Origin of the sequence: Paracoccus sp. SY (assembly GCF_002901215.1) — a bacterium.
GTDB classification, from domain to species: domain Bacteria; phylum Pseudomonadota; class Alphaproteobacteria; order Rhodobacterales; family Rhodobacteraceae; genus Paracoccus; species Paracoccus acridae.
Map to the genome: position 1 here is coordinate 1 of NZ_NWMQ01000006.1, position 112625 is coordinate 112625.

General features: G+C 66.3%; 111 protein-coding genes and 3 tRNA genes (1 of these 114 running past the window's edge). 58 read left to right on the forward strand and 56 right to left on the reverse strand.

The window, feature by feature from the left end; genetic code table 11:
* The 9 genes from CK944_RS06870 to CK944_RS06910 form a co-directional block, all read right to left on the reverse strand.
* A partial coding sequence (locus tag CK944_RS06870) for a sugar nucleotide-binding protein (RefSeq protein ID WP_158247968.1) occupies positions 1–233 on the reverse strand: 233 nt, incomplete at its 3' end.
* Entirely contained in the window at positions 230–1270 is a 1041-nt protein-coding gene (gene rfbB / locus CK944_RS06875; RefSeq protein ID WP_103172323.1) for a dTDP-glucose 4,6-dehydratase, read from the reverse strand. The genes rfbB and CK944_RS06870, both read right to left, overlap by 4 nt.
* Positions 1267–1827 carry a dTDP-4-dehydrorhamnose 3,5-epimerase gene (gene rfbC, locus CK944_RS06880; protein ID WP_103172324.1) on the reverse strand — a complete coding sequence of 187 codons (561 nt, stop codon included), beginning with the start codon at positions 1825–1827 and terminating at the stop codon, positions 1267–1269. Before rfbC ends, rfbB begins: the two co-directional genes overlap by 4 nt.
* Positions 1828–1916: 89 nt before the next feature.
* Entirely contained in the window at positions 1917–2999 is a 1083-nt protein-coding gene (locus CK944_RS06885; protein WP_371411656.1) for a flagellar basal body P-ring protein FlgI, read from the reverse strand.
* 17 nt (positions 3000–3016) lie between these two features.
* A complete protein-coding gene (locus CK944_RS06890) occupies positions 3017–4027 on the reverse strand; it encodes a flagellin (protein WP_103172326.1) in 1011 nt (336 codons plus the stop codon).
* Positions 4028–4030: 3 nt separating this feature from the next.
* Positions 4031–5482 (reverse strand): flagellar hook-associated protein FlgK, encoded by a 1452-nt coding sequence (gene flgK / locus CK944_RS06895; RefSeq protein ID WP_103172327.1) that lies wholly within the window; start codon positions 5480–5482, stop codon positions 4031–4033.
* A 12-nt stretch (positions 5483–5494) separates the two neighbouring features.
* The gene (locus CK944_RS06900) at positions 5495–6811 is read right to left on the reverse strand and encodes a flagellar hook protein FlgE (RefSeq protein ID WP_103172328.1); all 1317 of its coding nucleotides are present in this window, start codon (positions 6809–6811) and stop codon (positions 5495–5497) included.
* Between the two features lie 69 nt (positions 6812–6880).
* On the reverse strand, positions 6881–7618 hold the full coding sequence (locus tag CK944_RS06905; RefSeq protein WP_103172329.1) for a flagellar motor protein MotB: 738 nt from the start codon (positions 7616–7618) through the stop codon (positions 6881–6883).
* A gap of 93 nt (positions 7619–7711) precedes the next feature.
* On the reverse strand, positions 7712–9160 hold the full coding sequence (locus CK944_RS06910) for an aldehyde dehydrogenase family protein (RefSeq protein WP_103172475.1): 1449 nt from the start codon (positions 9158–9160) through the stop codon (positions 7712–7714).
* A 153-nt stretch (positions 9161–9313) separates the two neighbouring features.
* Between CK944_RS06910 and CK944_RS06915 the strand changes: the two genes are divergently transcribed.
* Positions 9314–9970, forward strand: coding sequence for a peroxiredoxin (locus tag CK944_RS06915; protein WP_103172330.1), 657 nt, complete (start codon positions 9314–9316; stop codon positions 9968–9970).
* Between the two features lie 9 nt (positions 9971–9979).
* On the opposite strand, the gene CK944_RS06920 is transcribed toward CK944_RS06915, so the two are convergent.
* From CK944_RS06920 to CK944_RS06960, 9 genes are all read right to left on the reverse strand, one after another.
* On the reverse strand, positions 9980–10810 hold the full coding sequence (locus tag CK944_RS06920; protein ID WP_239985987.1) for a glycosyltransferase family 2 protein: 831 nt from the start codon (positions 10808–10810) through the stop codon (positions 9980–9982).
* A complete protein-coding gene (locus tag CK944_RS06925) occupies positions 10795–11580 on the reverse strand; it encodes a hypothetical protein (protein ID WP_103172331.1) in 786 nt (261 codons plus the stop codon). The genes CK944_RS06920 and CK944_RS06925 overlap by 16 nt, the downstream gene beginning before the upstream one ends.
* On the reverse strand, positions 11577–12665 hold the full coding sequence (locus tag CK944_RS06930; RefSeq protein WP_103172332.1) for a glycosyltransferase: 1089 nt from the start codon (positions 12663–12665) through the stop codon (positions 11577–11579). Before CK944_RS06930 ends, CK944_RS06925 begins: the two co-directional genes overlap by 4 nt.
* 100 nt (positions 12666–12765) lie before the next feature.
* A complete protein-coding gene (pnp, locus tag CK944_RS06935) occupies positions 12766–14910 on the reverse strand; it encodes a polyribonucleotide nucleotidyltransferase (protein WP_103172333.1) in 2145 nt (714 codons plus the stop codon).
* A 302-nt stretch (positions 14911–15212) separates the two neighbouring features.
* The gene (locus CK944_RS06940) at positions 15213–15794 is read right to left on the reverse strand and encodes a hypothetical protein (protein ID WP_146038617.1); all 582 of its coding nucleotides are present in this window, start codon (positions 15792–15794) and stop codon (positions 15213–15215) included.
* A gap of 165 nt (positions 15795–15959) precedes the next feature.
* Entirely contained in the window at positions 15960–16229 is a 270-nt protein-coding gene (gene rpsO / locus CK944_RS06945) for a 30S ribosomal protein S15 (RefSeq protein WP_103172335.1), read from the reverse strand.
* Between the two features lie 141 nt (positions 16230–16370).
* Positions 16371–17291, reverse strand: coding sequence for a calcium-binding protein (locus CK944_RS06950; RefSeq protein ID WP_239985988.1), 921 nt, complete (start codon positions 17289–17291; stop codon positions 16371–16373).
* Positions 17292–17454: 163 nt separating this feature from the next.
* A complete protein-coding gene (gene ykgO / locus CK944_RS06955) occupies positions 17455–17580 on the reverse strand; it encodes a type B 50S ribosomal protein L36 (protein ID WP_028725484.1) in 126 nt (41 codons plus the stop codon).
* Between the two features lie 77 nt (positions 17581–17657).
* Positions 17658–17732, reverse strand: a tRNA-Val gene (locus CK944_RS06960).
* Between the two features lie 154 nt (positions 17733–17886).
* Here CK944_RS06960 and CK944_RS06965 point away from each other — a divergent pair.
* From CK944_RS06965 to CK944_RS06975, 3 genes are read left to right on the forward strand one after another with little or no spacing between them, the layout of a single operon-like run.
* Positions 17887–18753 (forward strand): N-formylglutamate amidohydrolase, encoded by an 867-nt coding sequence (locus tag CK944_RS06965; protein ID WP_103172336.1) that lies wholly within the window; start codon positions 17887–17889, stop codon positions 18751–18753.
* A gap of 12 nt (positions 18754–18765) precedes the next feature.
* Entirely contained in the window at positions 18766–19656 is an 891-nt protein-coding gene (locus CK944_RS06970; protein ID WP_103172337.1) for an SPFH domain-containing protein, read from the forward strand.
* Positions 19653–19913: an NfeD family protein gene (locus tag CK944_RS06975; RefSeq protein ID WP_103172338.1), complete on the forward strand. Its 261-nt coding sequence runs from the start codon at positions 19653–19655 to the stop codon at positions 19911–19913. Before CK944_RS06970 ends, CK944_RS06975 begins: the two co-directional genes overlap by 4 nt.
* Before the next feature lie 46 nt (positions 19914–19959).
* Here CK944_RS06975 and CK944_RS23170 read toward each other — a convergent pair whose 3' ends face one another.
* Together CK944_RS23170 and pyrF are read right to left on the reverse strand one after the other, a co-directional pair.
* Positions 19960–20694 (reverse strand): DUF998 domain-containing protein, encoded by a 735-nt coding sequence (locus CK944_RS23170; protein ID WP_103172339.1) that lies wholly within the window; start codon positions 20692–20694, stop codon positions 19960–19962.
* Positions 20695–20741: 47 nt separating this feature from the next.
* Complete coding sequence (pyrF, locus tag CK944_RS06985) at positions 20742–21425, reverse strand: orotidine-5'-phosphate decarboxylase (RefSeq protein WP_103172340.1); 684 nt, start codon at positions 21423–21425, stop codon at positions 20742–20744.
* Between the two features lie 155 nt (positions 21426–21580).
* On the opposite strand from pyrF, the gene clpB reads away from it, so the two are divergent.
* A complete protein-coding gene (clpB, locus tag CK944_RS06990) occupies positions 21581–24220 on the forward strand; it encodes an ATP-dependent chaperone ClpB (protein WP_103172341.1) in 2640 nt (879 codons plus the stop codon).
* A gap of 263 nt (positions 24221–24483) precedes the next feature.
* Here clpB and dxs read toward each other — a convergent pair whose 3' ends face one another.
* Genes dxs through CK944_RS07015 form a run of 5 tightly spaced genes read right to left on the reverse strand, consistent with a single transcriptional unit; the run spans position 24484 to position 30114 of the window.
* Entirely contained in the window at positions 24484–26400 is a 1917-nt protein-coding gene (gene dxs, locus CK944_RS06995; RefSeq protein ID WP_103172342.1) for a 1-deoxy-D-xylulose-5-phosphate synthase, read from the reverse strand.
* Positions 26401–26442: 42 nt separating this feature from the next.
* On the reverse strand, positions 26443–27303 hold the full coding sequence (locus tag CK944_RS07000; RefSeq protein ID WP_103172343.1) for a polyprenyl synthetase family protein: 861 nt from the start codon (positions 27301–27303) through the stop codon (positions 26443–26445).
* Positions 27303–27539 (reverse strand): exodeoxyribonuclease VII small subunit, encoded by a 237-nt coding sequence (locus CK944_RS07005; RefSeq protein ID WP_103172344.1) that lies wholly within the window; start codon positions 27537–27539, stop codon positions 27303–27305. Before CK944_RS07005 ends, CK944_RS07000 begins: the two co-directional genes overlap by 1 nt.
* Complete coding sequence (locus CK944_RS07010) at positions 27536–28456, reverse strand: histone deacetylase family protein (RefSeq protein ID WP_103172345.1); 921 nt, start codon at positions 28454–28456, stop codon at positions 27536–27538. The genes CK944_RS07005 and CK944_RS07010 overlap by 4 nt, the downstream gene beginning before the upstream one ends.
* 11 nt (positions 28457–28467) lie before the next feature.
* The gene (locus CK944_RS07015; RefSeq protein ID WP_103172346.1) at positions 28468–30114 is read right to left on the reverse strand and encodes an MFS transporter; all 1647 of its coding nucleotides are present in this window, start codon (positions 30112–30114) and stop codon (positions 28468–28470) included.
* 70 nt (positions 30115–30184) lie between these two features.
* Here CK944_RS07015 and CK944_RS23175 point away from each other — a divergent pair, with 70 nt between their 5' ends.
* The 4 genes from CK944_RS23175 to CK944_RS07030 all read left to right on the forward strand — a co-directional run bounded on the left by CK944_RS23175 (position 30185) and on the right by CK944_RS07030 (position 33175).
* A complete protein-coding gene (locus tag CK944_RS23175; RefSeq protein ID WP_158247969.1) occupies positions 30185–30340 on the forward strand; it encodes a hypothetical protein in 156 nt (51 codons plus the stop codon).
* Between the two features lie 104 nt (positions 30341–30444).
* Entirely contained in the window at positions 30445–31320 is an 876-nt protein-coding gene (locus tag CK944_RS07020) for a L,D-transpeptidase (RefSeq protein WP_371411654.1), read from the forward strand.
* 113 nt (positions 31321–31433) lie between these two features.
* Complete coding sequence (locus tag CK944_RS07025) at positions 31434–32219, forward strand: hypothetical protein (RefSeq protein WP_103172347.1); 786 nt, start codon at positions 31434–31436, stop codon at positions 32217–32219.
* A gap of 11 nt (positions 32220–32230) precedes the next feature.
* A complete protein-coding gene (locus tag CK944_RS07030; protein WP_103172348.1) occupies positions 32231–33175 on the forward strand; it encodes a lytic transglycosylase domain-containing protein in 945 nt (314 codons plus the stop codon).
* Positions 33176–33178: 3 nt separating this feature from the next.
* Here the strand turns inward: CK944_RS07030 and CK944_RS07035 are convergent, their stop codons facing one another.
* Positions 33179–33922, reverse strand: a complete 744-nt coding sequence (locus tag CK944_RS07035) for an SDR family oxidoreductase (protein ID WP_103172349.1) — start codon at positions 33920–33922, stop codon at positions 33179–33181.
* A gap of 87 nt (positions 33923–34009) precedes the next feature.
* Here CK944_RS07035 and CK944_RS07040 point away from each other — a divergent pair, with 87 nt between their 5' ends.
* Positions 34010–34399, forward strand: a complete 390-nt coding sequence (locus CK944_RS07040; RefSeq protein WP_103172350.1) for a helix-turn-helix domain-containing protein — start codon at positions 34010–34012, stop codon at positions 34397–34399.
* Positions 34400–34423: 24 nt separating this feature from the next.
* Here CK944_RS07040 and CK944_RS07045 read toward each other — a convergent pair whose 3' ends face one another.
* Entirely contained in the window at positions 34424–36625 is a 2202-nt protein-coding gene (locus CK944_RS07045) for a primosomal protein N' (RefSeq protein WP_103172351.1), read from the reverse strand.
* A 110-nt stretch (positions 36626–36735) separates the two neighbouring features.
* On the opposite strand from CK944_RS07045, the gene fsa reads away from it, so the two are divergent.
* From fsa to CK944_RS07080, 7 genes are all read left to right on the forward strand, one after another.
* On the forward strand, positions 36736–37389 hold the full coding sequence (gene fsa, locus CK944_RS07050; RefSeq protein WP_103172352.1) for a fructose-6-phosphate aldolase: 654 nt from the start codon (positions 36736–36738) through the stop codon (positions 37387–37389).
* Positions 37390–37404: 15 nt separating this feature from the next.
* The gene (locus CK944_RS07055) at positions 37405–38100 is read left to right on the forward strand and encodes a DUF484 family protein (RefSeq protein WP_103172353.1); all 696 of its coding nucleotides are present in this window, start codon (positions 37405–37407) and stop codon (positions 38098–38100) included.
* A complete protein-coding gene (locus CK944_RS07060) occupies positions 38097–39041 on the forward strand; it encodes a tyrosine recombinase XerC (protein WP_103172354.1) in 945 nt (314 codons plus the stop codon). The genes CK944_RS07055 and CK944_RS07060 overlap by 4 nt, the downstream gene beginning before the upstream one ends.
* Positions 39042–39112: 71 nt before the next feature.
* Complete coding sequence (msrA, locus tag CK944_RS07065) at positions 39113–39691, forward strand: peptide-methionine (S)-S-oxide reductase MsrA (protein ID WP_239985989.1); 579 nt, start codon at positions 39113–39115, stop codon at positions 39689–39691.
* Positions 39688–40560 carry a 50S ribosomal protein L11 methyltransferase gene (locus tag CK944_RS07070; RefSeq protein ID WP_103172356.1) on the forward strand — a complete coding sequence of 291 codons (873 nt, stop codon included), beginning with the start codon at positions 39688–39690 and terminating at the stop codon, positions 40558–40560. Before msrA ends, CK944_RS07070 begins: the two co-directional genes overlap by 4 nt.
* Before the next feature lie 163 nt (positions 40561–40723).
* Complete coding sequence (locus CK944_RS07075; protein WP_103172357.1) at positions 40724–40930, forward strand: cold-shock protein; 207 nt, start codon at positions 40724–40726, stop codon at positions 40928–40930.
* 102 nt (positions 40931–41032) lie between these two features.
* Positions 41033–41284: a DUF982 domain-containing protein gene (locus CK944_RS07080; protein ID WP_239985990.1), complete on the forward strand. Its 252-nt coding sequence runs from the start codon at positions 41033–41035 to the stop codon at positions 41282–41284.
* Between the two features lie 68 nt (positions 41285–41352).
* Here the strand turns inward: CK944_RS07080 and CK944_RS07085 are convergent, their stop codons facing one another.
* Positions 41353–41547 (reverse strand): DUF1127 domain-containing protein, encoded by a 195-nt coding sequence (locus CK944_RS07085; protein ID WP_103172479.1) that lies wholly within the window; start codon positions 41545–41547, stop codon positions 41353–41355.
* Between the two features lie 189 nt (positions 41548–41736).
* Entirely contained in the window at positions 41737–42456 is a 720-nt protein-coding gene (locus tag CK944_RS07090) for a 16S rRNA (uracil(1498)-N(3))-methyltransferase (protein ID WP_103172359.1), read from the reverse strand.
* A 13-nt stretch (positions 42457–42469) separates the two neighbouring features.
* Between CK944_RS07090 and ubiA the strand changes: the two genes are divergently transcribed.
* The 4 genes from ubiA to CK944_RS07110 all read left to right on the forward strand — a co-directional run bounded on the left by ubiA (position 42470) and on the right by CK944_RS07110 (position 46292).
* Positions 42470–43408 carry a 4-hydroxybenzoate octaprenyltransferase gene (gene ubiA, locus CK944_RS07095; RefSeq protein ID WP_103172480.1) on the forward strand — a complete coding sequence of 313 codons (939 nt, stop codon included), beginning with the start codon at positions 42470–42472 and terminating at the stop codon, positions 43406–43408.
* 62 nt (positions 43409–43470) lie between these two features.
* Positions 43471–45597: an OmpA family protein gene (locus CK944_RS07100; RefSeq protein WP_103172360.1), complete on the forward strand. Its 2127-nt coding sequence runs from the start codon at positions 43471–43473 to the stop codon at positions 45595–45597.
* Positions 45598–45631: 34 nt separating this feature from the next.
* Entirely contained in the window at positions 45632–45940 is a 309-nt protein-coding gene (locus tag CK944_RS07105; protein WP_103172361.1) for a hypothetical protein, read from the forward strand.
* Between the two features lie 16 nt (positions 45941–45956).
* A complete protein-coding gene (locus CK944_RS07110; protein ID WP_103172362.1) occupies positions 45957–46292 on the forward strand; it encodes a multidrug efflux SMR transporter in 336 nt (111 codons plus the stop codon).
* A gap of 29 nt (positions 46293–46321) precedes the next feature.
* Here CK944_RS07110 and CK944_RS07115 read toward each other — a convergent pair whose 3' ends face one another.
* Entirely contained in the window at positions 46322–47686 is a 1365-nt protein-coding gene (locus CK944_RS07115) for an aminotransferase (protein WP_103172481.1), read from the reverse strand.
* 81 nt (positions 47687–47767) lie between these two features.
* On the reverse strand, positions 47768–48073 hold the full coding sequence (locus tag CK944_RS07120) for a TfoX/Sxy family DNA transformation protein (protein WP_371411655.1): 306 nt from the start codon (positions 48071–48073) through the stop codon (positions 47768–47770).
* Between the two features lie 63 nt (positions 48074–48136).
* Between CK944_RS07120 and miaB the strand changes: the two genes are divergently transcribed.
* Both miaB and CK944_RS07130 read left to right on the forward strand, forming a co-directional pair.
* Complete coding sequence (miaB, locus tag CK944_RS07125) at positions 48137–49468, forward strand: tRNA (N6-isopentenyl adenosine(37)-C2)-methylthiotransferase MiaB (RefSeq protein WP_103172363.1); 1332 nt, start codon at positions 48137–48139, stop codon at positions 49466–49468.
* A gap of 304 nt (positions 49469–49772) precedes the next feature.
* Positions 49773–50141, forward strand: coding sequence for a DUF4440 domain-containing protein (locus CK944_RS07130; RefSeq protein WP_103172364.1), 369 nt, complete (start codon positions 49773–49775; stop codon positions 50139–50141).
* A 221-nt stretch (positions 50142–50362) separates the two neighbouring features.
* On the opposite strand, the gene ccoP is transcribed toward CK944_RS07130, so the two are convergent.
* The 4 genes from ccoP to ccoN form a co-directional block, all read right to left on the reverse strand.
* Entirely contained in the window at positions 50363–51235 is an 873-nt protein-coding gene (ccoP, locus tag CK944_RS07135; RefSeq protein WP_239985998.1) for a cytochrome-c oxidase, cbb3-type subunit III, read from the reverse strand.
* A gap of 164 nt (positions 51236–51399) precedes the next feature.
* A complete protein-coding gene (locus CK944_RS07140; RefSeq protein WP_103172366.1) occupies positions 51400–51588 on the reverse strand; it encodes a cbb3-type cytochrome c oxidase subunit 3 in 189 nt (62 codons plus the stop codon).
* Positions 51589–51598: 10 nt separating this feature from the next.
* Positions 51599–52324, reverse strand: coding sequence for a cytochrome-c oxidase, cbb3-type subunit II (gene ccoO / locus CK944_RS07145; protein WP_103172367.1), 726 nt, complete (start codon positions 52322–52324; stop codon positions 51599–51601).
* 13 nt (positions 52325–52337) lie between these two features.
* Positions 52338–53942 carry a cytochrome-c oxidase, cbb3-type subunit I gene (gene ccoN / locus CK944_RS07150; protein WP_103172368.1) on the reverse strand — a complete coding sequence of 535 codons (1605 nt, stop codon included), beginning with the start codon at positions 53940–53942 and terminating at the stop codon, positions 52338–52340.
* A 198-nt stretch (positions 53943–54140) separates the two neighbouring features.
* Between ccoN and CK944_RS07155 the strand changes: the two genes are divergently transcribed.
* On the forward strand, positions 54141–54977 hold the full coding sequence (locus CK944_RS07155; protein ID WP_103172369.1) for a universal stress protein: 837 nt from the start codon (positions 54141–54143) through the stop codon (positions 54975–54977).
* Between the two features lie 11 nt (positions 54978–54988).
* Here CK944_RS07155 and mtaB read toward each other — a convergent pair whose 3' ends face one another.
* A complete protein-coding gene (gene mtaB, locus CK944_RS07160; RefSeq protein WP_103172370.1) occupies positions 54989–56242 on the reverse strand; it encodes a tRNA (N(6)-L-threonylcarbamoyladenosine(37)-C(2))-methylthiotransferase MtaB in 1254 nt (417 codons plus the stop codon).
* The gene (dapF, locus tag CK944_RS07165; protein ID WP_158247970.1) at positions 56239–57069 is read right to left on the reverse strand and encodes a diaminopimelate epimerase; all 831 of its coding nucleotides are present in this window, start codon (positions 57067–57069) and stop codon (positions 56239–56241) included. The genes mtaB and dapF overlap by 4 nt, the downstream gene beginning before the upstream one ends.
* Before the next feature lie 96 nt (positions 57070–57165).
* Between dapF and CK944_RS07170 the strand changes: the two genes are divergently transcribed.
* Positions 57166–57241 (forward strand) — tRNA-Lys (locus tag CK944_RS07170).
* Between the two features lie 134 nt (positions 57242–57375).
* On the opposite strand, the gene gltB is transcribed toward CK944_RS07170, so the two are convergent.
* From gltB to CK944_RS07195, 5 genes are all read right to left on the reverse strand, one after another.
* On the reverse strand, positions 57376–61914 hold the full coding sequence (gene gltB / locus CK944_RS07175) for a glutamate synthase large subunit (protein WP_103172372.1): 4539 nt from the start codon (positions 61912–61914) through the stop codon (positions 57376–57378).
* Positions 61915–61916: 2 nt separating this feature from the next.
* Positions 61917–62609 (reverse strand): hypothetical protein, encoded by a 693-nt coding sequence (locus CK944_RS07180; RefSeq protein ID WP_103172373.1) that lies wholly within the window; start codon positions 62607–62609, stop codon positions 61917–61919.
* Positions 62610–62617: 8 nt separating this feature from the next.
* Positions 62618–64114 (reverse strand): NAD(P)-dependent oxidoreductase, encoded by a 1497-nt coding sequence (locus tag CK944_RS07185; protein ID WP_103172374.1) that lies wholly within the window; start codon positions 64112–64114, stop codon positions 62618–62620.
* A gap of 152 nt (positions 64115–64266) precedes the next feature.
* Positions 64267–65070 carry an undecaprenyl-diphosphate phosphatase gene (locus CK944_RS07190; RefSeq protein ID WP_103172375.1) on the reverse strand — a complete coding sequence of 268 codons (804 nt, stop codon included), beginning with the start codon at positions 65068–65070 and terminating at the stop codon, positions 64267–64269.
* The gene (locus CK944_RS07195) at positions 65070–66056 is read right to left on the reverse strand and encodes a complex I NDUFA9 subunit family protein (protein WP_103172376.1); all 987 of its coding nucleotides are present in this window, start codon (positions 66054–66056) and stop codon (positions 65070–65072) included. Before CK944_RS07195 ends, CK944_RS07190 begins: the two co-directional genes overlap by 1 nt.
* A 174-nt stretch (positions 66057–66230) precedes the next feature.
* On the opposite strand from CK944_RS07195, the gene CK944_RS07200 reads away from it, so the two are divergent.
* Positions 66231–66315: transfer RNA gene (locus CK944_RS07200), tRNA-Leu, on the forward strand.
* A gap of 91 nt (positions 66316–66406) precedes the next feature.
* Here CK944_RS07200 and CK944_RS07205 read toward each other — a convergent pair.
* Together CK944_RS07205 and CK944_RS07210 are read right to left on the reverse strand one after the other, a co-directional pair.
* Complete coding sequence (locus CK944_RS07205; RefSeq protein ID WP_103172377.1) at positions 66407–66856, reverse strand: DoxX family protein; 450 nt, start codon at positions 66854–66856, stop codon at positions 66407–66409.
* Positions 66857–66942: 86 nt separating this feature from the next.
* Entirely contained in the window at positions 66943–67251 is a 309-nt protein-coding gene (locus CK944_RS07210; protein ID WP_103172378.1) for a hypothetical protein, read from the reverse strand.
* Between the two features lie 146 nt (positions 67252–67397).
* Between CK944_RS07210 and CK944_RS07215 the strand changes: the two genes are divergently transcribed.
* From CK944_RS07215 to queG, 4 genes are all read left to right on the forward strand, one after another.
* Entirely contained in the window at positions 67398–67931 is a 534-nt protein-coding gene (locus CK944_RS07215) for a DUF1269 domain-containing protein (protein ID WP_103172379.1), read from the forward strand.
* Between the two features lie 32 nt (positions 67932–67963).
* The gene (mtgA, locus tag CK944_RS07220; protein ID WP_103172482.1) at positions 67964–68671 is read left to right on the forward strand and encodes a monofunctional biosynthetic peptidoglycan transglycosylase; all 708 of its coding nucleotides are present in this window, start codon (positions 67964–67966) and stop codon (positions 68669–68671) included.
* 81 nt (positions 68672–68752) lie between these two features.
* Entirely contained in the window at positions 68753–69439 is a 687-nt protein-coding gene (locus CK944_RS07225; RefSeq protein WP_103172380.1) for a glutathione S-transferase family protein, read from the forward strand.
* A gap of 46 nt (positions 69440–69485) precedes the next feature.
* Positions 69486–70508 (forward strand): tRNA epoxyqueuosine(34) reductase QueG, encoded by a 1023-nt coding sequence (gene queG / locus CK944_RS07230; RefSeq protein ID WP_103172381.1) that lies wholly within the window; start codon positions 69486–69488, stop codon positions 70506–70508.
* A gap of 2 nt (positions 70509–70510) precedes the next feature.
* Here queG and CK944_RS07235 read toward each other — a convergent pair whose 3' ends face one another.
* The gene (locus CK944_RS07235; protein WP_239985991.1) at positions 70511–74014 is read right to left on the reverse strand and encodes a M10 family metallopeptidase C-terminal domain-containing protein; all 3504 of its coding nucleotides are present in this window, start codon (positions 74012–74014) and stop codon (positions 70511–70513) included.
* A 111-nt stretch (positions 74015–74125) separates the two neighbouring features.
* Positions 74126–74854, reverse strand: coding sequence for a uroporphyrinogen-III C-methyltransferase (cobA, locus tag CK944_RS07240; RefSeq protein WP_103172382.1), 729 nt, complete (start codon positions 74852–74854; stop codon positions 74126–74128).
* Between cobA and CK944_RS07245 the strand changes: the two genes are divergently transcribed.
* The gene (locus CK944_RS07245) at positions 74848–76359 is read left to right on the forward strand and encodes a deoxyribodipyrimidine photo-lyase (RefSeq protein WP_239985992.1); all 1512 of its coding nucleotides are present in this window, start codon (positions 74848–74850) and stop codon (positions 76357–76359) included. The genes cobA and CK944_RS07245 overlap by 7 nt on opposite strands.
* Here the strand turns inward: CK944_RS07245 and CK944_RS07250 are convergent.
* Entirely contained in the window at positions 76338–77048 is a 711-nt protein-coding gene (locus CK944_RS07250; protein ID WP_103172384.1) for a hypothetical protein, read from the reverse strand. The genes CK944_RS07245 and CK944_RS07250 overlap by 22 nt on opposite strands.
* Positions 77049–77062: 14 nt before the next feature.
* Entirely contained in the window at positions 77063–77665 is a 603-nt protein-coding gene (gene mobA, locus CK944_RS07255) for a molybdenum cofactor guanylyltransferase MobA (protein WP_103172385.1), read from the reverse strand.
* A 150-nt stretch (positions 77666–77815) separates the two neighbouring features.
* Here mobA and CK944_RS07260 point away from each other — a divergent pair, with 150 nt between their 5' ends.
* The 4 genes from CK944_RS07260 to CK944_RS07275 all read left to right on the forward strand — a co-directional run bounded on the left by CK944_RS07260 (position 77816) and on the right by CK944_RS07275 (position 81389).
* Positions 77816–78844, forward strand: coding sequence for a siderophore-interacting protein (locus tag CK944_RS07260; protein WP_103172484.1), 1029 nt, complete (start codon positions 77816–77818; stop codon positions 78842–78844).
* 155 nt (positions 78845–78999) lie between these two features.
* Positions 79000–80037 carry a tonB-system energizer ExbB gene (gene exbB, locus CK944_RS07265; protein ID WP_103172386.1) on the forward strand — a complete coding sequence of 346 codons (1038 nt, stop codon included), beginning with the start codon at positions 79000–79002 and terminating at the stop codon, positions 80035–80037.
* A gap of 3 nt (positions 80038–80040) precedes the next feature.
* Positions 80041–80517, forward strand: a complete 477-nt coding sequence (gene exbD / locus CK944_RS07270) for a TonB system transport protein ExbD (RefSeq protein WP_103172387.1) — start codon at positions 80041–80043, stop codon at positions 80515–80517.
* Complete coding sequence (locus tag CK944_RS07275; RefSeq protein ID WP_103172388.1) at positions 80514–81389, forward strand: TonB family protein; 876 nt, start codon at positions 80514–80516, stop codon at positions 81387–81389. Before exbD ends, CK944_RS07275 begins: the two co-directional genes overlap by 4 nt.
* A gap of 123 nt (positions 81390–81512) precedes the next feature.
* Here CK944_RS07275 and CK944_RS07280 read toward each other — a convergent pair whose 3' ends face one another.
* Positions 81513–82193, reverse strand: coding sequence for a GntR family transcriptional regulator (locus CK944_RS07280; RefSeq protein ID WP_229665118.1), 681 nt, complete (start codon positions 82191–82193; stop codon positions 81513–81515).
* A gap of 105 nt (positions 82194–82298) precedes the next feature.
* On the opposite strand from CK944_RS07280, the gene uxaC reads away from it, so the two are divergent.
* The 8 genes from uxaC to CK944_RS07320 all read left to right on the forward strand — a co-directional run bounded on the left by uxaC (position 82299) and on the right by CK944_RS07320 (position 89839).
* Positions 82299–83699, forward strand: a complete 1401-nt coding sequence (gene uxaC, locus CK944_RS07285; RefSeq protein WP_103172390.1) for a glucuronate isomerase — start codon at positions 82299–82301, stop codon at positions 83697–83699.
* A 22-nt stretch (positions 83700–83721) separates the two neighbouring features.
* The gene (locus CK944_RS07290; RefSeq protein WP_103172391.1) at positions 83722–84705 is read left to right on the forward strand and encodes a TRAP transporter substrate-binding protein; all 984 of its coding nucleotides are present in this window, start codon (positions 83722–83724) and stop codon (positions 84703–84705) included.
* Between the two features lie 65 nt (positions 84706–84770).
* A complete protein-coding gene (locus tag CK944_RS07295; protein WP_103172392.1) occupies positions 84771–85304 on the forward strand; it encodes a TRAP transporter small permease in 534 nt (177 codons plus the stop codon).
* Between the two features lies 1 nt (position 85305).
* Complete coding sequence (locus CK944_RS07300) at positions 85306–86586, forward strand: TRAP transporter large permease (RefSeq protein WP_103172393.1); 1281 nt, start codon at positions 85306–85308, stop codon at positions 86584–86586.
* Positions 86583–86864 carry a cupin domain-containing protein gene (locus CK944_RS07305; protein WP_103172394.1) on the forward strand — a complete coding sequence of 94 codons (282 nt, stop codon included), beginning with the start codon at positions 86583–86585 and terminating at the stop codon, positions 86862–86864. Before CK944_RS07300 ends, CK944_RS07305 begins: the two co-directional genes overlap by 4 nt.
* An 11-nt stretch (positions 86865–86875) precedes the next feature.
* Complete coding sequence (kduI, locus tag CK944_RS07310; RefSeq protein ID WP_103172395.1) at positions 86876–87703, forward strand: 5-dehydro-4-deoxy-D-glucuronate isomerase; 828 nt, start codon at positions 86876–86878, stop codon at positions 87701–87703.
* Positions 87700–88440: a 2-dehydro-3-deoxy-D-gluconate 5-dehydrogenase KduD gene (gene kduD, locus CK944_RS07315; RefSeq protein WP_103172396.1), complete on the forward strand. Its 741-nt coding sequence runs from the start codon at positions 87700–87702 to the stop codon at positions 88438–88440. The genes kduI and kduD overlap by 4 nt, the downstream gene beginning before the upstream one ends.
* Complete coding sequence (locus CK944_RS07320; RefSeq protein WP_103172397.1) at positions 88418–89839, forward strand: mannitol dehydrogenase family protein; 1422 nt, start codon at positions 88418–88420, stop codon at positions 89837–89839. The genes kduD and CK944_RS07320 overlap by 23 nt, the downstream gene beginning before the upstream one ends.
* A 9-nt stretch (positions 89840–89848) precedes the next feature.
* On the opposite strand, the gene CK944_RS07325 is transcribed toward CK944_RS07320, so the two are convergent.
* From CK944_RS07325 to CK944_RS07340, 4 genes are all read right to left on the reverse strand, one after another.
* Positions 89849–90748: a sugar kinase gene (locus CK944_RS07325; protein WP_103172398.1), complete on the reverse strand. Its 900-nt coding sequence runs from the start codon at positions 90746–90748 to the stop codon at positions 89849–89851.
* Positions 90748–91959, reverse strand: a complete 1212-nt coding sequence (gene uxuA / locus CK944_RS07330; RefSeq protein ID WP_103172399.1) for a mannonate dehydratase — start codon at positions 91957–91959, stop codon at positions 90748–90750. The genes CK944_RS07325 and uxuA overlap by 1 nt, the downstream gene beginning before the upstream one ends.
* A gap of 11 nt (positions 91960–91970) precedes the next feature.
* Positions 91971–92648 carry a GntR family transcriptional regulator gene (locus tag CK944_RS07335; protein ID WP_103172400.1) on the reverse strand — a complete coding sequence of 226 codons (678 nt, stop codon included), beginning with the start codon at positions 92646–92648 and terminating at the stop codon, positions 91971–91973.
* A gap of 67 nt (positions 92649–92715) precedes the next feature.
* Positions 92716–94164, reverse strand: a complete 1449-nt coding sequence (locus CK944_RS07340) for an MORN repeat-containing protein (RefSeq protein ID WP_103172401.1) — start codon at positions 94162–94164, stop codon at positions 92716–92718.
* A gap of 122 nt (positions 94165–94286) precedes the next feature.
* Between CK944_RS07340 and CK944_RS07345 the strand changes: the two genes are divergently transcribed.
* Positions 94287–95945, forward strand: coding sequence for an NAD+ synthase (locus CK944_RS07345; RefSeq protein WP_103172485.1), 1659 nt, complete (start codon positions 94287–94289; stop codon positions 95943–95945).
* Between the two features lie 29 nt (positions 95946–95974).
* Here the strand turns inward: CK944_RS07345 and CK944_RS07350 are convergent, their stop codons facing one another.
* Positions 95975–96934: a TIGR03885 family FMN-dependent LLM class oxidoreductase gene (locus CK944_RS07350; RefSeq protein ID WP_103172402.1), complete on the reverse strand. Its 960-nt coding sequence runs from the start codon at positions 96932–96934 to the stop codon at positions 95975–95977.
* A 94-nt stretch (positions 96935–97028) separates the two neighbouring features.
* On the opposite strand from CK944_RS07350, the gene CK944_RS07355 reads away from it, so the two are divergent.
* Together CK944_RS07355 and CK944_RS07360 are read left to right on the forward strand one after the other, a co-directional pair.
* Positions 97029–97250 (forward strand): hypothetical protein, encoded by a 222-nt coding sequence (locus CK944_RS07355; protein ID WP_103172403.1) that lies wholly within the window; start codon positions 97029–97031, stop codon positions 97248–97250.
* Positions 97247–98293 carry an NAD(P)-dependent alcohol dehydrogenase gene (locus tag CK944_RS07360; protein ID WP_103172404.1) on the forward strand — a complete coding sequence of 349 codons (1047 nt, stop codon included), beginning with the start codon at positions 97247–97249 and terminating at the stop codon, positions 98291–98293. Before CK944_RS07355 ends, CK944_RS07360 begins: the two co-directional genes overlap by 4 nt.
* A 35-nt stretch (positions 98294–98328) precedes the next feature.
* Here CK944_RS07360 and CK944_RS07365 read toward each other — a convergent pair whose 3' ends face one another.
* Both CK944_RS07365 and CK944_RS07370 read right to left on the reverse strand, forming a co-directional pair.
* A complete protein-coding gene (locus tag CK944_RS07365) occupies positions 98329–99501 on the reverse strand; it encodes a Gfo/Idh/MocA family protein (protein ID WP_103172405.1) in 1173 nt (390 codons plus the stop codon).
* A complete protein-coding gene (locus CK944_RS07370) occupies positions 99498–100445 on the reverse strand; it encodes a TIM barrel protein (protein WP_103172406.1) in 948 nt (315 codons plus the stop codon). Before CK944_RS07370 ends, CK944_RS07365 begins: the two co-directional genes overlap by 4 nt.
* A gap of 107 nt (positions 100446–100552) precedes the next feature.
* Here CK944_RS07370 and CK944_RS07375 point away from each other — a divergent pair, with 107 nt between their 5' ends.
* The 12 genes from CK944_RS07375 to iolC form a co-directional block, all read left to right on the forward strand.
* Positions 100553–101563, forward strand: a complete 1011-nt coding sequence (locus CK944_RS07375; RefSeq protein WP_103172407.1) for a LacI family DNA-binding transcriptional regulator — start codon at positions 100553–100555, stop codon at positions 101561–101563.
* A gap of 71 nt (positions 101564–101634) precedes the next feature.
* Complete coding sequence (locus tag CK944_RS07380) at positions 101635–102777, forward strand: Gfo/Idh/MocA family protein (protein ID WP_103172408.1); 1143 nt, start codon at positions 101635–101637, stop codon at positions 102775–102777.
* A complete protein-coding gene (locus CK944_RS07385) occupies positions 102774–103772 on the forward strand; it encodes a Gfo/Idh/MocA family oxidoreductase (RefSeq protein ID WP_103172409.1) in 999 nt (332 codons plus the stop codon). The genes CK944_RS07380 and CK944_RS07385 overlap by 4 nt, the downstream gene beginning before the upstream one ends.
* 68 nt (positions 103773–103840) lie before the next feature.
* On the forward strand, positions 103841–104869 hold the full coding sequence (locus CK944_RS07390) for a LacI family DNA-binding transcriptional regulator (protein WP_103172410.1): 1029 nt from the start codon (positions 103841–103843) through the stop codon (positions 104867–104869).
* A gap of 255 nt (positions 104870–105124) precedes the next feature.
* On the forward strand, positions 105125–106066 hold the full coding sequence (locus CK944_RS07395) for a sugar ABC transporter substrate-binding protein (protein WP_103172486.1): 942 nt from the start codon (positions 105125–105127) through the stop codon (positions 106064–106066).
* A 55-nt stretch (positions 106067–106121) separates the two neighbouring features.
* The gene (locus CK944_RS07400) at positions 106122–107660 is read left to right on the forward strand and encodes a sugar ABC transporter ATP-binding protein (protein ID WP_103172411.1); all 1539 of its coding nucleotides are present in this window, start codon (positions 106122–106124) and stop codon (positions 107658–107660) included.
* 13 nt (positions 107661–107673) lie between these two features.
* Complete coding sequence (locus CK944_RS07405; RefSeq protein ID WP_103172412.1) at positions 107674–108693, forward strand: ABC transporter permease; 1020 nt, start codon at positions 107674–107676, stop codon at positions 108691–108693.
* Positions 108694–108737: 44 nt separating this feature from the next.
* Positions 108738–109667 (forward strand): substrate-binding domain-containing protein, encoded by a 930-nt coding sequence (locus tag CK944_RS07410; protein WP_103172413.1) that lies wholly within the window; start codon positions 108738–108740, stop codon positions 109665–109667.
* A gap of 72 nt (positions 109668–109739) precedes the next feature.
* Positions 109740–110636 (forward strand): sugar phosphate isomerase/epimerase family protein, encoded by an 897-nt coding sequence (locus CK944_RS07415; protein WP_103172414.1) that lies wholly within the window; start codon positions 109740–109742, stop codon positions 110634–110636.
* Between the two features lie 8 nt (positions 110637–110644).
* Positions 110645–111661, forward strand: a complete 1017-nt coding sequence (locus tag CK944_RS07420; RefSeq protein ID WP_103172415.1) for a Gfo/Idh/MocA family protein — start codon at positions 110645–110647, stop codon at positions 111659–111661.
* Between the two features lie 4 nt (positions 111662–111665).
* On the forward strand, positions 111666–112451 hold the full coding sequence (locus CK944_RS07425) for a TIM barrel protein (protein ID WP_103172416.1): 786 nt from the start codon (positions 111666–111668) through the stop codon (positions 112449–112451).
* Between the two features lie 18 nt (positions 112452–112469).
* On the forward strand, positions 112470–112625 hold the beginning of the coding sequence (gene iolC / locus CK944_RS07430) for a 5-dehydro-2-deoxygluconokinase (RefSeq protein WP_103172417.1). 1767 nt of this gene lie beyond the right edge of the window; the window shows 156 of its 1923 coding nt (coding positions 1–156); the start codon lies at positions 112470–112472; the stop codon falls past the right edge of the window.

Sequence of the window (112625 nt, forward strand, 5' to 3'; positions counted from 1 at the left end):
GCCGTGGCGTTCAGGGCCAACGCGGCGTCTCGGTCGCTTTCAGCGCGATCGACGGCAGTATAGGCAGACGCGTTGATGATCCCCCAGGGTCTCAGCGCATGGATGCGCGGAATGACCGCGTCGGGGACCGACAGATCCGCGTCCCCTCGGCCCCAGGCGATCGCCTCGGGGGCAAGGCGCATCAGGGCCTGCGCAAGCTGCCCGGATTTTCCAAGGATCAGCAGGCCGGTCATTTCGCCTGACCAAGCCGCTGGCCGACCCCGTCGCGCGACAACAACGGCTGCCACCAGTCCCTGTGGTTCAGATACCATTCGACCGTGCGCCGCAGCCCTTCCTCGACCGTGACCGAGGGACGCCAACCCAGTTCCGTGCGGATCCGGGCCGGGTCGATTGCGTACCGCCGGTCATGGCCCGGGCGGTCGGTCACAAAAGTGATCAGATCGGCATGAGGCGCGCCTTCGGGATGCAGATCGTCCATATGCGCACAGATCGTGCGGACCAGGTCGATGTTTCTGGCCTCGTTCTCGCCGCCGATGTTGTAGCTGCGGCCGACCTGCCCTTGTTCGACCACCAGAAGCAGCGCGTCGGCGTGATCCTCGACGTAAAGCCAGTCACGCACATTGCCGCCGTCGCCATAGACCGGGATCGGTTCCCCTGCCAAGGCCTTCAGGATGACGACGGGCACCAGCTTTTCAGGAAAATGATATGGCCCGTAGTTGTTCGAACAATTGGTCAGCACCACCGGAAGGCCATAGGTCTCGTGCCAGGCCCGCACCAGATGGTCCGATCCTGCCTTGCTGGCAGAATAGGGACTGCGCGGATCATAGGGGGTGGTTTCGGTGAACTGTCCCGTATCGCCCAGTGAGCCGAAGACCTCGTCCGTCGAGATATGGTGGAAGCGGAAGGCATCCGGCCTGCCATTGGCCGTCCAGTACCGGCGGGCGGCCTCCAGCATGTTGAACGTGCCGATGACATTGGTCTCGATAAAGGCCGCAGGCCCGTCGATGGACCGATCGACATGGCTTTCGGCCGCCAGATGCATCACCGCATCGGGCCGGTGGGCATCGAAGACACGGTCCAGTTCCGCACGATCGCGGATGTCGACCTGTTCAAAGGAATAAAGCGGGCTTTCGGCGGCATCGGCCACGTTCGCGGGATTGGCGGCATAGGTCAGCGCATCGACATTGACCACCTCATGCCCGCGCGAAACGGCAAGGCGAACCACGGCCGAACCGATGAACCCCGCCCCTCCGGTTACGAGAATCTTCATGCTGCGCCCCTGTATTCAAAAGGTGACGTCCAGTCCGCGAAGGCAGGGGCATCCCGGTCCTTGGGGGAAAGCAGGGGATCATCGACCCCCCAGTCTATTCCAAGGCTGTTCCACAGGACCGCCCCGTCGCTGGTGCGGTCGTAATGGGCCGTGCATTTGTAGACGATCTCGGTGTCGGGTTCCTGGGTGACGAAGCCATGAAGAAAACCTTCGGGGATCCAAAGCTGCCGACCGTTTTCAGGGGTCAGCTGAACCGCAACCCATTGGCCGTATGTTGGGCTGCCCCGCCGCGCATCCACGGCCACGTCCAGAAGCGCCCCCCGCCCGCAGCGCACCAGCTTTCCCTGGGCAAAGGGCGGCGCCTGATAGTGCAGGCCGCGGACCGTTCCGACCCGAAAGGACAGCGAGTGGTTGTCCTGGACGAATTCGGGCATCGCCAACCCGGCCTCGGCCAATGTCTTTCGGTTCCAGCTTTCCGAAAAAAAGCCACGTTCATCGCCAAAGCGCGCCGGGGTCAGGACAAGGACATCGGGCAAGGCAGTGGCTTCTATCTTCATCGGATCGACCCAAAATTGGAAACGTCGCCCCCCTCTATGCGATGGGAAAGGTCGTGTCACTCACCCGCGGGCGAAAATCCCCGGTTGTGTCACTCGATCACCAGATCCGCGTGAAGCGCCCCGGCCGCATGGATGGACTTGAGGATGTCGATCATCTCTCGCGGGCGGACGCCCAGGGCGTTCAATCCCTCTACCAGATCGCTGAGAGAGGTTTCCCCCGCCACCTCGGCAAAGCCGATGCCCGGTTCATTGCGCAATTCGGCCACCGTCCGGGGAACGGTCACGGTTTCGCCCCTTGCAAAGGGATTGGGCTGCGAGACCATCGGCGCCTCGCTGACACTCAGCGTCAAGGCCCCCTGGGACACGGCGACCCGAGAGATGCGCACACGCTCTCCGATCACGATGGTGCCGGACTTGTGGTCGATGACCACCTTGGCGCGATCTTCCGGTTCGACGGTCAGGTTTTCAATGCGCCCGAGAACACGAGCCGGGTTCACGTCGCCCAGTTGCCTGAACTCGACCAGCACGGTACCGCTGTCCTGGGTGATTGCGACCCTGCGGTCGAAATCGCGATTGATGGCATCTTCGATCCGTGTCGCGGTCGTGAAATCCGCGTTCCGCAGGGCGACACGGATGTTCTGGATACTGGCGAAATCGAATTCGACCTCACGCTCTACCCGAGCGCCGACGGGGATCTTGCCCGAAGTCGGCACCCCTTCGACCACCCGTGCGGCCTCGCCCTCGACTGCGGCGCCGCTGGCGATTATGGAACCCTGCGCCACGGCATAGATATTGCCGTCCGCCGCCTTGAGCGGAGTCATGACCAGCGTCCCGCCCAGCAGGCTCTTGGCGTCACCGATCGTGGACACGCTGACGTCGATGCGGCTGCCCGACCGCGCGAAAGGAGGCAGGGTCGCGGTCACGACAACGGCCGCGACATTGCGGGATCGCAGCGCCTCGTCGGTGACATTGACCCCCAGCCGTTCCAGCAAGCCGGCCAGCAATTCCTCGGTGAAAGGGGCATTGCGAAAGCCGTCCCCGGTGCCGTCCAGACCGACGACCAGGCCATAGCCGACCAGATCGTTGCCCCTTACCCCGTCGAAATCGGCCAGATCCTTGATCCGGACCGGAGCCGCCGCCGCAATCGCGGGCAGCAGGACCATGACGACCATAACCAGGAAACGACGCATCACAGATAATTCACCAGCTTGAGTTGCGACAGCCGCCCGATCACGGAATACAGCGTTTGCAGCTTGGTTTCCGCATCCGATATGGCGGCCGCGGTGGCCATCGGATCGGCCTCGCGCAGGGTATTTCTTGCCGTTTGCAGAGTGGCGGAGGCTGCATTGCCTTCGGTCTGCGCGGTGGCGATGACCTGCTGGGCATAGCCCAGGCGCGACATTTCGGCGACCAATCGAGGAGAGTTCTGCAGCAAGGCCTGGCCGGCCCCTTGCAGAAGCGTCCTGGCCTCGGTCCCGTTCCCGGCCAAAGCACCCCGATCCAGCATTGCTGCGGTGGCCAGGCCCTTCAGGCTGTCGCGGATGGCGGGGGACAAGGCGGTCGTGGTCAGAGTGATCGCCGTCTCTTCGCCGATGGGCGTCGACTGGCCTCCCGGTCCGCCATGATAGGCCGTGTCGGCAAAGCCGCCGGTGCCTGGGGCTGCGTCGAACCAATCCGACACCGCCTGCGCCACATCCCCGGCGGTGGTCAGCCCGGCCACCTGTGCAGTCAGCGCGGTCAGGATCGTATCTGCCGAGGCGAGGGGGCGTGTGTCGCTGTGCGCACCCGAAAACAGGAAGCGTTGCCCGACCGTGCCGTTCAGATGACCGATCACCGCCTGGAATGCGGATGCGGCCTCGGCCGACCGGGCCGCCATAAGTCCTTCCGTCGTGGCCTCGGGTTCAAGATAAAGGCCTTGGCCGATATCCTCATTGATCGACTGAACTGATGTCAGCGCGTTCTGCATGCCTTGGGTATGGGCCGCAGCCTCGGCCGCGTTGGACTTGAACTGCGTCAGCATTGCAAGCCGGGCTTCGATGCCGGCCAGATCCTGCGTGTTGCCTTGCAGCCTGGCGCCCAGATCCGCAACCTCTCCGCTGGACAGCTCGGCCGTCAGTGTGGCCAGGGTGGTCTTGATCCTGTTCGAGGCGGCCTGCATGGCAAAGGCACGGGCCTGATCACCGATGGATTGCACCGTCATTCGTCATATCCCCAGTATCTGATCCATCATGGTCTGAATGGCCTGAATGACGCGCGCATTGGCGGCATAAGCCTGTTCGTATCGCAGCAGACGCTGCATCTCGGCATCGCTGTCCACTCCATCCGCGGCCAGCCTAGACGAGATCGTGTCGGCTTGACTGTTCCGGATCGCGGCATCGGATTGTGCGTTCACGCGCGTGGTGGAGACCAGCGATTCCACCGTTCCGAAGCGGTCGGTCATGGAAGCCTTGCCGCTGAAGCCGGTGCCGGGGATCAAGGTGGAACGATCCAGGGCCGCCGAGATCGCAACCAGCAACGTCGAGTCGCCGACCGCGCCTTCCGTGGCGGCATTCAGGCCCGAGCGCAGCCGCCAGGCCGCCCCTCCGGCGTTCTCGACCACCGCGTCATTGATGCCGATCCGCCCCGCCAGTCCTGTCTTGCCTGACAGGCTGGCACGGGCGCCATCGTCTGTGAACAGGCCGGCCGAGGTCGCGGCCAAGGTGCCGTCCACTGCCGGATCCGCAAGGCGTTCGTGCAATTCGAAGGCCAGATCGTCCAGCGAGGCTTGGACAGCGGGGGCCAATTCGTCGCGAACCGCAAAATTCGCGGCCAATGAGCCTCCCGCATAAAGCTGCATCTGCGACTGCGTCAGGTCGGCCCCGTTCTGCGTCAACAGCGCCAACCCGGATCCTGCGGTCTGGCCCGCAGTCACCTGCCCCGCGGCCGTGAAGGACAGTTCAGTCGGGGTGGTGCCGTCCAGAAGCACCGCCCCTCCGGCCGTGAACAGCGCCACGGCTCCGGCGGGACGCGTTACCTCCTGTACGGGAACGATCTTCGAAATCTCGCCGATGATCCCCTGTCTTTGATCCAGAAGCGACGAGGGGTCAGAGCCATCGGCCTCCAGCACGGCGATCCGACGATTGAGCTGCGCGATCTCGGCCAGCGATTTGTTCAGCCGGGCGACATCGGCGGCGATGGCCTGATCTGCCGCGCTGCGGGCAGCCTGAACCTGGTCCGAGGCCGCATTCAGCCGGTTGGCCAGTATCTGCGCCTTGTCCACAGCCTGCGTCAGCCGGATTTCGTCATCGGGGCGACTGGCTGCGGAGGACAAGGCCGTTCGAAAATCGCCAAGCGCAGCCCCCAGACCGCCAGTGCTGCCGGCAATGCCGATCCGATCCTCGATCTGCTTGGCAAAGGCCAGCCGGGTCGAGGCTTCGGCCCGCGCGGCCTCGGCCAGGCGGGATTCCGACAGGACGCTTGCGTTGACCGCGCGCGTGACGCCGTCGATGCGCACGCCCCCGGCATTGCCGCCTGCGGTCTGGGCACTGACCGCCATCTCTCGCCGGGCATAGCCTGGGGTGGCGGCGTTGGCCAGGTTTGCCGCAACGGTTTCGGTCCCCCGCGCCGTGGCCGTCAGGCCCGACATGGCATTTCCAAGGGCGCGCGCAATGCTCATTCAGACCACCCCTCAGCGTTTGATGTTCGTCGTTTCCTGCAACATCTCGTCGACGGTCTGGATGATCTTCGCGTTCGACGAATAGGCACGCTGCGTCAGGATCAGGTGGGTCAGTTCCTCGGCCACGTCAGTGGTCGATTCCTCCAAGGCATATCCCTGGAGAGAACCCGTCGGGCCGTCGCCCGCATTCCACAGGAAGAAGCTGCCCGAGGTGGGCGATATGGTAAAGGCTTGTGAATCGACGGACATCAGGCCGTTCGGATTGGGAACATCCACCAGCGGGATCTGATACAGGGTCTTGACGAAGCCCGTGTCATAGCTGGCCTTCAGAAAGCCGTCAGCGTCCACCTCGACCGTGGTCAGGTTGCCGACCGGGGAGCCATTCTTGGTGATGTTCGTGGGCGAGAAATTGGCTGCAAGCTGCCGCAGGCCCGTTGTTCCGCCAGGGGTGCCGACGACCAGATCCATCGCACCACCGCCAACGGTCAGGCCGATCGCCCCCGACACCGGATCATAGGCCCCGCCCGACAGCGTGGTCACGCTTGCGATGCTGCCGCCATGTGCCTGGCTGTCGTCAAAGACGATGCGGTAGGACCCAACCAGGTTGGCCGCCGGATCCGAGGCGGAATCGCGGACCTCCATCACCCAGGTGTTCGACATGCCGGTCGGATCCGAGGTGTCCGGGATGAAGGTGATGTTCAGGGCTTCTGACGTGCCCAGATTTCCGAAATATTCGACCTTCAAGGCCAGGGGATCGCCTGAGGCGGTGGCCAGGGTCTTGCTTGCAGGCAGGTTCACGCCCAGCGACACCTCGGTCGTGGGGTCGCCTGCGGTCTGGTTGGCGCTGATCCGGACAGGGGTCAACCCGGTCATGGTATCGCGGGACATCAGCGGGATGGTCCCGTCGGCCTGGGCGGGCCAGCCCATCAGGACCAGGCCTGAACCCGTCTTCAAGACACCTTCGGCATCGGGACGGAAAGACCCCGTGCGGGTCATCATGAACGGCAGGTCCGTGAACCCGTTGTCCAGGTCCACCGCCGAGGTCACCGGCAGCATTCCCCGGCCCGATATGGCGATGTCCAGAGGATGCGTGGTCGTGGACAGCGCCCCGTCATCCTCGATCACCCTTTGCGTGGTGGCCGTGACACCGCCTGCCGAATACATGCCCGCAACGCGGTGCTGGTTCAGCACGAAGGAATTGAAGTCGGTTTCCATGCGCTTGTAGCCATAGGTGCCCGAATTCGCGATATTGTCCGAAATCGTTGCAAGACGGGTGGAATTGGCCGCCAGCCCCGAAACACCGGCGCTCATCGCGGAAGACATTGACATGGCATCACCTTTTTCAGTTCACCCCCGATCATCCACCGCAGGACTTAAGATTCGCCTAATTGCCCCTGACTATCTGAGTAAAATCACCTCGATCCGGTTATTGGTCGCATCCATTGGGTTTCCGGTCTTGTTCTTGCGGTCGGCATAGCCGGTAACGCGCTGGATTCGCTGAGCATCAAGGTCGGACCCTTCAAGCAGGCTCCGGACCGCATGGGCGCGGGCATCGGACAAGGGCCAGACGGGGGAATTCACCAGCGTTTCAGGATATGCCCGGACATGACCGGAAATGGCGACCTGGTTGCGCGTCCTGGTCAGCACCCTGCCGATGATTCGGGCCAGTTCGGTCAGAACCGGCTGCGGTTCGGCGGTGTCTTCGACAAACAGCGGTTGATCGGTCAGATCGCCCAGTTCGATGACCAGCCCTTCATCCGTCATGCGGGTGACGACATGGCGCAACAGGTTGGTCAGCTGCTGCGATTCGCCGCCGCTGGCGCGAAGCTGACGCTCGATCTCCTCGGCCACCTGTTCCAGGGTGACGTCCGAGGGTTCCTTGCCCTGCTGTTCCACCCCCTCGCCCGAGGCCCCGGGTGTTCGCACGATAGTGGGGTTGAAGTAGTCGGCAAGACCCGAACGCTGCTGTTCCGTTGTGGCATTCAGCAGCCACATCAGCAGGAAGAAAGCCATCATGGCGGTCACGAAATCCGCATAGGCGACCTTCCAGGCGCCGCCGTGGTGACCCCCCTCGCCCGAGGCGGTCACCCGCTTGATCATGATCGTGGGGCCTGCCGCCCCCTTCTGCCTTGCCATCGCACACCGCCATCGATTTCCTGACGGAATGTCGCGGCAAGTCGGCCCTGGAACAAGCCGACCCCTCAAATGCTAGGCATTATCCCGGCAGGTTCAGTCCCTGTGCCAGCCGCTGATGGCCTTGGAATCCATGAACTCCTCAAGGCCCATGATGCCGCCCTCGCGGGCGCGGCCCGACATCTTGACCCCGCCGAAGGCCGATCCCGCGCCGCGCGACTGGCCGTTCATTTCCACCATGCCGGACCGCAGCCTGCGCGCCACGCGGTTGCGCCGCGCCCCGTCCCCGGACTGGACATAGTTGGTCAGGCCATAGGGCGTGTCGTTGGCGATCTCGATGGCCTGTTCCTCGGTGTCGAAGGGGATGATCGACAGGACGGGGCCGAAGATCTCCTGCTGGGCGATGGTCATGTCGTTGCTGACATCGGCGAAAACGGTCGGACGCACGAAATAGCCCCGGTTCACCCCTTCGGGCAGGCCGGTGCCGCCCGCCACAAGGCGCGCACCTTCGTCGATGCCCTTCTGGATCAGATCCTGGATCTTGTCCCACTGCTGCTTGCTGACCACGGGACCGATATGCTTGCCCGGCTGATGGGCGCTTGCGACCTGGGTTTCCTGGGCGACCCTGGCCGCCGTCTCGACCGCCTGGTCATAGACCGACCGTTCGACCAGCATCCGGGTCGGCGCGTTGCAGGACTGGCCGCTGTTGTAAAAGCAATGCCGCGCGCCGCGCACCACGGCCTTGTCGTCGGCATCGGCGAAGACGATGTTGGCGCCCTTGCCGCCCAGTTCCAGCACGACCTTTTTCAGCGTGTCGGCCGCGGCCTTGGTGATCGCGATGCCCGCGCGTGTCGATCCGGTGAAGCTGATCATGTCCACGTCCTTGTGCGTGGAAAGCTGCGTGCCCACCCCCGGCCCGTCGCCGTTCACCAGGTTGAAGACACCCTTGGGCAGCCCCGCCTCGTCCACGATCTCGGCAAAGAGCATCGAGGACAGGGGCGCGATCTCGGACGGTTTCAGCACGCAGGTATCACCCGCCAGGATCGCCGGGATGACCTTCAGCGTGACCTGGTTCATCGGCCAGTTCCAGGGCGTGATCAGGCCGACCACGCCCACGGGTTCCCATGCGACCATCGAGGTCGGGGCATGGTCTCCCAGCGGGCGGATGAAGTCGAAGTCCTTGAAGGCCGTGATGAAGTTTTCGATGTGATAGGTTCCGGCGGCCACCTGGTCGCCCAGGGACATGTCTTGCGGCGCGCCCATTTCGTGGCTGATGGCCCATGCCATGTCCTGCGCGCGGCGGTTGTAGATCTCGAGGATCTTCTCGACATGAGCCAGCCGTTCGGCCGGTTCGGTCCGCGACCATCCCGCGAAGGCCGCCTTTGCCGCCGCCACGGCACGATCCGTATCGGCCTGGTCGCCCAGGCTGATGACCGCCACCGCTTCCTCGGTCGAGGGGTCGATCACCTCGAGATCATTGGCCCGCGCGGGATCCACCCAGGCCCCGCCGATATAGAACTTGCGCTTGTCCAGAAGCTCGGTCATCGCGATTTCTCCAATCCAGTTGGCGACAAGGTGAAGCGGCGGCAAGGCCTGCGCAACCCTTGTTAAATCTCGATTCAATATGTCGATAAAACGCTGGCATTCCTGCCGCTTTGTCTTATCCTGCGCGAAACTCTCAACATGAAGGACACCCTGATGTCCCTGCGCATCAACGACATCGCCCCCGATTTCACCGCCCCCTCGACCGAGGGCGAGATCCGGTTCCACGACTGGCTGGGCGACAGCTATGGCATCATCTTCAGCCATCCGCGCGACTTCACCCCCGTCTGCACGACCGAATTCGGCGTCGTTGCCCAGCTGATCCCCGAATTCGAGAAGCGCAACACCAAGGTTCTTGGCGTTTCCGTCGATTCGGTCGAGGACCATGGGAAATGGAAGCGCGACATCGAGGCCGTGGCGGGCGCGCCGGCCGATTTCGCGATGATCGACGACCGCGACCTGACGGTGGCAAAGGCCTATGACATGCTGCCGGCGGACCATTACCTGCCCGCCGAGGGCCGCACGCCGGCCCATTCCGCGACCGTGCGCAGCGTCTTCATCATCGGTCCCGACAAGAAGGTCCGGCTGACCATGACCTATCCCATGTCCATTGGCCGGAACTTCGCCGAAATCCTGCGCGCCCTGGATGCCGTGCAAAAGACCGATGGCGTGCCCATCGCCACGCCTGCGAACTGGGTGCCGGGACAGGACGTGATCGTGGCCCTGGCGCTTGACGACAAGGCGGCCGAGGAACGCTATGGTCCCTTGGACATCAAGCTGCCCTATCTGCGCTTTGCCAGGGATCCGGCCTGATCCGATCCTTCAGCCTGGCCAGCCATAGCGGTCCAGCAGGGCGGCGATCGCCTGGTCGTTGCCCGTGCCGTGAAGGTTCTGGCTGCGCAGGCTTTGCACCTGACTGCCTTCCCATTCAAGGATCCGGGCGCGGGCGCCGATCTTCTGCGCCTCCACTCCCGCCATGCGGTGCATCCAGTAAAGCCAAACATCGTCTGAACGCGGTGCCAGCAGGGTAAACAGGTCATCCCGCGTCACATCGGGGTGAAAGACACCCGGCGCATAGATCACGCCGCTGACCCCGGTCAGGAAGACCAGCGGGGATCGTTCCGGCGCATCGATATTGTGGCGCCACTCGGCATAGGGGGCGGGCTTGCCTTGGCGCAGCGTCACCCGATGGGCGCGATGACAGGCGATCTTCGCGCCTTGGTGGACCGCCGAAACCAGCCTTTCCAGCCAGTCGGCCGGATAATGGACATCGTCATCCGCGGTCACGACAAAGGCATCCGGTGTATCCAGCAGCGTGGGCACGATCTTCTTGTAGGACCGCCACGGTGAACAGGTCCGGACCTCAAGCCCTGGCAGCAGGGCAATGGCGGGCGGCAGGTGGGCCTTGTCCCCTTCATCCAGCCAGAGGATCACCCGGTCAGGCTGCATGGTCTGGCGAAGGATGGCGCGCAGCGTCAGTTCCAGCGTGCCGAACCGCGCCGGATAGCTGGTCAGTGACAGGACCAACGGTCCGGGCAGGCCGTGCGGGCGGCCGGGCGCATCGGTACGGGCCATGACCTCGGCCCGGGCACGGGCCAGGCGGCGGCGATGCTTGAAGGCGCGGAAGGCGTCCGAAATCACGGCCGGTCCCAAGCCTGGCGCAGCCAGTCGATGTTGCCGATGCGGCGATACCATTTGTGGCCCCGCCCGGCAAAGACATCCTCCATCTTCGGCGCGCCGGCGAACAGGACGATCTTCGCCCTTTCGGGCAGGACGGGGTCGCGCAGATAGCTGGACAGGTGCCGCGGGACGCAATCGTTCTTGAAGCTGACGCACCAGCCCTTGGGCCAATAGTTCAGGTTTCCATGCGCCGCCAGTTGCGCCGACTGGAACTGCTGGCTGATCTCATAACGGGCCGTGGCGCCTGCCGGATCGGCCAGATAAGCATCGAGGATATAGGCGTGCTGCCCGATCTCGAACCGGAAGACGCTGGAATTGCCCACACTGTGCAGAAAGCGGTCGCGCGAGGGGTTCACGCGACGCAGGGGCTTGGGGCGGAACAGGTCGTCGTCGCGGATGATGTGAAAGGCACCCGGCAGGTCGAAGAAGGGCTGCAGGTCATCGACCACCACCAGGTCGATGTCCAGAAACAGCGCCGTCCCCGACAAACCCGCCAGATCGCGCCGGAAGATCGCCAGCTTGCGCCACCGGGTATCGCCATGCCCGGGGGGCAAACCCAGTTCGGGCAGGGGCATCGCTTCGATGCCCCGATCAAGGCCACGGGCATCGTCGGTGAAGCAGATGAAGCGGTGAGGCCGGGTCAGATGGCGGCGGATCTGGCGGAACAGGCGGTTCACGTCGTCGGCGCTGTAGAGCGTGCCCCATTTCATGGTGAGGATCAGGACAGGGGCCAAACGAGTCATCGCAAGGTCCTGTTTTCCTCGGCCACGACAAAGCGCCCGTCAAAAACAGGATTGCTTCGGGGCAAATTCAATCTTTTCCGTGATTCATCCGCAAAGCGGCCTGCCGACAAGCCTGCGGACATGAACTGCAGGAACTCATCCGACCGGCGTTGCCAATCCGCCAGATCGCGCTTTTCACGGCTCGAGACATGGCCAAACCGCTTTCTTGTCCAAGCACGCAGCCAATATCTTGCCCGCCGCAACGGATTGACCGGATTGAGCCGCAGGTAAGAGGTGTAATCCTCCCCTTCGTCCTGCATCAGTTTGTGGTACAGCGCCGTGTAACGGGGGTCGGTAGGCGCACGCCATCCTCTTGTATCCCCATGCCAGGGTTTCTGGGTGCGACAGAAGTGGATGAAAACCGGCGCTATCGTCTCGGTCAGCCCCAGTTCCAAGACATAGGCCTGATAGTTCATCCGGGGGCTGAGTTCCGTCCAGACGCCATCGAAATGATGCGCCAGGAAATCCTGATCGAAGCGGGCGGCTGCGGGATAGGAGACAAAGTATTGGCTGAGTTCCTGCGCAAAATCGATCTGCAGCCATTTCCCCACATCAATCAGAAGCACTCCCGAATTGAGATATCTACCGGATCTGACGCCAATCGATTCCAGCCACTGATCACGGCTCATGTCCTTGATGTCGTAAGGCGCCTTGCTCAGAGTTGCGATGTCGCTGACGGCCCCGATCCCTGCGGGAAGATCAATATCCCAGATGCAGCGTTCGGCGCGCATGGCCCAGATATCCGCATCCATGTATAGAAGCTTGCGATACCTGTGCAGCACCTGCGGCACGAACAGGCGAAGATAAACGATTCTGGGCCATTTCCGGTCCTCGGGCAGGCCTTCGGGCAGAAAGCCCATCAACTCGTCATAGTGATAGATCACGCCTTCGCCGCAGCCGAATTCGCGGATTTGCGCGTTGCGATCTTTTCGCTCGACAAAGACATGCACGTCACAGGCCCACAAGGTGGCAATCCGCTTTGCCTGCATTCCGGCAATGGACGCAAGTTTCTCGTCCGTCACAAGATAGATGGCGGATGCAGTCATCGAGGCAACCTTTGGCCAGACGAACCAAATATATGAAAAAAGGTCGTCGCAGAAGACGACCCCGCCAAAGACGGGGTCGCCCGATATCTCAAGAGGATGATCAGCCCTCGGCCGCCTCTTCCTTGGCTTCGGTGATTTCCTGGCCGGTTTCCTGGTCCACCATCTTCATGCCCAGGCGGACCTTGCCGCGGTCGTCGAAGCCCAGCAGCTTGACCTTGACCTCCTGGCCTTCCTTCAGCACCTCGTTGGGGTGGGTCAGGCGCTTGTTGGCGATCTGGGACACGTGGACCAGGCCGTCGCGCTTGCCGAAGAAGTTCACGAAGGCGCCGAAATCGACCAGCTTGACGACCTTGCCGGTATAGATCTTGCCTTCTTCCGGCTCGGCCACGATCGAATAGATCATGTCATAGGCCTTCTTGATCGAATCGGCGTTGGCCGAGGCGATCTTGATGGTGCCGTCGTCGTTGATGTCCACCTTGGCGCCCGAGGTTTCCACGATCTCGCGGATGACCTTGCCGCCCGAGCCGATCACTTCGCGGATCTTGTCGGTCGGGATCTGCATGGTCTCGATACGCGGGGCATGGGCGCTGAACTCGCGGCGGCCTTCGGTCAGGGCCTTGGCCATCTCGCCCAGGATGTGCAGGCGGCCTTCCTTGGCTTGCGCCAGGGCTTGCTCCATGATCTCGGGGGTGATGCCCTGGACCTTGATGTCCATCTGCAGCGAGGTGATGCCCTCGGAGGTGCCGGCGACCTTGAAGTCCATGTCGCCCAGGTGGTCTTCGTCACCCAGGATGTCGGTCAGGACCGCATACTTGCCGTCTTCCTCCAGGATCAGGCCCATGGCCACGCCCGCGACCGGCGCCTTGAGCGGAACGCCCGCGTCCATCATCGCCAGCGAACCGCCGCAAACCGACGCCATCGAGGACGAGCCGTTGGATTCGGTGATCTCGGACACGACGCGGATGGTATAGGGGAAGTCGGTCGGGGCGGGCAGAACGGCCTGCAGCGCACGCCAGGCCAGCTTGCCGTGGCCGATCTCGCGGCGGCCGGGCGAACCCACGCGGCCAACCTCGCCCACCGAATAGGGCGGGAAGTTGTAGTGCAGCAGGAAGTTCGAGCGGAAGTTGCCGTGCAGCGCGTCGATGATCTGTTCGTCATCGCCGGTGCCCAGCGTGGTCACGACCAGGGCCTGCGTCTCGCCGCGGGTGAACAGGGCGGAACCATGCGTGCGCGGCAGGATGCCCACTTCGCTGTCGATGGCGCGGACGGTGCGGGTGTCGCGGCCGTCGATACGGGCGCCGCCGTTGATGACGTCACCGCGCAGGATGCCCGATTCCAGCTTCTTCAGCGCCGAGCCCAGGTTCGGATCGGCCAGTTCTTCCTCGGACAGGCTGGCCACGACCTTTTCGCGGACGGCCTGGATGGCGTCGCGGCGGTCGGCCTTGTCGATGATGGCATAGGCCGCGCGCATTCCTTCTTCGCCCAGCGACTTCACGCGGGCATAAAGCGCGCTGTAGTCCGGCGACTGGAAGTCGAACGGCTCTTTCGCGGCGGCTTCGGCCAGGTCGATGATCAGGTCGATCACGGGCTGCATCTGCTCGTGGCCGAACTTGACGGCGCCCAGCATCTCCTCCTCGGTCAGCTCATAGGCTTCCGATTCGACCATCATCACGGCGTCCTTGGTGCCGGCGACGACCAGGTCCAAGCGCTGCTCGGGGTTGCCGCGCAGGTTGTCCATGTCGGACACTTCGGGGTTCAGGACGTACTGGCCGTTCGAGAAGCCGACGCGGGCCGCGCCGATCGGGCCCATGAAGGGAACGCCCGAAATGGTCAGCGCGGCGGATGCCGCGATCATCGCCACGATGTCGGGATCGTTGACCAGATCGTGGGACAGCACGGTGCACATCACCAGGGTCTCGTTCTTGAAACCGGGGGCGAACAGCGGGCGGCAGGGACGGTCGATCAGGCGCGCGGTCAGCGTCTCCTTCTCGGTCGGGCGCGCCTCGCGCTTGAAGAAACCGCCGGGGATCTTGCCGGCGGCATAGTATTTTTCCTGATAATGCACCGTCAGCGGGAAGAAATCCTGCCCGGGCTTCGGTTCTTTCGCGAAGGTCACGTTGGCCATGACGCTGGTCTCGCCCAGGGTGGCGATGACCGTGCCGTCGGCCTGACGGGCAACCTTGCCCGTTTCCAGCGTGAGCGTTTCCTGGCCCCACTGGATGGATTTCTTCACTTCTTCAAACATCTGGTTTCCTCTGGGCCGCGCCAGCCCTCTGGCCGCGCCCGTGTCATATGGCGACCCCATTGCCGCCGCCCCTATCCTTCGCATGTGCCCCGGGGCTTGGGCGTCACGTCACAGATGGCGGGGCCTTACAGGAAAACAAGGGGTTTGGGAAGTGGGACGGCAGGTGCGCCGAGGCCGGGGACCGCAAACGCGACGCGAACCGGCAGGCCCAAGGGATGCCGCATGACCCTGGGCTTCACAGGAAACGCCCGCAGCCATGGGCAACGGGCGTCTTTCTGGTGCTTCGGGGCGAGGGCCTGGCGTCAGGCAGCGCCCTTGCGGTCGGGTGCGGCCTGAACGAAAGGCTGCGCGGCAGTGTGTTGGGCCACCTCTTTCTCGGCCGGGTCGGCCTGGGGCGTGACCTTGAGCTTTTCGACCAGATCCAGCAGCTTCCCGCGCTCCATCCCCCGGATGGCCCAGGCGCGGGCGCGTTCCTCTTCGGACGGGTCGCTGGGGGCAAGTTCCCGGCTGACCACCGGGGCGACCTTTTCCTCGGCAGGCTTGACGTCCCGGAATGCCCCGGAGGCACTGCGGGCCGCACCCGACGACCCGACGGCGGCGGCGGTTTGCACCGCCGTGACCGGCGCTTGCGTGGTGGCAGAGGGTTGCGCAGCCGAAGCCGTGGACCGGGCCGCTTCCGCTTGGTCAACCTGTTGCAGTGCCTTGTCGGACAAATCGAACACGACGCCTTCGGACTGTTGGGGGCCGGGTTGCGGCGCCGCCGCCTGCTGCGCGGCCGCCAAGGCCTCGGCCGCCCTTCTTGCAACGGCGCTGTTAGGGGCGGCGTTGGAGGCTGACGGGCTCAACAGCGGGTTCAGGACGGGTTTCAAGATACCAAGTGCCATTCGCGACTCCTTTATTACTGACAGCCTATTTTTTAGGCCGCAGATCAATGGGGTCCACCGAAAAGCCTGTCGTATTTTAACGAGTCGTTAACCAATCCGAGGCGTTGATGTGAAAGCGCCCGCAGCCAGGGACTGCGGGCGCTTGCTTGTCCAGACAGGCTGCGATCAGCGGCGCAGGCCCAGCTTGCCGATCAGGTCGGTATAGCGGGCTTCGTCCTTCTTTTTCAGATAGTCCAGCAGCTTGCGGCGCTGCGCGACCATCATCAGCAGACCACGACGCGAATGGTTGTCTTTCTTGTGGGTCTTGAAGTGCTCGGTCAGGGTGGCGATGCGCGACGACAGGATCGCGACCTGCACCTCGGGCGAACCGGTGTCGCCTGCGGCCGTGCCGAATTCCTTGATGACGCGGGCTTTTTCTTCGACGGTGATCGACATCGGGGTCTCCTTTCAGGAAAGGGGTTATGGCGCAGGCCGGGATGTCGTCCAGCACGGGCCCGTGGAGTGTCCGTCCGGCAGACCGGGACGGATGCGCGCCGATACAGGAAAAACGCGCCGGGGGAAAGGGGGGTTGCGACCTTAACCCGGCGTGCGGACGATCACGATATCCGCGACCGCCAGGCCGCCGCCCTGCAGCATCCTGACCACGGGATCGCCGTTCACCGTCACCAGCATCGTGCCATCCTTATCCTGGACAAGCCCGACCTGCGCGTCCTGCGCCACGCTTTTGGGCAGGTGCAGGATCATCTGATCCTCTGTCGCGTCGAAATCGGCAATCACCGGCAGGATCTCTGCGCCCTGCTTCACGATGAAATCGTCGGCCCCCGCCTGTCCTTCGGCGAAATCGGCGCTGCCCGGCATCAGCGTGTCGTCACCCTCGCCGCCGTGCATCCAGACGGTCTGGGGATCATCGTCACCCACCAGAAGGTCGTTGCCGCGCCCCCCGTCAAGATCGTCGCCGCCCCCGCCCGCGACAAGGACATCGTCCCCGTCATGGCCGGAAAGCCAATCGTTCCCGGCCCCGCCGAACAAGGTGTCCTGGCCTTCGCCACCATAGATCGTGTCGTCGCCATCCTCGCCCCAGATGATGTCGTCACCACCCTGCCCGGCCAGCGAATCGGCACCCGCCCCGCCCCAGATCTCGTCCGCGCCGGCCGCATCGTATTCACCATCGCCCTGGATCCAGTCGTCGCCCGCCCCGCCGAGGATGGTGTCGTTGCCCCGACCGCCCTGCAGGTCGTCCGCAGAATCTCCGCCTTCGATCAGGTCGTCTTCGGCTTCCGCGTCGGGCACCGGCTCAGGCAGCGGAAGAACCGGCTCCTCGGGGATTTCGCCCAGTTCGGGGGCCCCGGAACTGACATCGCCCACCTCGCCCGGATCGGCGGTGCCCAGGGTCGGGGGAAGGCCATCGGTGTCGTCGTCATCATCGGCTCGGCTAGGGGCCAGATCAAGCGCGGCACCGGCCGCAGCAAGCGCCATCAGACTGGCAAGCACGAACATGGCGGAACCCCGAACAGCGACACAACTTGGTAATACAACCGCAAGGCGACATTAACCAAGAGATTTATAAAGGAAGGGTTAATCCGTGTCGGAAATCATGCACTGGACATGAAAAACCCGCCCAGGGGGCGGGTCGTTTCGTTTTCGATGCGATCGCGCCGGATCAGCCCTGGCGGGCCTTGAAGCGGCGGTTGGTCTTGTTGATCACATAGATGCGGCCCTTGCGGCGCACGATCTGGCAGTCGCGATGCCGGCTTTTCAGCGAGCGGAGCGAATTGCGAACCTTCATCGGTTTTTCTCCATCACGCGGCTCGCAGCCGCAGGAAAACGAAATGCCCCCGACAACGGCCGGGGGCGGCGAAAACATGGTGGGCGGTACTGGGATCGAACCAGTGGCCACTACGATGTCAACGTAGTGCTCTACCGCTGAGCTAACCGCCCGTCCTTGGGTGATCCCGGAAACATCTGCGACATGTCCGGCACCGCCTTTCGGTCCGCGTGTCTATATAGGGGCGCTTTGGGGGTTTCAAGCCCTATCGCAGCAGGAAAATTATCGCTTATATGAACATGAGGAAACCGCCTGCCGGGGACTGACTTGACCGATTCCGACCTGCCTGTCCTGATCGACCGGCCCGGCACCTGGGCCAGCGGCGTGATTTTCGGATCGCCTCATTCGGGCCGGACCTATCCCGACTGGTTCCTGGAAGGCACGAAGCTGCCCCCCGAAACGCTGCGGTCGTCCGAGGATGCCTTCGTGGACCGCCTGATCGCCTGCGCACCGTCCTTTGGCGCGGTGACGATTCGCGCCCAGGTGCCGCGCGCCATCGTCGATCTGAACCGCGCCCCGGACGATATCGACCCCCTGGTGGTCCGTGGCGTGCCCCGCCATCCGCTGAACCAGCGGACGCTGGCGGGCCTTGGGGTGATTCCCCGCGTCGTGTCCCAGGGTCGCGCCATCCTTGAACGCCCCATCGACAGGGCCGAGGCCGAACGGCGCATCGACGCCTATTGGCGGCCCTATCACCAGGCCCTGACCGGCCTGATCGCCGAGGCGCGGTCGCGGTTCGGCCAGGCGATCCTGATCGACATGCATTCCATGCCCCATGACGCGCTGAACCACCTGCAGGGCGCGCGCCCCGACATGGTGCTGGGCAACCGCCACGGGTTGTCCGCCTCGGCCCGCGTGTCGGATGCCATCGTCGCCGCGGTCGAGGCCGAGGGCTGGCGGATCCGGCGCAATTCGCCCTTTGCCGGGGCCTATATCTGTTCGGCCTATGGCCGGCCCTGCCATAATGTCCATGTCGTGCAGCTGGAAATCGACCGGGCGCTGTACATGGATGAAAAGACCATCACCCCGCATGGCGGCTTCGACGATGTCGCCGCCCGGATGGCCCGGGTGATTCGGACGCTGTCGGTCCTGGATGCCGACGGCCGGTCGGACGCGGCGATCGCCGCCGAATGACAGGAGCGCGCGATGAACGACCTGCCTGACCTGATCGGCCAGAACCTTGCCTTGATCGTCCTGGCGGTCCTGATCCTGATGGCGGCCCTGTCTGCCGTGAAGATCGTCCCGCAATCCGAGAAATATGTGGTTGAACGATTCGGGCGGCTTCATGCCGTGCTGGGTCCGGGGATCAACCTGACGGTGCCCTTCCTGGACCGCGTCGCGCATCGCATTTCCATCCTGGAACGGCAGTTGCCCTCGAACAGCCAGGATGCCATCACGGCGGACAACGTGCTGGTGCAGGTGGAAACCAGCGTCTTCTATCGCATCATCGAACCGGAAAAGACGGTTTACCGCATCCGCGACATCGACGCCGCCATCGCCACCACGGTCACGGGGATCGTCCGGTCGGAGATCGGCACGATGGAACTGGATCAGGTGCAGTCGAACCGGGCGCAACTGATCACCCGGATCCGCGAATCGCTTGCCAATGTCGTGGACGACTGGGGGATCGAGGTCACGCGGGCCGAGATCCTGGACGTGAACCTGGACCAGGCCACCCGCGCCGCCATGCTGCAACAGTTGAACGCCGAACGCGCCCGCCGCGCCCAGGTGACCGAGGCCGAGGGCAAGCGCCGCGCGGTCGAACTGGCCGCTGATGGCGAACTTTATGCCGCCGAACAGCTTGCCAAGGCCAAGCGCGTCTTGGCCGATGCCGAGGCCTATGCCACCGCCGCCATTGCCGAGGCGATCCAGAAGAACGGGTTGGAGGCCGCGCAATACCAGGTCGCGCTGAAGCAGGTCGAGGCCCTGGCCGATATCGGCAAGGGCCAGGGCAAGCAGGTCGTGCTGGTTCCGGCGGCGGCGCTTGACGCCTTTACCGACGCCTTCGGGCTGTTGCGCGGGCGGTCGCCCTCGTGAACGGCTGGTGGTGGCTGATCGCGGCCTTCGTGCTGGCGGGGGTGGAATTGATGGTGCCGGGCTGGGCCTTCCTGGGGCTTGCCGCATCCGTCGGGCTGATGGGCGTTCTGCTGCTGACCGGGCTGTGGACGGCGGGGTTGCCGCTGACGCTGGTGGTCACCGCGATCCTGTCCGCCATTGCCTGGCTGGTGTTTCGGCGGCTGTGGCCCACCAGCCAGGGGGAACGGCGCGTCTGGGACCGCGACATCAACGACTGACGGCGCAAGCGGATGTCGGATGGGTATTTGGGCAACGAAGAAGCCCCTAGCGTAGGGCCGCGATCCCGCGCACCAAGGGACGCATTGCATCGCCCTTGACCATCCAGCTTGTCGCAAAGGCGAAGGTGGCGGCGGTCTCCAGCCAGAAGACGGGCCGCAGATAGGACAGGCTGTCGTCCAGTCCGGTCGCGAACAACACCCCCACAAGCCCGATACTGACGATGATGGTCCAGCCGCAGAGGCGGTAGATCCGGTTGGAGGCCTGCTTTTCCGCATCATCCACCGCGCCCTTGGTGAACAGGATCAGGCAATAGATCGCCAAGGCACCGAAGAAGACCCCCGCCGCGACCAGATGCACCAGCGACGACCAATCCGCGCCGCCGCGATCCAGCAGGCATTGCAACAGCGTGCAGATCGGTTCGGGGGCACCCTCGGGCGCCTTTTCATCGGGGCTGGTGGGTACCAGGGCCACCAGGGCAATGGCCACGGCCGCCACGCGCGCCGTGCCCTTGTCCGTGATCCAATCGCCCGCATCGGGGCGAAACCCCTCATAGCTCCACAGGAACACCGCCTGCGCGATCAGGGTGCCGACGAAGACCTCTCGCATCGGGCTGTAATAGGCCGACGAAATGCTGGGCAGGAGGTCGCCCCGCAGCAGGCCATAGGCCAAGAGCGCCAGCGGCAGGAAGAACCCAAGCGCCCCGATCGCCCGCCGGACCGCCAGGAAGGACAGGACCAGATCGTTATGGGCCTTTTGGGAAAAGCCGCTTTTGTCCGCCATCCTGGCCCCCTTTTCGCCAGACTGGCGCGGATGGGACCGGCGGTCAATCAGCCGCGCATCTCGGCCAGGATGGCCTGGGCTGCGGCGCGGGGATCGGCGGCCTGCCAGATGGGGCGGCCGACCACGATATGATCCACCCCCGCGGCAATCGCGCTGGCGGGGGTTTCCACGCGCTTCTGATCGCCCAGATCCGCGCCAGCGGGCCGCACGCCCGGCGTCACGATCAGCCGCGATCCCGGCAGGGCGCGGATGGCCGCCGCCTCTCGCGGGGAACAGATAATGCCGTCGGCCCCGGCTTCGAAGGCGCGGGCGGCGCGTTCCACGGTGATCTCGTGCAGATCGCCCGGCTGGATCATGCCCGCGTCAAGGTCCGCGCGTTCCAGTGAGGTCAGGATGGTCACGCCCAGGATTTTCAGGTTCGATCCCCCTGCCCCTTCCTTGGCGGCGCGGATCACATGCGGGTCGCCGTGGACGGTCAGGAAATCCAGGTCGAACCGCGCCAGGCCGCGCACGGCGGCTTCCACCGTGGCGCCGATGTCGAACAGCTTCATGTCCAGGAAGATGCGCTTGCCATGATCGGCCTTCAACTCGTTCGCAAGCGCCAGCCCGCCGCCCGTCAGCATCCCCAGGCCGATCTTGTAGAAGCCCACGGCATCGCCCAGCCGTTCCGCCAGGTCCAGCCCCGCCAGGGCATTCGGCACATCCAGCGCCACGATCAGCCGGTCATCCATCCATCCGCCCTTTCCCGCAAAATCGCGGCGTTATGGCACAACGCGAAACGGCTTGAAAGTATTGGCAAGCAACCCAAATCATAACCGAAGACCCGGACCGGGGCGCGCCGACAGGGTGCCTGCGACACGGGGGCTAGAGGAAGGAGATATTGTCGATGAACATGGAAAAGTTCACCGAACGGTCGCGCGGCTTCATGCAGGCCGCCCAGACCATCGCGATCCGCGAGGAAAACCAGAGGGTCGTTCCCGAACATCTGCTCAAGGCGCTGATGGACGACGACCAGGGGCTGGCGTCGAACCTGATCACGCGCGCTGGCGGCGATGCCCGCCGCGTGAAGGAAGCCGTGGACCAAGCGGTCGCCAAGCTGCCCAAGGTCAAGGGCGGCAATGGCCAGGTCTATGTGGACCCCTCGCTGGTGCGCGTGCTGGACGAGGCCGAGCAAGTCGCGAAAAAGGCGGGCGACAGCTTCGTTCCCGCCGAGCGCATCCTGATGGCGCTGACGATGGTCAACACCCGTGCCCGCGACGCGCTGTCGGCGGGCGGCGTCACCGCGCAAAAGCTGAACGCGGCCATCAACGACATCCGCAAGGGTCGCACGGCGGACAGCGCGTCGGCCGAGGACAGCTATGAGGCGTTGGAGAAATATGCCCGCGACCTGACGCAGGCGGCGCGTGACGGCAAGATCGACCCGATCATCGGCCGGGACGAGGAAATCCGCCGCGCCATGCAGGTGCTGTCGCGCCGCACCAAGAACAACCCGGTGCTGATCGGCGAACCGGGCGTGGGCAAGACGGCGATCGCCGAGGGTCTGGCGCTGCGCATCGTCGATGGCGACGTGCCCGAATCCCTGCGCGACAAGCGGCTGATGGCGCTGGACATGGGTGCGCTGATCGCCGGCGCCAAATACCGGGGCGAGTTCGAGGAACGGCTGAAGTCGATCCTGAAGGAGATCGAGAATGCCGCGGGCGAGATCATCCTGTTCATCGACGAACTGCACGTCCTTGTCGGCGCGGGCAAGACGGACGGGGCCATGGATGCCGCGAACCTGATCAAGCCCGCGCTGGCGCGGGGTGAGCTGCATTGCGTCGGCGCCACGACCTTGGACGAATACCGCAAGTATATCGAAAAGGACGCGGCCCTGGCCCGGCGCTTCCAGCCGGTCCTGATTGAGGAACCGACGGTCGAGGACACGATTTCCATCCTGCGCGGCATCAAGGAGAAGTATGAGCTTCACCACGGCGTCCGCATCTCCGACGCGGCCTTGGTCGCGGCGGCGACGCTGAGCCACCGCTATATCACCGACCGCTTCCTGCCCGACAAGGCCATCGACCTTGTCGATGAGGCGGCGTCGCGCCTGCGCATGGAGGTGGACAGCAAGCCCGAGGAACTGGACCAGCTTGACCGCCAGATCCTGCAGATGCAGATCGAGGCCGAGGCGCTGAAAAAGGAAGACGACGCGGCATCCAGGGACCGGTTGGAGCGGCTGGAACGCGACCTGTCCGACCTGCAGCAGCGCAGCGCCGAGATGACCGCCCGCTGGCAGGCCGAACGCGACAAGCTGGAAGGATCGCGCCATCTCAAGGAACAGCTTGACCGGGCGCGGGCCGAACTGGACCAGGCGAAGCGCGAGGGCAACCTGGCCCGCGCGGGGGAACTGTCCTATGGCATCATCCCGGGCCTGGAACGCCAGCTTGCCGAGGCCGAGAACGGCGGCGCGGACGGGCTGATGGTCGAGGAAGCCGTCCGCCCCGAGCAGATCGCCGAGGTCGTGGAACGCTGGACCGGCATCCCCACCAGCAAGATGCTGGAAGGCGAGCGCGAGAAGCTGCTGAAGATGGAGGAGCAGATCGGCGCCCGCGTTATCGGCCAGCAGGAAGCCGTGGTGGCGGTCAGCAACGCCGTCCGCCGCGCCCGCGCGGGCCTGAACGACGAGAACCGCCCGCTTGGGTCGTTCCTGTTCCTGGGTCCGACCGGCGTCGGCAAGACCGAACTGACCAAGGCCTTGGCCGAATACATGTTCGACGATGATTCCGCGATGGTCCGCATCGACATGTCCGAGTTCATGGAAAAACATTCCGTGGCGCGGCTGATCGGCGCCCCTCCGGGCTATGTCGGCTATGACGAAGGCGGTGTGCTGACCGAGGCCGTGCGGCGGCGTCCCTATCAGGTGATCCTGTTCGACGAGGTCGAGAAGGCCCACCCGGACGTCTTCAACGTGCTGTTGCAGGTTCTGGACGACGGACAGTTGACCGACGGCCAGGGCCGGACGGTGGACTTCAAGCAGACGCTGATCATCCTGACCTCGAACCTGGGGTCGCAGGCGCTGTCGCATCTGCCGGAAGGATCGGATTCGACCGATGCGCGCCAGCAGGTGATGGAAGCGGTCCGGGCGCATTTCCGGCCCGAATTCCTGAACCGCCTGGACGAGATCATCATCTTCCGCCGCCTGTCGCGGCAGAACATGGACGGGATCGTCAAGATCCAGTTGCGGCGGCTGGAACAGCGCCTGGCCGGGCGCAAGATCACGCTGGACCTGGACGATGCCGCGCGCAAGTGGCTGGCCGACCAGGGCTATGATCCGGTCTTCGGGGCGCGTCCCCTGAAGCGAGTGATCCAGCGGGCCTTGCAGGATCCCCTGGCCGAACTGCTGCTGTCGGGCGAGGTGATGGACGGTCAGACGGTGCATGTGACCGCCGGGCCGGACGGGCTGATCGTGGAAAACCGCGTGGGCCGGGCAGGCCACAAGCTTGGGGCCGTCGGCGAAGGCCCCAAGCCCGAGGCAACCGTTCACTGAACATGAAAAGCGCGGGACGATGGAAAGTCCCGCGCTTTTCCCTTGCGAGAGAAGCCGCCAGAGGCTTCGCAGGGAGGAGGGCGCGTCTCTGGCGGCCGTGACGGCGGGGACCGTCCTGGTCGGAGGGATGCGGGCTATCCTGCCCGCATGTCCATCATACACCCGATGCTTTCCGGTATTCAGTCAGATCATGCTGCGATGCAGCAAGAATCCTGCCTGCTGCCTCGGGATTTGGCAGGCTGCCCGCCTTGCAGGCAGGATGATCAGGCGGACTTGCCCGCCAGTTGCGCCACGCCCATGACCTCCAGCACCTTTGCCTCGATATGGGCGGCGTTCAGCGCCGAGGTGTCGTACATCGCATAAGGCGCGTCGTGATCGACGAAGCGGTCGGGCAGGACCATCGACCGGAAGCGCTGGCCCCGGTCGAAGATGCCTTCATCGGCCAGCAGTTGCGCGACATGGCTGCCGAAGCCGCCGACCGCGCCCTCCTCCAGCGTGATCAGCGCGTCATGGCTGGCCGCCAGCCGCAGGATCAGGTCGCGGTCCAGGGGCTTGGCGAACCGGGCATCGGCAATCGTGGGCGTGATGCCGCGCGCGCCCAGCGATTCGCAGGCCTTCTGCGCCTCGGACAGGCGGGTGCCAAAGGACAGGATCGCGACGCCCTTGCCCTGCTGGACGATGCGGCCCTTGCCGATCTCCAGCACCTGGCCGCGCTCGGGCATCTCGACCCCCGTCCCCTCGCCGCGCGGAAAGCGGAAGGCGATGGGGCCGCTGTCATGGGCGGCGGCTGTGGCGACCATGTGCATCAGTTCGGCCTCGTCCGCGGCGGCCATCACCACCATGCCGGGCAGGTTCGCCAGGAAGGCGATGTCATAGGCGCCCGCATGGGTCGGCCCGTCCTGGCCCACCAGTCCGGCGCGGTCGATGGCAAAGCGGACGGGCAGGTTCTGGACCGCCACGTCATGGACCACCTGGTCATAGCCGCGCTGCAAAAAGGTCGAATAGATCGCGCAGAAGGGTTTCAGGCCGCCCGCAGCCAGACCCGCCGCGAAGGTGACCGCGTGCTGTTCGGCGATGCCCACGTCGAAGGTCCGGCGCGGAAAGCGTTCGGCGAACTGTTTCAAGCCCGTGCCGTCCGGCATGGCGGCGGTGATGCCGACGATCCTGTCGTCGCGCCCGGCCTCGTCGATCAGGGCCTTGGCGAAGACCGCCGTGTAGCTGGGCGCGTTCGACTTGGCCTTGGCCTGAACGCCCGTCACCATGTCGAACTTGCCCGTCGCATGGCCCCGGTCGGCGGCGTTTTCCGCCGGGGCATAGCCCTTGCCCTTTTTCGTAACGGCATGGATCAGCACCGGCCCGGTGGCCCGCGACTTCACCGTGCGCAGCAAGGGCAGAAGCTGGTCCAGGTCATGCCCATCGACCGGGCCGACATAGGAAAAGCCCAATTCCTCGAACAAGGTGCCGCCGATGGTCATGCCCTTCAGCATTTCCTTGGCCCGGCGCGCGCCCTCCTGGAAAGGCGGCGGCAGCAGGCCCACGGCGCCCTTGGCGGCGGCCTTCAGGTCCTGGAACGGGCCGCGCGTGTAAAGGCTGGTCAGATAGGACGACAGCGCCCCCACCGGCGGGGCGATGGACATCTCGTTGTCGTTCAGGATGACGATCAGCCGCTTGCCCAGGTGGCCTGCGTTGTTCAACGCCTCGAAGGCCATGCCCGCGCTCATGGCGCCGTCGCCGATCACCGCGATGGCATCGCCCGGATCGCCACCCAGGTCGCGCGCCACCGCAAAGCCAAGCGCGGCGCTGATCGAGGTGCTGGAATGGCCCGCGCCGAAGGGGTCATAGGGGCTTTCGGCGCGTTTCGTGAACCCCGCCAGCCCGCCGCCCATCCGCAGGGTGCGGATGCGGTCGCGCCGGCCGGTCAGGATCTTGTGGGGATAGCACTGGTGGCCCACGTCCCAGATGATCTTGTCGCGCGGCGTGTCGAAGACCGCGTGCAGCGCCACGGTCAGTTCCACCACCCCCAGGCCCGCGCCCAGGTGGCCGCCGGTGACGCTGACCGCGCTGATGGTTTCGGACCGCAATTCGTCCGCCAACTGGTGCAGTTCGCGGTCGCTGAGCGACTTCATGTCCGAGGGCAGCGTGACCCGGTCGAGGATCGGCGTCTTGGTCAGGTCGGTCATCGGCTGGCCCTTCGGGCGAAAGATTGCAGGGGCGGGCGTCGTTCAGGTGTCGCGTTCGATAACGAAACGCGCCAATTGGCGCAAGTTTGCAGCGTTCTCGCCATAAGGCGCAAGGGCTGCATCGGCATCCGCGACCAGCCGCGCAGCCTCGGCCCGCGCGCCGTCAAGGCCCAGCAGGGACACGAAAGTGGCCTTGCCCGCCGACGCGTCCTTGCCGACGCGCTTGCCGGTCACATCTTCGTTTCCGGTCACGTCCAAGATGTCGTCGGCGATCTGGAAGGCCAGCCCAAGCGCCTCGGCGTAGGCTGCCAAGGGCGCCGGGTCGGCATCCGCGATCAGCGGTCCGGCGATGGCGGCAAAGCGGATCAGCGCGCCGGTCTTGCCGCCCTGCAGCCGGGTGATCTGGTCCAGCGTCAGCGGCGTGGCGGCCGTTTCCGCCTTGATGTCCAGGGCCTGTCCCCAGACCATCCCCGCCCCGCCCACGGCCTGCGCAAAGGCCGCGACCAGCCGGCGCGTTGCGGCATCGCCAATAGCAGGATCGGCCAGCAGCCCGAAGGCCAGCGATTGCAGCGCGTCGCCGGCAAGGATCGCGGTGGCCTCGGACCATTTCACATGGACGGTCGGCTGCCCGCGCCGCAGGTCGTCGTCGTCCATCGCGGGCAGGTCGTCATGGACCAGGGAATAGGCGTGCAGCGCCTCGACCGCCGCCGCCACCGGCAGCGCGGCATCGTCGGGCACGCCATGCAGGCGCGCCGATTCCAGCACCAGGAAGGCCCGGATCCGCTTGCCACCCGCACAGGCATAAGCCATCGCGTCGCGCAGTTCCCCACCGGGCAGATCGCCGATCGCCCGGTCAAGCGCGTCCTGGACCTGCGCCTTCACCGCCGAAAGCCGTGACTGCATCACAGCCCCTCGGCCGGTTCCGTTCCCGTGGGCTGGCCATTGGCCGCAAGGGTGATCTTTTCCACCCGGTCCTCGGCCTCGCGCAGGCGTTTCTCGCAATGCTGGCGCAGGGCGGCGCCGCGTTCGTAAAGCTTGATGGACTCATCTAGCGTGGCATCGCCGGTCTCCAGCTTGCCGACTGTGGCCTCAAGTTCCTTCATGGCTTCCTCGAAGCTCATGTTTTCAACGTCAGTCATTCTTGGGCCTCCAGCAGGACTTGGACATGGGCGCGGGCGGACCGGCCCAGGGCGTCCAGATCATAGCCACCTTCCAGGCAGGATACCACCGGGGCCGACAGATCCGCCGCCATGTCGCAGATCATGCGGGTGATGGCCGCGAAGTCGTCGTCGTCCCAGTTCAGTTGCGCCAACGGATCGGCCGCATGGGCGTCGAACCCGGCCGAGACGATCACAAGCTGCGGCGCGAAATCGCGGCAGCGCGCCAGGATATCGCGCCAGGCCGCCTGACCCGCCGCCCCGTCCGAGCCGGGGCGCAGCGGCACGTTCACCATCTGCCCATGCGCGCCCCGTTCGCCCGCCGCCCCCGTGCCCGGATACAGCGGCATCTGGTGGCTGGAGGCGAAGAAGGCGCGGCGTTCATCCCACAGCAGGGCCTGCGTGCCGTTGCCGTGGTGGACGTCGAAATCCAGCACCGCCACGCGGTCCAGGCCGTGATGATCCAGCGCCCGCAAAGCGGCGATGGCCGCGTTGCCGAAGATGCAAAAGCCCATCGGCGTCTCGCGTTCGGCATGATGGCCGGGCGGGCGCATGGCGACAAAGGCGTTGGCGACCTCGCCCGCCAGCACCGCGTCCACCGCCGCCACCGCCCCGCCCGCACCGCGCAGCGCCGCATCCAGGCTGCCGGGCGACAGGTGGGTGTCGGCGTCCAGCATCTGCCAGCCTTCATCCGGGATCGCGCCCCGGATCCGGTCCAGATAGGATTGCGGATGGCAGCGCAGGATCTCGGCCTCGTCGGCGCGGGGCGCCTCGCGCCGGTCCAGGGGCAGGTCGGCAAGCGCGTCCAGGACGGCCGCCTGGCGGGCGACCTGCTCGGCATGGCCGGGGGGCGTGATGTGGCGTTCGGCGTCGGGGTGGGTGAACAGGGCTGTGGTCATGGCGGCCTTTCCTATACGTCCATCTTGCCGATCAGGGGCAGGTCATCCTCGGGGCCGACGCTGTCACGCTCGATCATGCGGTGGACCAGCGGATCGCCCTCGCCCTGGTGCAGGGCGCGGAGCGCCACCGTGATCTCCGCGTCCGATTTCGTGCGGCGCAGGTTGTGGCGGACATATTCGTCCCAGGTCGCGATGTGATAGCTTTCGGACCATTGGTCGGGATGTTCCAGGTCGCGCAGAAGCGCCCAGTTCCGCGCGCCGTCGCGGCGGCGGATGTTGCGGCGCAACTGCATCAGGCGCAGGAATTCCGGCACGTCCTTCTGGGCGATCTGGTAATCCACCATCACCATGATCGGACCCGACCGCCCGCGCAGGTCGATGCGCAGGGCCGGCTCGCGGAAGCGGTTGACCGGGTCCAGATCGGCAGTGCCGAAATCGGGCGCCCGGAACCAATGCCCGATGACCGCGCCCACCAGCAGCACGATCCCCGCCGCCGTCAAGGCATCGCCCAGGCCATAGGCACCGGCGATGCTGCCCCAGATCCAGGATCCCGCCGCCATGCCGCCAAAGGTCGCCGTCTGGTACAAGGCCAGCGCGCGGGCCACGACCCAGCGCGGCGTGGACAGTTGCACCGTCACGTTGAACAGCGACAAGGCCAGCACCCAGGACGCGCCCGCAGGCAGCAGCGCCACGGCGTGCAGCCAGACATTCTGCGTCTGGCCCAGCACGATGGCCGACAGGGCGAAGCCCGCAAAGGCCACCCGCACGATGTTTTCATTGTCGAAACGCGCCCGGATGCGCGGGTTCAGCGCCGCGCCCGCGATGGCCCCCACGCCGAAGCAGCCCAGCAATCCCCCGAACAGCATCGACCCGCCTTCGGGATGGGACTTGGCCACCAGCGGCAGCAGCGCCATTACGGACACGGCGGCAAAGCCGAACAGGGCGGCGCGTCCGATCACCTTGGTCAGGTTCGGCGACAGGAAGACATAGCGCAGTCCGGCGGCCACGGCGGGCAGGAACTCCTCGCGCGGGGCAGTGCGGGGGGCGACGTTCGGACGCCAGCGGAACAGCGCGCCCAGCAGCGGAACATAGCTGACGGCGTTCACCGCGAATGCCGCAGCCGCCCCGAAGGCCGCGACGATGAAACCGCCCGCCGCAGGGCCGACCGAGCGCATGAGGTTGAAGCCGACCGAGTTCAGCGTGACCGCCGCAGGCAGGTCCGCCCGCGGCACAAGATCGCCCATGCTGGCCTGCCAGGGCGGGTTGTACAGTGCCTGCCCCGCCCCGATCAGGAAGGTGAAGGCCAGCAGCAGCCAGGGCGTCAGCCAGCCCTGCCAGGCGACGATCGCCAGGGCCAGCGACACCGCCGCCATGAAGCATTGCGCGAACATCAGGATCGCCTTGCGGTCGAAGATGTCGGCAAGCGCCCCCGACGCCAGCGCCAGAAGCATGATCGGCAGCGTGTTCGACGCCTGCACCAGGGCGATCAGCGTGGCGCTGTCGGTCAGCTGCGTCATCAGCCAGGCCGCGCCCACGGCCTGGACCAGGCCGCCGAAGTTCGACACCAGCGTCGCGCTCCACAGCAGGCGGAAATCGCGGTGTCGGAACGGGGCAAGGGCGGATGCGGTTGGGGGCCGGGATGCTGTCTGATCGGTCACTGGAACGGTCGCTCTGGGCTTTAGGGCAGCCTAGCCAGCCGGGCGGCGGGGGGCAATCTGCGGTCTTGGGATGGCCCTTCTGGGCCAGGATGAAACCAAACCAAACGACAAGTTGTTCCAGCGTCAGTCATTCTTGAACAGACTGCTTCTCTTTCGCCACAAGGCCGGGATTGCCGTCGGCCCGACCAAGCTGCAAGGCTTGACGCCGATGCCTGTGACAGGCTGATGAACCGATATGCGAATCGCCGCCGATCCTGCGATGGGCGGTGCTTCAGGAAATTTATGCTGCCGGCGCGGACTCCGCGACGCCGTATGCCATGAAGGAAGTTGATGATGATGCGTCTTGTCACCCTGTTCACGGCGCTTGCCCTGGGGCTTGCCGCATGTGGGAACAACAGCCAGCCGATGACCCTGGCCACTCCCTCCGTGCCCGAAGCCTATCAAGCGCGCGTGGACACCGGCCCGAACGGAGAGCCGGTCCAGATCCCTGCGATCCGCGCCGCCTATCTGACTGAACGGAACCAGCGCCAGCAGGTGCCCTATAACGGACCCGAAGCCCCTGGAACGATCGTGGTCGATCCCTATGCCCGCGTGCTGTATCACGTCCAGCCGGGCGGACAGGCGATGCGCTATGGCGTGGCGGTGGGCCGGGCGGGCACGGGCTATGCGGGAACGGCGACCATCGCGCGCAAGGCCGCATGGCCAAGCTGGCGGCCGACCGACAACATGATCCGCACCCAGCCCGACCTTTACGCGCAATTCGCGGGCGGGCTGTCGGGCGGGCTACACAACCCGCTGGGGCCGCGCGCCTTGTATCTGTATGAAGGCGGACGCGACACCTATTACCGGATCCACGGGACGATGGACCCGTCCTCGGTCGGCAAGGCCACCTCGGCGGGCTGCATCCGGCTGTTCAACCAGGACATCATGGACCTGTTCGGCCAGGTCAGCAACGGCACGACGGTTCATGTCCGCAGCCAGGCCGAAAGCCTGCGCTATGAAGGGCCGATGACCGAGACCCCCGAAGGCTATGTCGAACCCGCCGGACAGCCCTCTGTTCCGGCCGGCGCCGCGGCGCTGGCCCCGACGGCGGCCGCCTATCCGGCGACCTCGATGGTGACCGATCCCTATGCGGTCACGACCATCAGCACGCCCTACAGCGCGCCGGTCACGACCATCTCCCCGGTGGAAAGCGCCGTTCAGTAAATCGGGCGGATCGCCCTTGAAGGCCCCGGCTCCGACCGGGGCCTTTCCAATTGCAAAACCGGAAAATCTTTCGCAACATTCGCGCGAAATCACGCCGCCCCAGGGAAGAAGCGATGCCCAACTACAGCAAGCTGGAACAGGAACTTCTGACCGTGGAACAGCAGGCCCTGACCGGCAGAAGCCGTGGCCCGGCCCTTGGCCATCTGGACGACGGGGCACTGGGCGCGCTGATCGCCGAGTTGAAGGCCGCGGTCGAGCAGGCGGGACCGCGGGGCGAAAACGGCCAGGTGGCGGCAGCCGACCTCCTGGCGGCGGCCATCCGGCGGGCCAGGCGCGAACGGCGCAAGCGCAAGTCCGCCCCCGCATCCGGCAGCGCCAGCCCTACGGTCGCACCGGTCGCACCGGTCGCGCCGAAGCCTGAAAAGCCTGCCAAGCGCAAGCCCGCCTCGCCCGCCAGAAAGCCTGCCGGCCGCGAAAAGGCCGAGGTCCGCAAGCCTGACCTGCGCACCGGGTCGCGCCGCGTCGCCAAGGCGGGCGCCAAGCCCGCCGCCGCTGTTCCTGCCGAAACCGTGCTGGCTGCCAACGCACCCATGGCCCCCGTCAAGCCCACGACCCCGGTCCCATCCCTGCCGGAAAGTCCCGCCCCGGCAGTCAAGACCCAGGACAAGGCGGCCCGCAAGGCCGCGAAAGAGGCCGAGAAGGAAGCCCGCAAAGCCGCCCGCAAGGCTGAAAAGGACGTCGCCAAGGCAGAGAGGAAGGCCGAAAAGAAGGCGGCCCGCAAGGCAGAGAAGGACGCCCTCAAGGCCGGTGCGAAAGCCGACAAGCCGAAGGGCAAGGACAAGAAGAAGAACAAGGGCAAGGCCGGCAAGACCAAGCCCGATCCCTTGGACGTCGCCTGATCCTGCTTGCCATGACGATCCCCCGCCCCCCCGCAGGATGGTTCCGGCGAATGGCTGCGGTGCTGGCAATGCTGGCCGCGCCCGCCGCGCAGGCCTTTCCCGCCGTCGATGCGGTGGCTGGGCGCCCGCCCGCCCGCCAGTCGGAAACGCTGCGCTGCACGGATGACGGGCGCGATTGCGTCCGCCTGGATCACTATGCCGCCGATGTCTGCAAGCTGATCGAACGCAATGCCGCCGAACGCGGGCTGGACCCCAACTTCCTGGCCCGTCTGTTGTGGAAGGAAAGCCGGTTCGAACCGGGCGCGATCAGTCCCGTTGGCGCGCTTGGCATCGCGCAGTTCATGCCGGGCACGGCCGATCTTTACGACCTGCACGATCCGATGAACCCGGCGCAGGCGATCCACAAGTCGGCCTGGTATCTGCGCCACCTGACCAACATGTTTGGCAATATCGGCCTTGCCGCCGTGGCCTATAACGGAGGGGAAAACCGCGCGGCGCGCTTCATCGGCCAGAACGGCGGCCTGCCTTACGAGACACGGGACTATGTGGCCGCCATCACCGGGTTTGACGCGCTTCGCTGGCGCGACAATCCGCCCCCGGCCGGGGAACTGAAGCTGGCCCTGGACCCCGACCTGGCGTTTCGCCCGGCCTGCGAGAAGCTGGCGGGCGAACGCAGGCTGCGCGAATTCGTCACGCAGCCCAAGGTCTTTCCCTGGGGCGTGATCGTGGCCAGCCATCCCAGCCAGTCGGGCGTCATCAGCCAGGTCGCCCGCCTGAACCGCAGCCTGCGCCCGATCCTGGGCGACAAGCAGGTGGGTTATGTACGCAAGCGCCTCGGCGGGGGGCGCCCGGCTGTCTATACCGCGCAGATCGGATGGGACAGCAGGCGCGAGGCCGCCGCCTTCTGCAACCGCCTCAAGCAGTTGGGCGGGCGCTGCATCGTGCTGAGGAACTGAGGCCTACAGTCCGTTCAGCTGCGCAAAGACCTGGTCATAGCGCCCTTCGGCTTCGGCATTCTTCAGGAAGTCCAGCCTCTTGACCCCGACCAGGGGCGGCGTCGGATCCTGGTTCAGGATGCCCATCACCTCGTCGATGAAATCGGCCAGCGGCATGGCGTTCGGATCGGTGGCATGGCCGGGCATCAGGTCGGTCTGGACGGCGGGCGGCGCCAGCTCAAGCACCTCGATCCCGGTATCGCGCAATTGGGCGCGCAGGGATTGCGACCAGGAATGGATCGCGGCTTTCGTGGCCGAATAGGTGGGCGTCCGCACCAGCGGCACGAAGGCCAGGCCCGACGACACCGTCATGATCGTCGCTTGCGGCTGTTCCAGCAGATGCGGCATCAGCGCCGCCGTCAGCCGGATCGGGCCCAGCAGGTTGGTGGCGACCGTCGCCTCGGCCGTGTCCAGGAAATCGCCGGTCACCTCCTCGGCCACCATGATCCCGGCGTTGTGGATCACGACGTTCAGCGCCGGGTGATCCGCCGTAATCCGCGCGGCGAAGGCCCGGACGGCCTCGGCGTCGGTCACGTCAAGCGGGTGGCCGATCATGCCCGGATGTTCGGAGGCGATCTGGTCCAGAAGCGCCGCGCGGCGCCCGGTGATGATGACAGTGTTGCCCGCCGCATGGAGCCTCTGCGCCAGGGCAAGCCCGATCCCCGAGGTGCCGCCGGTCAGAAGGATGGTGTTTCCGCTGTTCTGCATCGCTTGTCCTTTCCGTTGGATGGGCTAGATATGGCACCAACTGCTTTCTTTTCGGAAGAAGGCACCGGAAAGATTTATACTTACCTGATGGAGAGTATCTTGCCGCCATCCCCGCCCCTGGCCGAAATCGATCCGCGCGTGACGCAACTGGTCAACGACCTGATCGGCCGCGTGGCTGACAAGTGGACCATGCTGATCCTGGAAGCCCTGACCGAGGGCGGAGAGATGCGCTTTTCCGCCATCGGCCGCGCGGTGCCGGGCATCAGCCAGAAGATGCTGACCCAGACCCTGCGGCAGATGGAGCGTGACGGATTGCTGACCCGCACCGTCCATCCGGTGATCCCGCCGCGCGTGGACTATCGCCTGACCGACCTGGGCCTTGGTCTGGCCGAGGCCTTCTGCGGCGTCTGGCAATGGGCCGAAACGCATCTGGACCGGATCGAGGCCGCGCGCCGCGACTTCGACAGCCGGTCGTAAGACAGGCGGTCGTAAGAACTGGGCCTAAAGAAAGCTCTGCGGGTCGATGTCCACCGACAGCCGCAGGTTCGTGGGCGGCTTATGCGGGGCCAGCCAGTCGGCGATGGCGGCCTGGACCGGAGCCTGGCGGGGGGCGTGGACCAGCATCCGCATCCTGTGGCGGCCCCGGATGCGTGCGATCGGCGCGGGGGCCGGACCCCAAAGCTGCGCGCCCGCCTGTTCCAGCGGCGCGGCATGGGCGGCCAGGTGGCGGGCGAAATCGCTGACCACGCTCAGGTCCGGGTGGGACAGGATGATGCCTGCCAGGCGGCCGAAGGGCGGCATTCCGGTGGCCTGGCGGCCTGCGGCCTCGGCGTTCCAGAAGGCCTCGTCCTCGCCCGAGAGAATCGCGCGGATCACGGAATGGTCGGGCTGATGGGTTTGCAGCAGGGCCAGGCCCGGCGTGGTCCCGGACATCCGGCCCGCGCGCCCCGCCACCTGGCGCATCAATTGGAAGGACCGTTCCGCCGCGCGCAGGTCGGCGCCCTGCAGGCCCAGGTCGGCGTCGATCACGCCCACCAGCGACAGGCGCGGGAAGTTGTGGCCCTTGGCGACGATCTGGGTGCCGATGATGATCTGGGTGTCGCCGTTCGCGATCTCGGCGATGGTGTCCTTCAGCGCGCGGGCGGAATGGAACAGGTCGGATGACAGGACCGTGGCCTTGGCGTCGGGAAAGCGGGCCGCGACCTCCTCGGCAATGCGCTCGACGCCGGGGCCGATGGGGGCCAGCTTGCCTTCCACCTTGCAGGACGGGCAGGCGGTCGGGATCGGCCGCGTTTCGCCGCATTGGTGGCAGATCAGGCGGTTCTGGAAGCGGTGTTCCACCATCCGCGCGTCGCATTGGTGGCAGGCGATCTGTTCGCCGCAGGCCCGGCAGACCGTGACGGGCGCAAAGCCGCGCCGGTTCAGGAACAGAAGCGACTGTTCCCCCTTGGCGATCCGCGCATCCACCGCCCCCGCCAGCGAGGGCGAGATCCAGCGGCCCGAGGGCATCTCCTCGGCCCGCAGGTCGATGGCGGCCATGTCGGGCAGTTCCGCCGTCCCATAGCGCGAGCGCAGATCCAGCCGCCGATACTTGCCCATGCCCGCGTTCACCCAGCTTTCCAGGGACGGCGTGGCCGATGCCAGCACCACCTGCGCCCCGTTGATGGATGCGCGCAGCACCGCCATGTCACGGGCGCTGTAATAGACCACGTCTTCCTGCTTGTAGCTGCTGTCGTGTTCCTCATCGACGACGATCAGTCCCAGGTCGCGGAAAGGCAGGAACAACGCCGAGCGCGCGCCCACCACAAGGCCCACCTGCCCCCTGCCCGCCATGTGCCACAGCCGGCGGCGTTCCGTGCGGGTGATGCCGCTGTGCCATTCGCCGGGCCGCGCGCCGAAGCGGGCCTCGACCCGGTCCAGGAATTCGGCCGAAAGCGCGATTTCCGGCAGCAGCACAAGCGCCTGCCGGCCCTGCGCCAGGCATTCGGCAACGGCTTCCAGGTAAACCTCGGTCTTGCCGGACCCGGTCACCCCGCGCAGCAGGGTGGTGCCATAGCCGCCCGCCCGCACCGCCCCGCGCAGGCTGTCGGCGGCGGCCTGCTGGTCGGCGTCCAGCGGCTTGCCGGCGCGCGCGGGATCCAGCGGGGGATAAGGCAGGTCGCGCGGGGCCTCAACCTCGGCCAGGGTGCCTGCGGCGACAAGGCCCTTGACCACCGCCGTGCCGACCCCCGCCAGTTGCGCCAATTCGGACGGCGCGAAGCTGGCCCCGCCGTGATCGGCCAGGACCTGCATCACGCGTTCCCGCGCCTCGGTCATGCGCGTCGGCGGCGTCCCTCCCGGCACGATCACGCGGCGCGCGGCGGGCGGCTGGTCCAGGTCGGGCGCGCGGGTCGCCATGCGCAGCATCAGCGGCAGCGGCGTCAGGGTGTAATCGGCCGCGCGGGTCAGGAAGTCCAGGAAACGCGCGTCAAAGGGTTCGGCGTCCAGCACGCGCGCCACGGGGCGCAGCTTGGCCAGGTCGAAATCGCCCAGGCCCGGCCCCCAGACCAGGCCCAGAACCCGGCGCGGCCCCAGCGGCACCTGCACAAGTTGGCCCTGCGCCACGCCCCCTTCGGGCGCCAGGTAATCCAGCACGCCCACCGGCTCGACCGTCAGGACGCCGATCCGGGCGCGGGCTTCGAAAAAGGCGGGCTGGGTTTTCATCGCCCTTGATAAAACCTCGCCCTGCGTCGGTTGCAAGGCCCGCCCTGCCCCTTTCGGCCAAGGCGGTTTTGCGCTATCACCCCAGCGAACCGCCTTACCGGAGCAGGACCATGAAATTCTTTCTTGATACCGCCGATGTGGATGCCATCCGCGAACTGAACGAACTGGGCATGGTCGATGGCGTGACCACCAACCCCTCGCTGATCCTGAAGGCCGGCCGCAACATCGAGGAAGTCACGCGCGAGATCTGCGAGATGGTCAGCGGCCCCGTTTCCGCCGAGGTCGTGGCCGAAAGCGCCGAGGACATGATCCGCGAAGGCCGCCATCTGGCCCAGATCGCGCCCAACATCGCCATCAAGGTGCCGCTGACCTGGGACGGGCTGAAGGCCTGCCGGACCTTTGCCGACGAAGGCCACATGGTCAACGTGACGCTGTGCTTCACCGCGGCCCAGGCGATCCTGGCCGCCAAGGCGGGCGCCACCTTCATCAGCCCCTTCGTGGGCCGGCTGGACGACATCGGCCTGGACGGCGTGGACCTGATCGCCGACATCCGCGAAATTTACGACAACTATGGGTATGAAACCCAGATCCTCGCCGCCTCGATCCGGTCGGTGAACCACATCGTCGAGGTGGGCAAGATCGGCGCCGACGTGATCACCGCACCCCCTGCCGTCATCAAGTCGATGGCAAAGCATGTCTTGACGGACAAGGGGCTTGAGCAGTTCACTGCCGACTGGGCCAAGACCGGTCAGAAGATCGGCTGAACAAAGGGGACAGGCATGGGGACGGAACAGCAGGCGGGGCTGGACCCGGAAACGCGCGACAAGCTGCTGGCCGATCCCGGCGTCATCCTGGCCGACCGCGACCTGATGCGCGCCCTTGTCGCCGCGCGCGAGGCCGAGGTCGGCGACAACGTGATCGACATCCGCGGCCGCGCGATGGAGGCGCTGGAAACGCGCCTCGACCGGCTGGAATCGCAGCATGAAAGCGTGATCGCGGCGGCCTTCGACAACCAGTCGGGCACGGCGGTGATCCATCGCGCGGTGATCGGGCTGCTGGAATCGGCCGATCTGGCGGAACTGGTGGACAGCCTGCAATCCGACATCGCCCCCCTGCTGCGGATCGAGACCCTGCGGCTGGTGGTCGAACCCGACCCCATCATCCCCGGCCTGCCCGAGGATGCGGTCCTGGTGCCCGAAGGCGCCATCGGCCGGATCGTCGCGGCCGGGCGGCGCACGCCGCGCGGCGACGACATCGTCTTGCGCCCGGCCTCGCCCGTCACGCAACTGATGCACGGCCGGTCCGTCGCCTCCGAGGCGCTGTTGCCCATCGACCTGGGCGCGCGACGCCCCCGCGCCATGCTGCTGATGGGCAGCGCCGACAAGACCCGCTTCATGCCCGCGCATGGCACCGACCTGCTACGGTTCTTTGCCCAGGTCTTCCGGCTGGTCCTGCTGTCGCGGCTGCGCGGATGACGCGGCCGCTGGCCGTCGGTCCCTTGGCCCTGGCCCCCGCTATGGCCGATGCCCTGGCCCGCTGGCTGGAGGTCGAGGCCGCGACCCGCGACCGATCGGACCACACGATCACCGCCTATCGCGGCGATCTTCTGGCCTTCCTGGCCTTCCTGGGCGGCCATCACGGGCAACCCGCCACGCCGAAATCCCTGGCTGACCTGCGCCAGACCGACATGCGCGCCTTCGCCGCCGCCGAACGGGCGCGGGGCCTGGGTGCGCGGTCGCTGGCCCGGCGGCAATCGGCGGTGCGCAGCTTCCTGCGCTGGATCGGGGACCGCGAGGGCCATGACCTGTCGGCGGCGCTTTCCACCCGCAGCCCGAAATACACCCGGTCCCTGCCCCGCCCCCTGACGCCCGACCAGGCGCGGGATACGCTGGACATGGTGGCCCTGGGCCATGACACGCCCTGGGTCGCCGCCCGCGACACGGCTGTGATGACGCTGCTGTGGGGCTGCGGGCTGCGTATCTCCGAGGCGCTGTCCCTGAATGGCGACGACTGGCCCTTCCGCGACAGCCTGACCATCACCGGCAAGGGCGGTCGCCAGCGTCACGTTCCCGTCCTGCCGGTGGCGCGTCAGGCCGTGGCCGATTACCTGCGCCTTTGCCCCTGGGAACCGACCCCCGGCCAGCCGCTGTTCCGCGGCGTGCGGGGCGGGCGGCTGGCGCCCGGCATTATCGAGGGGGCGATGCAGAAGGCCCGCGCGGCCCTGGGCCTGCCCCCCACGGCCACGCCCCACGCGCTGCGCCATTCCTTTGCCACGCATCTGCTGGCGGCGGGGGGCGACCTGCGCACGATCCAGGAACTGCTGGGACATGCCAGCCTGTCCACCACCCAGGTCTATACCGGCGTCGATGACGCGCATCTGATGGCCGTCTATCGGGCCGCGCATCCGCGTGGCTAGCCCGGCGGGGTTGGGGTCGAACCGGGCCGCGCGTTGCCGCGTTCAGCACGCAGGATCAGAAGGATATCACCATGACCACACATGCGATCTTCAACCGGCCGATGGATGCCCCCGTTCCCCAGGGCCTTGACCAGGCGATCTTCGGCATGGGCTGCTATTGGGGGGTGGAACGGCTGTTCTGGCAGCAGAACGGGGTCTGGCTGACCCAGGTGGGTTTCGCGGGCGGCACGGTCGAGAACCCGACCTATGACCAGGTCAAGACCGGCACCACCGGCCATGCCGAGGTCGTGCGCATCCTTTATGACAGTTCCAAGATCAGCTATGACCACCTGCTGCAACTGTTCTGGGAAAACCACGACCCGACCCAGGGCGACCGGCAGGGGAACGACGTGGGAAGCCAGTATCGCAGCCTGATCATGGCCTTCAACGACAGCCAGCTTTCCGCGGCCGAGGCGTCGAAGATCGACTATGACAACCGCCTCGCCGTGGCGGGCTTTGGCAAGATCACCACGCAGATCGTCGGTCCCGCGCCCTTCTGGCCCGCGCACGAGGCGCATCAGCAGTATCTGCACAAGAATCCCGATGGTTATTGCGGCCTGAAGGGCACGGGGGTAGAGGCGTCCATGCCCAACCCGGATCCGATCCCATGACCACCTATTCCGCGCTGACCCATGTCCAAGGCCGCGAGGCCGCCGAAGCCCTGGCCGAGGCCTGCGAGGATCTGGAGCCCGAGCCCGTCGGCACCGGCGTCTTCGAGATCGAGGACGGATCGGACCGCTGGGAGGTGGGCGTCTATTTCACCGAAGCGCCGGACGAGATCGCGCTTGCGCTGTTGGCTGCGGCCTTCGGGGCCAACCCGTTTGCGGTGTCCGAACTGCCCGACGTGGACTGGGTCGCCCATGTGAAGCGCGAACTGACCCCGGTGCGCGCCGGGCGCTTCTTCGTCCATGGCAGCCATGACGCCGACAAGGTGCCCGAGGGTGTCGAGGCGCTGTGGATCGAGGCCGCGATGGCCTTCGGCACCGGCCATCACAACACCACCAAGGGTTGCCTCGAGGCGCTTGACCGGCTTGAAGCGCAGGGCTTCCAGCCCCGCCGCATCGTCGATATCGGCTGCGGCACGGCGGTCCTGGCAATGGCGGCGGCGCGGCTGTGGCCGGTGACGGTGCTGGCCAGCGACATCGACGCGGTGGCGGTGGATACGGCTTCGGCCAACGTGATCGCCAACGGACTGGACGGCCGGGTCATCTGCATCGAGGCGGCGGGCTTCGGCCACCAGATGCTGGAAGACAACGCCCCCTATGACCTGGTGCTGGCCAATATCCTCAAGCAGCCTCTGATCGACCTGGCCCCGCAGATGGGTGCGATGGTCGCCCCCGAAGGCCGGATCATCCTGTCGGGCATCCTGGTCACCCAGGCCGACGAGGTCGTGGAAACCTATCGCAGGCAGGGGTTCGACCTGGACCGGCGTGACGATCTGGCGGATTGGTCGGCGCTGACGCTGGTGCGGAAATCCTGATCGGCCAGGGCAGACTTGAAAAACCGGGGAATGCATGCTATCTGACGGTGGCTGATGTTCTTCCTTCGACCTTCTGTCTGCTTCACGGCTTCAGATGTTCTTGCGACGACTGGGCCGCGCCACCGCAATCTCGCGGGTGGCATACATGACAGGAGATATCACGATGGCCAATGGCACCGTGAAATGGTTCAACGCAACCAAAGGCTTCGGCTTCATCCAGCCCGAGCATGGCACGAAGGACGTGTTCCTTCACATTTCGGCCGTGGAACGCGCCGGTCTCCGCGAGATCAAGGACGGCCAGGCCGTGACCTTTGACGTGGAACGTGGCCGCGACGGCCGCGAATCGGCGACCAACCTCGCCCTGGCCTAAGACGCCTTCCGAATGATCCGGGGTGGCGGCACTGGTCGCCTCCCCCTTCCCGGTCCTGGACGCCTTGCGCGGGATCGGATGACTTTCCCCGAAAGAGAAAATTTGATCGAGATTCACTGGGGCCAACCCCTGTCCTTTGTCGTTTCGCCTGACGGCGAGACGAAGACCTTCACCACCCTTGAAACCGCGGCCCATTGGCTGGAACGCAGATGGCCAATCGACGATGTGCATCGCCGCCATGCAGCCCGGATGCTGGACGCCGCCGCCCATTGCATGACCCCTGTCGGTTCTGCACGAAAGGCCTTTTCGGCCGCTGCACGAAGCGCGGGCTTCCGGCCCGTCAACCAGCACTGAGCGAACAAGAAAAAACCCCCTCTGCGACCGCATCGGGGGTTCGTTCGTCAAACCGGGACGGCTATGGCTTAGAAGCCGCGTGCAATCCGCGCAATGTCGCCGCGGCACAGACCGATATCGTCCAGCTCGCGATCCGACAGGCGGCTCAGTTCACGACGGGTCACGCGGGCATCGTTCCACGCGGACAGCATCGAGAAGAAGTTTGCAACGACATTGCCAACGCCCCCAACAGCCAGGCTGCGGTTCAGTTCCATCGTCGACATTTTCATCACCTGTTTCAGAAGTGCCCGACCATCGGGCATTGCTTCATGCAACAGCATATAGGCCGGGCAAACCGCCAAGAGTAGCCGCAGGAGGGGCAATGCCGCTATGCAGAAAACGCAGATTTGAAAAGGGTTAGAAGGACGAACTGGTCGTTTTTAGCCCCGGAATGCCGCATTGCGGCATGAATTTCACTGCCAATCGCCCAGCGTCGCCTGCCACAAGGCAAGTGCCGCAACGGCAGCCGTGTCGGCCCGCAGGATTCGCGGGCCCAGACTGATGCGGCTGACATAAGGCAGGGCCGTCAGGCGCGCCCGTTCGGCATCCGAAAAGCCACCTTCGGGACCGATCAGGATGGCCCAGGAACCATGCGGCAGACCCGCCAGGGTTTGCGCGGGCCCCGCCATCGCCTCATCCGCCCACAGGATGCGGCGGGATTCGTCCCAGCCGTCCAGCAGGCGCGCCAGCGGGACCAGATCGGCAACCGGGGGCACGAAGGTGCTGCCGCATTGTTCCGCCGCCTCGACCGCATGGGCTTGCAGGCGGTCCTGACGGATGCGCTCGGCATTGGTGAAATCGGTCTGCACGGGCAGGATGCGCGCCGCGCCCATTTCGGCCGCCTTTTCGACGATGAAGTCGGTGCGCGCCTTCTTGATCGGCGCAAAGCACAGCCACAGGTCGGGCGGATCGCGCTGCGGGGCAGTCTGTTCCAGAACGTCCAGCGATCCGCCGCGCTTGGAGATCTGGACAATGCGCGCGGACCAGGCCCCGTCGCGGCCATTGAAGACCTCGACCATCGCGCCGGGGGACAGGCGCATCACGCCGCCCAGGTAGTGCGCCTGCGCGGCGTCCAGGGGCACGGGTTGTCCTGCGCCCAGCGGGTGATCTATGAACAGCCTGATCCTTGCCATGGGGCCAGACGCTATGCAAAGCCGGACGGAAAGACCAGACACCGTCATCGACGCGCCCAAGGGAAATTGGGTGGACACGATCGCCCCGCCGGCCTGGCGGCCCTGGCTGCGGCTGTCCCGCGCCGACCGTCCCATCGGCACCTGGCTGCTGCTGCTGCCCTGCTGGTGGGGGATCGGGCTGGCGATGATGGCCGACGGCCCCCGCTGGGTGGACCTGTGGATCGCCATCGCCTGCACTGTCGGCGCCCTGGTGATGCGGGGGGCGGGCTGCACCTGGAACGACATCACCGACCGCGACATCGACGACAAGGTGGCGCGCACCCGGTCCCGCCCCCTGCCATCGGGCCAGGTGACGCTGCGCGGGGCCTATGGCTGGCTGGTGGCGCAATGCCTGGTGGGGCTGGCGATCCTGCTGACGCTGGACGGGGCGGCGATCTGGATGGGCGTCGCCTCGCTGGCTTTGGTGGCGATCTATCCCTTTGCCAAGCGCTTCACCTGGTGGCCGCAGGTCTTCCTGGGACTGGCCTTCAACTGGGGCGTCATGCTGGCCTATGCGGCGCATATGGGGCGGCTGGACGCGGCGCCGGTGGTGGCCTGGGTCGCGGGGATCGCCTGGACGATCTTCTATGACACGATCTATGCCCACCAGGATGTCGAGGACGACGCCCTGATCGGCGTGAAATCCACGGCGCGGCTGTTCGGCGACAACAGCGCACGCATCCTTGCGGGCTTTGCGGTGCTGACGGTGCTGCTGCTGGCGGTTGCGATCTCACTGACGGGTCGCAATCTGTTGATGGGCTTTGCAGGCTTGGCCGGATTTGCCGCGCACCTTGCCTGGCAGTTGCGGAATTTCCAACCGGAACAAGGGGCTGTGTGCCTGCGGCTGTTCCGGTCGAACCGCGACGCCGGGCTGATCCTTGCGCTGTTTCTTGCCTTGGCGGGGCTGGTCTGATTGCGTGGCGGCCATCGCGCCGCTAGACGACGCGTTCAGGAAACAGCCCGAGGTCATGCTCCATGGCGTCATCCCGCAGGCGGCTTCTGTCGCCGGTCGCCTCCATTCTGGTCCTGTCCGCCGCGGGTGGGCTGTGCTGGCTGGGCGCCGAAGCCGCCGCCCGCTATGTCGAGGATCGGTCCCGGCAGGATGTGGAACTGGCGCTGCACGCATCGGGGCAGAACTGGGTGACGGTCACGACCGACGGGTTGCAGGTCCGCCTGACCGGAACCGCCCCGTCCGAGATCGACCGCTTCCGCGCCATGACCCAGGCGGCAAGCGCGGCCGATCCATCGCGCGTGGTGGACCGGATGTCGGTCGCTTCAGCCGATGCCATCACCCCGCCTGATTTCAAGATCGAACTTCTGCGCAACGACCAGGGGATTTCGCTGATCGGTCTGGTCCCGGCCTCGACCGACCGGGCGGGATTGCTGCGGATGCTGCGCGATGAAACGGCCGCGCCCCAGGTCACCGATCTGCTGGAAACCGCCGACTATGCGGTGCCCGAAGGCTGGGACGCGGCGCTGCAATACGGGTTGCGCGCGACACAAAGCATGACGCAGGCCAAGATCTCGATCCAGCCGGGCAGCGTGACGATTTCGGCACTGGCCGACAGCGCGGATGAAAAGGGCCGCCTTGAATCCGCGCTGCGCCGGGGGGCACCGAAGGGGATCACGCTTGTCACCGACATTTCCGCGCCCCGCCCCGTGATCGCGCCCTTTACCCTGCGCTTCGTCAAGGATGGGGACGGCGCCCGGTTCGAGGCCTGTGCCGCCGACACCGAGGAAGGCCGCGACCGGATCGTCGCGGCGGCGCAGGCCGCAGGCGTTCCCGACGTGCCCGCCTGCACGCTGGGCCTGGGTTCGCCGTCCGCCGACTGGGCCGATGCGGCGGTTGCGGCCATCGGCGCGGTGGCCGGCCTGGGCCAGGGCAGGGTCACGCTGTCGGATGCCGATATCGCCCTGACGGCGCCGCCCTCGGTCCCGCGCCCGGCCTTCGACGCGGCCGTGACCGGGCTGCAGCAGGCCCTGCCTTCGGTCTTTTCGCTGCAATCGACCCTGGAACAGGCCCCCGACGACGCGACCCCAGGGCCGATGGAATTCACCGCCACCCTGTCGGACGCGCAGGTCCTGGACATGCGCGGGCCGATCAGCGACGACCGCATGGCGGAAACGGTGGACAGCCTGGCACGCGCCCGCTTTCCGACCGTCCAGGCGGACCTGACCGGCGACCCGCGGGTGCCGCAAGGCTGGACGGTGCGCGTCATCGGCGCGATCGAGGCCTTGGATACCCTTCAGACCGGCAGCGTCCGCGTGACGCCCGACCTGATCCGCGTGACTGGCACCTCGGGCGATCCCGGCGCGCCCGAGGCGGCGGCGGCCCGGCTGGGCGAACGGCTGGGACCGGGCGTGCAATACGAACTGGCGATCCGTTATGACCGGCGGCTGGATCTGTCGCTGAACCTGCCTGACGGACCGGAATGCGTCCGGCAGTTGAACATCATCATGTCCGAATCCGAGATCGGCTTCGAACCGTCCAAGGCCGCCATCGCCGGCGATCCCGCCCCCACGCTGGACCGGCTGGCCGCCGTCATGGCCGAATGCGCCGATTACCAGATCGAGGCCGGGGGCCATACCGACTCTCAGGGGTCCGAGGGCTTCAACGCCGACCTGTCGCGGGGCCGGGCACAGGCCCTGGTCGCCGCCATGGCGGATGCGGGCATCGACACATCCCACATGACCGCGCGCGGCTATGGCGAAAGCCAGCCCATTGCCTCGAACGAGACCGAGGAAGGCCGCGAGGAAAACCGCCGCATCGAATTCCGCCTGCTGTCGGATCACCCGGTCCGCAGCGCCCCCCTGCCCGCGCCGGTGACGCTGTCGGGCCTGACCACGGAACCCCTGCCGCCAGACCAGCCCGGTTCGGACCTGATCGGCCCCGTCCAGCCGCCCGCGCAGCCGCAGATGTTCGGACCCGAGATGCCGCGCGTCACCGTCGGACCGACCGCCCCCGCGACCGTCGGCGCCAGCGAGGTGTTCCAGACACTGGACGAACGCGAGGAAAACATTAGGCTGCCGGTCCTGACGCCGACGCCCGACACGCCCCGCCCCTCGCCCCGGCCGGACGAAGAAGGCTCCGATGCCGATTGATCGCGCCGAATGACCGCAAGGTGAACCAAATCCCATGAACCGTACGGAATTCGTCACTGTCACCACGATCATCCTGTTCGGCGTCTTTGTGCTGGGCTGGTTCGCAAGCTGGCTGATCGGGCGCCTGACGCGGCCCAGCCCGGCCGACCTGGCCGATCTGGCGCGGCAGTTGCACGACACCGAACGCGAACGCGACAAGGCCATTGTCCTGTTGAAGGAACGCGAGGCCCGTCTTGCCGCTGCGCAAGAGGAACTGGACGCCGCCATGGAGGGCTTGCGCGAAAGCCGCACCGAGATCGAGGAACTGCGCGACTACATCGAACGCAAGCTGGCCCGCCGGTAAGGCAGCAAGGACGCCCATGACCCGGACCTATATCCTGCTTGCGCTTGCGATCCTGGCCGAGGTGATCGCCACGACCGCCCTGGCCCGATCCGACAGCTTCACCCGGCTGGGCCCCAGCGTGGTGGCGGCCCTGGGCTATGGCGTGGCCTTCTGGCTGCTGTCCTTTCCCTTGCGGGTCATGCCGACCGGCATCGTTTATGCGATCTGGTCAGGGATGGGCATCCTGCTGGTATCCGCCATCGCCTGGATCTGGTACCGGCAAATGCTGGATTTCGCGGCGATCCTTGGCTTGGCGCTGATCCTGGCGGGGGTCGTGGTCATCAACGTCTTTTCGAAATCCATCATGCATTGAGGGGGCGGCGGGAACCGCCCCCGCCTGGGTCACGCCACCTCGGCGAAGACGGTCTTCAGCGCCCGTTCCAGCTTGTCGAAGATTTCGTCCATCTGCGGCTCGGTCAGGATGAAGGGCGGGCACAGCACAATGGACTGGCCCAGCGGACGGCAGATCAGGCCCAGGTCGGTGCAGGCATTGGCGATGCGTTCGCTGACCGACAGATGCGCGTCGAAGGGCGTCTTGGTGGCCTTGTCGCGCACGGCTTCCAGCGCCCACATGAAGCCCACGCCGCGCAACTCGCCGATATGGTCGCTGCGTTCCATGATGGCGCGCAGGCCGGATTCCAGCCGGGGGGCAAGGCGCTTGACGTTGTCCGCCAGGCCTTCGTTCATCACCACGTCGATGGCCTTCAGCGCGATGGCGCAGCCGACCGGGTGGCCCGATGCGGTGAAGCCGTGCGGGAATTCCTCGATCCGGTCGATGGCCCTTTGCAGCCGGTCGGTCAGGTCCGGCCCCAGGATCACCGCCCCCATCGGGAACAGCCCGGCGGTCAGGTTCTTGGAACTGATGATCGCGTCCGGCATGAAGTCATAGGTCTGGCAGCCCCAGGTGTTGCCGGTCCGGCCGAAGCCGGTGATGACCTCGTCCGAAATCATCGGGATGTCGTATTTCCGCAAGATCGGCAGCACCGCCTGGAAATAGCCCTTGGACGGCGGGATCACGCCCCCCGCGCCCTGCACGGGTTCGGCGAAAAAGCCCGCGATGGTGTCGGCGCCTTCGCGCTGGATCGTGTCTTCCAGTTCCCGCGCAAGCCGCTGGGTGAACTGTTCCTCGGTCTCACCCGCCTCGCCGTATCGCCAGTAATGCGGGCAGGTCAGGTGGATGAAGCCGGGCAGCGGCAGGCCGAAGACCTCGTTATAGGGCTTGCCGGTCATGCTGGCCGAAACCGCCGTCACGCCGTGATAGGCGTTCCAGCGGGTCAGGATCTTGCGGCGCTGCGGGTTGCCTTCGGATGCGTGCAGGAACCACAGCATCTTGACCATGGTGTCGTTCGCCTCGGATCCCGAGTTCGTGTAGAACACCTTGCCGCGTTCGAAGGGCGACACCTCGACCAGCTTTTCGGACAGCATCACCGTCTGGTCGGACAGGCGCCCGAAAAAGGCGTGGTATCCGGGGAAGCGGTCGTATTGGGCCTTCGCGGCCTCGGCCAGACCCTTGTAGTCGAAGCCCGCGACCATGTTCCACAGGCCAGAATTGGCATCCAGATAGCGGCGGCCGTTCACATCGACGACATAAGGCCCCTCGCCATGGGTCAGCACCACCGCGCCGCGGCTGGCGACGCTGGGCAGGTCCGTGAAGCCGTAAAGCGAGTATTCGTCGGCGCGGGCTTCCCAGCTTTGCGGTTTGTTCATCATCGCCTCCATCGGTTTGACCGCAGGCTAGCCGGGCCGCTGCGGGCGTTCAATGGGGGCGTCAGGGACGGCGCAGGCCGATCATGTCCAGTTCCGCCTCGATCCCCGACAGAGGCTGGCCGCGCACCTCGGCCACCAGCGAATCGAACCGTTCGCGTAGCACGGCCTTTTCCGCGCCCCGGCAATCGTTCCAGGGCCGCCCTGCAGGGCCATCACCAGAACGTAATACCAGATGAAATGCGGCTTGCTGCCCGCCACCAGCATGGCGCGATAGGCGTCATGCGCGCCCACCCGGCGCAGCGTCGCGGCATCGGGAATGCCTGCGGCGATCAGCGCCTTGGCGGTCGCCGGGCCGATCGTGTTGATCGTCGTCAGATCGCTGTCCATCGCGTGCCTTTCCAAGCCCCCGTGATTCCTGTATCAGCACGCTACCTCCCAAGGACAGCGGCAATGAACGACCAGGCCAATCCCCCGGCAGTGAAAAAGCTTTTCATCAAGACCTATGGCTGCCAGATGAACGTCTATGACAGCCAGCGCATGGCCGAGGCCATGGGCGCCGAAGGCTATGTCCTGACCGAGGATCAGGCGGATGCGGACATGGTCCTGCTGAACACCTGCCATATCCGCGAAAAGGCGGCCGAGAAGCTCTATTCCGACCTGGGCCGCCTGAAGCCGCTGAAGGCGGAAAAGCCCGACCTCAAGATCGGCGTTGCCGGCTGCGTAGCCCAGGCCGAGGGCGAGGAGATCGTGCGCCGGATGCCGCTGGTCGATCTGGTCGTGGGGCCGCAGACCTATCACCGCCTGCCCGCCATGCTGCGCGGCGAGGCGCCCGCGATCCTGACCGAGTTCCCCCCCGAGGACAAGTTCGACCACCTGCCCCAGCGCCGCGCGACCCGCCGCGCGCCCGCAGCCTTTCTGACGGTGCAGGAGGGCTGCGACAAGTTCTGCGCCTTCTGCGTCGTCCCCTATACGCGCGGGGCCGAGGTCAGCCGTCCCGTGGACCGCATCCTGCGCGAGGCGCGCGATCTGGTGGACCGGGGCGTGCGGGAAATCACGCTGCTGGGCCAGAACGTGAACGGCTGGCATGGCGCGGGGTCGGATGGCGAATGGGGCTTTGGCCGGCTGATCCGGGCGCTTGCGGATATCGAGGGGTTGGACCGCATCCGCTATACGACCAGCCATCCCAACGACATGGGGGACGACCTGATCGCGGCGCATCGCGACATCCCGCAGCTTATGCCCTATCTGCACCTGCCCGTGCAGTCGGGCAGCGACCGCATCCTGAAGGCCATGAACCGCAAGCATACGGCGACCCAATACCTGCGCCTGATCGACCGCATCCGCGAGGCGCGGCCCGACATCATGCTGACCAGCGATTTCATCGTGGGCTTTCCGGGCGAAACGGATGGGGACCACCAGGACACCCTGCGCCTTGTCGCGGAAGTCAACTTCGGCACCGCCTTCAGCTTCAAGTATTCGCCCCGCCCCGGCACCCCCGCCTATGACCGCCCCGAGGTGGAAGGCGCGGTGGCCGACCAGCGGCTGCAGGAATTGCAGGCCCTGCTGACGAAACAGCAGAAGGCCGCGCAGGAGGGCATGGTCGGTCGCACCCTGGGCGTGCTGTTCGAAAAGCCGGGCCGGCAGGCAGGCCAGATGATCGGCAAGTCGGATTACCTGCATTCGGTCTTCGTGGACGCGCCCCAGGCGCAGGTGGGCGACCTCGTGTCCGTGCGGATCGTGGAAAGCGCGGCCAATTCGCTGCGGGGCGAACTGGCAGGCTGACATATGCCGCAATCGCAAGCCCTTTACCGCCATGACGATTATCTGATCACCTTGCATCAGCCGGACCGCGTCAGCGCGCCCTGACCCAGTACCAGGGACTGGATCAGGCGTCGTTCCAGGCAGCGGTCGCGCCGGCTGTCGAGGGGCGCGAGGTGGTGTGCCATGGTTCCAGCCTCGGCGGCTATGCACCTGCAGGGATGCGGCGCACCGGCATAGGTTGATCCGGGACCGGCAAAATCCCTGCCCTTCGGAACCGTCCCCCACAGGCGCGGTTAAGCCTGACGCAGCAGGCAAGGAGGCCGGCATGGACGACGACCGGGTATGGAAGTTCGAGGAACGCCTGTGGCGCGCCTCGGAAGAACGCTATCACGAAAGGGTCGATCCCGAATGCGTCATGGCGCTTAGCCATGCGCCGCATCTGTTCGCGGGCCAGGCCGCCGTCGATGCGGTCAGCGGCACCCCCGAATGGGACGAGGTGGCGTTCGACGACAAGACCATATCCCGCCCCGAGGAAGGCATGATCGTCGTCGGCTACAATGTCACGGCATCCAAGGGCGACACGCGGTTCAAGGCCGCCTGCACCTCGGTCTATCGCCGGCGCGGGCACGAGGATTGGACCGTGGTGCAGCACGCGCAGGTGGTGCCGTCGGGCGGCACGAAGGGCCAGCACTGAAAACGATGCGGCCGGTCCCCAGGAACGCGCGAACATACGGGGGACCGGCCTCTTTCGCATCAGTAGCCTGACACGAAAGTCCGATGCGCCGGGTCATCGCCAAGGGCGATGTCGGACGCTATGATGAAAGACCGGCCCCCAGGAACGCGCGAACAGGACAGGGGCCGGTCTCTTTCGCCTGCGGTGGTGCGCACAGGCGAAAGCCGGGGATCCGGGCGGGGTTATTCCCCGCCGCCCAGACCGTGGACATAGGTGGCGACGGCGCGGATCTCGGCCTCGGACAGGCGCGTGTTCCAGGCGGGCATCACCCCGTAAGGTCCTTCGCTGACGATGCGGGTCAGCGTTTCGTGATCGTTGCCGTAGAGCCAGACGGCATCGGCCAGGTTGGGCGCGCCTTGGCTGCGGTCGCCCGTGCCGTCCTCCATATGGCAGGCCGAGCAGTTGTCGGCATAGACCTGCATCCCGTCGGCCGCCTTGGCGTCGTCATGCGGCTGATCGGAGAGCGACAGGACGTAATGCACGACTTGGTCGATCTGCGCCCGTTCCAGGATACCGTCGCTGCCAAAGGCAGGCATCTGCGAATAGCGCGTGTCCCCGTCCTGCGGATCGCGGATGCCGTGCTGCAGCGTCAGGTGGATGTCCTCAAGCGTGCCGCCCCACAGCCAGTCGTTGTCCAGCAGGTTCGGATAGCCCCGCGCGCCGCCCGCGCCCGATCCATGGCATTGCGCGCACCAGGTGCGGAACACCGCGCCCCCGGCATTGGTCGCATAGCTCAGCAGTTCCGGGTCGCCGGGGATCGCGTCCAGGTCCACCTCGGCCAGGCGGGTCTGGATGGCGGCGTTGGCCTGGTCGAAACGCTCGATCTCGGCCGCGACTTCCTGGCGGTAATCGGTGCCCAGCACGCCCTTGGTCGCCTGGTTGACCAGCGGGATGGCCGGATAGGCGATCACATAGCCCACTGCCCAGACGATCGTGGCATAGAAGGTCCACAGCCACCAGCGGGGCATCGGGTTGTCGTATTCGGTGATTCCGTCCCACTGGTGCCCGGTGGACCCCACCTCTTGCACGAGGCCCTTGCGGGTCGGCTTGCGCATCTTGGGGGCCACCGGCTTGTCGGCGCGGGGGCGTTCGGGGATCTCTCCGACGATCTTGGCCGCGTGCTCGCTGTCGGCCGCGTGGCGCTGGACCGAAATCCGGTTGTCGGGATTGGCGGGATCCAGGTGCGGATCGACTGGCTTGTCCTTGTCGTTGTCGGCCATCACCGGCCCTCCTTGTCGTCCGCGTCGGCGGGACGGTTCTCGTTCCTGAAGATGCTTTCGGCGGCGTCGCGGTGGGTCTTGCGCGATCCGGGGCGGAACACGAACAGGATCACGCCCACGAAGAACAGCACCAGAAGCAGCAGCGCCCAACTGTCGGCCAGGCCGCGCAGGAAGCTGTAGGTTTCCATGCCCGCCCCCTTACCGCGTCGGATCCGGCTCGAAGGTCGAGAAATCGACCATCGTGCCCAGCACTTGCAGATAGGCGATCAGCGCGTCCATTTCCGTCAGCTGCGGCTGGCGGTCGAAGTTGCGTTGCTGCGCGCCCGGATAGCGTTCCTGAAGGCCTTCGGCATCGGCATTGGGATCGGCCTGTGCCCGGAAGTCGGCGACGGATGCCGCGATCATCTCCTCGGAATAAGGGACGCCGACCAGGGCATCGGTTTCCACGCGGTCGCGGACATATTGCGGGCTGATGATGCGATCCATCAGGAAGCCGTATTTCGGCATGATGGATTCCGGGACCAGGGCCTGCGGGTCGCGCAGGTGGTCCAGGTGCCATTCGTCCGAATAGCGCCCGCCCACGCGCGCCAGATCCGGCCCGGTGCGCTTGGATCCCCACTGGAAGGGATGGTCATACATCGATTCGGCTGCCAGCGAATAATGGCCGTAACGCTCGACCTCGTCGCGCATCGGGCGGATCATCTGGCTGTGGCAGACATAGCAGCCCTCGCGGACATAGATGTCGCGGCCGGTCAGTTCCAGCGGGGTGTAGGGGCGGACCCCTTCCACCTTCTCGATGGTGTTTTCCAGATAGAACAGGGGCGTGATCTGGACCAGGCCGCCGATGGTCACGACCAGAAAAGAAAAGATCAGCAGAAGCGTCGCGTTCTTTTCGAGGATCTTGTGTTTTTCAAGAATTTGCATGGCTCGCGCTCCCTTATTCGGCCGGCACGCCGATGGCGGTCGAATGGGCTTTGGGCTGGCGGGCCACGGTGGCCCAGAGGTTGTAGGCCATGATGATCCCACCAGCGAGGTAGAGGACCCCGCCCAAGGCACGCACCACGTTCATCGCGAACTTGGCCTGCACGGTGTCGGCAAAGGCGTTGACCAGGAAGCCATGGCTGTCCACCTCGCGCCACATCAGGCCTTCCATGATGCCCGACACCCACATGGAGGCGGCGTAGAGGACCAGGCCGATGGTCGCCAGCCAGAAGTGCCAGGAAACCAGCGACAGGCTGTAGAGGCGTTCCCGGCCCCACAGGCGCGGCGTCAGGTAGTACAGCGCGCCGAAGGTGATCATGCCGTTCCAGCCAAGGGCGCCGGAATGGACGTGGCCGATGGTCCAGTCGGTGTAATGCGACAGGCTGTTCACGGCCTTGATCGACATCATCGGGCCTTCGAAGGTCGCCATGCCATAGAAGCCGACGGCCACCACCATCATCCGCAGGATCGGGTCGGTGCGCAGCTTGTCCCAGGCCCCCGACAGGGTCATCAGCCCGTTGATCATGCCGCCCCACGAGGGCATCCACAGCATGATCGAGAACACCATCCCCAGCGTCGAGGCCCAGTCGGGCAGCGCGGTGTAATGCAGGTGGTGCGGACCGGCCCAGATATAGAGGAAGATCAGCGCCCAGAAGTGGATGATCGACAGCTTGTAGCTATAAACCGGGCGTTCGGCCTGCTTCGGGATGAAATAGTACATCATCCCCAGGAAGCCCGCGGTCAGGAAGAAGCCCACGGCGTTGTGGCCATACCACCACTGCACCATCGCGTCCTGCACGCCCGCGAAGACCTGGACCGACTTCGATCCAAAGATGCTGACCGGGATCGCCAGGTTGTTGACGATGTGCAGCATCGCGATGGTGACGATGAAGGCCAGATAGAACCAGTTGGCGACGTAGATGTGAGGTTCCTTGCGCTTGATCACGGTGCCCAGGAACACGGCCAGATAGGCCACCCAGACCAGCGTCAGCCACCAGTCCACATACCATTCCGGTTCGGCATATTCCTTGGACTGCGTGGCCCCCGCGATATAGCCGGTCGCGGCCAGCACGATGAACAGGTTGTAGCCCCAGAACACGAACCACGCGAGGTTGCCGCCCCAGAGCCGCGCCGCGCTTGTGCGCTGCACCACATAGAACGAGGTCGCGATCAGCGCGTTGCCGCCAAAGGCGAAGATCACCGCGCTGGTGTGCAGCGGGCGCAGCTTGCCGAAGTTGGTATAGCCCTGCGTCAGGTCCGACAGGTTCAGCGCCGGAAAGGCCAATTGGAAGGCAATGACCACGCCGACCAGGAAGCCCACGACGCCCCAGAAGGCGGTGGCAATGACCCCGAAGCGGATCACGTCGTCCATATATTGCGAGGTATCGACCGCGCGCGCCGGCTCATCGACCTGGCGCAGCGACCAGACGAACATTCCCGCCGCCACCAGCATGACAACGATCGCATTGACCATATAGGCCGGATCGCGTGCCATGTTGGCGCCGATCGCGGCCAACAGCGCGATCGAGCCCAGCAACATCAGTTTTACATAATTCCACATGGCTTCCACCTGCGTCCCTTGGCGGGAATGACCACGCGGCACGAATCGCCGCCGGACAGATCCCTTCGTCGCAGCCGGAATAAGGTGTCAGGGACGCACCAAACCTTGATCTGCATCAAGTTCGGCGGTTTGATTCCGGTCAAGGCTGGGCCGTGGCGAAACCGCCATCCTGGGCCTGCCCGACCAGAGGAGACCGCCATGGGTTACAAAAGCATCCTGACCGTCCTGTCCGATCCCCGCCAACTGCCCCAGCTTGACGCGGCGGCGGCCCTTGCCGCGCGCGAGGACGGGCATCTGTCGGTTCTCGGCCTGGGCCTGGATCACACGCAGGTCGGCTATTATTTCCCCAACGGCATGCCCTATGCCTTTCAGGACGCCATCGACATGGCGATGGATCAGGCAAGCGATCTGGACAGGATGGTGCGGCAGCATCTGGCCCGCTACAGCGACCTTCGCTGGTCGTCCGAGGCCGCCGTGGCCCAGATCGGCGGCATCGCCAATCTTGTCGGGATGCGCGCGCGCTTTTCCGACCTGACCGTCCTGGCCCGCCCTTACGGCGAGGATGCCCCCGGCGAGGCCGAGGCCGTGGTCGAGGCCGCCCTGTTCGAGGGATGCTGCCCCGTCCTGGTCCTGCCGGGCACCGCCCTGCCCGCCGATCCGCCGGGCAAGGTGCTGATCGCCTGGAACCAGTCGATCGAGGCCCTGGCCGCCGTCCGCCGCGCCCTGCCGCTCTTGCAATCCGCCGGCTCGGTGGAAATCACCGTGATCGACCCGCGCGGCGGGGCCGATGGCTCGGAACCCGGCGCCCCGCTGGCGCAGATGCTGACCCGCCACGGCGTTCATGCCGACATCACCGTCCTGGCCCGCACCTCGGCCACGATCAGCGAGGAACTGAACCGTCGCGCGACCGAGATCGGCGCCGACCTGGTGGTGATGGGCGCCTATGGCCATTCGCGTTTCCGTCAGGCGATCCTGGGCGGGGCCACGCGCAACATGCTGGAAAAGGCCCGCGTGCCGGTCTTCATGGCGCGGTGAACGCCGCCCGATCAGGCAACCAGCCGGGTCCCGTCATGACCCGCGATCCGCAGGTCCATCAACGCGCCTTCCGGCTGGTCGCTGGCGAAGGCCACCTCGGTGAACTGCTCGGTCCGGCCCAGGCGAGAGCCTTCGGTCAGGACGCGATGCGTCCGTCCGACCTGCGCGTCCAGGTGGCGGCGCAGCGCGGCCTCGCCCGCCTCGCGCAGGCGAGCGGCGCGGTCGCGGATCACCGGGCCTTTCACGGCGGGCATCCGTGCGGCGGGCGTGCCCTTGCGGGGGGAAAACGGGAAGACATGCAGGAAGGTCAGCCCGCAATCGTCCACCAGCCTGACGCTGTTTTCGAACATCGCCTCGGTTTCGGTCGGAAAACCCGCGATGATATCGGCGCCGAAGACGATCTCGGGGCGCAACCGGCGCGCTTCCTCGCAAAAGCGGATGGCGTCGTCGCGCAGATGGCGGCGCTTCATCCGCTTCAGGATCATGTCGTCGCCCGCCTGCAGCGACAGGTGCAGATGCGGCATCAGGCGCGGTTCGGTGGCGATGGCCAGCATCAGGTTCTCGTCCGCCTCGATCGAATCGATGCTGCTGATGCGCAGGCGCGGCAGATCCGGGACCAGCCGCAGGATCCGCATCACCAGATCGCCCAGGCGCGGCGTCCCAGGCAGGTCGGCGCCCCAGCTTGTCAGGTCCACGCCGGTCAGCACGACCTCGTTGAAGCCGCGTCCCACCAGGCGCTTGATCTGTTCCACCACCACGCCCGCAGGCACCGACCGCGAATTGCCGCGCCCGAAGGGGATGATGCAGAAGGTGCAGCGGTGATCGCAGCCGTTCTGGACCTGGACATAGGCGCGGTGGCGGCCAAAGCCGTCGATCAGATGGCCCGCCGTTTCACGCACCGACATGATGTCATCGACGCGGATCTTTTCCGTCTCGCCGATCAGGTCCGGGGCGCGCAGGCTTTGCCACGTCTCGGGCTGCATCTTTTCATGGTTGCCGATGACGCGCGTGACCTCGGGCATGGCCGCGAAGGTCTCAGGTTCGGTCTGGGCGGCGCAGCCGGTCACGATCACCGGGGCGCCGGGGTTTTCGCGCGACAGGCGGCGGATTTCCTGGCGGGCCTTGCGGACGGCCTCGGCGGTGACAGCGCAGGTGTTGACGACCACGGCGCCGGACAGGCCCGCGGCCTCGGCCATTTCCTTCATCGCCTCGGTCTCATAGGCGTTGAGGCGGCAGCCCAGGGTGGAAAAGACCGGCGCGCTCATGATGCAAGCCATTCGGGGGTCAGTGTGCCGGTGAAGACATGGGCCGTCGGCCCCTCCATCCAGACGCCGTCGTCGCGCCAGTCGATCATCAGCACGCCGCCCGGCACGTTCACCTTGACCCGCCGCCCGGTCAGGCCACGCCGCGCTGCAGCCACGGCGGCCGCGCAGGAGCATGACCCCGATGCCAGCGTCGGCCCCGCGCCGCGTTCCCAGATGCGCAGCAGGACTTCGTCGCGGGACAGGATCTGCACGACCTCGACATTGGTGCGCTGCGGGTAAAGCGGGTGATGTTCCATGGCTGGGCCGAAGCTCGCCAGATCGACGGATGCCGCGTCATCCACGAAGAACGTCACATGCGGGTTGCCCATGCCGGTCGCTGCCGGATCGCCCTCGATGGGCAGGTGGTCGATGTCCACGTCCTGCGCCAGGGGGATCGCCCGCCAGTCCAGCACCGGCGGCCCCATGTTCACCCGCGTCAGGCCGCCGCCCGCATCCTCGGCCAGCAGGATCGCGTGATCGGTGCGCAGGCTCAGCCGGTCGCGACCCGTCTGGTCCATCACGAAGCGCGCGATGCAGCGCGTGGCATTGCCGCAGGCCGCGCTGACGGACCCGTCCGCGTTCCAGAAGCGCAGCCGGACATCCGCGTCCCCGTCCGTCTGGATCGTGGCAAGCTGGTCGAATCCCACGCCCCGGTTGCGATCCCCGATGCGCGCGATCACCTCGGCCGCAGGCGGCGTGCCGCCCCCCCGCAGGTCCAGGACGACGAAATCGTTGCCAAGCCCATGCATCTTCATGAAGGGCAGGCCAGGGGCGGGTTTGATGCTCATGAGGGGGCATATAATCCCTGCCGGAAATTTCCGCCAGTGGCCGTGACTTTTCCGCTTGACGCCCCCGGCAGCCCCCCATAGTAAGCCCCCCATGTTGGGCCCGTAGCTCAGTTGGTAGAGCAACTGACTTTTAATCAGTGGGTCACAGGTTCGAATCCTGTCGGGCTCACCATCATCAAATCAAGGGCCTGGGCTGAAAAGCCCGGGCCCTGATCGTTTCGCGCCCCCATCTTGTCCTCTCTGCCTGCCTCCGAACGAAAAAGGGCGCGCATCGCTGCGCGCCCGATCTCGGTGTCAGGTCCCGCCTTATTCGGCGGGAACGGCCGTCGGTTCCTCGACATCCATGATCGGATGCGGCAGGTGGATCAGCATTTCCTTGGGGCAGACCTGCAGGAAGTTCGCCTTCTCGGCGTCCCAATCCGCCAGGATGTCGCCTGCGCGGCGCGATCCGGTTTCCTTGAAATGCCGTTCGACCAGGCCCTTCAACTGGCCTTCCCAATGTGCCTTGGTCACCGGGCAGGTCACCAGGGTTTCCGGGTTGATGTAGTCGCGCGCCACGCCCTGCGGATCATAGAGATAGGCCATGCCGCCGGTCATGCCTGCGCCGAAATTCGCGCCGATCCGGCCCAGGATCACGGCCACGCCGCCGGTCATGTATTCGCAACCGTTGCTGCCGCAGCCCTCGATCACCACCTTCGCGCCACTGTTGCGGACCCCGAAGCGTTCGCCCGCGCGGCCCGCCGCGAACAGGAAGCCGTCGGTCGCGCCATACAGGACCGTGTTGCCGATGATCGTGTTCTCGGCCGCGACCAGCGGGCTGGCCATCGGCGGGCGCACCACGATGGTGCCGCCCGACAGGCCCTTGCCCACATAGTCGTTGGCATCGCCCGACACCTCGATCTTCAATCCCGGCGCGGCGAAGGCGCCCAGCGACTGCCCGGCGGAACCCGTCAGGCGGATCGTCAGGTGGTCGGGCTGCAGGCTGTTGCGCATCCCGAACTTCTGCACGATCAGCGACGAGGTGCGGGTGCCGATGGTCCGATGCGTGTTGCGCACGGCATAGGACAGCTGCATCTTCTCGCCTTCCTCGAAGAAGCGGGCGGCGTCCTTGACGATCTCGGCGTCCAGCGTGTCCATCACGGCGTTGCGGGGCTTCGACCGATCATAGACGATCTTGTCCGCGCCATCGACGGTGATCAGCAGCGGGTTCAGGTCCAGGTCGTCCAGGTTCGCGGCACCCCGGCTGACCTGGGTCAGCAGGTCGGCGCGGCCGATGATCTCGTCGATGGAACGCGCGCCGATGCTTGCCAGGATCTCGCGCACCTCTTGCGCATAGAAGGTGATGAGGTTGACCACCTTGTCCGCGCTGCCGGTGAACATGGCGCGCAGCCGTTCGTCCTGGGTGCAGACGCCCACCGGGCAGGTGTTCGACTGGCACTGGCGGACCATGATGCAGCCCATGGCGATCAGGGCGGCGGTGCCGATGCCGTATTCCTCGGCCCCCATCATCGCGGCCATCACGATGTCGCGGCCCGTCCGCAGGCCCCCGTCGGTGCGCAGCGTCACGCGTTCGCGCAGGCGGTTCATCGCCAGGACCTGATGCGCCTCGGTCAGGCCCATTTCCCAGGGCAGGCCCGCGAACTTGATCGAGGTCGCGGGGCTGGCCCCGGTGCCGCCGTTATGCCCCGAGATCAGGATGATGTCGGCCTTGGCCTTGGCCACGCCCGCCGCGATGGTGCCGACGCCGGACGATGCCACCAGCTTCACGGTGATCTTGGCGCGCGGGTTGATCTGCTTCAGGTCATAGATGAGCTGCGCCAGATCCTCGATCGAATAGATGTCGTGATGCGGCGGCGGGCTGATCAGCGTCACGCCCTTGGTCGAATGGCGCAGGCGCGCGATCAGGTCGGTGACCTTCATGCCGGGCAACTGCCCGCCTTCGCCCGGCTTGGCGCCCTGGGCCACCTTGATCTCAAGCTCCTCGCAGGCGTTCAGGTATTCGGCGGTGACGCCGAAGCGGCCCGAGGCCACCTGCTTGATCTTGGCGCAGGGGTTGTCGCCATTGGGCAGCGGATGCGAATGCGCCGGATCCTCGCCGCCCTCGCCCGAATCGGACTTGGCGCCGATCCGGTTCATGGCGATGTTCAGCGTCATGTGCGCCTCGGGCGACAGGGCCCCCAGCGACATGCCCGGCGTCACGAAACGCTTGCGGATCGAGGTGATCGATTCGACTTCCTCGATGGGCACGGGCTTGCCCAGCGGCTTGATGTCCAGAAGATCGCGGATGTGGATCGGCGGATTGGCCCGCATCGCCGCGCTGTACTGCTTCCAGACGTCATAGGACGCCTTGTCGCAGGCCACCTGCAGCAGCTTCATGGTGCTGGCTTCCCAGGCGTGCTTTTCGCCCGAGCGGCGCATCTTGTAGAAGCCGCCGACCGGCAGCAGTTCCACATTGTCGCCGTGGAAGGCGCGGCGGTGCAGATCCTCCAGCTTGGCCTGCAGCCCGTGCAAACCGATGCCGCTGATGCGGGAATGCATGCCGGGGAAATATTCCGCGACCATCGCGCGGGACAGGCCGACGGCCTCGAAGTTCAGGCCGCCGCGATAGGACGAGATGACGGAAATCCCCATCTTCGCCATGATCTTCAACAGGCCCGCATTGACCGCCTTGCGATAGGCTTCCATCGCGTCGAACAGGTCGCCGGGGATCAGCCCGCGCTCGATCCGGTCGCTGATCGAATCCTGCGCCAGGTAAGGGTTCACGGTGGTCGCGCCGCAGCCGATCAGGACGGCGAAGTAATGCGGATCCAGACATTCGGCGGAGCGCACGTTCAGCGAACAGAAGGTCCGCAGCCCCTTGCGCGTCAGCCAGGAATGGACCGCGCTTGTCGCCAGGATCATCGGCATCGCCACGCGATCGTCGCCCTGGTTCTCATCGGAGAGGACCAGGTGACCGGCGCCGGACCGCACGGCATCCTCGGCTTCGGCGCGGATGCGGGCCAGGCCTTCGCCCAGGGCATCGGGACCGGCACCGGCGGGGAAGGTGCAGTCGATCTTGGTCACGGTCTCGCCGAACATCCGGGACATGTCGTCCAGTTCGGAATTGGTGACGAAGGGGCTTTCCAGCACCAGGATCTCGGTCTGGCTGCTGGATTCATCCAGCACGTTCTTGAGGTTGCCGAACCGCGTCTTCAGCGACATCACCCGCGTTTCGCGCAAGCTGTCGATGGGCGGGTTGGTCACCTGGCTGAAGTTCTGGCGGAAGAAATGGCTCATCGGCCGGTACTGGTTCGACAGCACCGCGGGCGGCGTGTCGTCGCCCATGGATGCGATGGCTTCCTTGCCGTCCTCGGCCATGGGCGACAGGACATGCTCCATGTCCTCCAGCGTGAAGCCCGCGGCCAGCTGGCGGCGGCGCAGCGCCTCGCCGGTATAGGCGGCGTTCTCGGGCAGATCCTTCATCTTGTGGCTGAGGTCCACGACCTTCTCCAGCCACTCGCCAAAGGGCTGGCTGCCTGCCAGGCGGTCCTTGATGGCGCCGTCGTGGTAAAGCTTGCCGTCCCACATATCGACGGCGATCATCTGGCCCGGCCCAAGCGCGCCCTTCTCGCGCACGCTCATCTCGTCCACGGGGACCATGCCGACCTCGGATCCCGCGATCAGCATGTTTTCCGTGGTCACGACATAGCGCATGGGCCGCAAGCCGTTGCGGTCCAGCCCGCCGCAGACCCAGCGTCCGTCGGTCATCGCCAAGGCGGCCGGGCCGTCCCAGGGTTCCATCACTGCGTTGCAATAGGCATACATGTCCGCCCAGGCCTTGGGCATGTCTGTGGTGGCCTTGGACCAGCTTTCGGGGACCAGCATGGTCTTGGTCATGGGCGCGGACCGGCCCGACCGGACCATCACCTCGAAGACCGCATCCAGCGCGGCCGAATCCGACGACCCGGCGGGCACGATGGGCTTGATGTCCTCGGCCATGTCGCCGAAGGCACTGGATGCCATGCGGATCTCGTGGCTTTTGAGCCAGTTGAGGTTGCCTTTCAGCGTGTTGATCTCGCCGTTATGGGCCAGCATGCGGAAGGGCTGGGCCAGCCACCATTGCGGAAAGGTGTTGGTCGAATACCGCTGGTGATAGATGGCGAAGGCCGATTCGAACCGTTCGTCCTTAAGGTCAGGGTAAAACTCCGCAACCTGTTCGGCCAGCATCATACCCTTGTAGATGATCGACCGGCAGGACAGCGAACAGAAATACAGCCCCGCGATCTGCGCCGCGACGGCCGCCCGTTCGATGCGGCGGCGGATGATGTACAACTCTCGCTCGAACCGGACCTGGTCGATGTCCTTTTCGCAGCGGATCAGGATCTGCTCGATCTCGGGGCGGGTGGCATTGGCCTTTTCCCCCAGGACTGCGGTGTTCACCGGGACATGGCGCCAGCCATAGATGTAATGGCCCATGCGCAGGACTTCGGATTCCACGATGGTCCGGCAGGCTTCCTGGGCGGCGAAATTGGTGCGCGGCAGGAAGACCTGGCCCACGGCGATCATCTTGGCCGGGTCGGGTTCGTGCCCGGTGCGGCGGATCTGGTCATGGAAGAAGGGCACCGGGATCTGCACATGGATGCCCGCGCCGTCGCCGGTCTTGCCGTCGGCATCGACCGCGCCGCGGTGCCAGATCGCCTTCAACGCGTCGATGCCCGACTGCACCACCTTGCGCGACGGCTTGCCGTCGATGTTGACCACCAGGCCCACGCCGCAGGACGAATGCTCGTCTTCTTCGCGATACAGGCTGTTCCTGGCCATCCAGTCGCGAAGGGCCTCTTGTTCCTCTTGCCAATCCTTGCTCATCGCTAGGCCCTTTCGTGGAGAAGCTGCGTCAGCAACTGATCGCAGTCGTATTGCGGTTCGGTGTCCCCGAAGCCCGGCTCGGCCGGAAAGGCGAAGGTGACGGGGCTGTCATTGGTTTCCTGGCGCTGCCCGGTCCAGTCGGACTGGGTCTCGATCCCGCCATAGAAGCGGCCCATCTTGCGGCTGATGAACTGCTGGCCGCTGCGTTCGATCAGCAATTCGCCATTGGCGTCATAGGTTTTCAGCTGGAAGCGCGTGACCTCCAGCGGCTGGCCGTCGATCTCGACCTTTTCGCCGGTCAGGACGTCCCGGCCCACATGGCGCAGGCGTTCGCCCGTATTCGATTCGGTCCAGAAATCGAAGCTGTCCTCGCCCGTTTCCAGCAGGGTGCGGAAGCTTGCGTGGTCCTTGGACCGTTCGACCAGGAAATCCGCCAGCCCGGTGTTCGGATCGCTGCTTTCGACCCAGCGGGTTTCGGCGTCGATGCGCGACAGATGGCGCAAGCCGTCCTTGCCGAAGATCGCGCTGCGCTGATCGCCGGCGGGATCGGCCTTGCAGATGTAATACTGGGTGACCGAGCAGCCCCGGTTCTGGACCGTGGCCTGCAACTGGCAGCCGCTGGGCGGGACGAAATTGGCAGCGTGGCCGGCAGTCGCCGCCAGGGCCAGTGCAAGGGACAGGGTGATCCGCAGCATCGCCGGCCCTACTCTGCGGCGATGCGGGCCGCGCCGGTCAGATAACCGGCGATGGATTCGGCGGCCTCGCGCCCGTCGCGGATCGCCCAGACGACCAGCGAGGCGCCGCGCACGATGTCGCCCACGGCGAAGACGCCGGGCAGGCTGGTCTGATGCGTCTGGAAATTGGCCTTGATGGTGCCCCAGCGGGTGACCTCCAGCCCATCGACGCCCCACAGCTTCGGCAGATCCTCGGGTTCGAAGCCCAGGGCCTTGATGACCAGGTCGGCGGGTTCGTCGTAATCGGCGCCTTCGATCAGTTCGGGCGACTGGCGGCCCGACACGTCAGGCGCGCCCAGGCGCATCTTCTGGATCCCGACCGAGGCGATCTGCATCACGGTGCGCACCGGCCCATCGACATCGGCTTCCTGGTTCGCGGCGAAATCGCCCGCGACATGGCCGATGAACTTGCCGGGCGCCGACATCCAGACGAACTCGACGCCCTCTTCCTCGGCGTTCTGGACCTCGCGCTGGCTGCCCGGCATGTTGGCGCGGTCGCGGCGATACAGGCACTTGACCGACAAGGCGCCCTGGCGGATCGCGGTGCGCACGCAGTCCATGGCCGTGTCGCCGCCGCCGATGACGATCACGCGCTTGCCGCGCGCGTTCAACTCGCCGTCGTCATAGTCCGGCACCTCGTCGCCGAAATCGACCTTGTTGGAGGCGGTCAGATAGTCGATGGCCCGCACGACGCCGCCCGCATCGGCGTTGTCGATGTCCAGGTCGCGCGTCTTGTAAACGCCCGTGGCGATCAGCACCGCATCATGCTTGCCGCGGATCGCGTCGAAGCTGATATCCTCGCCCACGTTGCAGTTCAGCACGAACTCGACGCCGCCGTCCGCCAGCCACTGGTTGCGGCGCATGACCACGTCCTTTTCCAGCTTGAAGCCGGGGATACCATAGGTCATCAGCCCGCCCGCGCGGTCGTAACGGTCATAGACGGTCACCTGGAACCCTTGGCGGCGCAGCATGTCGGCCGCAGCCAACCCGCCCGGACCCGCGCCGATGATGCCCACGCTTTCGGCGCGTTCCATCACGGGGGCGGCAGGCTTGACCCAGCCCATCTCCCAGGCGGTGTCGGTGATATATTTCTCGATCGAGCCGATGGTGACGGTGCCATGGCCCGACTGCTCGATCACGCAATTGCCTTCGCAAAGCCGGTCCTGCGGGCAGATGCGGCCGCAGATTTCCGGGAAGGTGTTGGTCGATTGGCTGACGCGATAGGCTTCTTCCAGACGCCCTTCGGCGGTCAGGCGCAGCCAGTCGGGAATGTTGTTGTGCAGCGGGCAATGGCTTTGGCAATAGGGCACGCCGCACTGGCTGCACCGGCTGGCCTGTTCCGCCGCCTTGGCATCAGCGAATTCGCGATAGATCTCGTGGAAGTCTTCGCTGCGTTCGGTTGCCGGGCGTTTCTCGGGCATCTCGCGCGGGGTCGAGACGAACTTGAGCATTTTCTGCGTGGCCATGGCTGCGCGACCTTCCAATGACAGGAGCTTCCGCAGCCGCAGTAAACCAAGCCCCTAGCCATTAAAAGTCAGTCATGCTGACATAATAAGCATATTTCTCGTCTGGACACCAAAAAACTTTGCTCAGGGTCTATAAATTATGTCAGCATCACTTACCAATTTGCTGAAATTGCCAGCAGTGCCAAGCAGCCCGCGATGATCCGCCACCAGCCGAACAGCGCATAGCCATGCTGCGAGACATAGCCCAGCAGCCAACGGACCACGACCAAGGCGGTCAGGAAGGCTGCCACGAAGCCGATGGCGATGTTGCCCAGTGCGCTTGCGTCCAGAAGATCGCGGTTCTTGAACAGGTCCAGCATGAAGGCGCCCAGCATGGTGGGCATGGCCAGGAAGAACGAGAACTCGGCCGCCGCGCGCTTGTTCGCGCCCAGCAGCAGCGCCCCCACGATGGTCGCGCCCGATCGCGACACGCCGGGGATCATGGCGATGCACTGAAACAGGCCGATCTTGAAGGCCACGGACAGGGGCAAATCCTCGGCCCGGTCATAGACGGGATGATCGGCACGGCGATCCACCCACAACAGCACGATCCCGCCCAGGATCAGCATGACGGCGATCAGGATCGGCGTCTCGAACAGCACCGACTTGATGAAGCCATGGGCCAGAAGCCCGATGACCACGGCGGGCAGGAAGGCCAGCAGCACCGCAATGACGAAGTGGCGGGCGGCCGGATCACGGGGGGCCGAGGTCAGGATCTGGACGATCCGTGCCGAATAGACGCCCAGGATCGCCAGCAGCGCACCCAGCTGGATCAGCACCTCGAAACTGCGGGCGGGCGAATCGAAGCCCAGGAAATGGCCTGCCAGAAGGATGTGCCCGGTGGAGGACACCGGAATGAATTCGGTCAGGCCCTCGAGGATCCCGAGGACCGCGGCGACGATCGTGTTCGATTCCATCAGTCGGCGCGCAGGTTCTTGGCCGACTGCTTGATCGCGTCATATTGCCCGGACGGGCGGAAGCGCCACAGATAATCCTCGATCACCGCCTCGGCGGCGACCGGCTGGATGCCCAGCTCGTCGAACCCCATGGCGTCGGGGGCGACCACGTTGTCCTTGCGCAGCAAGGCGATCTGATCGCGGGTCAGCAGGGAATTGGTGAACAGCCCCCCGGTCACGAATTGCAGAACGCCCAGGATCCGCGCGCCCAGGTTCGCGGCCCAGAACGGCAGGCCGATCACGCCGCGGCGGCGCATGGTGGCGCGCAGGACCTGATCCGCCACATCCTTGACCGTCACCACGTCTGGACCACCCAGTTCATAGATGCCGGGCGCGGCCTCGCCCGTGGCACCCTTGACGGCGGCCATGGCCACGTCATCGACAAAGACCGGCTGCATTCGCGTCTTGGCGCCGACGACCGGAAGGATCGGCCCAAAGCGCGTCATCGAGGCGAAGCGGTTATAGAAGCTGTCGCCCGGCCCGAACATCACCGAGGGGCGCAGGATCACCGCGTCGGGGCGATGGCGCAGCACCGCCGCCTCTCCGCGCGCCTTGCCGGCGATATAGGGGCTGTCCGATTCGGCATCGACGCCAAGGCCGGAAACATGAACGACCCGCGCCACGCCCATCTCGGCCGAGAGACGCGCGATCCGTTCGGCGCCTTCCTCGAAGACCGACTTGAAGGTGCTTTTGCCCTTGGGGGCCAGGATGTTCACGCAGTTCACCACCGCATCGGCGCCAGTCATCGCGGCGCGCACGGACAGATCGTCGCGGATGTTGCACAAGACCGGCTGGACCTGCCCCACCGATCCATAGGTGCGGGTGAACAGCGCCTCGTCCGGGCGGCGCACGGCGATGCGGACGCGCCAGCCCTGCTTGGCCATCAGCCGGGCGACATGCCGGCCCAGAAAGCCCGATCCGCCGAAAATCGTGACCAGTTTCGCCATGGGCGTCTCGCCTCCTTCATGCCGATGCCTGGGCGTTCCATACCCCCGCGCGCGTCCCGCGACAAGGCAAGGGTCAAGGCGGCGCGGGACGCGGAAGAATTTTCGCAAGATTTCTGTTCGACCCCCATTGACGCCCCCCGCGACTGCCTTTAGAGACCCGCCTCACACCAGTTGGCCCAGATGGCGGAATTGGTAGACGCGCACGGTTCAGGTCCGTGTGCCGCAAGGCGTGGAGGTTCGAGTCCTCTTCTGGGCACCATAAAAAGCCCCCGGAAAACTTCGGTTTTCCGGGGGCTTTTTACATTTGCCCTGGCGCGATCGGGGCGGGATCCTGCCCGCCCCGCCCGGTGTCAGAACTGCTTGCCGATGGCGCGGTCCAGGGACAGCCTGCCGCCGCCATGCGCCACGAAATACAGCGTGATCGCCAGCCACAGCAGCGACTTCTCGGCGCCGCCGAACCCTTCGGCCTGGACGACCCAGTGGAAATAGGTCGTCACGCAGAGCACGATGGACACCGCGAAGGCCGCGGGACGGGTCAGCAGGCCCAGGGCCAGCAGCAAGCCACCGAAGAACTCGGTCCCGGCCAGCAGCGGCGACCAGAACCAGCCGGGATGGAAGCCCAGGCCCTCGACCATGCCGACGGCGCCCATGGGCGACATGATCTTGGGCCAGCCATGGACCATGAAGGCGATGCCCGCGATCAGGCGCATGTAAAGCACCGTCACGGGGGCCAGCGCGGCATAAAGGCCTTGCAGGCCGGGAATGATGAAGCGGGTGTTGGTGGTGTTGTAGTCGGTCATTTTCGATCTCCGGCAACTTGCGGCCGCGCTGCGGCGCAAGGGTGACAGCTTTGCCCGGAAAGGGCGGGATGGATGCGGTCGGAGGATCAGGCGCGCGGAGGTCGCCAGGGAGCCACCCAGAGGGCATCGCCCCGAAGGGCCGGGCCAGCGTCGGCATGGATCGGCGTTCCCGGCCGCGGCAGATCGCCGACGCCATCGACCGGCGCCAGGCAGATGAAGCAGAAGCCGGACTTCTGACCCGTCTCGGCGGTGCCGCCGGGCAGGGCCGCCGCATAGCACATGTCGTCCGCCCGGATCTGGGCGCTGCACGAGGGTCGTGTGATATCCGCGCTTGCCACCGCGACGGACATCGCCAGCAGCGACATCATCAGCAGGACTGTGGCAAGAACTTTCATCCCGAATGGCCGGATCGTTGCGGATGGCCTGATATGCGCAGCAATCCGGTGCCGTTCAAGCAATTTTCGCCCCTGCCGTTCACATTGCCGAAAGCCGCTGCCGCCGGTATCGTCTGCCAGGCAACCCTTGTGACAGGAGAAGCACCATGTCGGAACTGATCGTCATTGCCTTCGACGACGAGGCCACCGGGTTCGAACTGCGCGCCGAACTGGTGAAGATGCAGCAGGACTATCTGATCGAGATGGAGGACGCGGTCGTCGTCACCCGCCCGGCGGAAGACGACATCAAGCTGCACCAGGCGGTGAACCTGACGGCCGCCGGGGCCCTGGGCGGCGGCTTCTGGGGAACGCTGGTGGGGCTGGTCTTCCTGAACCCGCTGATCGGGGCTGCGGTGGGCGCGGCGTCCGGCGCCCTGGCCGGGCGGTTGACCGACGTGGGCATCAACGACGATTTCATGCGCAACACGGCCCGCGCCCTGCCCCCCGGCGGGTCGGCGGTCTTTGTCCTGCTGCGCAAGATGACGGCCGACAAGGTGCTGGACCGGCTGCAATCCTTCCACCGCCGGGGACGGGTGTTGCAGACATCCCTGTCCCAGCAGGACGAGGACAAGCTGCGCGACGCGCTGTCGGGCAATGCCGCCCCAGTTCCGCCGGTCGCGCCGCCCGCCACCGGCGCTTGACGCAAGGCCGGGCCGCATGAGACATGGCGGCCATGGTCCTGCGCATCCTGTTCAGCCCCCCTGCCAGCGACATCGCGCCGGCACCCGCGCTTCGCTGGCGTCCGCTGCGCCGGGCGCTGATCTGGCTGCGCTGGCTGGGCCTGCGGTTCCTGTCGCTGATGGTGGTGCTGGTGATGTTCTATGCGCTGATCAACCCGCCGACGACCTGGACCATCGTGGCCGAGGGCACGCAGCCGCGCGCCTGGGTCGACATCGACGACATCGCCCCCGTCATGCGCCGGTCCGTGGTCGCCGCCGAGGACGCGAATTTCTGCCTGCACTGGGGCTTCGACATGACCGAGATCCGCAAGGTCGTGGCCTCGGGGTCGTCGCGGGGGGCATCGACGCTGACCCAGCAGACGGCGAAGAACGTGTTCCTGTGGCAGGGACGAAGCTGGACCCGCAAGGTGCTGGAAACCGCCTTCACCCCGATGATCGAGGCCTTCTGGTCCAAGCGTCGCATCCTGGAGGTCTATCTGAACGTCGCCGAGTTCGGCCCCGGCATCTTCGGGATCGAGGCCGCGGCGCGGGAATATTTCGGCACCACCCCCGACCGGCTGACGCCGGTCCAGGCCGCCCGCCTGGCCGCCGTCCTGCCCGCGCCGAAGTCCCGAAATCCGAACCGGGCATCGGCCCGGTCCCGCGCGATCGCGGACGGGGCGGCGACGATTGCGCGCGACGGGCGGGCCGATTGCCTGTAAGGGCTGCGCCTTCCGGTTGAAACATGGCCGCCGCAGGCTTATCAAGGCCGGATTCCATGACAGACGATCCCGAAGCAGGCGATGAATACCAATAATCAGACCACCCGCCTTTATCATTCCGCCCTTTCGCCCTTCTGCCGAAAGGTGCGGCTGGTGCTGGCCGAAAAGAGGATCGAGGTCGAACTGGTCGAGGAACGCTATTGGGAAAGCCCGCCCGACCTGAAGCGCCGCAACCCGGCGGGCAAGCTGCCGGTGCTGCGCCATCGCGGCAACATGCTGGCCGAAAGCCAGGCGATCATCGAATACCTGGACGAGGCCGTTCCCAGCCCCGCGCTGATGCCCTCCACGCCGCTGGAACGGCACGAGGTGCGCCGCCTGTGCGCCTGGTTCGACGACAAGTTCAACACCGAGGTGACGGTCCCGATCCTGACCGAACGGGTGTGGAAGAAGGTAACCCGCCAGGGCTATCCCGACAGCCGGGTGGTCAAGGACGGGCTGCGCGCGATCAAGGAGCATATCGACTATCTGACGACGCTGCTGGAAACCCGCCGCTGGCTGGGGGGCAACAGCCTGTCGCTGGCCGATTTCACGGCGGCGGCGCATTTTTCCTGCCTGGATTACATCTCGGACGTGGATTGGGACCGGTCGGAAAGCCTGCGCGACTGGTATGCGACGATCAAGTCGCGCCCGGCCTTCCGGTCGATCCTGGCCGACCAGGTGCCGGGCATCCACCCGGCCCCGCATTATGCCGAGCTTGATTTCGGATAAGGCTGGAGGGCCAGCCCTCCAGACCTCCCGGGATATTTATGCCAGAATGAAAGAGCGTCTGGCGGTCGAGGCCGAGGCGGTCGGGTTTTCGCGGATGCGGGTCACGACGCCGGATGCCGTGCCGCAGTTGGCCGAACGGTTGCAGCAGTTCCTGGATGCCGGGCGGCACGGGCAGATGGGCTGGATGGCCGAACGCACCCATTGGCGGGGCAATCCGGCCGCCCTGTGGCCCGAGGCGAAGTCGGTGATCGTCCTGGCCGAACTTTATACGCCGGACCATGATCCGCTGGGCGTGCTTGAACAGCGCGACCATGCGGCGATCAGCGTCTATGCCCAGGGACGCGATTATCATGACCTGGTCAAGAAACGCCTGAAGCAGCTTGGCCGCTGGCTGCTGGACCAGGTGCCGGGCGAACAGATCAAGGTGTTCGTCGATACCGCGCCGGTCATGGAAAAGCCCCTGGCGCAGGCGGCGGGGATGGGCTGGCAGGGCAAGCACACGAACCTTCTGTCGCGCGACCTGGGAAGCTGGTTCTTCCTGGGGTCGATCTTCACGACCGTTCCCCTGCCCCCCGACGCGCCCGAGGTTTCCCATTGCGGATCCTGCCGCGCCTGCCTGGACGCTTGTCCGACGGGGGCCTTTCCCGCGCCCTATCAACTGGATGCGCGGCGCTGCATTTCCTATCTGACGATCGAACACAAGGGTCCGGTCGATCCCGACCTGCGCCCCTTGCTGGGAAACCGCATCTATGGCTGCGACGACTGCCTGGCGGTCTGTCCCTGGAACAAGTTCGCCCTGGCCGGGTCCGAGATGCGCTATCGCGGCATTGTCGCCGCCCCGCCCCTGGCGGATCTGGCCATGCTGGACGACGCGGGCTTTCGGGCGCGCTTTTCAGGCAGCCCGATCAAGCGGATCGGACGGGACAGGTTCGTGCGCAACGTGCTGTATGCGATCGGGAATTCCGCCGATCCCCATCTGGCCGATCTGGCGCGCGGGCTGGCCGATGATCCAGACCCCACGGTCGCCGATGCCGCCCGCTGGGCTGCGGAACGGTTGGCGGGAACCTGAGATCACAGCAGGAAATCGCCGCGGTCAAGGTCGATATGGCCCAGCAACCGCAGCAGGAAATCCGCCTTTCCGTCTCCGTTCACGTCGGCCATGACGCGGGTTTCGGCGCCCAGATGCTGCCAGCGGACCTGCTTAGCCCCGGTGAAGGCGCCATCGTCGACATATCCCAGCCGGAAGGCGCGCAGATCCAGCAGGTCGCCATGGCCGGAAAAATCGTGGATGACATCCGGTGTGGCGGGCAGGCTGTCGGCCAGGGCGACGAAGCGGAACACATCCGCGCCATCGCCCCCTACAAGCACATCGGCCCCGCCCCCGCCGATCAGGGTATCGTTGCCAAGGCCCCCCCACAGGCTGTCGCGCAGATCGCCGCCGTTGAGGATATCATTCCCCGCCTCGCCGCACAGCATGTCCGATCCGGACCCGCCAAGCAGCGTGTCGTTGCCCGCACCGCCGTAAAGCGTGTCGTTTCCGTCATCGCCTGACAGGGAATCGTTGCCCGCCTCTCCGAACAGGCGGTCATGGCCGGCCTGACCCGTCAGCCGGTCATTGCCCAATCCGCCGCGCAGGGTATCGTTGCCCGCTCCCGCGACAAGGGTGTCGTTGCCTGCTTCGCCGTTCAGCCCGTCGTTGCCCACACCGCCGGTCAGCGCGTCGTTGCCGTCGCCGCCCCACAGGAGGTTGTGCCCCGACAGGTCCACAAGGATGTCGTTTCCCGCTTCCCCGAACAGGGTGTCATTGCCCGACCCCCCGTCCAGGCGGTCGTTGCCGGCGCCTGCCTGCAGGAGATCGTTGTCCATGCCGCCCAGCAGGGTGTCCCACCCCGCGCCCGTTTGCAGGCGGTCATTGCCCGCCCCGCCTTCCAGGTGGTTGCTGCCCAGAAGATCCTGCAGGATGTCGTTGCCCGCCTCGCCCAGAAGGCGGTCGTTTCCGGCATCGCCATACAGCCGGTCGTTGCCGGCCCCGCCCATCAGAAGATCGTTGCCCGGTCCCCCGGACAGCCAGTCCATCCCCGCCCCGGCGCGCAGCGTGTCATTGCCCCCATCCCCCAGCAGGCGGTTGTTGCCCGACAGATCGGTCAGCGAGTCGTTTCCGTCCTGGCCTTGCAGCGTGTCGTTTCCAAGATTGCCGTTCAGCTGGTCGTTCCCCAGCCCCCCGTACAGCGTGTCGTCGCCGGCACCGCCGTCCAGAAGATCGTTCCCCGCCTCGCCGAACAGCTGATCGTTCCCGTTGTCGCCGAACAGCCGGTCATCGCCCGCGCCGGCCCGCAGAACGTCGTTGCCCTCTCCTCCGCGCAGCAGGTCGAGGCCTGCCCCCGCGATCAGCGTGTCGTTGCCGTCTTCGCCATGCAACTGGTTGTTGCCGAAAAGATCCTCGATCCGGTCGGCGCCCGCGCCGCCCCACATGATGTCGTTGCCGGTCTGGCCGTTCAGCATGTCCACGCCCGCGCCGCCGCGCAGCAGGTCATTGCCGTCGCCCCCCCACAGGCTGTCCAGGCCGGACCCGCCGATCAGCGTGTCATGGCCCGCGCCGCCCAGAAGGTGGTTGTTGCCCAGCAAATCCTCGAGGTAGTCGTTGTCGTTTTCGCCTGACAGGGTATCGTCGCCCGCCTCTCCGAACAGGCGGTCGGCGCCGGGGCCGCCATACAGGCGGTCGTTGCCGATGCCGCCGCGCAGGGTGTCATGGCCAAGGCCACCATGGATCAGGTCATTGCCGTCATGGCCCATCAGGCTGTCGTTTCCGTCGTCGCCGAACAGCGTGTCGTTGCCGCCCTGCCCCAGCAGAAGATCCGCGCCGCTGCCGCCGCGCAGCAGGTCGTCGCCCGCCTGCCCATGGACCGTGTCGTTCCCTGCCCCGGCCGAGACGGTGTCGTTGCCTGCACCGGCCTGGATCACGTCGTTGCCCCCTGCCCCCAGCAGGCTGTCCGAGGCGGCATTGCCGAAGACCCACTTGCCGACGGTCGTGGGCGGCGTCACGATCTTGACCGGATCCAGCGCGGGCAGGCCGTAATGGGCGATGGGGAACATCCCGTTGTCGAAATCGCCGGGGGTCAGGGCATTGCCCGACCGGGTGCGGATTTCCAAGATGGAATTGCCATAGATGATCCGCATTCCCCAGGGTTGGGGAACGAAGTTCAGCTGCCAAGTGCTGCGGATCATGCCCAGCAAGGACAGGTCCAGCCGATCCGTGCTCGCCTCATAGTCGGTGATGATCACCCGGCCGGCAAAGCGGTCGATCACGAAGACATCGGCCCCCGCCCCGCCCGTCAGGGTGATGTTGGACTTGGCGGTGACAAGGATGTCGTCCCCGTCGCCGCCCTGCAGATGCGTCGTGGCGGCAGTCGCCAGCAGCAGATCGTCGCGCGCCGTTCCCGCGACCGTCCCTGCGCCCGCCACGCCCGTCCGGCCGAGGGCGCCGGGGTCGATGGCAAGCTGGGTCACACCGGTTTCCCCGTCCGAGGTGACAAGCAGCACGATCCTGCCCCCGATCACGGTGGCCTCGATGGCACTGACACGCGCAAGGGTCATGTCGGCGCTGTCGGCGATGGTTTGCAGATGGATCATCCTGCCGTCGGGCAGCAGCGTGAAGATGCTGATGCCGCCGTCCGCGCCGCCCGCGATCACATAGCCGCGCCCATCGACGACCGCCGTGGCAAGGGCCGTCACGGACTGGAACCGGGTCGTCAGTTCATCGACGATGTGATCGACCGCCGTCAGCGCCCCCGTCTTGTCCAGCCGGAACACCGACAGGGACGACGACGTGGCCCCCGCCACCACCACGAAGCTTCTGCCCCCAAGCTCGATCGCGGCAATGTCCGAGGGGACATAATAGCCCAGTCCAGCCTCGGCGACATGGACCGCCCCCCGGCCCAGGGCGCCGTCCGCGCCAAGCGCGTGGGTCGAGATGAAATTGCCTAGGCCCGAGATCGCGACCAGCAGGCGCTGCCCGTCCACCGTCACCATGATGATCTTGTCCAGCGACGCCTCGGCCACGCCCGCCGGAAGGGGCAGTTCGACCGACGACACCGGCGCAAGGGCGCCATCGGGTCCGATCCGGCTCGTCTCGATCGCAATCCGGTCGTGACGGGCCGAGAACAGGAACCGTCCCTGGTCGCTGGTCATGCCGCCGCTGGCGGAAAGCTGCGCGCCGATCCGGTCTGCCGGGAAAAGCTGCGCGATGTCGCCAAGCCTGCCCTTGCCGTCGAAGGACAACCCGGCCACGCCCGCGCCCGACATCCCCCCGACCAGCAGATCGCCGCCGCCGTCCTTGCCCAGGACGGCCAGGAAGGGTTCCGCGTGATAGGTAAAGTTCAACGGAAAGGCTTCTGCCGGGCCGCGATCCAGGGGTGCCAGGGGGTCGCTGATTCGATAGGTGCTGACCCCGCCCTTCGCATTCACGGCGAACAGCATCCATTTGCCGTCAACAGGAGCCAGGGCCAGATCGGCAACATTCGACAGCCAGCGCGGTTGCGCGGTGCCATATGTGACGATGTGCTGCCAAGAAATCATCTGGTCCGTTCAATGCGCATTTGCAGCCGGCCCGCCCTGGGCAATACGCTAACAGAACCCTAACCGGCCCCTTCCGAACAATCGGATTGTTCCGGCAGATTGATGAAATCTTTAGGTATAAAAAGCCAAAGGACCATAGATGATCAAGCCCGGTTGTGACACCGAGGCGGTCTTCATCATCGTCGCCAGATCATCGACCGTGGTGCGGATCAGACGCTGGTGCGGGTGGCCCACGGATTCCGCGAACAGGGCGGGCGTATCGCCCGGCAGGCCATGGGCACGCAGCCCCGCCGCAAGGTCGGGAAAGCTTCGCTGGCCCATGAAGACCACGGTCGTGACCGCCGGATCGGCGATGGCCGCCCAGTTGATGTCCTCGGGCAGGTGGCCCGTCACATCGGCGCCGGTGATGAACTGCACCCGCCGCGCCGTCAGCCGCCGGGTCAGGGGGATCCCCGCCGCAGCCGCCGCCGCACTGGCCGATGTGACGCCGGGCACGATCTCGAAGGCGATGCCGGCACCGGTCAGGGCCGCCAGTTCCTCCTCCAGCCGCCCGAAGATGCCCGAATCGCCCGATTTCAGCCGCACGACCCGCCGCCCCGCCAGGGCATGTTCGACCAGCAGCGCGTTGACGTGATCCTGCCGCGCCGACGGACGGCCCGCCCGCTTGCCGACCGCGATCAGCATGGCGTCGGGATTGGCATGGTCCAGGACCGGGCCGGATGCCAGATCGTCGTAAAGCACCACCTCGGCCCGCGCCAGGCGGTCCACGGCCTTCAGCGTCAACAGTTCCGGGTCGCCCGGCCCGGCAGAGACAAGCGACACGAAACCGGTTGATGGCATGGATGGATCGGGCAAGGGACAGCTTTCGGCCGGGGATTTCCAGCTATACCACCCAAGTCGCGGCAGACAATGCCGGGACGGTCAACTTTGGCCGGTCCCGCCCGGGGATCCGCGAAGTGAACAAGAGGGAAGCAATGACCGTCATATGCTGGTTTCGCCGCGTGCTGCGGCTGGACGACCACCCCGCGCTTGTCGCCGCCGCCGAAGGCGGGCCGGTGATTCCGCTGGTCATCCTGGATCCGGCCGAAGCGCGCGCCCATCCGGCATCGGCCCAGCGACAGGCGATGGCGCTGCCCGATCTGGACGCGGCCCTGCGCCGCCAGGGCAGCCGCTTGATCGTCCGGCGCGGGGACCCCGACGCGGTGCTGTCCGCGATGATCCGCGACATCGGCGCGCAGGCGGTCCACGCGACGCAGGGTTTGCCCTTCGCCACGGATGACGGCCTGGCGGCGGCGGTGGAACGGGCGGGGGCCAGGCTGCATCTGCATCCGCCGGCCGACCTGGTCCCGCGCGGCAGCGTGCTGACCGGCACCGGCACCCGCTTCAAGGTCTTCACGCCCTTCTGGCGCGCGCTGCGCAAGGGGTCGATCGCCGATCCCCTGCCCGCGCCGCACCTGTCCCTGCCCATGTCCTGGCCTGACAGCGACGGCCTGGATTGGCCCGAGGCACGCGTGGCGATGAACCGGGGCTGGGACGTGGTGGCGCGCCATGTCCAGTCCGGGGAAAGCGCGGCCCATGACCGGCTGGACGCCTTTCTGGGCAGGCTGGACGCCCGCTATGGCACACGCCGCGACACTCCGTCGGACAGCGACGCGACCTCGGGCCTGTCGGATGCCCTGGCAGTCGGGGAAATCAGCGCGCGGCGGCTGTGGCACAGGGCGATGAACGCCCAGGCCCACGGCATCGGCGGGGTCGAGGATTTCCTGCGCGAACTGGCTTGGCGCGACTTCGCCCGCGATCTGTTCGACGCCACGCCCGACATGGGCCGGACCTGCTGGAAATCGGAATGGAATGATTTTCCGTGGTCCGGCGAAGGTCCAGAGGCCGAGGCCTGGCGGCAGGGCCGCACCGGCGTCGCCCTTGTCGATGCGGGAATGCGAGAGATGTTCGCCACCGGCCGGATGCACAACCGGGTGCGGATGATCGCGGCCAGCTATCTGGTCAAGCACCTGATGATCGACTGGCGGGTCGGGCTGGACTGGTTCGCGCGTTGCCTGACCGACTGGGACGCGGCCAGCAACGCGATGAACTGGCAATGGGTGGCGGGCTGCGGGCCGGATGCCTCGCCCTATTTCCGGGTGTTCAATCCTGATACCCAGGCCGCGAAATTCGACGGCAAGCACCGCTATCGCGATCACTGGCTGAAGCCCGGGGCCGACGGCGCGGCCGATTTCGCGGCGGCGGCGCCCCGGTCCTGGGTGCTGGATCACCATCCCGCGCCGCTGATCGACCTGGACCGGGGCAGGCAGCGCGCCCTGGATGCCTATGCCCGTTTCCGGCGATAGGCGGCCGCGCGCCAGATCAGCGCGGCGGCCGCAAGCCCCGCCAGCACCATGACGACCGGATTGGCGGGCGTCAGGTTCGCGGCAAGAATGCCGATCAGGGCCCAGGCAACGCCTGCCGGATAGGCCCATTCACCCGGACGCGCCGCCTGCACCGCCAGGGCCACGCCGGTCACGGCCAGCAGGCACAGGATCGCGGCCGCCTGTTCCGACAGGATCCCGTATCCCCCCAGGACAAGCCCGAAGGACGCCCCCGTGGCCGCCGTCAGCCAGCCCGCATACAGCGCCACCGGCCGTACCTGCCAGACCGGATCCGTCCGTCCGGCGCGCAGAAAGGCGATCAGCGCAGGCACCAGCATCGCCACGATCAGCACGGTCGCGCCGATGGCGGTGTTGTGCGCCGTCTCGATCCAGAAGATCCCCAGTCCCATGCTGACCAGCAGCGCGGGCCGCATCGGTCGCCAGTCGGGATCGGCCGGCCGCCTCCAGGCCCCGAAGGCGGATCCCGCGACCAGCCAGGCAAAGATCAGCCCCCAGATCGAAAAGGCCCAGCCCGCCGGCTGGACGGGCGGATCGACCTGCGGAATCGGAAACTGGTCGGGACGATAGCCGCCGAATCCGTTGGACAGCATGGGCGAGACGGCAAAGGCGATGGCCGCCAGCAGGACAAGGATCGAAAGCAGGTTGCGCATGGAACTTCCCTTGGTCACGTTTGCTGCCCCAACGCCTGGCGAGCGCGGTCCAGATCCTCGGGCGTGTTGATGTTGAAGAAGGGGTCGGGCGACCTGTCCCAGACAACCGCCGCCGCGCCCTGTTCCGCGGCAAAGCCCCGCACCCGCCGTTTTCCCTGCAAAAGAAAGCCGCGCAACGCATCCCGCAGCCCCACCGGCCACAGGCCGAAGGTCGGATGATCCACGACCCGCCCCCCCTCATCCCGGCCGGCGGCCAGGACGACGCCGCCGCCCTGCGCGGCAAGGCGCGCGGCAAGGTCGCGCGGAAAGAAGGGCGTATCGCCCGCCACGCTGATCACCGCATCCGCGCCAAGCCCGGCAGCCCAGTCCAGGCCCGCCAGGATCCCCGCCAGCGGCCCCGGAAGATCGGGCAGGCTGTCGGGCAGGACAGGCAGCCCGAAACCGGCGAACCGCGCCGCGTCGCCATTCGCGTTCAGCGCCAGCGGCGCGCATTGCGGGGCCAGCCGGTCGATGATCCGCGCCAGCATGGGCCTGCCGCCCAGATCCAGAAGGCATTTGTCGCCGCCGCCCATGCGGGTCGCGCGGCCTCCGGCAAGGATGATGGCGGGATGGGTCATGGGGCGGTTGTGGCCCCGATGGACGCGCATGGCAAGATCGGGGCGTCCAAGGACCCGAACACATCCCCATCAGCGGATGCGGCTTTCTTGACAGGATGGGCCGGCGACACTAGCCGGTGCAGGATGCCTGGCCGGGACCGGACCCTGTTCATGAGACATGACCCCCTGCCCCCCTATCAGACCCAGGCCAGCCTGCCCGACCTGCCCTTTGCCACGCTCGACGCCCTGATCCGGGCCGAGGCTGCGGAACACGGGCTGGATCTGCACGACGGGCATGGCCGGTCCACCTGGTGCAAGCTGCCCGACGGGGGCGAATTCGGCGCGAAGATGGGACCGACCGGCAGCATCCTGTATGTCCGCGCCCATGACCGCCACCGGTTGCACGACCTGCGCGAGGCGGTGACGCACCGTCTGGGCGGGCATCTGCCGAGCCTGCGACCGGCCTGGTCCTCGCTGGATCGCCCGGGCGCGCATCCGCCGAACTTCAGCCTGGCGCGGGTGTCAAGCGTCACCCGCATCGCGGCCGATTTCCTGCGCCTGCGGCTGGAAGGCGGCGACCTGGACCGTTTGTCCCGCGACCTGATCCATTTCCGACTGGTGCTGCAACCTGAAGGAACGACCCTGCCCGTCTGGCCGATGATCGGGAATGACGGCCGGACGGTCTGGCCCAAGGGCGCGGCCACGCTGCACCGGCCCGCCTATACGGTGCGCCATATCGACCCGGACGCGGGCTGGCTGGACACCGACATCTTCATCCATGACGGCGGGCGGGCCTGCGATTTCGCGGCCCAGGCTGCACCGGGAACGCTGGTGGGTCTGTCTGGTCCGGGCGGCGGCGGGATCGCGCAAGCCCGCAGCCTGCTGATCGGCGGGGATGAGACCGCCTATCCCGCCCTGGCTCGTCACCTGGAAGCCGCCGCCGACGATGCGGGGGGCGAATGCCACCTGTTCGGTGCCCGGGCGGATTATCCCCTGCCCCGTCATCCCGGCATCCGCGTGATCCACGCCCCCGGCGGCGAGGCCGCACTGGCCGAACGGCTGCGCCGAGACGGCACCGACGCCCGGCGGATCTGGCTAGCCACCGAACGGTCGCGGCTGGAACCCCTGAAGTCCGCGATCCTGGGCGACCTGGGCATCGATAAGGCGACGGCCCATCTTGCCGCCTATTGGAGCGCGTGAAGCGGCAAACCTGCCACGAGAATAGTTGACAATTTTACATGGCTGCTCGATATGCTGCAAAACCTGCGGCCCGAGCGATGGCCCTTTGCGCCGTTTCGCATCCCCGCAGCGACCGCGATGACCCGCCCCGGCGGAACAAGAAGCCAAGGAACGCCATGCCCCATCTGCCCTTGTCCCGTCTGGGTGCGCCCATTGCCTTGTCGCTGGCCTGCGTGATGGCAAGCATGGCCCATGCGCAGGACGCCGCGCCGGGCCAGGCGCCGGCCCCCGTTCCGGCCCCCGCCCTTGAGGCGCAACAGCCGCAATCGCCTGCGGCGGCCGCCCCGGCCACATCCGCGCAGCCTGCCGATCCTGCGCCTGCAACAGCCCCGGTTGCGGATCCTGCCGCGATCCCGGCCTCGCCCGAACCCGAACCGGTTGCCGATTTCCTGCCCCAACCGGTGCAGGACGCCCTGGCGCCGATCCTGACGCCCCCGGCGCGCGATCCGAACCTGCCCCACGACCTGTCGCCGATGGGGATGTTCTGGGCCGCCGACATCGTGGTCAAGGCGGTGATGATCGGGCTGGCCTTCGCATCGGTCGTCACCTGGACGGTGCTGGTGGTCAAGGCCCTGGAACTATGGGGCGCCAGCGCCACCGCGCAAAAGGGCATCCGCCGCATCCAGCAGGCCGCGAGCCTGGACGCCGCCGTGGCCGCAAGCGGCAGCCGCCGCGACGCCGTGTCCCGCATGATCCGCAGCGCGGCCGAGGAATACCGCCGGTCCAAGCCTGCCCTGGACGTGGCGGGGGACCACGGCGTCAAGGAACGCGTCGAATCGCAACTGGACCGCATCGAGGCCGTCGCGGGCCGCCGCATGGGCAGGGGCACCGGCATCCTGGCCACCATCGGATCGACCGCCCCCTTCGTGGGCCTGTTCGGCACCGTCTGGGGGATCATGAACAGCTTCATCAGGATTTCCGAAAGCCAGACCACCAACCTGGCCGTCGTGGCCCCCGGCATTGCCGAGGCGCTGCTGGCCACGGCCATCGGCCTGGTCGCGGCAATCCCCGCCGTTGTGATCTATAACGTCTTCGCACGCGGCATCACCGGCTATCGCCTGCGGCTGGCGAATGCGGCGGCAGGCGTGCGCCAGCTGGTCAGCCGCGATCTGGACTTTCGCGGCATCGCCGCCACCACCGCACCGGGGAAATAGGCCATGGCGGGCGGAATTCGCGACAGCGGCGACGATCTGGTCGAGAACCACGAGATCAACGTCACCCCCTTCATCGACGTGATGCTGGTCCTGCTGATCATCTTCATGGTCGCGGCACCGCTTGCGACGGTCGATGTGAACGTCGATCTGCCGGTGTCGAATGCCACGCCCGCCCAGCGTCCCGACCAGCCGGTCTATGTGACCGTCAAGCCGGACCTGACGCTGGCCTTGGACAATACCGACATCGCGCCGGGCGGCTTGGCGGCTGCGCTTGCCGAGGCGACCGAAGGCGACCGTGAACAACGCATCTTCCTGCGCGCCGACCGCGAGGTCGCCTATGGCGACCTGATGGAGGTGATGAACACCCTGCGCGACACGGGCTATCTGAAGATCGCGCTTGTGGGGCTTGAATCCACCTCGGGCGCCGTGCCCGTACCCACAGACCCCGCATCCGCGGCTGCCCCGGAAGCCGCGCAATGAGCAGGCGCGCCACCACGATGATCCGCGAAGGGGCGCTGTGGGGCGGCGCCTCGGTCCTGGTGCTGGCGCTGCATCTGGGCGGGGCGCTGTGGATCATGCAGGAGGCCGAGGCTGCGGCCCCGCCCCCCGGCCTGCCCGAAGCAGTCTTCGTCGATCTGGCCCCGGCCGAGGACATCGCAGAGCCGACCCCGCCCGCCGCCGAGGAAGCGGTCGAGCCGGAACCCCAGCCCGAAGCGGAACCCGAGCCAGAGCCTGAGCCTGAGCCCGAGGAAGTGGCCGAGCCGCTGGACCTGCCGCCCTTGCCGGAACTGGAACCGCTGGATGACATGGCCGAGCTGTTCCCGCCCGCACCGCCCGAACTGGAAACCCCGCCCGAGGTGGTGCTGAACAGTTCCGCCCGCCCGCAGCGCCGCCCGGAACGCCAGCCGGAACCGCAGCGTCAGGCCGAACCCCGCCGCGAAGAACGCCGCAAGCCGGAACAACAGCGTCAGGCGGAACCGCGCCAGGAACAGGCTGCGCCCCAACAGCAGCAAGCGCGGCGCGCCGAGCAAGGCCAACAGAACGCCACCGGCCGGACTGGCGTCAGTCCTCAGCAGCGCGCCCGCGACGAGGCAAGCTGGCAACAGCAGATAGGTGCATGCGTCGCGCGCTCGATCTCGCGCGTGTCAGGGGCAAGGGGGGCGCAGGTCACGGTTTCGCTGACCATTGCGCGCAACGGGCGAGTCCAGTCGGCGGCTCTGGCGGCCTCTACCGGAAATGCACGGGTGGACCGCGAGATCACGCGGGCCATGGGCCGGGCCCGCTGTCCATCGGCCCCGTCCAGCATGACAAGCGCCAGCTATCCGTTTATCCAGCCGATTGCGATCCAGTAACAGCAGGCTTTGCAGCGCCATTAACAGATGAGCCGGCCAAGAACGCGGCGTCCGGCGCCCTCGATACCGGCTATGCGCATTTGAAAAAGAAGCGGACATTTCTGAATGTCCGGTCGTGCGTGGTCAGCCGAAGACCTGCGGCTGGTCCACGCGCAGGCGGGCAATGATCCCCTCGATCCTGCTGAGGTGCTGCCGGATGGCTGCCACGGCTGCCCCTGCGTCGCGGCGGCGCAATGCGTCGAGGATCTGGCCGTGTTCGGCAAAGGCCGTATCGGCGCCATAGGACAGCGACAGATAGCGCGCCCGGTCCATGTGGCCCTTGTTTTCCTTTACCAGCGTCCAGACGAATTCAAGCCCGGCATAGGCGCAGATGTCGTGGTGGAACTGATCGTCAAGCGCGTGGAAGCCGGTGCGGTTGCCCGCCTCGATTTCCCTGGCCTGCAGATCCAGAAGATGCGCCAAGGCGTCGAAATGGTCGTCCGTCAAACGCTCGGTCGCGACGCGGATGCAGGATTCCTCCAGCGCGGTGCGGATGAAATAGGCCTGCAGGACCGCTTCTTCCGAAATCGGTGTCACGGTTGTCGCGCGCTGCGGGCGGATCTGGATGAAGCCCAGTTGCGACAGGCGATAAAAGGCATCGCGGACCGGCTGGCGCGAAACGCCCATCTGCGCCGCCACCTCGATTTCGGACAGCTTGGCGCCGGGGGGCAGGGTCAGGTTCACCACACGGTCGTAAAGCAGGCCGAAGATCTGGTCGGTGACAGTCGGGCCCCGTCCGCTGTCCAGCGGCGGAAAATCTTTCATCGGTAGGGACGCCGTCGACATGATGCACCCGATTGACCATTCTTGAAAACTAGCATATTAGTTTATGACATAGAAAACAAGCATGACTCGTGGGAGGAGAAAAGCTTGCTGGATGAAGATCGGCTGTTTCCCCTGGAAGGACGCGCCCGCGATCTGGCGCGCGATCTTTATGCGCAAATCCGCGACCTGCCGATCGTCAGCCCCCATGGCCATACCGACCCCCGCTGGTTCGCCGAAAACCAGCCCTTCCCCGATCCCGCGCAACTGTTCGTCACGCCCGACCATTACGTCTTCCGGATGCTGTGCAGCCAGGGCATATCCCTGAGCGATCTTGGCGTGCCGCGTGTCGATGGAGGACAGACCGAAACAGACGGGCGCAAGATCTGGCGGCTGTTTGCGCAAAACTATCACCTGCTGCGCGGCACGCCGTCGCGGATGTGGCTGGATCACAGCTTTCACCATGTCTTTGGCATCGACCGCCGCCTGTCGGCGGAAACGGCGGACTGGTATTACGACCACATCGCCGATTGCCTGACCCGCCCCGAATTCCGTCCCCGCGCGCTGTTCGAACGCTTCAACATCGAAGTCATCGCCACGACCGAGGCCGCGACCGACGACCTGCGCTGGCATCGGATGATCCGCGAATCGGGCTGGACCGGCCGGGTCGTCACCGCCTATCGCCCCGACGGCGTGGTGGACCCCGAAATGGCGGGCTTTGCCGACAATGTGGCGTTGCTGGGCCAGCAGACCGGCTTCGACACCGCGACCTGGGACGGATACCTGGACGCGCACCGGGCGCGGCGGGCGTTCTTCAAGGACCATGGCGCCACGTCCAGCGACCACGGCCATGCCACCGCGCGGACCGAGGATCTTGACCGGGCCAATGCCGCCGCCTTGTTCGGGAAGGCCCTGGGAGGCCAATGCACGCCCGACGAAGCCGATGCCTTCCGCGGCCAGATGCTGACCGAAATGGCGCGGATGAGCCTGGAAGACGGCTTGGTCCTGCAAATCCATCCCGGCGCGCGGCGCAACCATTCGGACCCCGTGATGGCCGTCCATGGCCGCGACAAGGGCTTCGACATTCCCGGCCGCACCGATTACGTCGCGGCCCTGCGCCCGCTGCTGAACGCAGTGGGAATGCGTCCCGACCTGACGGTGATCCTGTTCACCCTGGACGAGACCGCCTATTCGCGCGAACTGGCGCCCCTGGCGGGGGTCTATCCCTGCCTGCGGCTTGGTCCGCCCTGGTGGTTCCACGACAGCCCCGAAGGAATGATGCGGTTCCGCCAGATGACAACGGAAACCGCAGGCTTCTACAACACCGTGGGCTTCAACGACGACACCCGCGCCTTCTGTTCGATCCCCGCGCGCCACGATGTCGCGCGCCGCGTGGATTGCGCCTTTCTTGCCACCCTTGTCGCCAGCGGACGCCTCCATCAGGACGAAGCGCCCGAACTGGCACAGGATCTGACCTACGGCCTCGCCAAGAAGGCCTACAAACTCTGAGCTTCACCAACGGGAGGATACCATGAAGTTCGTCACCACCACCCTTGCCGCCCTGCTTGCCTCGGCCGCGCTTGCCGGTGCCGCAAGCGCGGAATGCGAGATCACGCTGCGGTCGTCCGACACCCATCCCGACGGCTATCCGACCGTCGAGGGCGTCAAGGCCATGGCCGCCGAGGTCAAGGAAAAGACCGAAGGCCGCATCTGCATCGAGGTCTTCCCTTCGTCCCAGCTGGGCGAGGAAAAGGACACGATCGAGCAGACCCAGTTCGGCGTCATCGACATGGTGCGCGCGTCCTTCGGGTCGTTCAACGACATCGTGCCCGTCACGCAGTTGATGTCGCTGCCCTATCTGTTCACCTCGCCCGAGCATCAGCACGCGGTCATGGACGGCCCCATCGGCGAGGAAATCGCCGAGGACTTTGCCGAAAAGGATCTGATCGCGCTGGCCTATTACGATGGCGGCGCGCGCAACTTCTATAACTCGCAGAAGCCGATCCAGTCGGTCGAGGACCTGAAGGGCATGAAGTTCCGCGTCATGCAGAACGACGTCTTCGTGGACATGATGGCCGCGCTTGGCGCCAATGCCACGCCGATGCCTTACGGCGAGGTTTATTCGTCCATCCAGACCGGCGTGATCGACGGGGCGGAAAACAACTTCCCTTCCTATGACAGTTCCGGCCATGCCGAGGTCGCGAAATACTTCACACTGGACCAGCACCTGATGGTGCCGGAACTGGTGGCGATTTCGAAGATCAGCTGGGACAAGCTTTCGCCGGAGGATCAGGAAATCCTGCGCACCGCCGCCAGGAACTCGGCCACGTTGCAGCGCCAGCTGTGGGCCGAACAGGAAAAGGCCAGCGAGGAAAAGGTCGTGGCCGCCGGCGCCGAGGTCATCAAGGACGTGGACAAGACCGCCTTCATCGAGGCGATGGCCCCGGTCTACGAAAAATACGTGACCACCCCCGAGGCACAGGACTTGGTCAAGCGCATCCAGGAAACCAAGTGACGTCTCGGCTCGCGGCCCCCCCCGGCCGCGAGCCTTTTTCCTTCACGCAATCCAAGGGTGACGCCATGCAAGGCAGCATCGCCGCGCTGTCACGCCTCAATTCCCTGCTTTCCCGGATCAGCCTGTGGCTGGCGGGGACGGGGCTTGTGGCGATGACCATCATCGTCTTCGCGCAGGTCTTCATGCGCTATGTCATGAACGACAGCCTGTTGTGGGTCGAACCCGTGGCGATCCTGCTGATGAGCTGGTTCATCTTCCTGGGATCGGCCGTGGGCGTCCATGAAAGCTTCCACATGGGCTTCGACGTGCTGCTGTTCTTCCTGCCCGACAGTGCCGGGACATGGCTCAAGGCGCTGTCCGACCTGGCCGTGCTGGCCTTCAGCATCGCCATGGTGGTCTATGGCTGGGAATTGATGGCCCGAACCTGGGATTCGACCCTGCCGGTCATCCGGCTGCCGGGCGGATTTGCCTATATGCCGCTGTTCGCCGGTGGCGTCCTGATGACGCTGTTCGTGCTGGAACACCTGCTGAACCGCCTGTCGGGCCGCAGGGTCGAGGCCGAACCCGACGCCGAAGACATCCTGATGACCGAGGCCTGACATGGAATATCTGATCCTTTTCGGCGTCTTCACGCTGCTGATGCTGATCGGCACGCCGATCGCCTTCTGCCTGGGCATTTCCAGCCTGGCCACCGTTGGATACCTGGGCCTGCCTCCCCTGGTGGTGTTCCAGCGCCTGTCGGCGGGGATTTCGGTCTTCACGCTGATGGCCATTCCCTTCTTCATCTTCGCGGGCGACCTGATGGTCAGGGGCGGCATCGCCGCGCGGATCGTGGCCTTCGCCGGATCGCTGATCGGCCATGTCCGGGGCGGCCTGGGCCAGGTCAACATCGCCGCCTCCACCCTGTTCGGCGGCATTTCCGGGTCCGCCGTGGCCGAGGCCGCCGCCGTCGGCGGCATCATGATCCCGCAGATGAAGGAACGGGGCTATGGCGCGGATTACGCGGTCAACGTGACCTCCATGGCGGCGCTGATCGCGCTGCTTCTTCCGCCCAGCCACAACATGATCATCTACTCGATCTCGGGCGGGGGGCGGATTTCCATCGCCGACCTGTTCACGGCGGGCATCATCCCCGGCCTGCTGCTGGCGGGGGCGCTGTCGGTGACGGCCTATATCGTCGCCCGCAAGCGCGGCTATCCGACCGAGCCCTTTCCCGGTTTCGCCCGCGTCGGATATTACCTGCTGCAGTCGATCCCCGGCATGTTGCTGATCGCGATCATCTTCGGCGGCGTGCGGTCGGGCGTCTTCACCGCCACCGAAAGCAGCTGCATCGCGGTGCTGTATGCGCTGCTGGTGACGGTGGTGGTCTATCGCAGCATGTCTTGGACGGATTTCGTCCATGCCACCCAGCAGGCGGTGCGCACGACCGCGATGGTCTTGCTGATCATCGGCATGGCAGGGGCCTTCGGATGGCTGATGGCCTATCTGCATGTGGCGCAGATCTCGCTCAACTGGATGCAGTCGGTGTCCGACAATCCCTTCGTGATCCTGCTGATGATCAACATCGTGTTGCTGGTGCTGGGCACCTTCATGGACATGTCGCCCCTGATCATCATCACCACGCCGATCTTCCTGCCGGTCGTGGCGGCCTTTGGCGTCGATCCGGTGCATTTCGGGGTCATCATGATCCTGAACCTGGGGATCGGGCTGAACACCCCGCCGCTGGGGCCGGTCCAGTTCGTCGCCGCCGCCGTGGCCCGCATTTCCATCTGGGAGGCGATGCGCAGCGTCTGGCCCTTCTATGCGGCGGGCCTGATCGTGCTGCTGCTGGTCACATACATCCCTGCCCTGTCGCTGTGGCTGCCCGGGGTCTTCAAATGAAGGGTCCCGTTCGCACCGTGCTGGCCCATTCCCCCGAACTGATGGTCGTCCGCTTCGCCTTCGCGGCGGGCGACCAGGGGGCGCTGCATTCCCATCCCCATATGCAATCGACCTATGTGCAATCGGGCCGCTATCACTTCACCGTGGACGGCCGCGAATTCGAGGTGGGGCCGGGCGACGCCTTCGTCATCCCCTCCCATGCCGAACACGGCTGCACCTGTCTTGAAGGGGGCGAGTTGATCGACAGCTTCACCCCCCGCCGCGACGATTTCCTGTGAAAGGCTCTGCTATGACCACCCATGTCGAAACCCGCCAGGCGGTTCATCCCGATCATGCGAAAGGCATGGATACCGACAGCCTGCGCCGCCATTTCCTGGCCGAGGGGCTGTTCGCCCGCGCGGAAATCCGGCTGGTCTATACCCATTACGACCGCTTCGTGGTGGGCGGCGCGGTCCCCGACGGCGCCGACATCACCCTGGACCAGATCGCGGAAACCAAGACCGCGACCTTCCTGGAACGGCGCGAGATGGGCATCGTCAATATCGGCGAGGCCGGATCGGTCACGGCGGCGGGCCAGACCTGGGACATGAAGAACGGCGACGTGCTCTACCTGGGCATGGGATCCGGTGCGGTGACCTTCAGCGGCAAGGGGCGGTTCTACATCACCTCCTGCCCCGCGCATCGCGAACTGCCCTGCCGCCTGATTACCGTCGATGAGGCCAAGGAGATGAAGACTGGCGCGGTGGAGACCTCGAACAAGCGCACCATCCGGCAGTTCATCCACCCGCTGGTCATGGAAAGCTGCCAGCTTGTGCTGGGCTATACCACGCTCGAGGACGGCTCGGTCTGGAACACCATGCCCGCCCATGTCCATGACCGGCGGATGGAGGCATACCTGTATCACGGCATGGCGCCTGAATCCCGCGTGCTGCACCTGATGGGCGAGCCGCAGGAAACCCGCCACATCTTCGTCGCCAACGAACAAGCGGTAATTTCGCCCCCCTGGTCGATCCATTCGGGCGCGGGCATCGGCGGCTATACCTTCATCTGGGCCATGGCGGGTGACAACGTCGATTACACCGACATGGACTTCGTCCAGCCGGGGGATCTGCGGTGAGCGCGTTTTCCTTGGGCGGCCAGGTCGCGCTTGTCACCGGCGCCAATACGGGCATCGGCCAGGCCATCGCCGTGGCCTTGGCCCAAGCGGGGGCCGAGGTGATCGCCGCGGGTCGGCGCGACTGCGATCAGACGCTGGCGCTGATGGGCCAGGTTTCTGAAAAGGCGGGCCGCCAGATGCGGCTGGACTTCAGCGATCCCATGGCCGCGCGCGATGTCTTCGCCTCGGAACGCATCGACATCCTGGTCAACAACGCCGGCATCATCCGCCGCGCCGATGCGGTGGATTTCACCGAGGCCGACTGGGACGAGGTGATGGACACGAACCTCAAGGCGCTGTTCTTCACCTGCCAGGCCTTCGCCAGGGCGGCATTGCCGCGCGGGCGGGGCAAGATCGTCAACATCGCCAGCCTTCTGTCCTTCCAGGGCGGCATCCGCGTGCCGTCCTATACCGCGTCCAAGCATGGGGTGGCGGGCCTGACCAAGCTGATGGCGAACGAATGGGCGGCAGGCGGGCTGAACGTCAACGCCATCGCGCCCGGCTATATCGAGACCAATAATACCGAGGCCCTGCGCGCCGATCCCGCCCGGTCGCGCGCGATCCTGGACCGCATCCCCGCCGGCCGCTGGGGCCGGGCCGAGGATATCGGCCAGACCGCCGTGTTCCTGTCGGCGCCCGCGTCCGATTACATCAACGGCGCGGTCCTGAATGTCGATGGAGGCTGGCTTGCACGATAGGCTGTATCGCGACCCCACCACCAAGTCGGGCATCGTCCATCTGGGCCTGGGCGCCTTCTTCCGCGCCCATGGCGCGATCTATGTGGCCGAGGCTGGCGGCTGGGGCATCACCGGCGTGTCGCTGCAATCGCCCGGCACGCGCGACAGGCTGAAACCGCAGGGCTGGGCCTATACGGCGCTGGAACTGGGACCGGATGGCGAGAAGCCGCAAGTGGTCACGGTGCTGCGCGACGTGCTGGTCGCGCCGGAAGACCCGCAGGCCGTGCTGGACGCAATGGCCGCGCCGGATACGCATATTGTCAGCCTGACGGTGACGGAAAAGGGCTATTGCCACGAACCCTCCACGGGGCGGCTGAACCGCGACCATCCCGATATCCGGCATGACCTGGAAAATCCGCTGCCGAAATCCGCGCCGGGCTTCCTGGTCCGCGCCCTGGCCCTGCGGCGCGACGCGGGACTGCCGCCCTTCACGGTGCTGTGCTGCGACAACCTGCCCGAAAACGGCCGGGTGGTGCGGGGCGTGGTCGGGGAACTGGCCCGCCTGATCGACCCGGCCTTGGCCGACTGGATCGCGGCGGAGGGGGCCTTTCCTTCGACCATGGTGGACCGGATTGTGCCCGCGACCACGCCCGCCGACCTGGACCGGCTGGAGGCCATGACCAGTACCCGCGACGAGGCCCCCGTGATGCACGAGCCCTTCCGCCAGTGGGTGGTCGAGGACCGTTTCTGCGGCCCCCGCCCCCCGCTTGAGACGGTCGGCGTGCAGATGGTGGCCGACGTGACGCCCTTTGAACACATGAAGCTGCGGATGCTGAACGGCACGCATTCCAGCCTCGCCTATCTGGGCTATCTGGCGGGGCATGAGACCATCGCCGACACCATGGCCGATCCGGTCTTCGCCGATTTCGTGCGCAGCCTGTGGCGGGACGAGATCATCCCGGCCCTGATCCCTCCGCCCGGCGAGGATCTGGGGGCCTATGCCGACGCGCTTGCGGCGCGCTACGCGAACCCCGCCATTCGGCACCGGACCTGGCAGATCGCCATGGACGGCAGCCAGAAGCTGCCGCAGCGGATCCTGGGCACCATCGCGGAAAGCCGTGCGGCGGGCCGGGCGGTGCCGGGGCTGACGCTCGCCGTGGCGGCCTGGATGCGCTATGCCTCGGGGCGCGACGAAAAGGGCGCGGCGATCGAGGTCAAGGATCCGCTGGCCCCGCGCCTTGCCGCCCTCTGGCGCGACGATCCGGCGCAGACCGTGGCGGGCTTCCTGGCCCTGGCCGAGGTGTTCCCCCCCGCGCTGCGCGACGACGCGGGCTTTGCGGCGGATCTGGTGGCGGCGCTGACGGGGTTGGTGCGCGATGGCGCGCGGGCGATGGCGGCGGGCGTGGAAAGGGTGGGGTGACGCCCCGCCCTACAGCGCCTGTTCCACCAGGGCGCCGCGATGGCGGATCACCTTGCGGCTGAGGTCGTGGCCCGCGGCGATGGCCGCCGCGCAATCCGCACCCGACAGGCTGGCCGCAAGATAGCCCGCGTTGAAGCTGTCGCCTGCCGCCGTGCTGTCCACGGGCGTTTCGGGCGCAAGGTCGCTGATCGTGCCCGATCCCCCTGCCCCGCCAAAGCCGATCGGCCCGCCGCCGTTCTTCACCACCACCTGCCCCGCCCCCAGCGCCAGATAGCGCGCTACGGTGGCCTGGGGATCGGCATCGCCGAAATGGCTGGCTTCATCGTCGAAGCTGGGAAGGACCAGATCGGCGCCCGCCGCCGCATCGCTGATGCCCTGCCGCATGGTGGCGGCGTCAGGCCACAGGCGAGGGCGCAGGTTCGGGTCGAAAACCACGCGCGTCCCCGCAGCCCTGGCCCGGGACAAGGCCGCCAGCAGGTTCGCCCGGCCCTCGGGCGGCAGGATCGCCACAGTGATGCCCGAGAAATAGGCCAGCGCCGCCCCTTCAAGCGCCGCATCCAGCGCCGCAGGATCGTCGGCCAGCCGCCGGGCCGCCGAGGTGTCGCGCCAATAGGCGAAGCTGCGTTCCCCATCCGTCAGGCTGATTGCGTAAAGCCCGATTTCCCGGTCCGGGTCGCGTCCGACATGGGCGGTGCCGATGCCTTCGGCGGACAGGAAATCCACCATCTGTTGGGAAAAGGCGCCCTGGCCCACGCGGGACAGGTAATCGACCTGCCAGTCGGCGCCTAGCAGGCGGCGCAGATACCAGGCGGTGTTCAGCGTGTCGCCCGCGATGCCCAGGCGCCACAGGCCCGGCTGGTCCGACTGGCCCAGTTCGACCATCGCCTCTCCGATGGACAGGATGCGCATCAGGCGGCCTGGTGCTTGCGCGACAGCGCGAGTTCGACGCCGCGCAGTTCGGCCAGACCCTTGAGGCGGCCAATCGCGGGATAACCGGGCTGGCCGCCCCGGCCGATGTCGTCCAGGATGTCCTGGCCGTGGTCGGGGCGCATGGGGATGCGCCAGTCCTCGCGACCCGCTGCCCGCCTGCGGGCTTCCTCGGCCAGCACCGCGTCGATCAGGTTCACCATGTCGGTCTGGCCGGCCAGGTGTTCATCCTCGAAGAAGCTGGCGGGGATGGTGTCGCTGTCGCGGCGGACGTTGCGCAGGTGCAGGAAATGCACGCGGTCGCCCAGCCGGCGCATCATGCCGGGCAGGTCGTTGTCATGCCGCACCCCCAGCGACCCGGAACAGAGCGTGATACCGTTCGCGGGCAGATCCACCGCCGCCATGCGTTCGGCGTAATCGGCCTCGGTGGACATGACGCGGGGCAGGCCCAGCAGTGGGAACGGCGGATCGTCTGGGTGGCAACACAGCCGCATCCCCAGGTCCTGCGCGACAGGCGCCACCTGTTCCAGGAAATCGTTGAAGTTGCGGCGCAGCACCGCGTCCGTCACCGGGGCATAGGTCTGCAGCAGGTCGCGCACGTCGCCCATGGTCAGATGCTCGGCCGCGCCGGGCAGGCCGAAGACCACGTTTCCGGCAAGCTGCTGGCGGGCCGCGTCGTCCATGTCGGCAAAGCGGCGGGCGGCGGCGTCGCGGATGTCTTCGGGGAAATCCTCGGCCGCGCCGGGACGTTCGAGGATGTGGATGTCGAAGGCCGCGAAGTCGGTCAGGTCGAAGCGCATGCAGCGCGCGCCATTGGGGCGGCGCCATTCCAGGTCGGTGCGCGTCCAGTCCAGCACCGGCATGAAGTTGTAGCAGATCACCCGGATCCCCGCCGCGTGCAGGTTCCGCATGGAGGCGATCCAGTTCTGCACATGGCCGCGCCAGTCGCCGGACTGGGTCTTGATCGCCTCGCTGACGGGCAGGCTTTCCACGACCTCCCATTCCAGGCCGGATGGGGTGCCATCGCGCATCACGGCAACCTGGGACTGGCGGCGGGCGATTTCCTCGGGCGTCCAGAGGGTGCCCGTGGGGACATGATGCAGCGCCGTCACGACGCCTTGGACACCTGCTTGCAGCATGTCGTCGATGGACACGCGGTCGTTCGGACCGAACCAACGCCAGGTCTGTCGCATGTAATCCTCTCTCAGTCGGTGAAATAGTCGGGCTGGGCCGCCGCCATCTGCGGCACCTCGGTCAGCATCTGGCGCAGATGGGTGCGCATCGCGGTCTCGGAGGCGTCGGCATCGCCCTTGCGCAGCGCGTCCAGGATCTGCTGGTGCTGGCCGATGATGAAGCCGCGGTCGAAGGCGCGCATGGACAGGTGCCGCAGCCGGTTCATCTGCGCCTTGAGCCGGTCCAGATCGGCCCAGACCGCCTCTTGCCCCGCGGCAAGGGCCAGCAGGCGGTGGAAGCGGTCGTCCGATTCGATGAAGTCGTTCACGTTTCCGGCCTGGTCCGCGGCTGTCTGCAGGGCGATTTCATCCGCCATGCGGTCCAGCATCTCGGCGGGCCGTGTCTGGGCCACGATGCGGGCCAGATCGGCCTCGACCGCCTCGCGGATGAAGCGGGCGGACAGGACCGCCGCGACGGAAATCTTGCTGATATAGGTGCCGCGCTGCGGGCGGACCTCAGCCAGGCCGTCGCTGGCCAGGCGGATGAAAGCTTCCCGAACGGGCTGGCGGCTGATGCCGATGGCGGCCGCGACCTCGGTTTCGCTGATGCGCATCCCGGGGGGCAGGTCGCCCTGCTGGACGCGCTTGCGCAGCCAGTCATGGACCTGGAACGCCGTGCTTGGCGCGATCGTGATGCGTGCGACGTCCATGAAAGCCTCCCCCAGGCAGCAGCTTATGCCATACTTCCATACAAGTAAAGACGTTCCCAAACCCCGTTCAAGGGGTCGTAGGGGCTTCGTTCGGCATGGCAGGGGTTTCCGTTGCCCCTGCCGCAGGGGTGGGGCCGCTTTCGACAAGGCGGTTCTGGTCCCACTGGCCGGACGCGACCTCGCCACTGGCATAGCGCATCACGCCCTGGCCCTGACGCTTGCCCGCCACGAAGCTGCCCTCATAGCGGTCGCCGCTGGCATAGGTCGCGACGCCGGTGCCGTCGATCTCGCCCGCCTTCCAGCCGCCTTCATAGGTGAAGCCGTCCGGCGTCGTCAGCTTGCCCTGTCCTTCGCGCAGGCCGTTCGCGAAGCCGCCGGTATAGACCGTGCCGTCGGGATAGGTCGCCTGGCCATCGCCATGGCGCTGACCGTCGGCCCAGGCGCCGTTATAGACATAGCCGTCGGGATAGGTCATCCGGCCCAGGCCGTGGTTTCGGGCGTTCCTGAAGCCGCCCTCATAGACCATGCCGTTGGCATAGGTGGCCTTGCCCTCGCCCTCGATCACGCCGGCGGCCCATTGGCCGGAATAGCTTGCCCCGTCGGGATAGGTGATGGTTCCGCTGCCATGGGGCCGGTCGTCCTTCATGCCGCCGGTATAGACCGATCCGTCGGGATAGGTGATCCGGCCCTCGCCCTCCATCCGGCCTTCCACCCATGACCCGGTATAGACATAGCCGTCGGTGCCGGTGAAGGTGCCCTGCCCATGGCGGCGGTCGGCCTTGAAGGCGCCGTCATAGACATCGCCATTGGCATAGGTGGCGACGCCCTGTCCTTCGCGCCGGCCGTTCAGCATCTGGCCCTCGTAGCGGTCGCCCGAGGCCTGGACCAGCACGCCCGTGCCCGACATCTGCCCCGCCGACCAGATCCCTTCATAGACCAGCCCGTCGGCCATGGTCAGCTTGCCCTTGCCCGCGCGCTGGCCCGCCAGCATCCCGCCTTCATAGACCGCGCCGTCGGGATAGGTGATCTTGCCCTGCCCTTCCTTGACGCCCGCGTTCCAGTCCCCTTCATAACGGTATCCGTTGGGCTGGGTCAGCACGCCCTTGCCCTGGTGCAGGCCCTTGACGAAATCGCCGGTATAGACCGACCCGTTGGCATAGCGCGCCACGCCCTTGCCGGTGATCTCTCCGGCCACCCAGTCGCCTTCATAGGTGCCGCCGTCGGCATAGGTGATCGTGCCGGTGCCATTGGGCTTGCCTTCGGCGAACTGGCCTTCATAGACGGAACCGTTGGGAAAGGTGGCGCGGCCCTGGCCCAGGATCTCGCCCTCGACCCAGTCGCCTTCATAGCGGTATCCGTTGGGCAGGGTATAGCTGCCCTGGCCGTGCTGGCGGCCATTGCGAAAGGTGCCTTCATAGACGCCGCCGTCGTCATATTGCTTGGTCACGACCTGCGCATCCGCGGCGGGGGCTCCCGCCAACAGCGCCACGATCGCCGCCCAACTTGCCGCCTTCATCGTCCGTCCGCCCTTCGTCCTTTGCCCCATGGTCTATCGCAGCGGAACCCGCTGCGCAAAGCCCGACTTTTCCTTATCCATGTCATCGCCTATCACGGCATCGAGAGAACAGGGGCTGCATGATGACCAACCGTTTCCGCCTGACCATCGGCCAGTTGAACGCCACGGTGGGCGATCTGCAAGGCAATGCCGACAAGGCCCGCAAGGCATGGGAAGCCGCGAAGGCCGCAGGCGCCGACATGCTGGCCCTGCCCGAGATGTTCATCACCGGGTACCAGACACAGGATCTGGTGCTGAAGCCCGCCTTCTGCCGCCAGGCCGAGGAGGAGATCCTGAAGCTTGCCGCCCTTTGCACCGGCGGCCCGGCCCTGGGAATCGGCGGACCGTGGCGCGACGGCGAAAAGCTTTATAACGCGTTCTGGGTCTTCAAGGACGGCGAGATGATCGCCCGCGTGCTGAAGCACCGCCTGCCCCACAAGCAGTTGTTCGACGAATGGCGGCTGTTCAACGGCGGCCCGATCAGCGGCCCCTATCCCGTCGCGGGCGCGCGGATCGGATCGCCCATCTGCGAGGACAGCTGGTCCCCCGACGTGGCCGAGACCCTGGCCGAAACCGGGGCCGAGATCATGATCGTGCCCAACGGATCGCCCTATCACAGGAACAAGCTGGACCTGCGCATGGGCCACATGGTCGCCCGCGTGGTCGAGACCGGGCTGCCGCTGGCCTATGTCAACATGGTGGGCGGCCAGGACGACCAGCTTTACGACGGGGCAAGCTTCGTGCTGAACCCCGGCGGGCACAAGGTCGTGCAACTGCCGCCCTTCCAGGAAATGCTGGCCCATGTCGATTTCACCCGGACCCCCGACGGCTGGCGGGCCGAGCCGGGGCTGATGGCGCCCCAGCCCGACGAATGGGAACAGGATTACCAGGCCATGATGCTGGGCCTGCGCGATTACCTGCGCAAGTCCGGGTTTTCCAAGGTCGTGCTGGGCATGTCGGGCGGCATCGATTCCGCGCTTGTGGCGACCATCGCCGCCGACGCCATCGGGCCGCAGAACGTCCATTGCGTGATGCTGCCCAGCGAATACACGTCCCAGACCAGCCTGGACGACGCGGCCGATTGCGCGAACCGGCTGGGCGCGCGGCTGGACACGGTGCGCATCGACGGGGCGCGCGACGCCGTGGCGGATGCCCTTGCGGATCTGATGAAAGGCACCGAACCCGACATCACCGAGGAAAACATCCAGTCCCGCCTGCGCGGCCTGATGCTGATGGCGATATCCAACAAGTTCAACGAGATGCTGCTGACCACCGGCAACAAGTCCGAGGTCGGCGTGGGTTATGCCACGATCTATGGCGACATGGCGGGCGGTTACAACCCGATCAAGGATCTCTACAAGACCCGCGTGTTCGAGACCTGCCGCTGGCGCAACGCCAATCACCGCGACTGGATGATGGGCCCGGCAGGAGAGGTGATCCCGCCCCGCATCATCACCAAGCCCCCGTCGGCGGAACTGCGCCCCGACCAGGTGGACCAGGATTCGCTGCCCCCCTATGAAATCCTGGACGCGATCCTGGACGGTCTTGTTGAAAGGGACCTGTCGCTGGCCGATCTGGTCGAACAGGGCTTCGATGCCGATACGGTCAGAAAGGTGGAACGGCTGCTTTATGGCAGCGAATGGAAACGGTACCAGGCCGCGCCCGGCCCCCGGATCTCGACCAAGGCCTTCTGGCTGGACCGCCGTTATCCGCTGGTGAACCGCTGGCGGGACAAGCTGTAGGCGGGGCGCAAGCCTGCCATGTGTCGATCTTAATCGCCCCCGCCCAGCAATTCGCGCGCCGCCATGTCGATGAAGGCCTGTTGATCGCGTCCGACATTGTGGACGAAGATCGTGTCCACGCCCAGGTCCGCAATCGCCTGCAGATCGGCGCGATGCAGCCCCGGATCGGCCGAGACGCGCACCGACCGGCCAATGTGTTCCGGCCCTACGAACCGGCCCAGCAGGTCGAAGTCCGACGGGCGCCGGATGTCCCAGTTGATCTCTCCTCCGATTGCCACGGGCGCCCATTGGTCCAGGGCATTGGCCATGGCGCGATCTTCGGTCTCCGCCCAGGATATCGTGTGCTGGACATGGACGGGCTTGCCCTCGCCCCCGCCTTCGCGAAAGGCGGCGATGACGCGGGCGACATTGGCCGGATCGCCGCCAAGGGTCAGCAACCCCTCGGCCCAGCCGCCCAGCCAGCGTGCCGTGTCCTCGGTCGCTGCGGCGCCAAACAGGGGCGGGGGCGCATCGGGCAGCGACCACAGGCGCGCCTCGATCGCGGTCACGCGTCCGCGATGGGTCACGGTCTCGCCGCGCAGCAGGGCGTGCATCACGTCGAAACATTCCCGCAGCCGCACATTCCGTTCGGGCTTGTCCGGCCAGACCATGCCGGTCATCGCCTCGTTCAAGGCCTCTCCGGTGCCAAGGGCCACCCAGAAGCGGCCCGGAAACATCTGCGCCAGCGTCGCCGCCGCCTGGGCCATCACCGCCGGGTGGTATCGGTATCCCGGCGCCGCGATATTGCCGAAAGGCACGGTGGTGGTGGCCATGGCCGCGCCCAGCCAGGTCCAAGCATGGCCGGAATGGCCCTGACGCGGGCTCCAGGGCTGGATGTGGTCGGAACACTTGATCGCGCCGAAGCCTGCGGCCTCGGCACGGCGTGCCAGATCGCACAGGGTTCGCGGGTCGTATTGTTCGTGCGAGGCATGATATCCGATGCGCGCCATGACCCTTCCCCTCATTCATTCCTGCGGGAAGCCCGTGACCCTGCGGGAAGTTCCCTGGGGAACAATCCATCGGCCTTGATGCTTGCGCTGTCGCATGGATCAACGGGACGGCGACATGACGGAACTGGACGGATGGTGGAAGAACGCCGTCATCCATGGCGTCGATGTCGAACGGTTCTGCGACAGCGACGGCAACGACGGCGGGATGGGCGATTTCTCCGGGCTTTGCGCCGTCGCCTTGCGCCCCTGTGGTCGAAATAGGCACGCTGAAGGTCGTGCCACCCCCTGCAATGACAACCGAAAGGACATTCCATGACCATTCGTGCCGTCGGCACCCCTGCCGCCGACCAGCCCCTGCGCCCCATGGACATCACCCGGCGCGATACCGGACCGCATGACGTGCGCATCCAGATCGTCTATTGCGGCATCTGCCATTCCGACCTGCACCAGGTGCGCAGCGAATGGGCAGGCACGCTTTATCCCTGCGTTCCCGGCCACGAAATCGTGGGCCGCGTGACCGAGGTGGGCGCCCATGTCACCAGCCACAAGCCGGGCGATCTGGTGGGCGTCGGCTGCATCGTGGACAGCTGCCAGCATTGCCCCGACTGCGAGGAAGGGCTGGAGAATTATTGCGACGGCATGGTGGGCACCTATAACGGCCCGACCGCGGACGCGCCGGGCCATACGCTGGGCGGCTATTCCCAGGCGATCGTGGTCCACGAACGCTTTGTCCTGCGCATCACCCACCCCGAGGATCAGTTGGCCGCCGTCGCGCCGCTGCTGTGCGCGGGCATCACCACCTATTCGCCGTTGCGCCACTGGGGTGCGGGTCCGGGCAAGAAGGTCGGCATCGTGGGCATCGGCGGCCTGGGTCACATGGGGGTGAAGCTGGCCCATGCCATGGGCGCGCATGTGGTGGCCTTCACCACCTCTCCCGACAAGGTGGAGGCTGCCAGGGCGCTTGGCGCCCATGAGGTCGTCGTGTCCCGCAACGCCGAGGAGATGGCGGCCCATGCCCAAAGCTTCGACTTCATCCTGAACACCGTCGCCGCCCCGCATGACCTTGACGCCTTCCTGGCGCTGCTGAAGCGCGACGGGACCATGACGCTGGTGGGCGCGCCCGCCACCCCGCATCCATCGCCCAATGTCTTCAACCTGATCATGCGCCGCCGCAGCCTGGCCGGATCGCTGATCGGCGGCATTCCCGAAACCCAGGAGATGCTGGATTTCTGCGCCCGGCACGGCATCACCGCCGAGATCGAGATGATCCGCGCCGACCAGATCGAGGATGCCTATGAACGGATGCTGAAGGGCGACGTGAAGTACCGCTTCGTCATGGACATCGCCACGATGGCCTGAACCACGCACCTGTCGGCCGGGCGCAACCCCGGCCGTCAGGCGTAATCGACCCAGACGCCGCCCGCGTCGGCGGACCGGACGCAATGTTCCACCCAGCGCACGCCCTCGACCCCGGCCTCGACGCCGGGATAGCGCAGGTGGGCCGCGCGGGCGGGATCGCCTTCCTCATGCGCCTCGATCGCCTGGGCAAAGCGCGAATGCAGGTTCGCCCAGGCCTCGAACAGGCCTTCGGGGTGGCCCGCGCCGATGCGGTCGTCCCCCAGGGATTGCGCGTGAAGATAGGGCATCCCCCGGTCCAGAAGGCGCGCGGCTTCGCCCTGGATTTCCAGCCGCAACTGGTTGGGGTGTTCGTCCCACCATTCGACCGACCCCCTGGATCCGGTCACCCGCACCTTCTGGCCGTGCATCGAGCCCGCATTGACGGCGGATGTCCACAGCGTCCCCACCGCGCCCCCGTCATATTCCATCAGCACCGTCGCGTTGTCCTCCAGCGGCGCGCGGGATGCGACGAAGCTTTGCCGGGTGCAGAGAAGCCGTCGGACACGCAGGTCGGGGCAGATCACCTGCGCGAGATACAGCGGATGGGTGGCCAGATCCCCCAGGACATAGCTGGGACCGGCAAAGGCCGGATCGACGCGCCAGCGGGTCGCGGGGCTGTCCAGTTCCACCGGCGCGCTGTGGAAACCATGGGCGAACTGCATCGTGACGATGCGGATTTCGCCCAGGGTGCCGTCCGCGACCAGACGCGCCGCTTCCTCGATCATCTGGTGGCCGGAATAGCCATAGGTAACCCCGACGACCAAGCCGCGTTCGGTGGCGATGGCCTGCAGGTCAAGCGCCTCGGCGGTGGTGAAGGTCAGGGGCTTTTCGCAGATGACATGGATGCCCGCCAGCAGCGCCGCCCTGGTGATCGGGTAATGCGTGTTGTTCGGCGTGGCGATGGTCACGCAGCGGATGCCGTCGGGGCGCGCGGATTCGGCCGCGAACATCGCCTGGTAATCGGGATAGCAGCGATCCGGGTCCAGCCCCAGGTCAACGCCGAAGGCCCGGCCCCGTTCGGGATTCAGGTCGAAGGCCCCGGCCTTGAGGTCGAAGTAGCCGTCGCGCATCGCGGCCGATCGATGGACATAGCCGATCTGGCTGCCCCTGCCGCCGCCCACCATGCCCCAGCGGATCGCGGTCTTCGTCAGGCGGGTGCCGTCGATCATCGGGTCGTCTCCTTCCTTCGGGCAAAGCCCACGGTTTCCAGATAGCGGCGCGATTTCGCGACATCGGCCAGCGATCCCCCGACATTGCGGGGATCGCGTTCCTGTTCGACGGTGATGAAACCGGCATAGCCGCGCCGTTCCAGCAGCAACAGGATCGCGGGATAGTCGATGCAGCCGTCGCCGATGGGACACATCACGCCTTCGGCGCAGGCGTCGAAGAAACGGATGCGGCGGGTCATCACATCCGCGAATGTCGCGGCGTCGATATCCTTGAAGTGGATGTAATCCAGCCGGTCCCAGTACCGGTCCAGCACCGCCACGGGATCCATCCCGGCATAGGCGGTGTGGCCGGTGTCCAGGCACAGCCCGGCCTCGGACGCGGGGATGTCGCGGGCGATGCGGTCGATCTCGTCCGCGAATTCGACATGGCCGCCCGCATGGGGGTGGATCACGGCGCGGACGCCGTATTCGTCCCGCGCGATCCGGGCGATGGCGCGGATATTGGCGACCATGCCCGCCCAGGCGGCATCGTCCAGCCGCAGCGCGCGGTCGGAATGGCCTGCGGCATAATCGCGCGCCTCGTGCCCCCAGTCCATCACCGTCAGATAGGGCGCGGCGAAACGCTGGCCCGGCGCCAAGGGCGGCTTCGGCAGCGCCGTGATCACCGCGCAGATCCGGCGGACCTGGCGTTCCAGTTCCTCGCGGCCGGCCGGGTCCACCAGGTTGTCGAAGATGGTGCCCGCCACGACGTAAAGCCCATGCCAGCGCAAGGCCTCCGATACCGTCATCGCGTCCAGCGGCATGTATCCGTATGGCCCCAGTTCCAGCCCGCCGTAACCCGCCGCCGCAGCCTCCTTCAGCACCAGCCGCCAGTCGGGCAGGTTCGGGTTCGAGACATCGTCCACGCCCCAGCAACAAGGCGCCGTCGTGATGGTGATGGTCATGGGTATCCTCCGGTCCGGGCAGGATTAACCGGCAAGGCATGCAAGGCGAAGAACGGCCTTGAGGGATTCCCCTCAATCAACCACTGTCCGCGCCAAAGGGGGAAACCATGGCAAAGGTGACGCTGGAGGACGTGGCACGGGCGGCGGGGGTGTCGCTGGCCACCGTGGACCGGGTGGTAAACCGGCGGGGCGGGGTGTCCGCAGACAAGGAAGCGGCGATCCTGGCGGCCGCCCGCCGCCTGGGCCTGGACCGCATCCTGCGGGTCACGCCCACGGCCGCCAAGCGCATCGCGGTGCTGATCCAGCCGCCCTCCAACCCGTTCCATGCCCAGTTGCGCCAAGGCATCGAACAGGCCCGCGCCATCCACCGCGACCTGAACCTGTTGTTCCAGATCGAACGGATCGACCCGGCGCAGCCCGACCGCATCGCCGCCCAGATCGCCCGCGCCGCTGCGTGGGCGGACGGGATGATCCTGACCGTTCCCGCCGCGCCCCAGATCGTCGCGGCGCTGGAGGCGCTACCCCCGCGCATCCCGGTCGTGACCATGGCCGACGATGTGCCCGCCCGTGGCCGCGCAGCCTTTGTCGGTCCCGACGACCGCCAGTCGGGCCGCGTGGCGGGCGATCTAATGGGATTTCTGGTCGGCCAGGGCGGCGGCGACACGCTGGTGCTGATCGGCCGCTTCGACATGCCCGGCCACGGGGCGCGCAGCGGCGGCTTCATCGACGTGCTGGCGGAACGCCACCCCGCCCTGCGCGTCGCGGACGTCCTGGAAACGCACGAGGACAAGGCGACCGCAGCCGCCATGGCGCTGCGCGCGGCGCGCATGAACCCCGACCTGCGCGGCATCTATCTGTGCACCACCGGCTGTTCGGAACTGGTCGCGGCCTTGGCCCCCATCCGCCAGACCCGCTCCATCGCCATCGTCACCCACGAACAAACCCCTGAACACCGCCTGATGCTGAAGGCCCGCAAGGTGCAGGCGATCATCGACCAGCGACCCGTGCTGGAGGCTCGGCTGGCCGCCGAAACCATGGCCCGGCTGATCGGCCGGCTTGAGGGCGCGGCCGGGTCCATCGCGACCGAGATCCAGATCCTCATGCCCGAAAGCGTCTGAGGGTTTCCCCTCAACCCCGCGCTTGTCCGCTGTTCCGACGGGTCTAGCGTGGCGGCAAGGATGGAGGGAACATGGCGGACATCGGCTTTGGGGTCATCGGCGCGGGCTATATGGGCAAGGCCTATGCCATCGCGCTGTCGCAGGTCTCGACGGTCTATGAAATGCCGCATCGCGCGGTGAAACGCGTCATCGCGACATCGGACGCGGCTGGGGCAAGGGATCGCGCGCGGGATTTCGGCTTTGAACGCGGCACGGGCGACTGGCGCGATCTGCTGGCGGCGGATGACGTGCAGGCGGTCGCCATCGCCTCGCCCACCTTCCTGCACGCCGACATGGCGGTCGCGGCCCTGCAGGCGGGCAAGCATGTGATCTGCGAAAAGCCCTTGGGCCGCACCGCGCGCGAAGCCGCGCAGATGGCCAAGGCCGCGCAGGCCAGCGGACGCGTCACCATGACCGGCTTCAACTATGTCAAGAATCCTGCGACCCAGCTTGCGCATCAGATCATCGCGGGCGGAGAGATCGGCGAGGTGATCCATTTCAGCGCCACCCATGTCGAGGATTACCTGATGGATCCGGCGCTGCCCCATGACTGGCGGCAGGTCGCGGCCCATGTCGGGCGGGCCGGCGCGCTTGGCGATATCGCCAGCCATGCGATCAACCTGGCGCATTTCCTTGTCGGCCCGGTGGCCGAGGTGGTGGGAATGCGCCAGACGGTCCATGCGCAGCGCCCGGCGCGGGACGGCATGGCTGCGGTGGAAAACGACGACCAGGCGCAGTTCCTGATGCGTTTTGCATCAGGCGTTCCGGGCAGCATCGCGGCCAGCCGCATCCATGCGGGGCGCAAGATGGGCCTGACCTATGAAATCGTGGGCACCAGGGGCACGGTGCGGTTCGACCAGGAACGGATGGCGGAACTGCAATTCTATGACGCCGCCGATCGCAAGGGGCGGCAGGGATTCCGCACGATCCTGGCCGCGCCCGGTCACGGCGATTATGGCCGCTTCTGCATCGGCGCGGGCCACGGCTTCGGCTATAACGACATGATCGTGGCCGAAATGGCCGAATTCATCCGCGCCATCACGGAAGGCACCCCGGCCTGGCCGGACTTTGCGGCAGCCGTCCATACCGCCGCCGTGGTCGATGCGGTGCTGGCATCCTGCGACCAGGGCGGCTGGATCGACGTCAAGGCCATCGAATCAGAGGCCTGGGCATGACGCGCCTTGCCGTTTTCGGAGCGGGCCGCATCGGCGCCGTCCATGCGATGAACGCCGCCGCCATTCCCGGTGTCGCCGTGGTGCATCTGGTCGATCCGGTCGCCGATTGCGACGCACTTGCCGCGCGGATCGGGGCGCGCCGGTCGGATGCCCATGACGCGCTGTCCGACGATCTGGACGGCATCGTCATCTGTTCGTCCACCGACAGCCATGCGGAATTGCTGCTGGCGGCGGCCGAACGCGGGCTGGCGGTGTTCTGCGAAAAGCCGATCTCGCTCGACTGGCCGACGGTCGTGCGCGTGACGGACGCTGTCGAGGCATCGGGCATCCGCTGCATGCTGGGCTTTCAGCGCCGCTATGATCCGAACTTCTGCGCGGTGCGGGATCGCATCGCATCGGGCCGATCCGGGCGGCTGGAACAACTGGTGATGCACACCCGCGATCCCGGCCCGCCGCCCATCGACTATGTGCGCCGATCCGGCGGGATGCTGCGCGACCAGGCGATCCATGATTTCGACCAGGCGCGATACATCTGCGGCGAGGAGATCGCGACCGTCTATGCCCTTGGCAATTGCCAGGTCGATCCCGCGATCGGCGAGGCGGGCGATATCGACACGCTGGCGGTGACGATGCTGACCCGATCCGGGCGCATGGTCACGATGACCAACAACCGCCGCGGCCCCCTGGGCTATGACCAGCGGCTCGAGGCGCATTGCGCGGCCGAGGTGCTGTTCATCGACAACCGCCCGCAAACGGATCTCCGTATCGCAAGTCCATCGGGGCAGATGACCGCGCCGCCGATGGATTACTTCATCGCCCGGTTCGAGGCCGCCTATCGCGCCGAGATGGAGGCCTTTGCCGCATGGCTGCAGGGCGGTCCCGCGCCCCTTGCCGGGATCCGCGACGGATTCGAGGCGCAGCGCCTGGCCGAGGCCGCGGTCGCCTCGATCGCGACGGGCCAGCCGGTCGATCTGCGGGACGGCTGGCGGCCTTGACGGGTGGGGCGATGATGTGAAACCGTCAACGTCCTGACGGATCCCATCATCAGCCGGAAAGACAGCCGATGCGCCGCCCGACCATTGCCGACCTTGCGCGCGAGGCGGGCGTCAGCCTTGCCACGGCCGACCGGGTTCTGAACGGCCGCCTGAAGGTGCGCGAGGAAACCGCGCGGCGCGTGCAGGACGCCGCGCAGCGCATCGGCTATCACGGGGCGAACGCGATCCGGGCGCGGCTGATGGCGGAACTGCCTGAACTGCATGCCGCGCTGATCCTGCAAAAGGAACGGCACCCTTTTTACCAGGACTTCGCACGGGAATTTCAGGATCAGGCCGCGCAGATCACCTCGCACCGGGTGCGGGTGACGGTGCGGTTTGCGCAATCGACCCTGCCGGGGGAACTGGAACAGTTGCTGGCGTCGATGGCGGGCAAGGTCGATGCGGTGGCGGCCACGGGGCTGGATCATCACAAGGTCACGGCGGCGGTCAGCGATTTGCGGACACGCGGCATCCCCACCTTTTCGCTGCTGTCGGATTTCGCCCAAGGCGTGCGGGAAAGCTATGTCGGGACCAACAACATCAAGGTCGGCCGAACGGTCGGCTGGCTGATCTCCAGGATCGCGCGCAGGCCCGGCAAGGTCGCGGTCTTCATCGGCGGGCACCGGTTTCACGGCCACGAACTGCGCGAAACCGGATTTCGCAGCTATTTCCGGGAATACGCCCCGGACTTCGAATTGCTGAACCCCCAGGTGAACCTGGAAACACGGCAACTGACCTATGAGGCGGTGACCGAGCTTCTGGAACGGCACAACGACATCGTCGGCATCTATTGCGCGGGCGGCGGGATGGAGGGCGCCATCGCCGCCCTGCGCGAATTGCGCAAGCCCGGCGACGTGGTGCTGATCGTCAATGAACTGACCCCGGATTCGCGCGAAGCCTTGCAGGACCGCACCCTGTCCGCCGTCATCAGCACGCCCCTGCGCCAGGTTTGCGAGGAAACCCTGGCCCTGATGATCCAGGCGCGCGACCATGGCCTGACCGACAATCCCGGCCAGCGGTTTCTTCCCTTCCAGATCTGGACGCCGGAAAGCCTGTAGGCTGCGTGATGGGAAACCATCACAGAAGGCATCATTTTACATCACGAATGATGGTTTTCACCGTCACAGCATGATTGACCCATGGACGGCCTTCCGTGATCTTCCCCTTGCGACGACCTGAGGAGAATCGTCGCCGCCTGCCAAAGACCGACGCCGCGCAAACCCTGCATCCGCAGGGGTGGCCCCGTGCGGCCCGCCGTCTGGCACAAAGCAACGAACAAGGTGCCCAAGCGCACCATCAGTGGAGGGAAGACCATGAAGCGACTGCTGACGGCGACCGCGATCTGCGGGCTGCTGGGAACGGCTGCCCAGGCCGAGAACATCGGGGTATCCATGGCGCTGTTCGACGACAACTTCCTGACCGTCCTGCGCAACGGGATGCAGGAACATGCGGCCAGCCTGGACGGCGTGACCCTGCAGATCGAAGACGCGCAGAACGACGTGGGCAAGCAGCTGAACCAGATCCAGAACTTCGTGGCCTCGGGCGTGGACGCGATCATCGTGAATCCGGTCGATACCGACGCCACCGTCGCCATGTCGCAGGCCGCAGCCGACGCGGGCATCCCGCTGGTCTATGTCAACCGCGAGCCTGTGAACGTCGATGACCTGCCGGAAAACCAGGCTTTCGTGGCGTCCGACGAAAAGGAATCCGGCACGCTGGAAACCCAGGAAATCTGCCGCCTGCTGAAGGAAGCCGGCAAGACCGAGGCCAAGGCCGTCGTCCTGATGGGCGAATTGTCGAACCAGGCCGCGCGGATGCGCACCCAGGACATCAAGGACGTGATCGCCACGCCCGAATGCAGCTTCATCCAGATCGTCGAGGAGCAGACCGCGAACTGGTCGCGCACCCAGGCCGCCGACCTGATGACGAACTGGATCACCTCGGGGCTGGAATTCGACGCGGTGATTTCCAACAACGACGAAATGGCCATCGGCGCGATCCAGGCCATGAAGTCGGCGGGCATGTCGATGGACGACGTGATCGTCGGCGGCGTTGACGCGACGCAGGACGCCCTGGCCGCGATGGAGGCGGGCGACCTGGACGTGACCGTGTTCCAGAATGCGGCGGGCCAGGGCCAGGGCGCGGTGGACGCGGCGCTGAAGCTGGCGCGCGGCGAGGAGGTCGAGAACAAGGTCTATGTGCCCTTCGAACTCGTGACGCCCGCGAACCTGGCCGAATACCAGGCCCGGAACTGAGCCTTGACGCCGGGCGGTCCACGCCCGGCACCCTTTCCCACCGGAGGACAGTTTCATGGTCAGCCCAAGGACGGCCGCCGCCATCGACCGCGTTCACGCGGCCACCCAACGCGACGGCGTCTTGTCGATCAGCGGCATCCGCAAGGAATTTCCGGGCGTGCTGGCGCTGGATGACGTGCAGTTGCGCATCCGCCCCGGCACGGTCCACGCCCTGATGGGGGAAAACGGCGCGGGCAAGTCCACGCTGATGAAGATCATCGCCGGCGTCTATCAGCCCGATGCCGGGGAAATCCGGCTGCGGGGCCAGGTGGTGGCGCTGAAATCGCCGCTGGACGCGCTGGAACAAGGGATCTCGATGATCCACCAGGAACTGGCGCTGATGAACTGGATGACGGTGGCGGAAAACATCTGGATCCGCCGCGAACCCAAGAACCGCTTCGGCCTGATCGACCATGCCGAGATGACGCGGATGACGGCCGATCTGTTCGCGCGGCTGAACATCAACCTCGACCCCCGCGCGCAGGTCAGCGAACTGACGGTGGCCCAAAAGCAGATGGTCGAGATCGCCAAGGCGGTTTCCCACAATTCCGACGTTCTCATCATGGACGAGCCGACATCTGCGCTGACGGAACGCGAGGTGGATCACCTGTTCGCCATCATCGGCGACCTGCGCACCCGCGGCATCGGCATCGTCTATATCACCCACAAGATGAACGAGCTGTTCGAGATCGCGGACGAATTCACGGTCTTCCGCGACGGCAAGTATGTGGGCACCCACAACGCCTCCGACGTGACCCGCGACGACATCATCCGCATGATGGTGGGACGCGAGATCACCAACATGTTCCCCAAGGTCGATTGCCCCATCGGCGACACGATCCTCGAGGTGCGCGACCTGACGCTGGCCGGCGTCTTCCACGACGTGTCATTCACCCTGCGCCGGGGCGAGATCCTGGGCCTGGCCGGTCTGGTCGGGTCCAAGCGGTCCAACGTGGCCGAGGCGCTGTTCGGCGTCCACCCGGCGGACAGCGGCGAGATCCTGATCGACGGCAAGCCCGTGACCATCGCCAATCCCGCGCAGGCCATGGCGCATGGCATGGCCTTCCTGACCGAGGATCGCAAGGAAACCGGCTGCTTCCTGACGCTCGACTGCCTGGAAAACATCCAGTCCGCGCTGATCACCCGCAGCCATGTCAAGAACGGCTTCGTCCAGCAGGCCGAGGTGAACCGCCTGGCCGAGGACATGGCCCGCACCCTGCGCGTCAAGACCCCGAACCTTCAGGAAACGGTGGAAAACCTGTCGGGCGGCAACCAGCAAAAGCTGCTGATCGCCCGCTGGCTTCTGACCAAGCCCCGCATCCTGATCCTGGACGAACCGACCCGCGGCATCGACGTGGGCGCGAAATCCGAAATCCACCGCCTGATCACCGAACTGGCCGCGCAGGGCGTGGCGGTGCTGATGATCTCGTCCGAACTGCCCGAGGTGCTGGGCATGTCCGACCGCATCATGGTCATGCACGAAGGCCATGTGTCCGGCTTCCTGGACCGCGCGGAAGCGGATCAGGTCAAGATCATGTCGCTTGCGGCGAAGTAAGGGAACCATTCGCATGAGCAGCCAAGACATCACCGCCCGCGCCGCGCCGCGCACGCAGCGCAAATGGCCTGCGGAAGTGAACATCCTCCTGGTCCTGATCGGCATCGCCCTGGTCTTCGAGATCCTGGGCTGGATCTTCCAGGGACAGTCCTTCCTGTTTTCCTGGAACCGGCTGAAGATCATGATCCTGCAGGTGTCCGTGATCGGCATCATCGCCGTGGGCGTGACGCAGGTCATCATCTCGGGCGGGATCGACCTGTCCTCGGGGTCCGTGGTGGGCGCGGTCGCCATGGTGGCGATGTCCTTTGCCCAGGTCTCGACCTATGCCCGCGCGGTCTATCCGGCGCTGACCGACCTGCCGATGATCGTGCCCCTGCTGATCGGGCTTGGCTGCGGGGCCGTCGTCGGCCTCATCAACGGCTGGCTGATCGCCTATACCAAGATCCCGCCCTTCATCGCCACGCTGGGCACGATGGTCACGGTGCGCGGCTTTGCCAAGTGGTACACCAAGGGCCAGCCGATCAGCTTCCCGACCGAGGGTTTCGCCTGGATCGGCAGCGGCATGATGCCGGTGGTGATCTTCATCCTGGTGGCGCTGATCTTCCACGTGGCGATGAAATACACCCGCTATGGCAAGTTCACCTATGCCATCGGCGCCAATGCCCAGGCCGCCCGCGTGTCCGGCATCGACGTGGAACGCCATCTGGTCAAGGTCTATGTGATCGCCGCGATGCTGGCCGCGCTTGCCGGGATGGTGGTCGCCGCACGCGGCCAGACGGCGCAGGCGGGCATGGGCCTGGCCTATGAACTGGACGCCATCGCCATGGCGGTGATCGGGGGCGTGTCGCTGAACGGCGGGCGGGGGTCGATCCTGGGCACGGCCATCGGGATGATCATCTTCGGGGTCATCATCTCGGGCTTCACGTTCCTCAGGCTCGACGCCTACTACCAGGAAATGATCAAGGGCGCGATCGTCGTGGCCGCCGTGGTGGCCGACGTCCACCGCCAGCGCAAGCGCCGAAAGACAAGCTAGGCCCGCGCTCTTCTTTCACACCCAACCGACGGGAATGCACCCCCATGACCAGACTCATCGCCACCACCGCCCTTTGCCTGTCGCTGGCCGCGCCCGCCGTGGCGGAAACCCGGATCGGCGTCACCATGACGTCCTTTGACAACCCCTTCCTGACGATCCTGCTGAACGGCATCCGCGCCGAGGCGGAACGGACCGAAGGCGTCACCCTGTCGGTCGAGGATGCGCAGCTGGACGTCGCCAAGCAGCTGAACCAGGTCCAGAACTTCGTGGCCAACGGCGTAGATGCGATCATCGTGAACGCGGTCGATGGCGACAGCACGGCGGCCATCACCGCCACGGCGACCGGGGCGGGCATCCCGCTGATCTATGTGAACCATCCGCCCGCCGAACTGGAAACCGGGATGCCCCAGGGCACCGCCTATGTCGGGTCGCAGGAAACCGACGCGGGCCGCCTGGAAGCCGCCGCCGTCTGCGCGGCGCTTGAAGGGCGCGAGGATGCCAAGGCGGTGATCCTGATGGGACCGCTGGAAAACCACGCCGCCCATGTGCGCACGCAAATGGTCGAGGAAGCCTTCGCCCAGCCCGATTGCCAAGTCGAGATCATCGAAAAGCAGGTCGCCAACTGGAACCGCGTCCAGGCGCAGGATCTGGTGACCTCCTGGCTGACGGCGGGCCTGGAATTCGACGCCATCGTCGCCAACAACGACGAAATGGCGATCGGCGCGGCCCAGGCCCTGGCCGCGACCACGGGCAAGGGCGAAATCGTCATCGCGGGCATCGACGCCACCGCCGACGGCCTGGCCGCGATGGAGGCGGGGCAGATGGACGTGACCGTCTATCAGAACGCCACCGGCCAGGGCGAACAGGCGGTCCGCGCCGCCGTCGCCGCCGCGGCGGGCGAAAAGATCGAGCCCGAACACTGGATCCCGTTCGAGCCGGTCACGCCCCAGAACATGGCCGATTACCAGAAGTAACCGGCCTTTGCCGGGCGGGGCGTCTCCTCCTCCCCGCCCTGCCCGGCCCCTGACCCCTGTCCGAGACGCCCGATGAAACACACGCTTGACCCGCACATGATCCGCCACCTGTCGCTGGAGGATACCGTCCGCAAGGTGGCCGAACTGGGCTATGACCATGTAGAAATGTCGCCCCGCCCCGACTTCTTTTCCTGGTGGACGCGCCCGAAGCTTTACCCGGAACGGATCCGCAGCTTCAAGCAGGCACTGCGCGATACGGGCGTGGGCCTCGCCTCGATCCAGCCGATGTATCGCTGGGCCAGCCCATACCCTGATGAATGGGACGTGGCGATCGACAACTGGAAGCGCGCGATCGAATGGGCAGTCGAACTGGAATGTCCCTTGTTCGTCAGCGAATTCGGCCGCGGCGGCAGCCCCGACCGAAGCCTGAACGACCGTTCGGGCCTCCACCGTCCCGAGACCTGCGAAAACCAGTTCTTGCGCGCTATGGACGTGCTGGTCCCGATCCTGGAACGCGAGGGCATCAAGCTGTCGCTGGAGGCCCATCCCGAGGATTGGCTGGAGGAGATCGCCCCGGCGGTGGACATCATCAAGACCATCAACTCGCCCATGGTGCGCGCATCCTTCATCGCGCCGCATACCTTCTTCTACGGTCCCGACATGGTGGCGAACCTGCGCGCGACCGAAGGACTGCTGGAACATGTGCGGCTTGCCGACACCTATGACCACAACAAGTCCTCGGCGCTGCGTTACATCGTCAACCCGCCGGGATCGAAGGTGCGCGTCCACCAGCACACCGACTTCGGCCAGGGCGAGATCGACTGGGACACCTTCTTCGCCACCCTGGCCGACATGAAGTTCGACGGCGTGTTGTCGAACTGCGTCTTCGCCTGGGAAGACCGGGCCGAGGACAGCGCAAGGTTCATGCTGTCCGAAACCAAACGATACGTCGAAAAATACTGGAAGTGAGATCCAACATGACCGTCAGGATTGGTGTCATCGGCACCGGAGCCATCGGCCGCGACCACGCGCGGCGCATCAACCAGGTGCTGTCGGGCGGCACCATCACCGCGCTGTCGGACGTCAACCGCGCATCCGCCGAAGCCGTGAAGGCCGACATCGCCCCGGATGCCACCGTCTTCGACAGGGGCGAGGATCTGATCGCCAGCACCGATGTGGACGCGGTGCTGGTCACCTCCTGGGGCGCGACGCATGAACAATATGTCCTGGCCGCCATCGCCGCCGGCAAACCCTGCTTCTGCGAAAAGCCGCTGGCGACGACCGCCGAGGGCGCCAAGCGCATCGTCGATGCCGAGGTGGCGCATGGCAAGCGTCTGGTGCAGGTGGGCTTCATGCGCCGCTATGACGAAGGCTACGCTGCGCTGAAGAAGGTCGTGGACGGCCAGATCGGCGCTCCGATCATGGTCCATGCCGCGCACCGCAACCCCTTCGTGCCCGAGGCCTATACGACGCCCATGGCGATCCACGATACGCTGATCCACGAGATCGACGTGTTCCGCTGGCTTCTGGACGACGACTATGTGTCCGCCCGCGTGACCTTTCCCCGGTCCTCCGCACGTTCCCACGCCAAGCTGCGCGACCCGCAGATCGTGACGCTGGTGACGGCCAAGGGCACGGTCATCGACACCGAGATCTTCGTGAACTGCCATTACGGTTACGACATCCAGTGCGAGGTCGTGGGCGAGGATGGCGTTGCCCGGCTGCCCGAACCGATGGCGATCCAGACGCGCCTGAACGCGACGTTGCAAAACCCGATCCTGACCGACTGGAAGGACCGCTTCGTCGCCTCCTATGACGTGGAGTTGCAGGACTTCCTGAAGGCCGCGGCGCAGGGCACGGCATCGGGCCCGACATCCTGGGACGGCTACATGGCCGCCGTCACCTCGGACGCCTGCGTCGAGGCACAGGAAGCCGAGGGCGCCATGATCGCCATCACCTATCCCGACCGTCCCGCCCTTTACGCCCAAGGCTGACCCCATGCGCTTTGCCCTGAACCACATCGCCGCGCCGAACCTGCCCTTGCCCGACTTCTTCGCCACGGCGCGCGACCTTGGCGTGACCGAGGTGGAAATCCGCAACGACCTGCCCGACGTCCTGTCCCAATGGCGCCCCGAGGACGTGAAGGCCGAGGCCGAAAAGGCAGGCGTCGCCATCGTCTCCATTAACGCGCTTTATCCCTTCAACATCTGGGCGGGCGACCTGCCCGCGCGGGCCGAAGCGATGGCCGATTACGCCGCCGCCTGCGGGGCCAAGGCCCTGGTGATGTGCCCGCTGAAGGACGGCACGCCCGTCGATTTCGACAGCCTTGTGGGCGCGCTGACGGCGATGAAGACGATCCTGGATACGCGCGGGCTGACCGGGCTTGTCGAACCGCTGGGCTTCCCGGTCTCGTCCCTGCGCACCAAGGCCGAGGCGATCCGCGCCATCCAGGCAGCCGGAGGCGAAGGCACCTACAAGCTGATGCACGACACCTTCCACCACCACCTGGCGGGGGAAACCGAGTTCTTCCCGGATTGGACCGGCCTTGTCCACATCTCGGGCGTGACCGATCCGGCGGTGTCGGTGGCCGACATGCTGGACGCGCACCGGGTGCTGGTGGACGGCGGGGACCGGCTGGAAAACCTGCCCCAGATCCGCGCGCTGCTGGACGCGGGCTATGACGGGGCCTTCAGCTTCGAACCCTTTGCCCCCGAAGTGCATGGGGCCGCCGATCCCAAGGGCGCGGTGAAGGCCAGCATGGCCTTTGTTTCCGCGCAGCTTTGACCAAAAAGGACCGATCCCATGACCAAATCCCTTGACCTGATCACCATCGGCCGCGCGGGCGTCGATCTTTACGGCGCGCAGGTCGGCGGGCGGCTGGAGGACATGGGGTCGTTCCGCAAGTATATCGGCGGCAGCCCCACCAACATCGCCTGCGGCACGGCGCGGCTGGGGCTG

Bases quoted from the DNA above. Each gene is read 5' to 3' on its own strand.
- CK944_RS07375 (WP_103172407.1), top strand. From the start codon at position 100,553: ATGGCAAAGGTGACGCTGGAGGACGTGGCACGGGCGGCGGGGGTGTCG.
- CK944_RS07385 (WP_103172409.1), top strand. From the start codon at position 102,774: ATGACGCGCCTTGCCGTTTTCGGAGCGGGCCGCATCGGCGCCGTCCAT.
- flgK (WP_103172327.1), bottom strand. From the start codon at position 5,482: ATGAGCATTGCGCGCGCCCTTGGAAATGCCATGTCGGGCCTGACGGCC.
- CK944_RS06900 (WP_103172328.1), bottom strand. From the start codon at position 6,811: ATGTCAATGTCTTCCGCGATGAGCGCCGGTGTTTCGGGGCTGGCGGCC.
- CK944_RS07110 (WP_103172362.1), top strand. From the start codon at position 45,957: ATGACCCGGACCTATATCCTGCTTGCGCTTGCGATCCTGGCCGAGGTG.
- CK944_RS07140 (WP_103172366.1), bottom strand. From the start codon at position 51,588: ATGGAAACCTACAGCTTCCTGCGCGGCCTGGCCGACAGTTGGGCGCTG.
- ubiA (WP_103172480.1), top strand. From the start codon at position 42,470: ATGCAAAGCCGGACGGAAAGACCAGACACCGTCATCGACGCGCCCAAG.
- fsa (WP_103172352.1), top strand. From the start codon at position 36,736: ATGAAATTCTTTCTTGATACCGCCGATGTGGATGCCATCCGCGAACTG.
- CK944_RS07020 (WP_371411654.1), top strand. From the start codon at position 30,445: ATGATGATGCGTCTTGTCACCCTGTTCACGGCGCTTGCCCTGGGGCTT.
- CK944_RS07120 (WP_371411655.1), bottom strand. From the start codon at position 48,073: ATGGACAGCGATCTGACGACGATCAACACGATCGGCCCGGCGACCGCC.
- CK944_RS07300 (WP_103172393.1), top strand. From the start codon at position 85,306: ATGGAATATCTGATCCTTTTCGGCGTCTTCACGCTGCTGATGCTGATC.
- CK944_RS07090 (WP_103172359.1), bottom strand. From the start codon at position 42,456: ATGGCAAGGATCAGGCTGTTCATAGATCACCCGCTGGGCGCAGGACAA.
- CK944_RS07105 (WP_103172361.1), top strand. From the start codon at position 45,632: ATGAACCGTACGGAATTCGTCACTGTCACCACGATCATCCTGTTCGGC.
- clpB (WP_103172341.1), top strand. From the start codon at position 21,581: ATGAACATGGAAAAGTTCACCGAACGGTCGCGCGGCTTCATGCAGGCC.
- rfbC (WP_103172324.1), bottom strand. From the start codon at position 1,827: ATGAAGATAGAAGCCACTGCCTTGCCCGATGTCCTTGTCCTGACCCCG.
- CK944_RS07155 (WP_103172369.1), top strand. From the start codon at position 54,141: ATGGGTTACAAAAGCATCCTGACCGTCCTGTCCGATCCCCGCCAACTG.
- CK944_RS07425 (WP_103172416.1), top strand. From the start codon at position 111,666: ATGCGCTTTGCCCTGAACCACATCGCCGCGCCGAACCTGCCCTTGCCC.
- CK944_RS07400 (WP_103172411.1), top strand. From the start codon at position 106,122: ATGGTCAGCCCAAGGACGGCCGCCGCCATCGACCGCGTTCACGCGGCC.
- CK944_RS07130 (WP_103172364.1), top strand. From the start codon at position 49,773: ATGGACGACGACCGGGTATGGAAGTTCGAGGAACGCCTGTGGCGCGCC.
- CK944_RS07070 (WP_103172356.1), top strand. From the start codon at position 39,688: ATGACCACCTATTCCGCGCTGACCCATGTCCAAGGCCGCGAGGCCGCC.
- CK944_RS07040 (WP_103172350.1), top strand. From the start codon at position 34,010: ATGGAGAGTATCTTGCCGCCATCCCCGCCCCTGGCCGAAATCGATCCG.
- CK944_RS07320 (WP_103172397.1), top strand. From the start codon at position 88,418: ATGGAGGCTGGCTTGCACGATAGGCTGTATCGCGACCCCACCACCAAG.
- miaB (WP_103172363.1), top strand. From the start codon at position 48,137: ATGAACGACCAGGCCAATCCCCCGGCAGTGAAAAAGCTTTTCATCAAG.
- CK944_RS07340 (WP_103172401.1), bottom strand. From the start codon at position 94,164: ATGAAGGCGGCAAGTTGGGCGGCGATCGTGGCGCTGTTGGCGGGAGCC.
- CK944_RS07355 (WP_103172403.1), top strand. From the start codon at position 97,029: ATGGATCAACGGGACGGCGACATGACGGAACTGGACGGATGGTGGAAG.
- ccoN (WP_103172368.1), bottom strand. From the start codon at position 53,942: ATGTGGAATTATGTAAAACTGATGTTGCTGGGCTCGATCGCGCTGTTG.
- CK944_RS07415 (WP_103172414.1), top strand. From the start codon at position 109,740: ATGAAACACACGCTTGACCCGCACATGATCCGCCACCTGTCGCTGGAG.
- CK944_RS07030 (WP_103172348.1), top strand. From the start codon at position 32,231: ATGACGATCCCCCGCCCCCCCGCAGGATGGTTCCGGCGAATGGCTGCG.
- CK944_RS07035 (WP_103172349.1), bottom strand. From the start codon at position 33,922: ATGCAGAACAGCGGAAACACCATCCTTCTGACCGGCGGCACCTCGGGG.
- CK944_RS07005 (WP_103172344.1), bottom strand. From the start codon at position 27,539: ATGACTGACGTTGAAAACATGAGCTTCGAGGAAGCCATGAAGGAACTT.
- CK944_RS07185 (WP_103172374.1), bottom strand. From the start codon at position 64,114: ATGGCCACGCAGAAAATGCTCAAGTTCGTCTCGACCCCGCGCGAGATG.
- CK944_RS07280 (WP_229665118.1), bottom strand. From the start codon at position 82,193: ATGAAAGATTTTCCGCCGCTGGACAGCGGACGGGGCCCGACTGTCACC.
- CK944_RS07225 (WP_103172380.1), top strand. From the start codon at position 68,753: ATGAATACCAATAATCAGACCACCCGCCTTTATCATTCCGCCCTTTCG.
- CK944_RS23175 (WP_158247969.1), top strand. From the start codon at position 30,185: ATGGCCCTTCTGGGCCAGGATGAAACCAAACCAAACGACAAGTTGTTC.
- pyrF (WP_103172340.1), bottom strand. From the start codon at position 21,425: ATGGATGACCGGCTGATCGTGGCGCTGGATGTGCCGAATGCCCTGGCG.
- CK944_RS06905 (WP_103172329.1), bottom strand. From the start codon at position 7,618: ATGGCAAGGCAGAAGGGGGCGGCAGGCCCCACGATCATGATCAAGCGG.
- CK944_RS07205 (WP_103172377.1), bottom strand. From the start codon at position 66,856: ATGACCGACTACAACACCACCAACACCCGCTTCATCATTCCCGGCCTG.
- CK944_RS23170 (WP_103172339.1), bottom strand. From the start codon at position 20,694: ATGGCGGACAAAAGCGGCTTTTCCCAAAAGGCCCATAACGATCTGGTC.
- exbB (WP_103172386.1), top strand. From the start codon at position 79,000: ATGCCCCATCTGCCCTTGTCCCGTCTGGGTGCGCCCATTGCCTTGTCG.
- CK944_RS07305 (WP_103172394.1), top strand. From the start codon at position 86,583: ATGAAGGGTCCCGTTCGCACCGTGCTGGCCCATTCCCCCGAACTGATG.
- exbD (WP_103172387.1), top strand. From the start codon at position 80,041: ATGGCGGGCGGAATTCGCGACAGCGGCGACGATCTGGTCGAGAACCAC.
- mtaB (WP_103172370.1), bottom strand. From the start codon at position 56,242: ATGAGCGCGCCGGTCTTTTCCACCCTGGGCTGCCGCCTCAACGCCTAT.
- CK944_RS07075 (WP_103172357.1), top strand. From the start codon at position 40,724: ATGGCCAATGGCACCGTGAAATGGTTCAACGCAACCAAAGGCTTCGGC.
- CK944_RS07410 (WP_103172413.1), top strand. From the start codon at position 108,738: ATGACCAGACTCATCGCCACCACCGCCCTTTGCCTGTCGCTGGCCGCG.
- ccoO (WP_103172367.1), bottom strand. From the start codon at position 52,324: ATGCAAATTCTTGAAAAACACAAGATCCTCGAAAAGAACGCGACGCTT.
- mobA (WP_103172385.1), bottom strand. From the start codon at position 77,665: ATGACCCATCCCGCCATCATCCTTGCCGGAGGCCGCGCGACCCGCATG.
- CK944_RS07350 (WP_103172402.1), bottom strand. From the start codon at position 96,934: ATGGCGCGCATCGGATATCATGCCTCGCACGAACAATACGACCCGCGA.
- CK944_RS07085 (WP_103172479.1), bottom strand. From the start codon at position 41,547: ATGTCGACGATGGAACTGAACCGCAGCCTGGCTGTTGGGGGCGTTGGC.
- CK944_RS07055 (WP_103172353.1), top strand. From the start codon at position 37,405: ATGGGGACGGAACAGCAGGCGGGGCTGGACCCGGAAACGCGCGACAAG.
- kduI (WP_103172395.1), top strand. From the start codon at position 86,876: ATGACCACCCATGTCGAAACCCGCCAGGCGGTTCATCCCGATCATGCG.
- CK944_RS07000 (WP_103172343.1), bottom strand. From the start codon at position 27,303: ATGCAGTCACGGCTTTCGGCGGTGAAGGCGCAGGTCCAGGACGCGCTT.
- CK944_RS07370 (WP_103172406.1), bottom strand. From the start codon at position 100,445: ATGACCATCACCATCACGACGGCGCCTTGTTGCTGGGGCGTGGACGAT.
- CK944_RS07295 (WP_103172392.1), top strand. From the start codon at position 84,771: ATGCAAGGCAGCATCGCCGCGCTGTCACGCCTCAATTCCCTGCTTTCC.
- pnp (WP_103172333.1), bottom strand. From the start codon at position 14,910: ATGTTTGAAGAAGTGAAGAAATCCATCCAGTGGGGCCAGGAAACGCTC.
- CK944_RS07245 (WP_239985992.1), top strand. From the start codon at position 74,848: ATGGCATGGATGGATCGGGCAAGGGACAGCTTTCGGCCGGGGATTTCC.
- CK944_RS06940 (WP_146038617.1), bottom strand. From the start codon at position 15,794: ATGGCACTTGGTATCTTGAAACCCGTCCTGAACCCGCTGTTGAGCCCG.
- mtgA (WP_103172482.1), top strand. From the start codon at position 67,964: ATGGTCCTGCGCATCCTGTTCAGCCCCCCTGCCAGCGACATCGCGCCG.
- cobA (WP_103172382.1), bottom strand. From the start codon at position 74,854: ATGCCATCAACCGGTTTCGTGTCGCTTGTCTCTGCCGGGCCGGGCGAC.
- msrA (WP_239985989.1), top strand. From the start codon at position 39,113: ATGACCACACATGCGATCTTCAACCGGCCGATGGATGCCCCCGTTCCC.
- CK944_RS07420 (WP_103172415.1), top strand. From the start codon at position 110,645: ATGACCGTCAGGATTGGTGTCATCGGCACCGGAGCCATCGGCCGCGAC.
- CK944_RS06970 (WP_103172337.1), top strand. From the start codon at position 18,766: ATGAACGACCTGCCTGACCTGATCGGCCAGAACCTTGCCTTGATCGTC.
- CK944_RS07365 (WP_103172405.1), bottom strand. From the start codon at position 99,501: ATGATCGACGGCACCCGCCTGACGAAGACCGCGATCCGCTGGGGCATG.
- CK944_RS07210 (WP_103172378.1), bottom strand. From the start codon at position 67,251: ATGAAAGTTCTTGCCACAGTCCTGCTGATGATGTCGCTGCTGGCGATG.
- queG (WP_103172381.1), top strand. From the start codon at position 69,486: ATGAAAGAGCGTCTGGCGGTCGAGGCCGAGGCGGTCGGGTTTTCGCGG.
- CK944_RS07215 (WP_103172379.1), top strand. From the start codon at position 67,398: ATGTCGGAACTGATCGTCATTGCCTTCGACGACGAGGCCACCGGGTTC.
- CK944_RS06925 (WP_103172331.1), bottom strand. From the start codon at position 11,580: ATGACTCGTTTGGCCCCTGTCCTGATCCTCACCATGAAATGGGGCACG.
- rfbB (WP_103172323.1), bottom strand. From the start codon at position 1,270: ATGAAGATTCTCGTAACCGGAGGGGCGGGGTTCATCGGTTCGGCCGTG.
- CK944_RS07060 (WP_103172354.1), top strand. From the start codon at position 38,097: ATGACGCGGCCGCTGGCCGTCGGTCCCTTGGCCCTGGCCCCCGCTATG.
- CK944_RS07290 (WP_103172391.1), top strand. From the start codon at position 83,722: ATGAAGTTCGTCACCACCACCCTTGCCGCCCTGCTTGCCTCGGCCGCG.
- CK944_RS07325 (WP_103172398.1), bottom strand. From the start codon at position 90,748: ATGCGCATCCTGTCCATCGGAGAGGCGATGGTCGAACTGGGCCAGTCG.
- CK944_RS07335 (WP_103172400.1), bottom strand. From the start codon at position 92,648: ATGGACGTCGCACGCATCACGATCGCGCCAAGCACGGCGTTCCAGGTC.
- CK944_RS07010 (WP_103172345.1), bottom strand. From the start codon at position 28,456: ATGACCACAGCCCTGTTCACCCACCCCGACGCCGAACGCCACATCACG.
- CK944_RS07180 (WP_103172373.1), bottom strand. From the start codon at position 62,609: ATGCTGCGGATCACCCTGTCCCTTGCACTGGCCCTGGCGGCGACTGCC.
- CK944_RS06910 (WP_103172475.1), bottom strand. From the start codon at position 9,160: ATGACCGAGCTTCTGGACAAGCGCAAGTTCTATATCGGCGGGGCCTGG.
- ccoP (WP_239985998.1), bottom strand. From the start codon at position 51,235: ATGCGCAAGCCGACCCGCAAGGGCCTCGTGCAAGAGGTGGGGTCCACC.
- CK944_RS07380 (WP_103172408.1), top strand. From the start codon at position 101,635: ATGGCGGACATCGGCTTTGGGGTCATCGGCGCGGGCTATATGGGCAAG.
- dapF (WP_158247970.1), bottom strand. From the start codon at position 57,069: ATGAGCATCAAACCCGCCCCTGGCCTGCCCTTCATGAAGATGCATGGG.
- CK944_RS07100 (WP_103172360.1), top strand. From the start codon at position 43,471: ATGGCGTCATCCCGCAGGCGGCTTCTGTCGCCGGTCGCCTCCATTCTG.
- CK944_RS07195 (WP_103172376.1), bottom strand. From the start codon at position 66,056: ATGGCGAAACTGGTCACGATTTTCGGCGGATCGGGCTTTCTGGGCCGG.
- gltB (WP_103172372.1), bottom strand. From the start codon at position 61,914: ATGAGCAAGGATTGGCAAGAGGAACAAGAGGCCCTTCGCGACTGGATG.
- CK944_RS07395 (WP_103172486.1), top strand. From the start codon at position 105,125: ATGAAGCGACTGCTGACGGCGACCGCGATCTGCGGGCTGCTGGGAACG.
- CK944_RS06890 (WP_103172326.1), bottom strand. From the start codon at position 4,027: ATGACGGTGCAATCCATCGGTGATCAGGCCCGTGCCTTTGCCATGCAG.
- CK944_RS06915 (WP_103172330.1), top strand. From the start codon at position 9,314: ATGTCCCTGCGCATCAACGACATCGCCCCCGATTTCACCGCCCCCTCG.
- CK944_RS07115 (WP_103172481.1), bottom strand. From the start codon at position 47,686: ATGAACAAACCGCAAAGCTGGGAAGCCCGCGCCGACGAATACTCGCTT.
- CK944_RS07390 (WP_103172410.1), top strand. From the start codon at position 103,841: ATGCGCCGCCCGACCATTGCCGACCTTGCGCGCGAGGCGGGCGTCAGC.
- CK944_RS07025 (WP_103172347.1), top strand. From the start codon at position 31,434: ATGCCCAACTACAGCAAGCTGGAACAGGAACTTCTGACCGTGGAACAG.
- CK944_RS07360 (WP_103172404.1), top strand. From the start codon at position 97,247: ATGACCATTCGTGCCGTCGGCACCCCTGCCGCCGACCAGCCCCTGCGC.
- CK944_RS07250 (WP_103172384.1), bottom strand. From the start codon at position 77,048: ATGCGCAACCTGCTTTCGATCCTTGTCCTGCTGGCGGCCATCGCCTTT.
- CK944_RS06885 (WP_371411656.1), bottom strand. From the start codon at position 2,999: ATGGTCGTCATGGTCCTGCTGCCCGCGATTGCGGCGGCGGCTCCGGTC.
- CK944_RS07235 (WP_239985991.1), bottom strand. From the start codon at position 74,014: ATGATTTCTTGGCAGCACATCGTCACATATGGCACCGCGCAACCGCGC.
- CK944_RS07405 (WP_103172412.1), top strand. From the start codon at position 107,674: ATGAGCAGCCAAGACATCACCGCCCGCGCCGCGCCGCGCACGCAGCGC.
- dxs (WP_103172342.1), bottom strand. From the start codon at position 26,400: ATGACCGACCTGACCAAGACGCCGATCCTCGACCGGGTCACGCTGCCC.
- CK944_RS07275 (WP_103172388.1), top strand. From the start codon at position 80,514: ATGAGCAGGCGCGCCACCACGATGATCCGCGAAGGGGCGCTGTGGGGC.
- CK944_RS07260 (WP_103172484.1), top strand. From the start codon at position 77,816: ATGAGACATGACCCCCTGCCCCCCTATCAGACCCAGGCCAGCCTGCCC.
- CK944_RS06930 (WP_103172332.1), bottom strand. From the start codon at position 12,665: ATGACTGCATCCGCCATCTATCTTGTGACGGACGAGAAACTTGCGTCC.
- CK944_RS07190 (WP_103172375.1), bottom strand. From the start codon at position 65,070: ATGGAATCGAACACGATCGTCGCCGCGGTCCTCGGGATCCTCGAGGGC.
- uxuA (WP_103172399.1), bottom strand. From the start codon at position 91,959: ATGCGACAGACCTGGCGTTGGTTCGGTCCGAACGACCGCGTGTCCATC.
- CK944_RS07045 (WP_103172351.1), bottom strand. From the start codon at position 36,625: ATGAAAACCCAGCCCGCCTTTTTCGAAGCCCGCGCCCGGATCGGCGTC.
- CK944_RS06950 (WP_239985988.1), bottom strand. From the start codon at position 17,291: ATGTTCGTGCTTGCCAGTCTGATGGCGCTTGCTGCGGCCGGTGCCGCG.
- ykgO (WP_028725484.1), bottom strand. From the start codon at position 17,580: ATGAAGGTTCGCAATTCGCTCCGCTCGCTGAAAAGCCGGCATCGCGAC.
- CK944_RS07345 (WP_103172485.1), top strand. From the start codon at position 94,287: ATGACCAACCGTTTCCGCCTGACCATCGGCCAGTTGAACGCCACGGTG.
- rpsO (WP_103172335.1), bottom strand. From the start codon at position 16,229: ATGTCGATCACCGTCGAAGAAAAAGCCCGCGTCATCAAGGAATTCGGC.